Raw genomic sequence first — 114,171 nt, 5'->3', positions numbered from 1 at the left:
CATCGGCGACCCGGAGCCCACGAGCCCCGGCGGACACCGTGGTTGGGCCGACCGTGTCGCAGAGGTCCTCAGCCAGGGCAGCGACGACTTCGCCTACGCGAACCTCGCCGTGCGCGGCAAACTCATCCAGCAGATCGTCGACGAGCAGATCAAGCCTGCTCTCGGGCTCCATCCAGACCTCGTGACCATCTCCGCGGGAGGCAACGACGTCATCAGGCCCGGCACCGACCCGGATGAGATCTCTGCGCGCTTCGAGACCGCCATCGAACGTCTCGGCCGCGACAATGCGACGATCCTGCTGTTCACAGGCGCCGATGTAGGGTTCTCCCCCGTGTTCCGCGGGATCCGGGGCAAGGTCGCGATCTACAACGAGAATCTACGCGGCATCGCCGCGAGACACGACTGCATCGTGGCGGACCTCTGGGCTCTCACCGAGATCCAGGACCCGCGCATGTGGGCGCCCGACCGCCTCCATCTCAACGCCCTCGGGCATCACACCGTCGCGCGCATGGTGCTCGCCGCGCTCAATGTCGACAACACCCTCGAACCACTCAAACCCAAACCCATGCCAGGAAGCACCTGGAGACAGGCGCGCGTCGAGGATCTGCAATGGGCGCGGGAGTATCTCGTGCCGTGGGTGCTGCGACGGATCAGGCACCAGTCCTCCGGCGACTTCGTCACCCCGAAACGTCCGGACGCTGCACCGTACACTCCCCCATCGGAGACACACAGCCCGTCGTGATCCGCAGTCCGCTCAGGAGGATCCGGCCGAAGCCAGCTCCCCTGGATGCCCTATACGCCACCACGGTCCCGGGTCGCTCAGCTCCTCGTCGACGATGAGCGGAACGGCGATCGTCTGCTCCCCCACCGTGAAGGTGACAGTGCCGACCTCGTCGCCGATCGCGGCGAGTAGCACCGGCTCCACCACGACAGAGACCGTCGCGGGGGCATCGGACCACAGCAGCGCGCTGGCGTCTGTGGAGGCGACAGCCGACGCCGTCTGCCCCCATACCGTGCTGAATTCGGCGAAACCCTGCCCGGCGTTGGCCAGCGGCACCTCGTGGAATCCCGCCGCGACACTGTCGAGCAGCGCGCCGATGGCGTCGTCGAGTTCCGGATGGGTTCCGCCGCCCAGCGTGACCCCGACGACGGTCACCGTGCGCATGCCGATCGTGTAATCGGCCGTGTACAGCAGGCAGGCGCCCGCTTCGTCGGTGGTGCCGGTCTTCACGCCGTCGACACCGTGTAAGCCGAGCATCTTGTTCGTGTTGACCACGGTGCCGATCGTCGGAAGCTCTGCACTCGGCAGGGCCACGATCTCAGCGATGACCGGATGCGCGATCGCGAGCTTGCCGATCTCGACGAGGTCGGCCGGGCTGCTCACGCTCGCCGGCGAGAGTCCGCTCGTGTCGGCGACACTCGTCGCCGTGAGGCCGTGGGCGGCGAGCCAGGCGTTCGCCGCGGCAAGATAGGCGTCGACCGAACCATACGCCCAATTGGCGAGGGAGATGCTGTAATTGTTGGCGGACGGCAGCAGCATCGCGGTGAGCGTGTCCCGCTCACTCAACGTCATACCGGCGACGACGGGAGCGACCGAGCCGTTCTCGGAGAGCACCTCGTAGTAATAGTCGACATCACTGTCTGTGTACTCGATCGTAGGCCCGGTCTCTCCGGCTGCGAGGGGCTTCGCCTCGAGGACGACGAGGGCGGTGATCACCTTGGCGATACTCGCGATCGGCATCGATCCCTGCTCTCCGCTGCTCGCGAGGATGCCGGTAAAGCCGACCGCTCCGACGGCCGTGGCGCCGAACGCCGGCATCGCGAGCTGAGCGGCCGGCTGCGCGGAGAGTGCAGGTTCTGCCACGGCCACGGCCGTAGCCGGGAGCGGCGCCAGAAGGGTGGCCGTCGCATAGACGACACCGGCGAGGATCAGTGCGAGACCGCCGAGGACGACGATCCTGCGACGTCGATAGATCTGGCGTCGTCGAGTTGCGGGCACTCGGCAATCCTAGCCGGGGCGGCCTGGGTGAAACTCAGGTCCGGAGCGCATAGAGCGCGACGGCGCTCGCCGAGGCGACGTTGAGAGAATCGACGCCGTGCAGCATGGGAATCGTGACGACCGTGTCTGCTGCGGCCAGCGCGCGTCGGCTGAGACCATCGCCCTCAGCGCCGAGCACGATCGCGAGACGTTCCGGGGCGTTGCGCGCGAAGGCGTCCAGCTCCATGGCGTCGGGCGCGAGTGCGAGGGCCGCGAGATGGAATCCGGCGTCGTGCAGGATCGGAACGGCCTCGTCCCACTCCGGCAGGCGTGTCCACGGAACCTGCAGGACCGTGCCCATGCTCACCCGCACGCTCCGCCGGTAGAGCGGGTCCGCACACCGTGGCGTGACGAGCACCGCGTCGGCACCGAGGCCCGCGACCGAGCGGAAGATCGCGCCGACGTTGGTGTGGTCGACGATGTCCTCGATGACGACCACCCGGCTGGCGTCACGGACGATGTCTGCGGCGGGAGCGAGCGGAGGGCGGTGCATCGCGGCGAGAGCTCCACGGTGCAGGTGATACCCCGTCAGCTCCTCGAGCAGTGCTGGTTCGCCTACGAAGACGGGAACATCGGGGAACGGCGCCAGGAGCCTCTCAACGTGCGGCAGCCACTGTTCCTGCAGCAGAACGGACCGAGGACGGTGGCCGGCTCCCAGCGCACGCGCGATGACCTTGGTCGACTCGGCGATGTAGAGCCCGCCGGCCGGCTCGGCCTTGCGCCGCAACGCGACATCCGTCAGCTGCGAATAGTCGGAGAGGCCGTCGGCGCCGAGGTCGGAGATTCGTGTCAGGTGCACGGTGTGCCTTTCTGCGGGATCACATCAGACTGCCAGTGTCGGAAACATTCCGGAAACCGCGATTGCTTGGACTCAAGGAATCCCATCAGTATCCTCAGGATGGAGCGGTCATGACAGCGCACGTCACGGCACCGTCGAGCACAGCCACGAGGGAACAGCTCGACCACGTGATCGGCCTCATGGAGGGCCGCAGGACAGTGGTGCGCCGAGCAGCGCAGGCGACCCCATCCGCGACCACACCGTTCGGCTTCCAAATAAGCCTAGGGGTGCGTCTATGACATCTGCATGGACTCGTCGGGACACGCAAACTACACGTCGGTGATCTGAACCGTATGTAGTGATGTCCCGCTCTGCGCTTCATAGCCGTAGCCCAGAGACGCCGGGTGGGATGCAGCCTTGTGACCAGGTTCTTTTGGCCCGACTTTGACAGCAGCAGTCGCCAAGTCTACTCTAAGAATGAATATTCATTCACAATAGGATTAGGCAGGGGGGCGGATCATTCATGGTGAACTACTACGCCACAATCGACCATGCGTTGGGAAGTCCGAAGGGGCGATACTTCGGGCAAGGCCACCGAAGATCTATCTACTCATTCACCCCAGACGAGCAGCCCAGAGGTCGCGTCGCCGGAACCTGCACCGTCACCCAGGACGGGCTTTGGTCCGCCAAAGACACCGGCGTCGTCTCCCGACACCTGAGCACCATCGACGCAGTCTCACTGGCGGGGCTTGCACTCCAAGTGACCTTCCGCATGGAGCCCGTCATCGTCGAGAAGTTGTTCGTCACGTCGATATCGATCAAGGCCGGTACGGCATCGACGGAAGATCTGAACGCGGTGCCACTGGAGGCTCGCATCGATTGGAAGCCGCAGGACCGAGCCTTCGCCTGCTCTGTTGTCGTCGGAACGATGAAGCTTGCCCTCACAGTCGAGGCCGTCGTAGGCCGATCTCCTGAGCTGGTCAGAGAGGATCGACCGAAGTTCTACGCTGAACACCTGCAGGGTCGAATCCAACACATCAGCGACATCAACATCGACTGCGATTCCGGCTCCATGCAAGCTCGGCTCGGCGCGCTCGTCGTAGGGCATGATCACTCTTATCGCTTTTCGGGGTTCCAATCCGCCCATGCCGAACTCTTCTCAATTTCGGAGGCGATAGTGTGCCTCGCCCAGCTCGCTCAGACGATGGCCTACGAATACGACCAAATCTCTCGTGACGACAGCGCGACTTTCTGGCTTCGGCGTCTCAACATCGACCTCACACGACCACGGATCAAGGTTGGCCAGCTTGTCGATATCGATGTCAAGGTTTCGAAAACCAATGAGGTTGCCATCGGCAGTCAAGCATGGCGCACACTCCGCTTGACGGCTTCCGGAAGCGGTATCAGTGCAGTTGCCGATGTCGCACACATCCTGCCGAGCAAGGATGGCGACGCATGACGGAGCAGACCCCTCGCGTGGTCGTATCCGGCACATACTCGACTGGAAAGACCACGACCGCCACCGCCCTCTCCAAGGCAACTGGCATTCCACTGGTACGCGCGTTGTCCGCGCGCGAGATTTTAACCTCACTGTACCCCGGGCGAAAGTTCCATCACATGAGTGCGGAGGAACTCCTGGCGCTCGGATTGCGCCGCCTCGAAGAGCGGCTGAAAGCTGAGACAGAGCTCTACGACGAAGGTTTCATCTCCGACGGCTCGGTTCTCAACGAGTGGGCTTATGCGGCTGTTAGGACACGCATCGGTCTGAACCCGGGCGCGCCCGTGCTTCAACAAATCGTCAAAGCAGCCTGGACGATTCCGTCGCTGCCATTCTTGAAGCGATATGTGCGGGCCTACGGCGTGATGGCGCGACTCCACGCGCGCGAAACATACACCGACGTTGTCCACCTCCCGGTCGAGTTCGACATGGCCTCCGATGGTCACCGCCCTGTCTCAGAGCGCTACCGCACTCTTTCCGACAGAGACCTCCATGGCGAGTTCACTGCGCTAGGGCTCAAGGTTCACACCGTCCGCAGCACCATCGAGGCGCGGGTTCAGACGATCATCGACACCCTAGGACTGCCTCACGTGTGCCCGGTCGACAAAGCGGTCTTCGACGCGAAGGAGGAAATCGCGCAGAGCCGGGAAGCCGTCGCCCAACGGATTCTCGAACAAGATACCCCGCTCATGCTGCGTGAACGCGCGGCACTCATATTCCGTCTTTGATCGACCACTTGGAAAGGAATCATGTCACTCATCTCGCTCACCAACGTCGTCAAAAAGTACAGCGTTGGCAAACAGGAGGTCATCGCTCTCGATCACATCAGCTTCGAGATCAAGCCCGCTAAAATGACCGTCGTATTAGGGCCGTCTGGGTCGGGCAAGTCCACCGCACTGAACATGCTCGGAGGTATGGATACTCCCACCTCGGGAACGATCTGGGCCGATGATCAGGAGATCAGCACCTTCAACGATGGTCAACTTACGCTCTACCGTCGCGATCACGTCGGCTTTGTCTTCCAGCACTACAACCTCATTCCCAACCTGACGGCCGCTGAGAATGTCGGCATTGGGTCACAATACAGTCGCGATGCCATGTCACCGGCCGAAGCGCTTGCAAGCGTTGGGCTGGCAGGAAGGGAGCGATCCTTCCCGTCCGAGCTCTCTGGCGGTCAGATGCAGCGGGTTGCCATCGCACGGGCCATCGCAAAGCGACCCCGCCTGTTGCTTTGCGACGAGCCCACCGGAGCACTCGACTCGGGCACTGGACGCACTGTGATCGAGCTGCTTCGCAGCATCGCCGATACAACAGACACTGCGGTCGTCGTCGTCACCCACAACGCCTCCATCGCAGCGGCCGGTGACGCAACGGTCACACTTCATGACGGACAGCTTCAATCTCACGTCCAATACCAGGTCCCGGTGCCCGTAGGGGAGATCGACTGGTGAGCAAATATCTCAACATAAAGCTCCTGCGAGACCTACGTCGATATGCGTCCCAGTTTGTCGCCGTCTTTCTGATGGCACTTCTCTCAGTACTGATCTACACCGGGCTTGAAGGTGCATGGAACGGCCTGAACAAGCAGCTCAACGACTACGCCGTTGAAACCAACCTTGCAGATATCTGGGTGACGACAACGGGCCCAGACGAAGCGCTCTCCGAAGCTATCGCGTCGCTGGACGGGGTGAGTGACGTCGAGGAGGTCTCATTCCTGCGAGCCACGGCAACGGACCACGACAACACCTCTCTTGAGGTAGAAGTCCTCGGTGACCGCGCGTCTGATATCTCGCGTCCCGTGGTCACTGAGGGCTCTTCCCCGACCCCGAAAAGTGACGGCATCTGGCTAGCCGCGCCGTTCGCCGAGGACAAAGGCATTGAGGTGGGCGATTCGATCGACCTTGTTCTCGGCGCACAGGCTCATTCGTTCACGGTCGGTGGTATCTACTACTCGTCTGAGAAACTGTATTACACAGGCACGCCCTCGCTGGTGGCCCCCGAACACGGGCTGTACAGTTACGCTCTTCTTCCCGAAGGGGAGCTCGCTGAGCTGCCAGCTCCGCCTCCGAGCACCACCGTGCTACGAGTCGCCACGCAGCCGAATGATGATCTACAGGACCAGATCGTCGCGATTGCAGGCGACAGCCTGATCAGGGTCACAGACAGAGCATCCAATGATGCTGTCTCCACTGCGTTTGACCGCGTCGATCAGATTCGGAACCTCTCCGTCTTGTTCTCGTTCATCTTCGTGTTACTGGCTATCCTCGCCATGTACACGTCCACTCGACGCCTCGTCGACATGCAGACCAGGGAAATCGCAGCACTGAAGTCCCAAGGGTTCTCAGCCCGGTCGATCGGGACTCATTTCGCGATGTACGGGCTGGCCGCTGGCGGTCTCGGAGCCCTCATCGGCCTTCTGGCCGCCCCTGTGATCTCCACGTATGTTCTCAGCACGCAGCAGACTATGCTGTCGATGCCGAACTGGTCTATCGGGTATACCTTCATCCCGCTGGTCGTGCTCGGCGTGGTCGTACTGGTGTGCGTCCTAGGTGCATACCTCGCCGCGAGGCCTGCACTTCGCGGCATCCCCGCTGAACAGCTCCGGCCTGGCATCGCTCGCGGTCGGCATATCTTCCTTGAACGGGTGCGCGGCCTATGGGAGCGCACAAGCTTTGGCAGCCGTTGGGCCTGGCGCGACAGCGGCACAAACCCGGCCCGCTTCGGTATGGGGATCATTGCAGTGGCGGGAAGCCTCATGCTGTTGTTCGCCGGCTTTGGGATGGCCGACAGCATGAACGGGCAGGTCGAGAGTTCCTTCTTTGAAGAGAACACATACACTGCGCGTGCTGCGCTTAGTCCTTCGGCTGACCTCGATGAACTAGATGCTCTTGCACCCAGCGGGCAGCAGGTCCAACAGCTCGTCGTACGAACCGACTCCTCAGACGATTTCGACCGAGTCGTGACCGTGCTCGACGATGGCGACTACGTACACCTCGAGACCCTTGACGGGAACCCAGCGGACCTGAATATAGTCGCGGTCACAGAATCGACCGCTGACCGGCTTGGAATTTCCGTCGGCGGTACCGTGCAAGTCACGCTACCCGCGGGCGCTGGAACAATAGATCTCCCCATCGGGGAAGTCATCAAGGGAAGCGCTCCACAGGGGTTCACCATGTCTCGGGAAACATGGGAAGACCTCGGGCAAGAATTCGCTCCTACGACGCTCCTCGTCGGCGAAGGAACATCGCTCAGCGAACTCCGAGAACGACCGGACGTCTCGAGCGTTCTCACGCTCGAGACTCAGCGCACCAACGCATCCGACATGGTGACAGATCTGGGCGGGATCTTTATGCTGATCCGGGTCTTCGCAATCCTCCTTGCGATCATCGTTCTCTACAGCCTCGGTGCGCTGGCATTCACTGAACGAGTTCGCGACTACGCGACCCTCAAGGTGCTGGGATTCACCGGCCGTAACCTGCGAGTGCTGGCTTCCCGAGAGAACGTCGTCGCCACTGTTCTGGGGGTGTTGGTCGGTGTACCCGCCGGATACTGGTTCCTCGGGTTGTATGTCGGAACGTTCTCGACAGCCCGCCTCGAGTACACAGCCCAGATCAGTTTGATCAGCATCGGGATCGCGACGCTGATTGCCGTGTTCTTCTCTATGCTGACGACAATCCTACTCGGCAGAAGAATCAAGCGAGTCGATATGGTCAGCGCATTGAAGGGGATCGAGTAGGCGACGCAACCCCACCATGCACTGATGATTGTCAGTGCTGTTGCCTACTCCCGAATATCGCGGCCTGAACGATCTGCCCTTGTATGAGGGCCAGCAACAGTCGACCCGATTCTGCGCTGTCACGGTCGTGTGGTAATTCTCCGCGCTCTTGCCAGACATTGATCAACGGACCCACCGCAGCCATCAGCTTCTCGTAACGGTCACAGACTAATTCGGCCAGTTGAGGATTCCGGCTCGTTTCCGCCCAGCTATGCAAGACAAGGTGAGCACGTAGCGTTCCTGACGGGTCTGACGGCAGCGACGCTCGCACAGCATCCAAGAATTCCGACGGGGAAGGGATGGATTCGCGGCCGACAAGGCTTGCAACCGCGGCACCAATCCCATTCAGCGCACGCTCTGCTGTTGCGACGATCAGATCGTCCTTGCTCGCAAAATACTTATAAACCGTTCCAGCAGCTAGGCCAGAATCAGAGATAACCTCCGCCATCGACGTAGCATGAAAGCCCTGGCTCGCGAATCTCACCGTTGCCGCGGTCACAATGGCATCACGACGTTCAGCCTTCGCATCGTCACTGAGCTTAGCCACTACAACTCCTCGAATCTTGACCAAGGATAGAAGGATAGAACGTCTGCCCCCTGGGCGACGGTCCGCCGTCAACGATACGCCACGAGCTCCGCGAACCCCGGAGACACGCGGCTCTCGGTGCGGCCCGGGGCGACCGCATCACGAGTCTGGCACTCAACGCGGCAGCAACAACCTCCAACTGGAGCAGGCCTTCGACCCGGCGCGCACGGCCGCTCCCCTCAGGAAACACGACCGACCGGGATCCTCCTGACCGGCGATGTGCAGCTACGTGCCTGAGCGGCCGATCTGGGTCTCGTAGGGCGTATCGGCAATTCGCCAACGTGCTCGCTACCGGGTCGCGCATTCGTCAGCTGCGAATAGTCGGAGATTCGTGTCAGGTGCACGGTGTGCCTTTCTGCGGGATCACATCAGACTGCCAGTGTCGGAAACATTCCGGAAACCGCGATTGCTTAGACTCAAGGAATCCCATCAGTATCCTCAGGATGGAGCGGTCATGACAGCGCACGTCACGGCACCGTCGAGCACAGCCACGAGGGAACAGCTCGACCACGTCATCGGCCTCATGGAGGGCCGCAGGACAGTGGTGCTGACCGGTGCAGGAGTGAGCACCGATTCGGGCATCCCCGACTACCGTGGCGAGGGCGCCCCGACGCGAACACCGATGACATTGCAGCAGTTCCTCGCCGACGACGGGCACCGCAAACGCTACTGGGCCGGCAGCCATCTCGGCTGGCGTCGCTTCGGCAGCGCCGAACCGAATGCCGGGCATCGAGCCCTCGCCGACCTGGAACGGGGCGGCCACGTCTCCGGAGTCGTGACCCAGAACGTCGATGGGCTGCACACCCGTGCCGGCAGCCGCCACGTCGTCGAACTGCACGGTTCGATGGACAGGGTTCTCTGCCTCGACTGCGGGCAGACATTCGCCCGATCGAACATCGCCGATCGTCTGCGCGCGGCGAACCCATGGCTGAGCGAAGCTGAGGTGGTGCGTATCGCGCCGGACGGCGACGCCGAGGTCGAGGACATCGACCGCTTCGTGGTTCCTGTCTGCACCGTCTGCTACGGACGACTCAAGCCCGATGTCGTGTTCTTCGGCGAGTTCGTGCCGTCGGAGAAGTTCGCCGAAGCGGCAGCGCTCGTGCAGAACTCCGATCTGCTCGTCGTAGCAGGGTCCTCGCTCGTCGTGAATTCCGGGATCCGGCTCATGGAACAGGCTAGACGCCGCAAACTCCCGATTGTCGTGGTCAACCGTGGTGTCACGAGAGGAGACGCGCGCGCGACGCATAAGCTGGATGCCGGAACATCGGAGACATTGACGGCTCTCGCCGAGCGACTGCTCGGTTGAGACGACGAGCCCGGCCCTTTCGGGCTGGAGCGGTCAGGGGGAGAAACCAGATGACAACGTTCGGCATCGTACGGCACGGCCAGACCGACTGGAACCTGCACAAACGCATCCAAGGCAGCACCGACATCCCGCTCAACGACGACGGACGTCGACAGGCTATCGAGACGGGGGCGTCGCTCCGCGACGGCCACTGGGATGCGATCGTGGCGAGTCCGCTTTCCCGGGCCTCCGAGACGGCGCTCATCATCGCGCACGAACTCGGTCTGCCGGAGCCGGAGTTGATCCCCGACCTCGCCGAACGCCGTCACGGCGAGATCGAGGGCCTGAGCGACGCCGAACGCGCGCTGAGGTTTCCCGACGACGCATCCGTTCCTGGGCTCGAGACCCGCCAGGAGGTGCTCGACCGGGTTCTGCCCGTTCTGGAGCGAGTCGCCGGACGCCACCCGGGCGGGCGGGTCCTGATCGTCAGCCACGGCGGCGTCATCAGTGCGCTCGTGCGTCACGCAACGGACGGCGATCTGGAGACCGGCGGTCGGATGATCGCGAACGGCTCCGTTCAGCGCTTCCGATGGGGAGCCGGCGGCCTGCACTTGATCGAGTGCCGGCTTGACGCCGATGAGGACACCGTGGCCACAGGCTGAGGTGAGAACGCCGCCCTGGGGTGGCGAACTCTAGGTCGAGCGTCGCTACGGACGATGCGAGACGGTGGCCTCCATCAGCGCGAGGAGCCTCTCCGCCGAGCCGCGCCAGGTGAAGCGTTCCGATTGCCGAAGACCCAGCCGAGAACGACGTTCCCACTCCCCGGGGGCGAGGAGCTCGTGGAGGGTCGCGACGAGCGCCTCAGGTCGTTCCGCCTCGAAGTAGAGGGCGGCATCCGCCCCGATCTCGCGAAAGATCGGGATATCGCTGACGACGACCGGGGTTCCCGCTGCCATGGCCTCGACGAGGGGTATGCCGAAGCCTTCGTCGAGCGACGCGGTCACGAGCGCCGTCGCCGACACGAGAGCGCCCCGATACTCTTTGTCACTGGCGCCGTCGTGGAAAACGAGCCGCGCCTGAGGCGCGAGGGCCGTGAGTCGTGCGCGTTCCGCCGCGCTCACCCGGCTCATGAGCTGAAGCTCGCAGCCGGGTATCGCCGCGACGGCTCGCACCAGGGTGTCCACGTTCTTGTACGGCATGAAAGAACCCATGTAGACGAGGCGGAGGATGTCAGGGCGGACCCTGGCCACGGTGTCTGCGGCCAGGGCATCCGTCGCTCCCGCCGCGTTCGGAACGACCGTCACGGGCCGCCTGGTCAGATGGTGCTCGGCGATGAGTCCGGCCGTGGTCTCCGAGACGGTCACGACCCCGTCTGCTCGGTTGAGCAGCACGCGCTGCGGCCACCATGCCAGGTGATACAACCGCCACAACGCTCGCACGGCCCAGGGCAGGTCGCGGGGCGGAGTGCGGTTGCGGTAGTAGATGAGATCGTGCACGGTAATGAGCAGACGGTAACGCCTGCCCCAGGACCCCATCGTCTGCATAGGGGTGAAGACGATGTCGGGTCGGAGCTTGTTGACGGTGCGTGCCACGAACGGCTCGAGGATGCTCGTCGGACCGCTCACGATCTGCCAGGGCAGATTCGGCAGCAGCTCGAGCTGCCGGTGGTCGTTGATGAGCATCGTCACGGGATGCAGCTTGCCGAGCTCCTCGACGAGCCGCGATGTGTAACGGCTGATGCCGTCGTGCCTGTCGAAACGCGTGTAGCGGCAGTCGAAGATGATCTTCATGACCCGGCCGTCTCGGAGGCCTCGCCCCCGCGACCGGCGGCGTCGATCGTGAGGAACCGGTCGAGTCGTTCCGCCGCCTCTTGCGGAACCTCGTAGTGGATGAGATGGCCGACGCCGGGGATGACGTGGAGCGTCGAATCGGCGAAGAGCGCGGCGAGCCTGTGCTGAGCCGCGACCGGGGTGATGTCATCCTTCTCCGCCGCGATCAGCAGCGTGCGCTGCGGGATCAGCCCGGCGAACTCGCTGACGTCGTGGCTCACCGATGCCTGAAACGCCTCGAGCACGACCCGGCGATCGACGAACGCCGAGAAGAAGCGATCGTGCTGGTCATGGATCCAGCGCCGGAGCTGCTTGCTCTCCGTCTTGGCCATGGTGACGCTCATGACGCGCACGATCATCCGATTGCGAAGCAGTGCGAAGCCGAGTCTCTCGGGAAGCCATGCGGCGAGCTCGTAATAGAGCACGGCCAGGCGGGTCATGATGCCGCGAGGACCGGACAGCGCCGGCGCTGCGATCGGGTTGATCAGCACGACGTCCTCGGCCTCCAGCCCTGCGGCGAGGGCCGCCGACACCACGATCGAGCCGAAGGAGTGACCCAGTATGACGAGTCGTCTGGTTCTCGGCAGGGTCGCGACGAATCCGCGCAACCAGAGGGCGTAGCCGTCGATGTCGTGCCGGGTCTGGGTCAGCGGCTCCGAAGCGCCGAAACCGGGCAGGTCGGGCGACACGATGTGCCGGCCGCTGAGCTGGGCGACGACAGGCTCCAGCCCGTGGTGATCGCCGCGGAAACCGTGCACCATCACGATGGTGGTGTCGTCAGCCGATCCGTATTCCCAATAGTGCGTCACAGCGCCGAGGACGTCCGCTGTGCGCTCACGGACCGGGATGCGCGCCAGCTGGGCGGCATAGGGGGACTCGACGATCATCCCTACAAGCTTAGGCGCGCTGACCGGGAAACCGGATAGAACGCGGTGTCGTACGCGCCGCTCGGGGAAAGCAAGCTACGGCGGCCATGCGCCCCCTGCCATATCGCTGCACAGCAGCCGACTCGGCGTCGTGGCGCCCCGTGCAGTCGGCTGCACGCCCTAGACTCTCCTCGTGAGCTTCACCGCGCCCATTCAGCTTCCCGGCCTGACCCTCGACCCGCAGTGGTATCGCAGGGCGGTCTTCTACGAGGTCATGGTCCGATCCTTCGTCGACAGCAACGGCGACGGCACCGGTGACCTCGGCGGACTGATCTCCAAACTCGACTATCTGCAATGGCTCGGCATCGACGCGCTCTGGATACCGCCGATCTTCACCTCCCCACTGCGCGACGGCGGCTATGACGTCTCCGACTACCGGTCGATCCTTCCGGAGTTCGGCACCCTCGACGAGTTCCGCGATCTCGTCACGAAGGCGCACGAACGCAATATGCGTATCGTCATCGACCTGCCGCTCAACCACACCTCTGATCAGCACGACTGGTTCCAGCAGTCCCGAGCCGAGCCGGGGGGCCCGTACGGCGACTTCTACGTGTGGAGCGACACCGACGAGAAGTGGCCGGACATCCGCATCATCTTCACCGACACGGAGGATTCGAACTGGGCGTTCGACCCCGTGCGTCGTGAGTTCTTCTTCCACCGGTTCTTCTCGCATCAGCCCGACCTCAATTATCAGAACCCCGCCGTGCACGACGCTGTCTTCGAGATCGTGCGTTTCTGGTTGGATCTCGGCGTCGACGGCTTCCGGCTGGACGCCATCCCTTATCTGTACGAGTCCGACGAGGGAAACGGCGAGGGCGAGCCGCCCACCCACGAGTTCATCAAGAAGCTGAGGGCGATGGTCGACAAGGACTATCCCGGCCGTGTGATGATCGCCGAGGCCAACCAGTGGCCGCGCGAGGTCTCCGCGTTCTTCGGCAGCGAGGAGGAGCCCGAATGCCACATGGCCTTCGACTTCCCCGTCATGCCGCGCATCTTCTACTCGCTGCGCTCCCAGCAGGCCGACGAACTCGTGCGTGTGCTGTCGGAGACCACGGATGTGCCACCGTCGGCGGGATGGGGCGTGTTCCTGCGCAACCATGACGAGCTGACGCTCGAAATGGTCTCCGAGGAGTACCGGCAGGCCATGTATGGCTGGTACGCCTACGATCCGCGCATGCGAGCGAACGTCGGCATCCGCCGCCGTCTCGCACCCTTGCTCGACAATTCGCGGGCGGAGATGGAGCTGGCCCACGCCCTGCTCTTCTCCCTGCCTGGCAGTCCCTTCCTGTACTACGGCGACGAGATCGGCATGGGTGACAACATCTGGCTGCCGGACCGCGACAGCTCGCGCACACCGATGCAGTGGACGCCGGACCGCAACGGGGGCTTCTCCGCGGCGGATCCAGGCAAGCTCTACCTACCGATCGTGCAATCGCTGGTCTACCACTACAACCAGGTGAACGTCGAGTCCCAGCTCGCACAGTCTCGCTCGTTGCTGCACTGGGTGCGCAACGTCATTCACGTGCGCAAAGCACACCCCGCCTTCGGCCTCGGCTCGATCCGCGTGCTGAAGACCGACAACGAATCGGTGCTCGCCTTCGTGCGTAGCTACGAAGGTTCCGGCGCGCACTTCGGTGATCAGGCGGAGACCGTGCTGTGTGTGTTCAGCTTTGCGCACAATCCGGTCGCCGTCCGCATCGAGGACCCCGAGATGGCGGGAACGCGGCTCTACGATCTCTTCGGCGGCTCGGTGTTCCCGAGCTTTGACGAGAGCGGCACTCTGACCCTGACGATGGGCACGCAGAGCTTCTACTGGCTGCATTGCGGCTGACGGACATCGCCGCATTCGCATCTCGGTGCGCCTCCCGGCGCTGACGGTGGTACGCCGTAGAGTGCTGTCGTGGAAACCGAAACCGTTACAGCGACCTGGGCGGACTCTCTCGCCGTCTTCGATCTCGAGACGACCGGGATCGATGTCGAGACGAGCCGGATCGTGACCGCTCACGTCGGTGTGCTCGATTCCTCGGGCAGGCTCGTCGAACGCAACGACTGGCTGCTCGACCCCGGCGTCGAGATCCCCGCGGCTGCGACCGCTGTCCATGGTGTGACGACCGAACGTGCGCGCGCCGAGGGCTCCCCCGCGGCGACCGGGATCGCCGACATCGTCCGTGCGATTCGCGGGCTCCTCGACCGAGGCATCCCGCTCGTCGCGTACAACGCACCGTACGATCTGACGATCCTCAACCGTGAAGCGGTACGGCACGGCGTCCCCCCGCTGCTCTCCCCCGCCCCCATCATCGACCCTCTCGTCATCGACAAGGCGGTCGACCGCTACCGTAGGGGAAAGCGCACGCTCGAGGTGACAGCGGCGTTCTACGGTGTCTCGCTCGACGACGCGCACGATGCGGGTGCGGACGCCGCCGCCGCCGGACGAGTCGCTCAGGCTCTCGCCCGTGTGCATGCCGTCGCACTCGACGTCGACGCGGCAGAACTGCACCGTCGCCAGGTGGACTGGAGCCGTGAGCAGGCGGAGAACTTCCAGGCCTACATGCGCGCCAACCGGGATCCGGCCTTCACGACGTCGGGTGACTGGCCGGAGCGCGGCTAGCGGTAGATGACCTCGTAGCTGACGACTGAGATTTTGTCGTTGTGAAACTCTGACGGTCATGTTCAGATAAAAAGTATGTCCAACAGACAACGATGGGGAATCGCCGCGGTTGCAGTTGCTGTGCTCCTAAATCAAAAAGGCTATTCCGCCGTTGGCACAGTGATCAACGCGCCTAACGTCGTCCAGCAGCAGTCGAAAACCGCAGCGATCTCAACATTGGCTGCGTGTAAAGGTGTCAACCAATTGGACTTGAAATCTACGCGGCCGGCTACATATGTTGGGCACAAGCCCTCGGAGTCGGCATCGGCGCGGCGATCAGCAACCCGCCGAGCACCGGCGGTTCAGCCGCCACGCCGGGAGTGTACTTCTCACTCGGGCTCGTGCTCGCGGTCGTCGCGATACTAGGTGGATACATCGTAAACATGGCACGGGACTCTAGGCGGAAGCGCGCTGAAGCCTCTGATCGCACTGGCCATCCGCACGAGAACCGCACCGAGAGCAAAGCACGCCGCCGAAGTCCAAGACAATAGAGCCGAGCGTCACGCGATGTGTGGCACCCCGCTCTAACATGAGGCGCCCGACGAGCAGCTTGGCGCCGCCCTGAGTCTGGGCTGGTGAAACGAAACGGCCCCCATCGCTACGACGGGGGCCGTTTACACGCTCGAGCGTAGTAACTAGTTCTTGCCGAAGTTCTTGAAGCGCTGGTTGAACTTCTCGACGCGTCCTGCCGAGTCGAGAATGCGCTGCTTGCCCGTGTAGAAGGGGTGGGACTCCGACGAGATCTCTACGTCGATGACCGGGTAGGTGTTGCCGTCTTCCCACTCGATGGTCTTGGCGCTCGAAACCGTCGAACGGGTCAGGAACGTCGCACCCGAAGCGAGATCGCGGAAAACCACCGGAGCGTAGTCGGGGTGAATGTCAGACTTCATCAAGACTTCCTTGTGTTTGAACAATGCTTTTGCGTTGCGAATGGTGTGATCTGTCTTGCCGATCGGGCGAGAAAGCATGCGGCCTCTTGACCAGCTATCGATTCTAGCAGATCGCCGCCTGCTGCGGCATCCGCCGGTGATCGCGTCACACCGCGGACACAGCGGTCATACCGCGCGAGCCGTGAAGCGGCCGTCGTTCTCATCGAGTTCGATCGAGAGGCCGAACGCCGTGCTGAGGTTGGCTGCGCTGAGCGATTCGGCAAGCGGCCCGGCCGAGACGATCGCACCATCCGCCAGGATGAGGGCGTGGGTGAAGCCGATGGGGATCTCCTCCACGTGATGGGTCACCATCACGATCGCGGGAGACGTGGACTCGCGCGCATAGCCGCTGAGCAGATGCAGAAGCTCTTCGCGTGCGCCGAGGTCGAGGCTCGAAGCCGGCTCGTCGAGCAACAGTATCTCGGGGTCGGTCATGACCGAGCGTGCGATCTGAACGCGCTTCTGCTCGCCGTCGCTCAGACTGCCGAAGCTGCGGTCGGCGAGGTGGTCGAGCTTCCACTCGGCGAGCACCCGCTGAGCGCGGCGAATGTCCATGTCCTCGTACTCCTCGGTCCAGCGGCCCGTCACCGAGTACGCCGCGGTCAGCACGACGTCGAGCACCTTCTCGTTCTTCGGCACCTTGCGCGCCATCGCGGTCGACGCGAAGCCGATCATCGGCCGTAGCTCGAAGAGGTCGACCTTGCCCAGTCTCTCCTGCAGCACGACGGCGGTCCCGCTCGTGGGGTGCATGGCGGCCGCGGCGATCTGCAGCATCGTGGTCTTGCCAGCGCCGTTCGGCCCCAGGATCACCCAGCGCTGGTCGTCGTCGACAGTCCAGGAGACGGAGTCGAGGATGGTGTTGCCATCTCGAACGACGGACACGTCTGTGAGCTGAAGAACGCTGGCCATGCTCCTATGCTATCGGCGCAGTAGACCCTCGTAGATCTCCCGGGTTCGCACCGCGATCTGCTCCCAGCCGAACTCCTTCTCGGCACGGGTCCGCCCGGCGGCTCCCATGAGCCGCGCCCGGTCGGGGTCGCCTACGACCTCGATGAGCACCGCGGCCAGATCGGCGACGAAACGATCCGGGTCCGTCGGTGTCCCCGTTCCGTCGTCGAGCTGGTCGATCGGAACGAGACGCCCGGTTTCACCGTCGGCGACGACCTCGGGGATACCTCCGGTGGCGGTCCCCACCACGGGAATCCCGCAGGCCATCGCCTCGAGATTGACGATGCCGAGCGGTTCATAGACGGATGGACAGACGAAGGTCGTTCCTGCCGTGAGCACAGCCGAGAGCTCGTGCTGGCTGAGCAGGCGATCGATCCACACGACGCCAGAACGCTCGGCCTGCAGCGAGGCGACACCCGCTGTCACCTCTGCGAGGATCTGAGGCGTGTCAGGAGCCCCGGCGCACAGCACGAGCTGGACGTCGGCGGGAAGCATCCGTGCCGCGCGCAGCAGGTACGGAAGCCCCTTCTGCCGGGTGATGCGGCCGACGAACACCACGGAGGGCCGATCCGGATCGATGCCGAGCGCCCGCACGGTCTCCTCGTCGACGACGGGCTTCCACCGGTTGAGGTCGATGCCGTTGTAGACGACATGCACACGCGACGCGTCCAGATCCGGGTAGGAGCGCAAGATGTCGCGCCGCATGCCGCCGCTCACGGCGATCACCGCATCCGCACCCTCGAAGGCGGTCTTCTCGACCCAGCTGGAGACGCGGTATCCCCCGCCGAGCTGCTCGGCCTTCCACGGGCGCAGGGGTTCCAGGCTGTGGGCGGTGACGACGTGGGGAATGCCGTGCAGAAGCTTGGCGATGTGTCCTGCGCCGTTCGCGTACCAGGTGTGCGAGTGCACGATGTCCGCTCCGGCCGTATCCTGCGCAATCTGCAGATCGACGCCGAGCGTCGAGATCGCCGGGTTCGCCTCGACCAGCGTATTCGGCGGCCGATAGGCGACCGTGTCGAGCTCGTCGCGCGGCTCGCCGAAGCATCGCACGACCACGTCAACGTCGCTGCGCAAGGCACGCACCAACTCGGCGACGTGGACGCCGGCGCCGCCGTAGACCTCTGGGGGATACTCACGCGTGAGCAGATCGACTCGCATGCTGCAAAGGTAGCGCAGCACACGGCGTCACACAGCCCCGATTCGAGTGGTCGCAATCGGCGGCCTGCCCTAATGTGTAGTCATGAAGTCCAAGAAGATCTTCGGAATCGTCCTGGCTGGCGGCGAGGGCAAGCGTCTCATGCCGCTCACGGAGGATCGTGCGAAACCCGCCGTGCCCTTTGGCGGGCAGTACCGCCTCGTAGACTTCGCGCTCTCCAATCTCATCAATTCGGGCCTCACGCAGATCGTCGTGCTCACCCAGTACAAGTCGCACAGCCTGGACCGCCATGTGTCGCAGACCTGGCGCGTCTCTGGCCTGCTCAACTCCTACATCGCCTCCGTTCCCGCTCAGCAGCGGCTCGGCAAGCGGTGGTTCAGCGGCTCGGCTGACGCGATCCTGCAGAGCCTCAACCTGATCCGCGACGAGCAGCCGGACGTCGTCGTCGTCGTTGGCGCCGATCACGTGTATCGCATGGACTTCAGCCAGATGATCGAGGCGCACATCGCGTCCGGCGCCGCGGCCACCGTCGCGGCGATCCGGCAGCCGATCGAGCTGGCCGACCAGTTCGGCGTCATCGACCTCGACCTCGATGACCCCATCAGGATCAAGGCCTTCCTCGAGAAGCCGAAGAACGCGGTCGGTCTCGCGGACGCCCCACACGAGGTGCTCGCTTCGATGGGCAACTACGTCTTCGACGCCGATGCGCTCATGGACGCCGTCGTCCGAGACGGCGAACGCGCAGATTCGAGTCACGACATGGGCGGTGACATCATCCCGGCCTTCGTCGAGAGCGGGCAAGCCGGCGTCTACGACCTTCGCCGCAACGATGTTCCCGGTTCTACCGACCGCGATCGCTACTACTGGCGCGACGTGGGGACCATCGACTCCTTCTTCGAGGCCCACCAGGATCTCATCTCGGCGCTGCCGATCTTCAATCTGTACAACGAGGAGTGGCCGATCTTCACTCAGCAGCTCAACTCGCCGCCGGCGAAGTTCGTGCGCGACGCTCGCGGAGCCCTCGGGACGATGATCGACTCGATCATCTCGCTCGGGTCGGTGATCTCGGGCGCGCACATCGAACGCAGCGTGCTCGGCCCCTGGGCGAACGTCGGCTCCGGCGCTCACGTCGTCGACTCGATCGTCTTCGACCGGGTTCGGATCGAATCCGATGCGTTCGTCGGTCGCGCCGTACTCGACAAGCATGTCGTCGTCGAGGCGGGAGCCAGGGTCGGTCTCGACCGGGAGCGCGACCTCGCCCGTGGCTTCAGCGTGACCGATTCCGGCATCACGGTCGTCGGCAAGGGCGTGCGGGTCACTGCGTGACGCCCGCGCTCCGATGACCCCGCCGAGACCTGCGCGCGGCGATGCGCGATTCCTCGTCGTGCTCGATGCCGACTCCACCCTCATAGAAGACGAGGTCATCGAGCTCCTCGCCGACGCCGCCGGCTCGCGCGCCGTCGTGACCGAGATCACCGAGCGGGCCATGCGAGGCGAGCTCGACTTCGAGGAGAGCCTGCTCGCCCGGGTCGGCACCCTGGCCGGGCTGCCGCAATCGGTGTTCGCCGAGGTCGGCGCCCTCATCCGCCCGACGCCGGGCGTTCACGAGCTCATCGCGACCGTGCACGGTGCCGGCGGCGCGATCGGGGTCGTCTCCGGCGGATTCCACGAACTGCTCGACCCGCTCTCGGACTCCCTCGACCTCGACCATTGGCGAGCGAACCGGCTCGGGCTCGCCGACGGACGCCTGACAGGACACCTCGTCGGTCCGGTCATCGATGCCGATGCCAAAGCGGCCACACTGCGCGAGTGGGCGCAGCTGGAACGTGTGCCGCTCGTTCGCACCATTGCCGTCGGCGATGGTGCGAACGATCTGCGCATGATGGCTGTCGCCGGGCTCTCGGTCGCCTTCAACGCGAAGCCGCGCGTGCGCGCCGAGGCGGACGTCTCGATCGACGTGTGCGATCTCAGTCAGGTCCTCCCCCTGCTAGGGTTGCGCGGCTGACCCGCAGGCCGCTATCCGGTCAGGTGCTGGGCGGCGGCGAGACAAACCGCTTCTCGCTCGAACCGCTCTTGGTCGGTCGGGTGCGCATCTTCGCCTCGTATGCCGGCATCGCGGTCACGGCGTGGTGTGTTCGGGCGCGGTGCACGCTCGGTGCCTCCCACGATCTCGGAGAATCGTGAGCTGAACGATCCGAGCGAGGTGCAACCGACGGCCGTGCACACATCGGTCACGCTCATGCCCGCACGAAGCAACGCCTTCGCCCGCTCAGTGCCCCATCCCGAGCCCGCCGTCGACGGGAATGACAGCCCCGGAGATGTACGCTGCATCGTCGCCGGCCAGCCAGACGACGACCTTGGCGACTTCCTCCGGCGTCGCGAAGCGTCCGGCCGGAATGTTCCGCTTGTATTCGGCCTGTTGCGCTTCGGGCAGTTCTGCGGTCATGTCCGTCTCGATGAACCCGGGGGCGACGACGTTCGCCGTGATCCCGCGGGCACCGAGCTCACGCGTGACCGACCGCGCAAGACCGACCAGCGCGCTCTTCGACGCAGAGTAGTTGACCTGACCGGCCGATCCATAGAGGCCGACGACGCTCGAGATGAGAACGACGCGTCCGAAACGCGCTTTGAGCATGCCCTTGGACGCACGCTTCACGACCCGGAAGGAGCCCGTGAGGTTCGTGTCGATGACATCGGTGAAGTCCTCGTCGCTCATGCGCATGAGCAGAGTGTCCCTGGTGATCCCTGCGTTCGCGACGAGCACCTCGACCGGTCCCAGCGCCGCCTCGACCTCGGTGAAGGCGGCATCGACGGACGCCGCATCCGTCACGTCCGCGCGCACCGTGAGGGCACCGGTCGGCCCTTCGCCGGAACGAGCCGTGACAGCGACCTGGTATCCCTGCGCCACGAACTGCTCAGCGATCGCGAATCCGATGCCACGGTTTCCGCCGGTGACGAGTACGGTACGGGTGGTCATGCTGCGTCCAATCTGGCGAGGGGGAAATGGCTCCGTGGAAAGCTGAAACCCAGCTTAGGCGTCGCCGCGGACTCATTGGAGACGTAGGCTTGAAGTAGCGGCACCACCCTGGTTCCCGCGGTTCGGTAGCAAGAAATGAAACAGCAGTCGATCACCTCCCTCCCCATTTCGCCGGAGGTGGAACGTCGCAATCGCATGATCAAGTACACGGTCGCGATGTCGATCCGTGTCGTCTGCATCGTGCTGATGCTCTTCGTGCAGGGCTGGTGGCTGCTCGTATGCGCGATCGGCGCGATCACGCTGCCGTACTTCGCCGTCGTCCTCGCCAATGTGCACTCGAATCCTCGCCGCGGCACCGTTCTTCGCCCCGGCGGACTCGTCACCTTCCGGGCGCGGCGCAATCTGCCGGGCGAAAGCGTTCCCTCCGGTCCGGACGCCGACAAGAAGGCTTCCAGCGCCGAGAACACTCCCGGAAAGCCATCGTGATCGAGCTGGGAGGGGAACTCCCCCGCGAATCCTGCTCACGCGCCGAATGCCGCTCCGAGGCGATCTGGCGGATCGACTGGCGCAATCCGCGCATCCATTCCGCCGAGCGCCGCAAGACGTGGCTCGCGTGCGACGAGCACATCGGCTTTCTGCGTGACTTCCTCTCGGCCCGGGAGTTCCCTCTCGACGTGACCCCACTCGATTCGACGGCATCCGCGCCGTCGCGGGGGGATGGTCCGTGAGCGGGTGGCGGTTCGCCTTCAGCAGGCGGTGGGCTGGCTACCTCGCGCTGACGGTTCTCTTTGCGATCGTCTGCGCGAGCCTGGGCGTGTGGCAGCTCGCGCGCCGTGCCGAAGCGACGTCCGAGATCGAACGGGTGCAGGCGAACTGGTCGGCCGAGCCCGCCCCGGTCGAGCAGGCACTCCCCCGGCTCGACTCCTTCGACGAGTCCCAGAAGTGGCTGCCGGTGACGATGACGGGCCGCTATCGCACAGTGGATCAGCTCCTCGTGCGCAACCGACCCCTCGGGGGCAGCCCAGGGTTCGAGGTGCTCACCCCGCTCGAGCTCGCCGACGGCACCGTCTTCGTCGTCGACCGCGGCTGGCTCCCGGTCGGTTCGAGACAGGACTCCCCCGACATCGTTCCGGATCCCCCTTCGGGAGAGGTCACGGTCGTCGCCCGTCTCAAAGCAGGCGAACCGACCCTCGCCGGGCGCTCCGCATCAGGGAACCAGATCGCGACGATCCAGCTCGACGACATCGCCGGCCGGCTGGATGGGAGCACCTACACGGGTGCCTATGGTCTGCTCGACACCGAGGATCCCGCGCCGGCGGAGCGCCCGATCGCGGTGACCCGACCTGTCGAGGACGAGGGACCGCACCTGTCCTACGCCTTCCAGTGGTTCGTGTTCGCACTGCTCGGATTCGTCGGCCTCGGTTGGGCGCTGCGGCAGGAGTACCGCGCCGTCAACGCCGACGATCCGGCGGAGCAGCAACGAGCCGCCGCACGCGAGCGGCGCAAGGAGTTGCGCACGCGCAGCGACGCCGACATCGAGGACGACATCCTCGACACCCGGTAGCCTGCACCGCAGCTCGGTCGTCGGGAACGCGAGCGGCTATGCGAGCGCGATGAGCTCGGCGTAGTCCTTGTTCCAGTGGTCCTCGACGCCGTCCGGCAAGATCAGGACCCTCTCGGGATTGAGTGCCTCGACCGCTCCGGGATCGTGACTCACCAGCACGACGGCTCCCTCGTAGTGCGCGAGTGCATCGAGGATCTCCTCACGGCTCGCAGGGTCGAGATTGTTCGTCGGCTCGTCGAGCAGCAAGACGTTCGCGCCAGACACGACGATCATCGCGAGCGCCAGGCGAGTCTTCTCGCCACCGGACAGCACCCCCGCGAGCTTGTGAGAGTCGTCGCCCGTGAACAGGAACGAGCCGAGCACCCTGCGCGCCTCGGTCTCCGTGATGTGTGGCGAGGAAGACGCCATGTTCTCGAGGACGCTCCGGTTCACGTCGATCGTCTCGTGCTCTTGGGCGTAGTAGCCGATCCGGAGTCCGTGACCAGGCTCGATCTGCCCGGTGTCCGGCTGGTCCGCTCCACCGAGGATGCGCAGCAGCGTGGTCTTCCCGGCACCGTTGAGCCCGATCACGACGACCTTCGATCCACGGTCGATGGCGAGGTCGACGGCGGCGAAGATCTCCAGAGATCCGTAGCTCTTGCTGAGGTTGCTCGCCATGAGCGGCGTGCGCCCGCACGGTGCAGGGGTCGGGAATCGCAACTTCGCGACCCGGTCGACGGTGCGCACCTCGTCGAGGCCGGAGAGGAGCTTCTCGGCACGAGCCACCATCTGATGCGCTGCGGCAGCTTTGGAGGCCTTCGCCCCGAATTTCGCGGCTTGGAGCTGGAGCGCCCCGGCTTTCTTCTCGGCGTTGGCGCGTTCCTTCTTGCGGCGCTCCTCGTCAGCGGCACGCTGGCGCTGGTAGTTCTTCCAGTTCATGTTGTAGATGTCGATGACGGTGCGGTTGGCGTCGAGGTAGAACACCCGGTTGACCGTCTCGCCCACGAGCTCGATATCGTGAGTGATGACGATGAATCCGCCTTTGTAGTTCTTAAGGAAGTCGCGCAGCCACACCACGGAGTCCGCGTCGAGGTGGTTGGTCGGTTCGTCGAGGATCATCGTCGAGGCATCGGAGAAAAGAATGCGGGCGAGCTCGATGCGGCGACGTTGACCACCGGAGAGGGTCTTGAGCGGCTGGTCGAGGATTCGATCGGGCAGATTGAGGTTGCCGGCGATCGACGCGGCCTCTGCCTCGGCCGCGTAGCCGCCAAGCGCCTGGAAACGATCGGTGAGAGTGCCGTACTTCTTCATCGCCGACGAGCTGACGGATTCGTCCGTGCTCGCCATCTCGATGCTCGCCTGCTGCATGCCGAGCACGAGGCTGCCGAGTCCGCGCGCGTCGAGGATACGTGTTCGGGCGAGATCCTCAGGGTTGCCGGAGCGCGGATCCTGAGGCAGGTAGCCGATCTCGCCGGAGCGTTCGATCTTGCCGTTCGTGGGAAGCGTCTCACCGGCCAGCGTCTTCGTCAAGGTGGTCTTGCCTGCGCCGTTGCGTCCGACGAGTCCGATCTTGTCTCCGTCGGACACGCGAAAGCTGACGTTCTCCATGAGCACGCGTGCTCCCACGCGGATCTCAAGATCTTGAACGCTGAGCACGACTGAGTCCGTTTCTGGAGGAGTGGAGGGCGCGCCGAGTGGCGCAGCGAACCAGTCTACGACCGAGCGGCCCTCCAGCACGATTCGAGACGGACGACGAGGCGGGATGTCGCCGTCGTCGGCGATACTGATCCCATGTCTGATCCCATGTCTGCGACAACGGCGGAACGCGAGATCGCACGACTGCGGTCCGAGGCCCAGGGGCTCGGCGGCGGCGGCCGTACCCCGACCGAGGTCGTCGAACGCCTCCTCGCCCTGCAAGCGCAAGACCTGGCCGCGGCCAAATGGGCCGTTGCGACCCGTGCGGGAGGATCGACGGAACAGGACATCGACGGCGCGCTCGCGCGGGGAGAGATCATCCGCTCCTGGCCCATGCGCGGAACCCTGCATCTGGTTCCCGCCCGGGATCTCGGCTGGATGCTCGAACTCACGACATCACGGCTGCTTGCCCAGGCGAGCGCCCGCCATCGACAGCTCGAACTCGACGGCGCGGCGTTCGAGCAGGCGCGCGAGATCGCGATCGAAGCGTTGTGGGGTGGTCGGGAGTTGAGTCGCGCCGGCTTCATGCAATTGCTCGAGTCGCACGGCATGGCGACCAAGAACCAGCGCGGCTACCACATCATCTGGGTCCTCGCCCAGACCGGGACTCTCTGCTGGGGGCGCGTGGAGAACGGCTCGCAGACGCTCGTGCTGCTCGACGAATGGGCGCCGGAGCAGCGGCGACTCGAACGCGACGAGTCCCTCGGAGAGTTCCTCCGTCGCTACGTGCGCGGGCACGGACCTGCGACGCTGCAGGACTTCGTCTGGTGGTCGAAGCTCACCATGGCCGACGCGAAGATCGGACTCGCCGTCGCACGCGCCGATCTGCAGGAGTACCTCGTCGACGGCACGAGCTATTGGATCTCCGCCGAGACGGATGCCTCGGCACCGTCAACGGCAGGGAGAAGGAGGTTCGCGGCGTCCCTACGCGCTCTTCCCGCCTTCGACGAGTACTTCCTCGGCTACCAGCGCCGCGAGGCGGTGATCGACGAGCGCTGGGCCGATCGGATCGTTCCCGGCAGGAACGGAGTGTTTCAGCCGATCGTCGTCGCGGGTGGACGGGTCGTCGGTACGTGGCGGCGCGCCATGAACGGGGGTTCTGTCTCGGTCGAGGCATTTCCCTTCGCGCCACTGTCAGCAGTGCAGACGGCGGGATTCGAGCGCGAGGCGCGACGCTACGCCCGCTTCCTCGGCAAGAAGCTCGTCGAGGGTGCGACGGCGAAGCATCCGTTATCGGTGGCCGGCGAGTGAGTCGCCGGATCGTCGCGACGACATCGGGTTACGACATCGGGTTAGCCTGAACAGGTGCGACTGACATCCCGTATTCAGGTCACAGCCAGAATTCCGCTCCTGCAGGTGACCAAAGTGGCCGTCGCGACCGTGCTCGCCTGGTTCGCCGCCCAGCTGATCTTTCCCTCCGAGCTTCCGATCTTCGCCGCGATCGCGGCCCTGCTCGTGGTGCAGCCGAGCGTCAACCAGTCCCTCGGACGCGCGCTCGAACGTTGCGTCGGTGTCATCGTCGGAGTCGTCATCGCCTTCACGGTCGGCGTGACCTTCGGGCACAACAGCTGGATCGTGCTCCTCGGAATCGTTCTGTCGATCTTCATCGGCTGGGCTTTCCGCCTCACTCCCGCATCAGCCAACCAGATTCCGATCAGCGCCATGCTCGTGCTCTCGATCGGAGCGACGACTCCCGAATATGCCGGCGCACGCATCATCGAGACCGTGCTCGGTGCCGTCGTCGGGCTCATCGTCAATGTGACCATCGCGCCGCCCGTCCTGCTGATGCCTGCCCACGACGCCGTCAGCGCCCTGGGCCGCGAACTCGCCGCGACAATCGACCGGCTCGCTCATGCGCTGGGCAGCGTGCAGACGCAGGCTCAACTCGAAGAACTGCTGCTCAACGCTCGCCTACTGCGCCCGATGCAGGTAAAGGCAACGGATGCCATCCAGCAGGGCGAGGACAGCCTCGCCTTCAACCCGCGCCGGTCGAGGCACCGCACAGCGCTCGAAGGCGAGGCCGCGCTCTTCGCCCGGCTGACTCCGCTCGTCACCAGGATGCTCGGCATGACGCGTGCCCTCCGTGACCACTACGACGACGGCTTGCACGAGGAGCCGACAGTACGCGCGATAGCGGTCGAGCTCGAGCGCGCGGCACACGACCTGAGGCTTCTCGTGCGCGACGAAGACACGACCTCGGGAGCCGAGCCTCCCACCACCACGTCTGAGCTGCCAGCGCTCACCGCACCGCTCGTGATCGCAACACCGCATCCGCAGCATTGGATCCTCATCGGATCACTTATGGAGGATCTGCGACGGGTGCGCGAGGAGATCCTCGACGAGTGATGCTCGATGGGAGCATGACATGCGGCGGGGCTCCGGTCCCCCAGAGCCCCGTCGAGGTTCGCCGAAGAGCTACTGTTGGAGGGCGGCCTGCAGTTCGAGAGTGATCGTGACCTTGTCGCCGAGCAGCACTCCGCCGGTCTCGAGCGCTGCGTTGTATGTGAGACCGAAGTCCTCACGGTTGATCTCTGTCCTCGCGGTCGCGCCGCCCTTGTAGTTGCCATAGGGGTCTCCACCGAAGCCGCCGAACTCGAACTCGAAGGTCACCGGCTTGGTGACGCCCTTGATCGTGAGGTTTCCATCGATGAGGAAGTCGCCGTCCTCGGCGCGGACGCCCGTCGACACGAAGTCGATCGTCGGGTAGGTCTCGGCATCGAAGAAGTCGCCCGCGCGCAGATGCGCGTCGCGGTTGGGCTCGTTGGTGTTGATCGAGGCGACCTCGGCTGAGGCGGTCACGGTGGACTCGAGCGGGTTCTCGGCAGTGACGAAGGTGGCGTTGAAGCGCTCGAAGGCGCCCTTGACCTTGCTGATCATGAGGTGCCGGATGGTGAAGCCGACCTCACTGTGCGCTGGGTCGATGGTCCAGGTTCCGACACGGTAGCCGGGGATCGAGGTCTCGATGGTCGTGGTCATCCACAGTCTCCTTGAATGGGGGGCGACGAGGACGCTCCTCGTCTTCTATGCAAACGCATGAGAACATCGGATATTCCGGGCTCGCCGAATTTCGTCCGCTACGGTTCGGATATCCCTCGGTCGACGGCGCCGAGGTGACGCAGCGCGAGCATGGCACGCGCACTGCCATCGATGCCCTGCTCGGAGATGCGGCCCGCCCGCACTGCCGCGGCGATGTCGGCGATCATGCCGCCGACGTCGACCCCGACGGTCGACGGATCCTGCGGCAGCACGAAGAGCAGGGCGTCGTTGCCGGCGGCCAGTGCTGCGACGGCGTTCTCCGATGGGTTCGAATAGGCCGGATCACCGGAGTTCTGCAGCATGAGCATGTCGTCGGTGACGCTGATGCCGTCGAAGCCGAGTTCGTCGCGCAGAATCGCATGCCATCGCGATGAGATCGACGCGGGAGCCGGATCGATGGCCGAGTATGAGAGGTGCCCGAACATCACGAACTCCGCTCCGGCATCGATTCCCGCCTGGAACGGTGGGGCGACCTCCGCGCGCCACTGCTCAAGGCCGATGTCCGAGGTCGGAACACCGACGTGCGAGTCGCCTGTGGCCGCGCCATGCCCGGGAAAGTGCTTGAGGGTACTGAGCACACGAGTGCCCTCGGCCGAGACGGCGGCTGCGACCCGCTCGGCAGCCGCGGAGGCGTCTGTGCCGAGCGCTCGGTCGTAGATGAAGGAGCTCGGATCGTTCGTGACGTCGGCGACGATCCCGAAGTTGAGGTTCACCCCAGCTCGCGACAACAGGAAGGAACGGGTCGTGAAGGCATCTCTCGTCGCCCGCACCGGTTCGTTCTTGAGCACGTCGGCCCCGGGCGCCCGGTCCTCAACGCGCGTCACCTCGCCGCCTTCCTGATCGATCCCTATGAGTGGCGGGAACGCGGGGTCGGAAACCAACTGGCTCGTCATGGCGGCGAGTTCGGCGACAGTGCCGGGAATGTTGTCGCCCATCAGGATCACGCCGCCGAGACCGTAGGCGTCGATGAAAGCGCGTTGCGCTGCGCCATCGGTGCCCGGAGTATGCAGCACGAGGAGGCTCGCGATCTTCTGTTCGAGGCTCATGGTGCGGAGACGCTCGGCGACGGCATCGTCCGATGGCGTCTGGATTCTCTGCTGCTTCGTCTCTCCCGAATCGACGATGGCGACCGGTGTTGCATTTTCGAGGAGACGTGGAGAAGACGGCGCTGCACACGCCGCCGTTCCTCCGATCGCCGCCAGGAGAGCGATGGCCGTCCCCACGATCACACGAACCGGTCGCCTCGACATAGGCAAAAGTCTATCCAGGGAACACGGCGAACCTCGAAGGTGGCGGCGCGACGCGCATCCGCGTAGCGTCGGAACATGACCATACGGCCGGTGCGCGAGGCGACGCCGTTGCACCTGCACGATGTTGCAAGCGACGCCGTGATGTTGGCCGGTGGTGGGTGCGCGATCCTGCTGCAATTGGCGCACCCGGCGATCGGACATGGGGTCGCCGCCCACAGCGACTTCGTCGAACGGCCGCTCGACCGGCTGCATGGAACTCTCGACTATCTCTATGCCCTTGCCTATGGCGATCAACTCGAGCAGGAGGAGGTCGTGCGCCGCGTGAATCACGCGCACGCTCCTGTGCGCGGCGAGACCGGTCACGGCATCCCGTCGTACAGTGCCTTCGATCCGGAACTGCAGCTGTGGGTGGCGGCGACGATGTATTACGCCGCCGCAGAGGTGTACGAGCGGGTCTTCGGCGCACTCGACGAGGCATCCGCCGATGCCATGTACCGTGAATACGCGGAACTCGGCACCCGCCTGCAGATGCCTCCCGGACTCTGGCCGGTCGATCGATCAGCCTTCGTCGTCTATTGGAACACGGGGCTGGCCGCGCTCTCCACAGATGCGACGACGCGTTCGGTCGCCCGGATGCTCCTCCATCCACGACACGTCCCCTTTTGGCTGCGCTCGATCATGCCCGTGATCCGTTTCGTGACGATCGGCCTGCTGCCGGCACCGGTGCGTGAGCTCTACGGCTTCTCGTGGACTCCGGGCAGACAGCGCGCCTTCGACCGCGTCACGCAGGTCACCGCCGTCGTCTACCCGAGACTGCCGAGACGGCTGCGGCAGTGGCCGAGGAATCACGTGCTCCGTCGTTTGCGTCGCTCTCTGCCGCGAACGCTCGTCGGCACGAACACGGAGAAAGTCGCATGAGGCGGCGCTGGAAAGAGACAGCCCTCACCCGGCTGCTCGGCATCGAGAACCCGATCGCTTCCTGCCGAGCTTCGGGGAGCAGTTGGAGGCTGTGCTCGATGCGGCGCCGGCCGTTGCGAGCTTCGTGTTCGGCGTCCCCCCGGTCGAGGCGATCGAGGCGCTGCACGAGCGGGGCACCCTGGTGGTCGGAAGCCCTGGGCGCCTCGGCGGTGCAGATCGGAACCGCCTTCCTCGTCTGCTCTGAATCTGCCGCCAGCGATGTCCACCGTGAAGCCATCCTGAGCCCGGCCGCTCGGTGCACCGTGCTCACCCGGGTGTTCAGCGGGCGGCTCGCCCGCGGCGTGCCGAACCGCATGCTCCGAGAGCTGAGCGCGGACGCCCGAGGCCCGGCGCCGTTCCCCGCGCAGAACTGGCTCACCGGGGGGATCAAGGCGGAGGCCATCGCCCGCGGTGACGGCGACCTCATGTCGCTCTGGGCCGGGCAGACCGCTCCGCCGGCGCAACGGCACCCCGCCGCCGAACTGATGCGCGAACTCGTCAGAGATGCGGAGGCCCTGCTCGGCTAGTCTGGACTCACCACGGATTCAGGGATGGCGATGACGCAGCACTCCGATCAGGCTCCGCGTTCCGGGCACACGAACGGCGAGCCTCAGCGGGCGATGTTCGACGCCATCGACCGGCAGATCGTCGCAGAGCTGAGCAAGGATGCTCGGCTCTCGATTCGTGCACTCGCCGAGCGGGTGCACGTGTCCAGGACCACCGCGCACAGCCGACTCCAGCATCTCGTACAGACAGGAGTCATTACAGGGTTCGGGGCTCAGATCGATCGCAAGTCGATCGGACTGCATGTCACCGCGCTCGTCGTCGTCAAGATCGGCGACATCGCCTGGGAGGAGATCGCGGTCGAGCTCGCGGCGCTGCCATTCGTCGAGAAGGTTCAGGCGGTCAGCGGCGACATCGATATCATGCTCACCGTGAGCGCCCCGGACAATGAGCAGCTGAGCCAAGCGATCCTGCGTGACATCCACAATCTGCCCGGCGTCGTATCCACCCGCTCGCATCTCATTCTGGAGGAGATCGACGGTCAGGCACCGGCACAGACACTGGACATCTGGCATTGATCTAGCCTTCTAACGAGCCGAATGGCCTCGTCCAGGAGCGATCCCGGCCATTCGTTCACACTTGCCGTGGCGTGTTCGCGAGTGAGGTTACCGTTGTCGCACGATTACGTCATGAGCCTCAATGTCGAGCACGCGACCCCACGCACCCTGCCGTCCGAGAAACCCCTTCGGCTGCTTGACGACGCCGGTCATGCGGTCGATTCCGGAGAGGCCGACGGACTCTCCCTCCCCGATCATGCGACGTTGCTCGGGCTGTACCGCAGCATGGTCATCGCACGTCGCTTCGACGCGCAGGTCACCGCGCTCACCCGGCAGGGACGGCTCGCGACCTACCCGTCGGCCCTCGGCCAGGAAGCATGCGAGATCGGCGCCGTAGCAGCCCTCGAACGGGAGGACTGGCTCTTCCCGACATACCGCGACACGATCGCGCTGCTCACCCGGGGAATCACGCCCCGCGACCTGCTGCAGTCGTTCCGCGGCGACTGGCACAACGGCTACGACCAGTATGCGCATCGCTGTTCATCCCAGAGCACTCCGCTCGCGACCCAGGCCTTGCACGCCGTCGGCCTCGCGCACGCCGCCCGGCTCTCAGGCGATCCCCTCGTCGCGCTCACCTTTCTCGGCGACGGCGCGACGAGCGAAGGCGACGCCCACGAAGCCTTCAATTTCGCCGCGGTCTGGCAGACGCCGACCGTGTTCGTCGTGCAGAACAACCAGTACGCGATCAGCGTGCCGCTCTCGCGGCAGACACACGCCGCGACCCTCGCCGACAAGGCCGTCGGATACGGGATGCCGGGGTACCACGTCGACGGCAACGACGTCGCGGCAATGTACGCCGTCACCAGACGGGCGGTCGAACGAGCCCGGAGCGGCGGCGGCCCGACCCTCGTCGAAGGACTCACCTACCGCATCGAGGCTCACACGAACTCCGACGACCCCAGCCGCTATCGCGAGACGCGGGACGTCGAGCACTGGAAACGCCGCGACCCGATCGAGCGGCTCGAGAGATATCTTGTCTCCGAGGGCGTGCTGCTCGAGGCCGAGCGCTCCGAGATCGCCGCGGCCGCCGAGGAGCTCGCGGCGGCGGCTCGCGACAGCATGAACGAGACGTTCGCCCCGGACCCGCTCGAACTCTTCGACCAGGTCTATGCTGCGCCGCGTACCGCCCTCCTCGAGCAGCGCGCGTTCCTCGCAGCGGAACTCGCCGAACACGCCTCTGGAACCGTCTGATGGGGACCGCGACCGTCGACGCCGGGGAGTCCCGGCCCGGGACGATGCTCGTCACGATGGCCGGCGCGCTCAACACCGCGCTGCGAGACGCGATGGCCGAGAATCCCGACGTCGTCGTCTTCGGCGAGGACGTCGGACCGCTCGGCGGTGTCTTCCGTGTGACAGAGGGGCTGCAGGCCGAGTTCGGCGACCAGCGCATCTGGGACTCTCCCCTCGCGGAGTCCGGCATCGTCGGAACCGCCGTCGGAATGGCGATGTACGGCAAACGCCCGGTCGTCGAGATGCAATTCGACGCGTTCAGCTATCCGGCGTTCGAGCAGATCGTCTCCCATGTCGCGAAGATGCGCAATCGCACCCGCGGCCGGGTGGTGTTGCCGATCGTGATCCGCATCCCGTGCGCCGGCGACATCGGCGGCGTCGAGCACCACTCGGACTCGTCTGAGGCCTATTGGGCGCACACGCCCGGACTCACGGTCGTGACGCCGTCCAGCCCAGCCGACGCCTACTCGATGCTGCGCGAGGCCATCGAGAGCGACGATCCGGTCGTGTTCATGGAGCCGAAGAGCAGATACTGGTCGAAGGCGTCCATCGAGCTTCCCGTGCGAACTGCGCCGATGAACCGCGCGGTCGTGGTGCGCGAGGGTGCAGACGTCTCGCTCATCGCCTACGGGCCTTCCGTCAAGACCGCTCTCGAAGCTGCTGAACTCGGCACAGCCGAGGGCCTGTCGATCGAGGTCGTCGATCTGCGTAGCCTCTCCCCTTTTGACGACGAGACCGTCGGCGCCTCGCTGCGCAAGACGTCGCGTGCTGCCGTCATCCACGAGGCCGCTCAGTTCGGCGGCTACGGCGCCGAGGTCGCCGCCCGGCTGACGGAACGCAACTTCTTCCACCTGGCTGCGCCGATCCTGCGTATCGCGGGCTTCGATATCCCCTACCCGTCACCGAAGTACGAGGAGTTCCACCTTCCGACCGCCGACCGGGTGCTCGCCGCGCTCGCGACCTGGGAGTGGTGACCGCTATGAGCCGCGAGTTCCTGCTCCCCGATCTCGGTGAGGGTCTGACAGAGGCCGAGATCGTGACCTGGCTCGTGCAGCCCGGCGACGCAGTCGCCATCGATCAGCCGGTCGTCGAGGTCGAATCGGCCAAGTCGGTGGTCGAGCTCCCATCCCCGTTCGGCGGCGTCGTCGAGAAGCTGCATGGCGCCCCAGGAACGGTCGTGCATGCCGGGCAGCCGATCATCACGGTCGCCGATGCCGTTGAAGCCGCAGAGCCACGGTCCATCGAGCACGAGATCTCCGGCGCGGTGCTCATCGGCTACGGTACGCAGCAGTCGACCCGCGCCAGGAGGGCGCCGTCGACGGGTCGTTTCGCTCGCAGTACCGTCGGCGAGACGACGATGCGTTCGGGTCGGGCGGCCGCCGATCATCGGCACACCGTCCTCGACCCGGGACGCCACTCGCCCGTGATCTCCCCCATCGTGCGTCGTCTCGCGCGGGAGAACGGTTTCGACGCGAGCCAGCTGCTCGGTTCCGGTCACGACGCGCTCGTCCTGCGGAGCGACGTCGAGGACTACCTCGGAGCACGGCTCGGAGAGGAGACACCTCCCGCCCCGTCCACCTCCGAGCCGCCGACTGCCGAACCCGGAGAGATGCGGATTCCGATCAGGGGTCTACGGCGGGTGACCGGCGAGCGGCTCGCGGCATCACGCCGTGAGATTCCGGAGGCCACCGTGTGGATGGACGTCGACGCGACCGGGCTCGTCGAGGCGAAGACGCAACTCGAGCAGGCGACGGGGGAGCCTTTCGGCCTCACCGCGCTGCTCGCTCGATTCGTCGTCGCGGGTCTCAAGCGCTACCCCGTGCTCAATGCCACGTTCGACATCGAGAGGCATGAGATCGTCCAGCACGGTTCGATCAACCTCGGCCTCGCCGCTCAGACCCCACGCGGGCTCATGGTGCCGGTCGTGCACGACGCGGAGCGCATGAGCACACGACAGCTTCGCGACGCCGTCGCCGACCTCGTGGCGCATACTGCCGACGGCAGCTTCGCGCCGAGCGCTCTTACCGGAGGCACCTTCACGCTGAACAATTTCGGAGCCCTTGGCGTCGACGGCTCCGCGGCGATCATCAATCATCCGGAGGTCGCGATCCTCGGTATCGGTCGCATGATCGACAGGGCCTGGGTCGTCGACGGCGCCCTCGCCGTGCGCAAGGTTCTCGAGTTGTCGTTCGTGTTCGACCATCGCGTATGCGACGGCGGGGTAGCGGCGGGGTTCCTCACTTACGTCGCGGGATGCGTCGAGCGCCCGATCGGACTGCTCGGCGACCTCTGATCTCCTGCCGATGCGCACAGGAGGTGCGCGCGTTCCAGTGCGATCCCGCTAGCTGATGGAGTTCGACCTCCCGTGGAAGACAGGCGGGCGCTTCTGCTGGAAGGCGCGAAAGCCCTCCGCGTAGTCGTCGCCCGCGCACAGCTCGCCCTGGGCGCGGTCCTCCAGCTCCATCGACTCCCACAAGCCGATCCGTTCGTCACGCAGGCGGGCGACGATGGTCTTGCTCGCCCGGAATGCGTCGGTGGCCCCGGCTGCCGCGGCCGAAGCCTTGCCCCGCGTGAATGCGAGAACCTCGTCGTCCGGCAGCACCCGGCTGAACAGCCCGGCAGCGACCGCATCGGAGCCCGACATGAGGTCGGCCGTGTAGATCAGGTCGAGGGTGCGGTGGGCGCCGAGCCGTTCCAAGAAGAGCGCGTGCCCGCCGGAGTCGAGGGTGGCGCCAAGCCGGGCGAACGGGGAGCCGAACGTGGCACCCGCCGCGACGTAGACGACATCCGTCGCGATGAGCAGACCGAGTCCGATGCCGAGGCATGCACCGTGTGCCGCGGCAAAGGTCGGAGCGGGGAACGCACTCATCTGCCGCAGCACGGGCGTCACGACATCCGCCAGAAAACCGTATGCGTCGTCGACGGCCGGGTCGACGTGCGAGATGTCGCGTCCGGCGCAGAAAGCGCGCCCATCGCCACGCAGCACAAGCGCTCGAACCTCGGCGCCGACTGCACGCGAGTATGCTGCTCCGAGTTCCGCGAAGGCCTCCTCGTCGAGCGCGTTGAGCCGGTCTGGAGCACGAAGGACGACCTCGGCCACCTCGTCGACGATGTTCAAATCGATCATGCTCATGGTCCTCCGTCAGGCGTCGTAGTTCACGGTCACCGCTTCGCTCGTCGGAAGCGACTGACAGGTCAGCACATAGCCGGCTTCGAGCTCTTCCGGCTCCAGCGCGTAGTTCTCCTCCATCTCGACCGTCCCGCTCACGAGTGTGGCGCGGCAGGTGCCGCATACCCCGCCCGCGCAGGCGAAGGGCACGTCGGGCCGCACCCGCAGGGCAGCATTGAGCACGCTCTCGCGGCCGTGCACGGGTGTCGTGACGGTCGCGGTGCGACCGTCGAGCGTGAAGGTGATCGCATGCGTCGCTCCCCCGGCGTCTTCGAGGACCGGACGCCCATGCGACCCCTCCGGCGCCTCAGGACGCCCCGTGGTGAAGAGCTCGTAGTGGATGTCCTCGGAGGCGACGCCCATCTCCGCGAGCGTGTCGCGACACAGCTGCACGAGCTCGAAAGGGCCGCAGAGGAACCATTCGTCGACGTTCTCCGGCTGCACGAGCAGCGTGAGGATCGCTTGGAGCTTGGCGTGGTCGATCCGGCCGGAGAGCAGCGGCGAGCTCCGGGTCTCGCGGGTCAGGACGTGGTGCAGTGCGAGCCGCGCCGGATACGTGTCCTTGAGGTCGGCGAGCTCCTCGAGGAACATGGTGTCGAGCGCGGTGCGGTTGGAGTAGACGAGCGTGAACCGGGACTCCGGTGAGCGCTCGAGCACACTGTGCGCGAGCGAGACCACCGGGGTGACCCCAGAGCCTGCGGCGACCGCGACATAGTGCTTCTCGACCCCCGGCCCGATCTCGGTCGTGAAGGCGCCCTCTGGACTCATGACGTCGAGCTCGTCGCCAACACGCAGCGACATGTTGGCCCAGGTGGAGAACGCGCCTCCGAGGTCGTGTTTGATCGCGATCCGCAGCTCACCCGGCGCCGGTGCGGCGCAGATCGAGTAGCTGCGCCGCAGCTCCACGCCGTCGACGTCGGCACGGATCGCCACAAACTGACCGGGGTCGTAGTCGTAGTGACCGCTGAGTTCGGGAGGAATGGCGAACGTCACCTCGATCGCGTCGTCGGTGAGCTGTCGGATGCCGCTCACGGTGAGTGTGTGGAAGCGAGCTCGCCGGCGGGGCTTGGTGGCGCGGGCGCCGCTCATCAGTGGTCTCATCGGTGGTCCCGGAAGTGGTCGAAGGGCTCCTGGCAGCGCTGGCACTGATAGAGCGCCTTGCACGCGGTCGAGCCGAAACGACTGAGCTGACGGGTATGCAGTGATCCGCAGCGCGGGCAGCGCACACCGAAGCCGAGCGGGACGGCACCGGCCGGGGCGGATCCCGTTGGCGGGGCGATACCGTAGCTCTCTAGTTTGGAGCGCCCGGTCGCGCTCATCCACTCGGTCGTCCAGGCCGGGGCGAGCACGATGCGCACCGTCGGGTTTCGATAGCCGTTCGCTTCGAGCACGGAGACGAGGTCGTCACGGATGGCGTCCATCGCGGGACATGCGGAGTAGGTGGGTGTGATCTCGACCGTCACCGCATCGCCGTCGACGCCGACGGAACGCAAGACGCCGAGGTCTTCGATCGTCAGAACGGGAATCTCGGGGTCGGCGACCGTCGCGACGAGCCTCCAGACGGCGGCGGTCGTCGCCTCTCGTGGCCTCAATGCGACGACCTCGGCTCTGCGTGGGGGAACGATGCTCGGTTGCACGGCGGTCACCAGCTCAACCCTGGGTGCTGCCGGGCGAGCACCTGCATCTCCGCGAGCAGAGTGCCTAGATGCTCGGAGTGAATGCCGTCGCGTCCGCCCCCACGCGCCGTGAAACGCGTCGATGACTCGAGACCGGCCTCCGCGAGAACGGATGAGACCGCCGCGTCGAATGATGGGCGAAGCTCCGACGGTCGCACGGCGACGTGCGGCAGGGCGTCGATGAGAGCGTCGTCGCGGAACAGCTCATCGACGTAGGGCCAGACGTCGTCCAGGGCGATCCGGGTGCGACGTTCGGACTCCTCGGTGCCGAGCGCGAGACGGAGCAGCCAGTGAACGCTGTGGTCGCGATGGTAGTCGACCTCCTTCACCGCTTTCGCCGCGATCGCCGCGAGGGTCTCATCGGCCGATGCGGCAAGACGTGCGTACAACTCGCACTGGAAATGGGAGACGGCGAACTGGCGCACGATCGTGTGGGCGAAGTCGCCGTTGGGCAACTCGAAGATGTGCGCGCTGCGCCACTCCGGTTCGTCGCGGAAGTAGGCGAGGTCGTCCTCGTTCTTGCCCCATGCGCTTCCTGCATAGCTGAGGAAGGAGCGGGCGTGGCCGAGTTCGTCCAGGGCGATGTTCGCCAGGGCGATGTCCTCCTCGATCTCCGGAGCACGGGCGATCCACCAGCCGAGCCGCTGCGCGAGCACGAGGGCGTCGTCGCCGAGACGCAGCGCGTACTCTGCGACGTCCGACGGAGCCTTCCGTCCGTCGCGCACGATGTCCTCGGGAGTGAGCGCGTTGCCCATGGCGATCCTCTGACTCACCTGTCCTCTCCCCCGTCTCCTCCGTCGCGCACTCAGAGGTGCTTGACGCCTTCGGCGAGCGTGTAATAGCTCGCGTGCCGGTAGTCCTTCCCCTGCGGACTCTCGAAGAACGCCCCGCGGGCGTCTGGGTCGGAAGCAGTGACGGCGCTCGACGGAACCACCCAGACCGAGACGCCCTCGTTGCGCCGGGTGTAGACGTCGCGAGCGTTACGCACGGCCATCTCGGCGTCGGGAGCGTGCAACGATCCGGCGTGCACGTGGGAGAGGCCGCGGGACGACCTGATGAAGACCTCCCAGAGCGGCCACCGCTCGCGTCCGCCGGAGTCGCCCGGGCTCGTCACGATGCCACCTTCTCGAATCGTTCCTCCCGGCGTGCCGCCATCCGTTCGGCGTACGCTCTCGCTGCCTCGCGCACCCAGGCACCGTCCTCGTGCGCCTGGCGACGACGCTCGAGGCGCTGGGCGTTGGCCTGTCCGCGGCCGGCGAGCACCTCGTGGAACTCGTCCCAGTCGAGCGGTCCATGGTCGTAATGACCGCGCTCCTCGTTCCAGCGCAGATCGGGGTCGGGAAGAGTCACGCCGAGCACCTCGGCCTGCGGAACAAGCATGTCGATGAAGCGTTGGCGGAGTCCGTCGTTGCTGAGACGCTTGATGTTCCAGGCCATGCTCTGCTGCGAGTTGGGCGACTCGTCGTCGGGCGGACCGAACATCATGAGCGCCGGCCAATACCAGCGGTTCACCGATTCCTGGGCCATCGCCCGTTGCTCCGGCGTTCCAGCCATGAGGCTCAGCAGTATCTCGAACCCCTGCCGTTGATGGAACGACTCCTCCTTGCAGATGCGCACCATGGCGCGGCCGTACGGCCCATAGGAGGCACGGCAGAGCGGCACCTGATTGCAGATCGCGGCGCCGTCGACGAGCCAGCCGATCGAACCCATGTCGGCCCAGGTCGGTGTGAGGTAGTTGAAGATCGAGGAGTACTTCGCCGAGCCTGCGATGAGTTGCTCGAACATCGTGTCGCGGTCGGTTCCGAGCGTCTGGGCGGCCGAGTACAGGTAGAGCCCGTGACCGGCCTCGTCCTGCACCTTGGCCATGAGGATGGCCTTGCGTTTGAGGCTCGGGGCACGGCCGATCCAATTGGCCTCCGGTTGCATCCCGATGACCTCGGAGTGGGCATGCTGGGAGATCTGACGCACGAGCGTCTTGCGATAGGCCTCCGGCATCCAGTCGCTCGGCTCGACGCGGTCGTCTGCCGCGATGAGCTCCTCGAACCGTGTCCGGCCATCCGCGTCGTCCGGGCCGGCGGACGACGCGAACGCCGGAGCATTGGCCGCTGTCGGGACCGTCATGGTGTCTCCGTCCACGCCGAAAAGAGCTTCAGATCGATCGCCGAGAAATACTGACCGACCGTTCGTTTAGGCTAACATTGGCAGACACGAGGGGTCAAGCCGGCCGGAGTCTCCCGAAGACGCCCGGCCGACCTCGCACAGCGGAAAGGCGCGAGATGACAGGAACGACGAAGTCGGGAACCGCTGAACGCGCACCGCGCGCCGGCCGACCGGGCTACGACCAGGGCAGCGTGCTCGAGATCGCCGTGCAACTGTTCAACGAGCACGGCTACGACGCCACCTCGATGGGACAGCTCGCCGAGCGTCTGGGCACGAGCAAGTCGGCCATCTACCATCATTTCACGAGCAAGGAAGAGGTGCTTGCGCTCGCGCTCGACCACGCGCTGGGCGGTCTCGAGGCCATCCTCGAGAAGCCCCTCGCGCGAACCGGCGCCCCCGATGCCAGCCTCACCTTCGTGCTGCGCGAGGCCGTCGTCGTGCTGTGCGAGCGTCTGCCGTCCGTCACGTTGTTGCTGCGCGTGCGTGGCAACACCGATGTCGAGCGACAGGCGCTGGAGCGACGGCGCGCCTTCGACCGCACCGTCGCAGACCTGGTCGACGCCGCGCGCGCGGAGGGAACCCTGCGCCGCGACATCGACTCGCGCACGACGACGCGACTGCTCTTCGGCATGATCAACTCGATCGTCGAGTGGTATCGCCCCGGCGGACCGATCACGCCTGACCAGCTCGCGGCGGATGTGCTCGCGGTCGCGCTCGACGGGCTGCGGTCCCATTGAGACCGGGGCCGCTCGACGCCGCTCAGCGCCGCTCGGCGACGAGAGTCAGCACGTCGTAGCTCGCGACGAGCTCGTCGTGCTGGTTGTGGAGCACGGCATCCCAGCGCACCTCACCGTAGTCCTCGGTCTCGCGCGGCGTGATCTGCTTCGCCGTCAACGTGACCCGGATGCTGTCGCCCGGGGACACCGGCGTGACGAAGCGCAGCCCCTCGAGTCCGGAGTTCGCCAGCACCGGACCCGGCGCAGGGTCGACGAAGAGGCCGGCCGCCCACGACACGAGCAGGTAGCCGTGTGCGACGATTCCGGGAAAGAACGGGTTGGCCGCCGCGACCGCCGCGTCGGTGTGGGCATAGAAGGTGTCGCCTGTCGACTCGGCGAAGGCCGTGATGTCGGCGAGCGTCACCTCCCTGAGCCCGCTCGCGACGGTGTCTCCGATGCGCAGCTCGGCGAGGGACTTGCGGAACGGGTGGACCGTGGCGTCCGTGTGCGCACCGGCGTGCCATTGTCCCGTGATCGACGTGAGCATCTCGGGCGAGCCCTGGACGGCGGTGCGCTGCATGTGGTGCAGCACCGAGCGGATGCCGCCGAGCTCCTCGCCGCCACCGGCCCGCCCTGGGCCACCGTGCACGAGATGCGGCACCGGCGAGCCGTGTCCGGTGCTCGAGCGGGCATCGTCGCGGTCGAGCACGAGCACTCGACCATGGTGTGCCGCGATGCCGAGCACGATGGTGCGGGCGACCTCCGGATCGTGCGTGCACACTGTCGCGACGAGCGAGCCGCCTCCCTTCGCGGCCAGGGCTATCGCCTGCTCGACGGACTCGTAGCCGATGATCGAGCTGACCGGGCCGAAGCACTCGACGTCGTGCACCTCGGGAGTGTCCGGGTCGTCGAAGCGCAGCAGCACGGGACGGAAGAACGCGTCATCGCTTGCCTCCGCGTCGCCGAACACGAGTTCTCCGCCGGCCTCGACGAGGCGCCGAACGGCGGCGAGAACCTCGACGCGCTGCGCGACGCTCGCGAGAGGTCCCATGGTGACGCCCTCGTCGCGAGGGTCGCCGATCGTCACCCGGGTTCCGACGCGTTCGGCGACGGCCGCTGCGACATCCGCCACCGACTCTCGTGGCACGATGAGGCGACGGATGCTCGTGCACTTCTGCCCGGCCTTGGCCGTCATCTCGGTCACGGCGGAACGCACGAAGGCCTCGAACTCCGGAGTGTCCGGACGCGCGTCAGGCCCGAGGATCGCCGCGTTGAGCGAGTCTGTCTCGCTCGTGAAGCGCACACCGCCCGACACCACGTTCGGGTGGGCCTTGAGCGCGTGCGCCGTGGTCGCCGAACCGGTGAACGCGACGAGGTCGCGCGCGTCGAGGTGGTCGAGCAGCTCGCGGGCGCCGCCCGAGACGAGCTGCACGCATCCGTCCGGCAGGATGCCGGACTCGAGCATGTGACGCACGACGGCCTCGGCGAGGTAGCCGGTCGGCGTCGCCGGCTTCACGATCGACGGCACGCCGGCGATGAACGCGGGCGCGAACTTCTCCAGCATCCCCCATACGGGAAAATTGAAGGCGTTGATCTCGCACGCGACACCCGGGATGCGGGTGTAGATGTGCTGTCCGAGGAAGGAACCGTCGCGGGAGAGCAGTTCGGCTGGACCGTCGACGTAAACCTGCGAGTTCGGCATCTCGCGACGCCCCTTCGACGAGAAGGTGAAGAGCACGCCGATTCCGCCGTCGATGTCGATCATCGAGTCGTTGCGAGTCGCCCCCGTGCGGGTGGAGAGCTCGTAGAGCTCCTCGGTGACGCCGGACAGGTACTGCGCGAGCCGTTTGAGCATGAGCGCACGCTGGTGGAAGGTGAACCGGCCGAGCTCGCGCTGTCCAACTGTGCGCGCGTACTCCACCATGGCGCCGAGGTCGATGCCGTGTGCGCTCACCCGGGCGACGGGATCCCCCGTGCTCGCGTCGAACACGCCGACGGCCTGCTCATCGTCGCTCGGTGACCACCAGGCGTCCTTGACGAAACTGGGTACGAGGAGAGTCATGCGATGGGTGTCCTTTCCCAATCGAAGAAGCCGCGCCCGCTCTTGCGGCCGAGCTCCCCGCGCGCGACCTTGTCGCGCAGCAACCGGGGAGGGGCGAAACGTTCGCCGAGCGAGACGTTCAGGTATTCCGCGATCCCGAGTCGCACATCGAGTCCTACGATGTCTGTGAGCCGCAGCGGCCCGACCGGGAAGCGATAGCCGAGCACCATGGCTGTGTCGATGTCTTCGGCGGTCGCGACGCCGTCTTCGAGCATTCGGATGGCCTCCAGCGCGACGACGACGCCGAGGCGCGACGAGGCGAACCCGGGAGCATCCGCCACGACGATGGCGGTCTTGCCGAGGGCCAGGACCCAGCCCCGCGCACGGCTGACGAGTTCCGCATCGGTGTCGGGACCGGTGACGAGCTCGACCAGTTCTGACACGGGGACGGGGTTGAAGAAGTGCATCCCGAGGAAGCGTTCCGGCCGGTCGAGCACGGATGAGAGCGCACCGATCGACAGCGAGGAGGTGTTTGTCGCGAGCCAGGCCAACGGGGCGACGGTCTCCTCGACTCTGCGCAGCGCGTCCCGCTTGAGTGCAAGGTCTTCCGGCACCGCCTCGATCACGAGATCGGCGGGTGTGAGGGCCGCGAGGTCGGATGCCACCCGCACGCGGCTCACGAGCTGTCCGGCGCTCTCGACGAGGCCGCCGGCCGCCTCGCTCTTCGCCACGCTCGCGAGAATCCGGTCCCTGGCGGCGTTCGCCGCGCTCGCATCGCGCTCGACGATCGTCACCTCGGCTCCCGCGAGCAGGAAGGCGTGCGCGATGCCGGCCCCCATCCGCCCGCCGCCGAGCACACCGACGACCGCTGGCACGCGAGTCACCCCCTCGCTCATCGCTTGCCCTTCCGCTCCAGGAACGCCGTCATCCGCTCGAATTTGGCCGGGGACTCGAAGAGCAGGGCTTGCGCCTCGTCATCGGCGCGAGGATGCGCATCCGCCGCCGCGTGGAAGACCTCCTTGGCGAGACGGGTCGCGAGGGGGTCGTTCGCGGCGATACGGTCTGCGAGGGCGTCTGCAGCGGCAGACAGCTCGTCTGGCTCATGAACCGAGGTGACGAGACCGGCAGTGAGCGCCTCCTGCGCGTTCAGCACCCGCCCCGCGAGCACGAGCTCCTTGGCGAGCGGCTCACCGACGAGGTCGCGCAATCGCCACAGGGCGCCAGCTGCGGGGATGATGCCGAGAGAGGTCTCTGGGTTCCCGAGGCGCGCGGTCGTCGATGCTATGCGGAAGTCGGCCGCATACGCCAGCTCGGCACCTCCTCCAAGCGCCCAGCCGTCTATTGCCGCGATGACGGGCATCGGCAGTCGGGCCACGCGCACGAACAGCCCGGAGTTGATCCCTGCGAGGGCGTCGTCCCGCCGTCGCTCCAGCAACCGGGCGATGTCGGCTCCGGATGCGAACACGCCGTCGCTCCCCGAGACGACGAGGATGCGTGGATGTTCCTCGAGGGCCGCGCAGACGGCGTGCAGAGCGGTGACCGTCTCCTGGTCGATCGCGTTGCGCGTCTCCGGGCGATGCAGGCGCACATGAACCCGGTCGGCGCGCTCATCGACGAACAGGCCTGGTGAAACGGGCATCCGCGAGCCAGGTGGCATCAGACGCGCTCCGCGGGCAGCGCTGCACTCTGCCCGACCCCGACACATATCCGGCCGACGGGCGTGCGGACGCCGCCGACGAGGAACGCCTCGACCATGGCTCCATCACCTCGCTACGGTCATTACTAACTGAACGTTCGTTCTGTAAAGCATGTCATAGCCGTGTCGGAGCGCGCAAACGTCTAGAAGAAGTCGTCCCCGACTCCCGCGGCGCGCATGACGTCGAGCGAGTCGACTCCGGCGGCATCGAGCTTCACCTTGGCGACCCGCAGAGCCGACTCCATCTGCGCAGCCCAGACATCGGCCTCCTTCGACGCCACCTCGGCCTCCACCATCCGTTCGATCGCCCGGTCCTTGTCGGCCTTCTCATTGCGCACCTGCTGGACGCTGAGTGTGATGCCATAATAAGCCGCGACCATGGAGGCGATCGGGGTCGCGATCACGGCGAGTGCCGCGATGCTCGTGTCACTCGGGCTGAACAGCACGAGCAGACCGAAGGCGACGAACAGCACGAGCACTCCGATGACGACCACGAGCATGAAGCGCAGATTCTGGTCGGATCGTGGGCCGGCCGATGCCGGGGCCACGACGGTGACGCCTGGTGAGAGGAGAGGCGGAAGACTTGCCGGAGTACCGGGGGGCGCCGTCGCCGGGGCGCCGGGAGCATGAGCTGTGAGATCGGGGGCGAACTGGTTCGAGTCGGTCATCGTCCTCTTCCTTGCAGTCGTGAATCACACCGGGGTCGGCTGCCCTTATTGTGTTCCGCTCCCCTGTGCCGGTCAAGGACTGTGGCTCTGCGTTCGGCGAGAAAGGACTTCAGGTCTGCCGCCGGGCCCACCGAGGTGCAGGACGGGGGCGTGGCGGCCTGGGCGAGCTCGGACGCTACAGGGTTCAGGGTCCGGCCGCCACCCGCAAAACGAGTAGCTGCTCGGGATCGGCTTCTGGCGTCTGCAGTCCGACCTGCTCGAGCGCGCGGCCGGAGTACACCGAGGGCTCGGGAGTGGACAGCCAGTGCGGGGAGACCAGGCCGTGCGGCCGGTCGCCCGGTGGCACCGCTTCGACGCTGTACCGACGGTCGGGATCGAGTCCGGCGAGAGTGAAGCGCCCGCGGGGCGACACCGTCGACCGACCACGGTATACCAGGGCGAACAGCGCCTCCGAGCGGTCCCGAGCGACGACGCCGTGGATCCACAGGGTCGGGTCGGCCGTGTCGATCCGTACCACCCGGCCCGAGTGCAGGAGTCCACGCTCGCGTCGGTACAGCGCGATCCAGCGGGCGAGTTCCGCGCGCTCGGCGTCGCTCGCGGTGTCGAGATCCCACTCGACGCCGAAGTGCCCGAAGAGTGCGGTGCCGGCCCGAAAGGCGAGATCGTGTCGGCGACCCGTGGTGTGCGAGCGCTCCGACGATACGTGCGAGCCGACCAGTTCCGGGGGAATGAGCTGCATCGTCCATCGGTTGATCCGCTGGCGCTCGAGCGGGTCGATACAGTCCGATGCCCACACCCGATCGGCGCGGTCGAGCACGCCGAGGTCCACCCGCGCCCCGCCGGAGGAGCACGCCTCGATCTCGAGGAGCGGATGCGCGAGCTTCAGCTCGTCCATCAGCCGGTAGGTGGCGAGCGTCTGCGCGTGCACACCTGGCGCCCCGCCCGGCTGCGTGCCCGCCTCGATCAGGTCACGATTGTGGTCCCATTTGATGTGCCCGATGTCGTATTCGCCGAGGATCGCCAGCATCCGGTCCTTCACCCAGCGGTAGGCATCCGGCAATCCCAGGTTCAGGACCTGCTGCCGGCGGGACGCCACCGGCCACCGGCCGCCGGTGGCCATGATCCACTCGGGATGCGCCCGCGCGAGGTCCGAATCCGGACTCACCATCTCGGGTTCGAACCACAAGCCGAACTCCATGCCGAGAGATCGGACGTGGTCCACGAGCGGCGCCAACCCATTCGGCCACACCTCCTCATCCACATACCAATCCCCCAGGCCAGCGGAGTCGTCGCGACGGCGCCTGAACCATCCGTCGTCGAGCACGAACCGCTCGACGCCGAGGTCGGCTGCAGTCCCGGCCAGCCGCTTGAGCCGCTCGAGGTCGTGGTCGAAGTAGACGGCCTCCCACACGTTGAGAGTGACAGGACGAGGGCGCACCGTCCTCCCCTCCCGCCCGCGCAGATGATCGTGGAATCGCGCGGCCACCTCATCGAGCCCCCGCCCGTATGAGGCGTAGAGCCACGGGCTCGTGTAACGTTCGCCGCGACCAAGTGACACTTCGCCCGGCAAGAGGATCTCGCCGCCGCCGAGCACCTGCACACCGTGGAACAATCGCTCGGCATAGTGCCGGTGATTGCCGGAGTACCCCAGATGAATCGACCAGATATCGCCTTCTCGAAAAGAGAACCCCTCGCTCCCGACGCACAGCAGCGTCGCGGCGTCGGCCCCCGTCCGCCCTTTTCGACCCTCCCGTAGGTGCGTGCCGATGCCCATCCGCTGCCGCTGCGGCACACGCTCGTTGCCCCATCGGCCGGCGAAGTCCAGAACCTCGTCCGCCCCGAGCGGCGTCGGAAGCACAAGATTGAGCTCGTCGACAGCGTACGGTTCGTCGGCGTCGTTGCGCACCGAGGCCCGCAGCCGGAGGAGGCCGGACCGTGCGAGCTCGATCGTCAGCTCGAGCCCCAGCCGGGCTTCGCGGTCGACCGCGGTGATGAGAGCCGAGGAGGTTCCGCGCACCACGACAGTTCCATCCGTCACCGCTCCGTCGTCGAGCTCGACCGACGACACCTCGAACGAAGGCGACCATGCCGTTCCGGAGCGACTTCCGACCAGCCCGGGGCGGCCGACCCAGCCGCTCGCATGCTCCGGGAGGATCGACACTCGCATGGGTTCGTCGACCAGGTTCGAGACCACCAGTGGCACCGCGGCGTCAGCCATTGCCACGAGTTCGGCGTCGCTGTGTTCGCCGAGAGCGAAGCCCCAGTGCACGACGGCGGGGAGGGCGCCGTCCCGGCAGTCGAGCAGCAGCGCCACACCTCCGGCCTCGAGGCTGACGATTCCTGGGGGGTGCTGCACGGGTGTCCCTTCGGGTTCTGCGGGCTCGCGCGATCAGCGGAGCGGAAGATCGGCGATGGTCGGCAGCTCAAGCTCGTGCACGGCCTGGAAGCCGAGAAACTCGTGCGAAGCGCCGAGGTCGAGCGGCACGGTACGGCCGGGCAGTGGCCTGGACAACCGTGATGCCGGGTGGAACGCCGCGAGCAGGGTCTCGGTCGGGTACGGCGCTGCGGTGGTCTCAGCCGCGACGTAGAGGGTGTGCGAGCCGGTGATCGACGGTGTGAGCGCGAGCACGGCTGCTCTCGCGGCATCCCTCGTGTCCAAGTAGCTCCACAGATCGCGGATGCCGCGTTCGGGGTGAGCCGCCAGTTCTCTCGCATGCTCCTCCAGGCGATCGTGCGGCATGCCGACGAACGGCAATCGAAGCGAGACGACAGACATGCCGTGCCGCCTGGACATCATGGTCGCGGTGAGCTCGTCGACCTGCTTCGAGAGTCCGTACGGGTCCTCGACCACCGTGGCAGAGTCGACGGTCAGCGGCAGCGTCGACGGCGAGTGAACGGCGCTCGACCACGGCATTCCCGTCGCGCCGAAGCTGCTCGCGATGACAGCATGCCGGATCCCGGCTGCGCCGGCGCCGTCAAGCACGGCGAAGGTCAACTGGGTGTTCGACGCGAACACCTCGAGCGGCTCATGGTCGAGCGGGGTCGGAAACGCCGCGAGGTGGACGACGGCATCCGCCCCGTCCACGGCCATCCGGACGGTACCGGGGTCGCTCGCGCTGCCGACCACGACAGCATCGACGCCGAGGTCCCCGGGATCAGACAGCACGAGCGCGGTGATGAGGTCGCCCCGCCGGTGGATCTCGTCGATCACCGCGCGGCCGATCCGGCCCGCGGTCCCGGTGACCAGAACCCTCATGCGTACACGCGGAAGGCCTGCAGGTGGGCGCGCGGTTCGCCGTTGCTCGACTCGATCACCAGGCGGAGCGCCGTGGCGCGGAACGCCTCGCGAAACACGTGTCGAACGCGGCGCACCCGGTTGTCGCGTCCCTCCGCCACAACCGTCCACACCCCGGCGGCCTCCGCCTCGAGTCGGTAGTCCCGGACGAGGGATGGCATCACCTCGAACGGGGTCCGGTGGTGATGGAGATTGATGAGGTCCTCGTTGACGTCGTCGTCGAACACCAGGTCGACGACGGAGATACGCTCCTCGTCGGCCCAGCGCAGGGCGATCCACGGTTCCGCGTCCTCTGCGAAGTCGGCCGAGGCCCACATGTTCGGTCCTGCGAAGGGTCGCAGGAGACCGTTCACGGCCTTTCCGGGCTGGAACGGGGCCTCACTGTCGACACGAAAACGGAAGCTTCGCCGCAGGAACGGACGATCCGACCACTCGCGCAGCGGTTGCGGGCGCTCGTGCTTGGGAAGGAGTTCCTTCCGCGTGAGGGAGAAGGTGCCGGGTGGCCGCTCCGCGCCGAGGTCGAGGCTGATCTCCGGTTCGGCGTGGAGCTGGAGGAACACATTCGTCGCACCGTCCGGCTGCCAGTCCGGGTCGATGGCGATCCACTGCCCATGCCCCGCCCCAACGGTGACGGTCCCCTGGGCGACCACCTCGCCCGGCACATAGTTCTGATCGTGGCTCGGCGTGGAGAGCGTGAAACGCAGTTCGGTGGGAGCAGCTGCGCTGAGCTGCAGCGCCAAGCCGCTCAGCACGTCCTCCACGGGGAAGACAATAGCCGCATCCTTGATCAGCGGCCACCGTTCCCCGGTTCCGCGCACCTCGAGCCGGGCGAGGCTGCTCGACGCAGTCACAGAGGCCCTCGACGCGATCGAGGTGCCCGGCTCCTCGGCGATGCCGAAGATCGAGCCATCGTCCCGCAACAGATTCTGCTGCAGTTCGGTCGCGTCGAGCTCGCTCGGTCGGAGGCCTGAGGCCACCGCGAGCGCTGCCGCCGTCCCGACAGCCTGCCCGATGGTCGCGCAGGTCGCCATGACCCGGGTGGAGCCGAACGCGACGTGCGACGCGGAGACGTTGCGGCCGGCCATGAGCATGTTCCGCACGTTGCGGGAGTAGAGCGAGCGGTAAGGGATCGGATAGATGCCGTCGGCGTAGCGCTGCTTCGCCCCCTCTTCGGAAGCGTACATGCCGCCAGGAGGATGCAGATCGATCGACCAGCCTCCGAACGCCACCTGGTCCGAAAAAAACCGCTGCTCGATGATGTCGTTCTGGGTGAGCACGTAGTCGCCGAGGAGCCGCCGGTACTCCCGCTTGCCCGGTAGCGAACCGACCCACTCGAGCGTCATGCGATCGGCGTCGAACTGGCCCGAGTTCTTGATGTGATCCCAGATCCCGTAGATCACCGACCACAACTCGTCGCGGATCGCCTCGTTGTCCCGCACGGTGTCCAGCTCACCGCCGAACTCGATCCACCAGTATGCGCACCCGTTGTCCCCCGCCGAGATGATCCGGTTGTGCGGGATCGATGTCGTGCTGAGATCCTTCGCGAAGGCGGGTGGTACGAACTTCACCGGGTGCCCCGCGTCCGTGGTGTAGAACAGCAGGGTGCTGCCGAGCGTCACGTCGTCCGCGACTTCCGGGGCCCACGGTTCGCCGTACTCAGAGCGGGCCTCCCGGCCGATGCGATGATCTGCGCCGGCCAGGAACCCGACGAGCCCGTCGCCGGTGGCGTCCACGAAGATCGGGCCGCTGAACTCGATGAGCCGTTCCGAGCCCATCATCCAGCCGGTGACCGAGGTGATCGTCCGGTCGTCATCCGGACCGGACGCGTCGACGATGCGGACGTCGGTGTTCAGGAAGAGAGTGAGGTTCTCCTCCGCCCTCACCTTCTCGTAGATGAGCGCGTCCCAAAGGTATGGGTTGCCGTCCGGATTGCGGTACTGGTTCTCGACGAAGAGCTCGCCCATGATGCCGCCCTCGCGGGCGTTGTGATTGTAGCCGTGCGCGGTCGCGCCGACGACCCACACCCGCACCTCGGACGACGAGTTGCCGCCGAGCACCGGCCGGTTGGTCACGAGGGCGACGCTCCGCCCGTTGCGTGCGGCGGCGATCGCGGCCGAGACCCCGGCGAGTCCGCCGCCGATCACGGTCACGTCAGAGACGAACTGCTCTTCGTTCACGTTTCCCTGTCCATTTCCGTTGATCCTTTCGTCAGGCGTCGCAGTCCGCCGCGAGTCCCCAGAACAGCCGGGGCGCGCCATCGAGTGTGAGCTGCACCGAGCCGGATACCGCCGGCATGACGGTCTCGTTCCCGATCACGTCGACCTGCCGAACGCTCGATCCGACGGCGGGGAGCGTCATGGTGGTCTTCGTCGGCCACGGGTCGACCCAGGCCTCCGGTGTTGCGTAGTACGACGTGTTGCCGTGGTCGGCGTTCAGGATGTACCCGTCCTTCCGGCTCCACAGGACGGCCAGGTACAGCCCGTCCGGGTTGACGAACTGCAGTCCGTGGATCTCGGGGTCGGCGAAGGCGAACTCGCGCACGAACGTGGCCTGGTCAAAGGCCCGCGCCGCGGTGGCGAAGGCGAGGAGGGACGGCTTCGCCGAGGCGTCCCGGTTCATCAGCCCGTAGTGGTATTCCGGGTTCGCCGGATCGGCCTCCTGGGGGTGGAACAGCACGCTGTCGTGCAACTGGTACCAGTTGACCCCGCGGACGTTCTGCGAAAGCGCCAGCGCGATCGACAGGATCACGTTCTCAGCCGCGTGCCGCAGGGTGTCGTTCCACCAGGCGTTCGGCCGGGTGCACGCATACGCCTCCGTGAGCCAGAGCTCCTTGTTCCCGCCGTAGCTCGCGATGATCTCATTGGCCTTCTTGAGCGAGCCGAGAAAGTTCCAGTATTTCCCATTGGCGCCCGGATCCCACTCCGCAGGATCCGGGGCGTAATCGGGAGTGAAGTTGCCACGGCCGGGGTGGATCGCGAGACCGTCGATGAGGTCCCAGCCTCCCGCGTTCTTGAGGTTCTCGATCCAGACGAAGTCCATCCCCCCTGTTCCAGCGTTCAGGATCTTCATCGACGAACCGGCGTTGGTGAGTTGCGCCCGGACGTGGGCGAGTGCCTGGTCGACGTATTGCTGGGCCTTCAGCCCCTGCATCCAAGGGTTGTTGAGCTCATTGCCGACCTCGAAGTACTTGGCCCCCGATGCGATGGCGCTGGACGTGTTGGTGAACGCCCAGGCTTCGCCTTCCGCCGGCGTTCCATCGATCGGGATGTTGCCGAGCTGAGTGTTGTGATCGATTCCAGCACCGTCGAGGATCTGTGGCGACAGGCCTGCCGTGTAGCCCATCGGGTTTCCCGGCGCGTACGCGATGCGCACCCTTCGCACCCCGATCTTCTGCAGGAGCCCGACGACGGCAGCGACCGACGGCTCGTGCAGCCAAGCGTAGTTCGAGATGCCGAAGATGCTCGCCTCGCCCGCCTGATACGAGTACGGCGTCAGGATGGCGAGCGTGGTTCTGGCGAGGGCTTCGTCGGCACCGTGCACGGCCTTCACCTCGACGAAGGTGATTCCCTCGCGCGGCTGGGCCACGGTGAACGCATGATCGACGACCCCGCCCGCCGGAATGGTCAGCTGGACGGTCTCGTCGGCGACCAAAGCCCCGCCGAAGTCCTTCGCCCAGAAGGTCACGGCGGCCGTCACAGCGGCGGCGGCGCCGTTGCTGAGCTGGGTCCGCACCACCATCGGCGTCGTAGCGTCCTCCCAGATGTTGAATGGCTGCTCCGTCCAGGTGTCGATCCCGAGCGCACGTCGCGCCGCCACCGTCTTCGCCGCCGCCGGCCGGATCTCGCCAAGCACGAGCGAGACGTCCGTGGTCGAGACGCCGCCGTTGGTCGTGGCCGGCGCGTGCACCCAGCTCGCGTTGGTGTAGCGGGGGTTCGTGCTGGCCAGACTGAAATAGGCACGGGTCGTGTCGAAGGTCTCTTGGTATACCCCGCCATCGTTGGTCTCGAACGGGATGCCACCCCCGCCGTCGCGGTTCCACAGCGTGAGCGGGGTGTACTGCTCGGCGGCACTCGCCCCGACCATCGCCCGCGAGAACATGAAACCGGTCGGGATCAGCGTGGTGCTCCCGCCGACCGCCCAGCGCAACCTGGCCCGTCCGGGCGTCAGCTCGATCGTCCCGACGACACTGATCGCCGAGGCGGAGCCGGCCATGGCATAGGTGATCTGCGCGGCCTGTCCTCCTCCCTGCGCGGTCACGAGCACCGGAGTGCCACCGTACGTGCGCTGCTGGCCGAGCACCTCATCCTTGATCATGAAGTGCTGAACGGTGATCCGGTCGACACCGTTCCCGTCCTTGAAGGTGAGGACGCCTGCGGCGTCCACGTCGAGCTGGATGCCGTCGGAGGCGAGATGGATGACGGGCGCGGCGACGGCCTGCGAGCGGTCGACGACGACCGGGACGAGCAACCCGGCGAGACCGGCGGTCGCGCCGGTCAGGATCGCTCGGCGCGATGGGTGAAGCGGTTCGGACGGCGACTGTGCCATGTTCTTCTCCTCGACGAGTGCGATGTGCGGTGGTGGAACGGGTCAGTGCAGTGGAGCTAGCCTTTGAGCCCGGTGAAGCCGAGGCCTGCGACGATCTGCTTTTGGAAAGCGAGAAACACCGCGATGGGCGGGATGATCGCCATGACCATCGTCGCGATCAGCAGGTCCTGCGGGGCCTGCGGGGCGAGGTTGACCAGCGCGACGCTGATCGGCTGCAGGCTAGGGTCGGTGATGACGATCAGCGGCCAGATGAAGTCCTTCCAGCTGTGGGTCACCGCGAGAACGCTGATCACGGCGAGGATCGGACGGCTCATCGGGAGCGCGATCCTGCTCAGGATGGTCCACGTCCCGGCGCCGTCGACCTTCGCCGCCTCGAAGAGCTCCCTGGGCAGCCCGCCGAAGAAGCTCTTGGCGAGCAGGACGTTGAACGCGTTCGCGCCGGCGGGCAGCCACACGGCCCAATAGGTGTTCGCAAGGTTGAGGTGCAGGAACGGCACATCGACCACGGTCAGGAACAGGCTCACCATCGACACCGTGTACGGCACGAACATGGTCGCGAGGATCGCTGCATAGACGGCCCCGCCGAATCTCGGGCGCAGCACCGAGAGGGCGTAGCCGGCGGTCACAGCGACGAAGAGCTGCACGGCCCACGAACCCGCGACCATCACCAGCGTGTTGAGCAGGTAGCGGCCGACGTCGAGTTGCGCGAACACGGTCGCGAAGTTGTCCCAACGCGGCTCGGCGGGCCAGAGCGCGAGCGGATTCGCCGCGAGTTCGGCGGGCGAGCTCAGGGCGCCCTTCAGCATCCAGTACAGCGGGCCGAGCCCGAACACCACCAGGAGCGCCAGGGTGACCAGCTGGATGGTCCTGAGCGGGATCCGGGTCCGCACCTGGCGGTACTCGGTTTCGGAGACGAAACTCGACACTTACTTCCCCCAGCTTCGGGTGGCTCGCAGGTAGACAGCAGAGAGAATTCCCAGAACGACAGCGAGCAGCAGCGAGAGCGCCGCGGCCTGTCCGTAGTTCCCGAAGACGAAGGCGTAGCGGAAGACCAGGAGCAGCACCGTCACGGTGGCGTCCTGGGGCCCGCCGCCGGTGAAGACGTATGGCTCGGTGAAGACCTGCATGGTGCTGATCAGCTGCATGAGCAGCAGCAGGCCGATCACCGGCCGCAGCTGCGGCAGCATGACGTGCCAGATGCGGGTGAAGATCCCGGCCCCGTCGAGTTCGGCCGCTTCGTACAGTTCAGTGGGGACACCAGACATGGAGGCCAGGTAGATGAGCACCGCGCCACCCATGCCCGCCCAGGTGGACTCGATCACCAGGCTGAGCATGGCCGTGTCGGTGGACTGCAGCCACGGGAGGGGACCGAGTCCGACCAACCCGAGCATGGCGTTGAAGAGCCCGGAGTCGGGTTCGTAGAACCACTTCCAGAGCAGCACCGAGACCACCGGGGGAATCACAACCGGCAGATAGGCGAGCACCCGATAGATGCCTCCCCTCAGGCGGACGGTGGACATGATCGACGCGAGGATGAGGGGAGCGGGGAATCCGATGAGCGCGGCAAGCCCCACGAAGAGGAATGTGTTGCCGACGGAGGTGGCGAGCAGAGGGTCCGTGAACAAGGTGGCGAAGTTGTCCAGTCCCACCCAGCGCGGATCGTCGATGAGGTTGGTCTGCTGGAAGCTGATGACGAGCCCGCGCACGATGGGATACCAGGCGAAGAGGCCGAAGATCACGATCGCGGGGAGCAGGAAGAGCAGCCCCGCTCCAGAGCTCCGCAGCCAGCGGCTCCCGAGCAGCTGCGTCACTTGCCTGCGGCCTTGATCTTCGCCGCGGCATCCTGTTCGGCCTTGTCGAGCAGCGCGGCGATGTCGGCGTGCTCATCCGTGAGGACGGCTTGGACGACCGTGTCGAGGATGCCGTACACGGCTTGCGCGGCGGCGACGGGCTCCGCCTTCAGCTCCAGCTTCGCTGTGCCCTTCTTGTACGATGCGAAGTGCTCTAGATCCACGTTGACGAAGTCCTTGATCGCCTCGTCGATGAGCTCTTGATGCGCCTGATCGAAAAACGGGAGAGACGGAACGCCGACCGCGGAGGCCGGATCCTTCGACAGCATCTCGGCCTGTGCGGCGGCGACCTCCGGGTCGTAGGTGGGTTCGGCATAGGCGTGGACGAGCCACTTGACCGCGGCGTCGAGCTTCGCCCCCGTGACGGAGGCCGGGACCATGAAGACCTGCCCGCCCGTGAGGGTCGCTTCGCCACCGGACTGCGGCATCGAGGTGACACCGAAGTCCCCAGGGTTCTGCATGCCGAAGTTCACCTTCGCGAGCTTGTAGGTGCCGGGGGTGCCCAGATACATCCCGACCCCTCCCGCCGCGAACTGCTTGATGACGTCGTTCTGTGTGTTGAGCTGGCTGCCGCCCATCGAACGGTCCACCCAACGCATCTTCTGCAACAGCTCAAGAGCCTTCTTAGTGGGATCGGCGTTGAACGCCGGCGCATAGCCGTCGCCGTGCTCCTTCTCCATCTCTCCGCCGAACGCGTAGTTCAGCATCGACAGCTGCCAGCCGCCCTGGTTCTCCGTCGACTCGAAGAGGAAGCCGGTCTTTCCGGTCTTGTCGGCGATCTGCTTCGCCGCCGCGCGCACCTCGTCCCAGGTCGCCGGGGGGTTGTCCGGGTCGAGCCCCGCCGCTTCGAAGAGGGCGCGGTTGTAGACGAGTCCTTGCGCGTAGAGCGTCTGGGGAATTCCGTAGACCCCGCCGCGGGCGTCGCTGAGCGGAGCGAGCGCCTGGGGGTTCAGCTCGTCGTAGTGCTTCCACCCGGCCAGCTGTCCGGTGATCTGCGTGACCTGCTTGCGCGAGATCAAGCCTTGGGGCTCGGTGAGGGGCACCTGGATGACGTCCTCGATGTTCCCGCCGGCGAGCTTCGCCGAGAAGGTCAGCGGGTCCCAGACGTTCGTCGAGCCCTCCACCGTGATGCCGGGATTGACCTTCTCGAAGTTCGCCACCATCTGCTTGAACTGCGTGAGCCCCGCCGCATCCGTCGCCGCAGGCATTCCCTGGACCCGGATCGTGACCGTGCCAGCGGTCTCCGCCGCGCCACCACTGCCGCTGCATCCGGCGAGCAGGCCGGTGAGGGCGACCCCGGCGATCGCCGCGATTGTTGTGCGTTTCACTTATTTCTCCTTCGAAATGAGTTGCTTCGCCGGTTCGTTGACGCGAACCGGTCCGCTCGAAGCCCGCGGCACGAGCCGCGTGCCGACCGTGATGACTTCCGCAGGGGACACCTGCGCTGTCCTGCCGATGATCCCCAGCAGGAGATCGCTCGCCGCTTCGGCGATGTCGTTCGGGTCGATGCGCACGGTCGCGAGGCCTGGCGAGGATGTCGCGGCGAGGATGGTGTCGTCTATCCCGATCACGCTCACGTCCTCCGGCACCCGGATGCCGAGCGCCGCAAACTGCTGCAGCAGCCCGAGGGCGACCAGGTCGTTGTGTGCGATCACCGCCGTCGCGCCGTCCGCGAGCACCAACGGCGCCGCATGGAGGCCGGTTTCGAAGCGGGCCTCGTAGGGTCCGAACTCGACCACTCTGATGCCGGCCTCCTCCAGTTCCCGACGGATCGACACTTCACGGTTCGAACCCGGCTGCGAACAGGTGATGAAGGCACAGCTCTCGTGCCCGTACGCCTTGAGGTGCTCGACCGCCTGACGAACCCCCGCAGACAAGGAGATCTGCACCTGCGGGATGCCGGCGACCTCACGATTGACCAGGATGATCGGGATCCGAGCGGCGAGTTCGATGATCTTCTCCTCCTGCAGCGTCGACGCCCACAGGATGAGGCCGTCCACTCTCGGCCGTAGTGCCTCGATCGCCTCGAACTCTTCATTGGGCCGCTCGTTGCTGTCGGCGACGAGCACCGTGTAGCCGAGCCGCCTGGCCTTGCCCTGGATGGCCTTCATGACCGGCGGGAAGAAGGGGTTGGCGATGTCGGGGATGATGAGCCCGAGCGAACCGGTCCTGCCGCCGCGGAGCGAGCGAGCCGCCGCATTCGGCTGGTAGCCGAGGCGGGACGCCGTCTTTAGAACCCTTCCCCGAGTCGTCGCATTCACAGCATCCGGATTGGAGAAAACCCGGGAGACGGTCGACAGCGAGGTTCCGGCCTCGGCGGCGACCTCTCGAATGGTGACAGTCATCCTGACCTCCTTGTAGCAGACCGACTCGCTTGATAATTGCAAACGTTGTCAGCACTGTCAAGAAGTTCTCAAGGAAAGTTTCCTTGTGAATTCGCGAGTTACTGGCCACCACACGCCCCACACTGGACAACTCACCGAAAATAAAGGTAACGTTTTCAAACGCTCGCGAGGTTAGGTGGCCATGAAAATCACTGCGTGGGAGATCCTCACCCTTCCCGACGGCGGCGACAGCATGATGCTCCTCGTCGTGGACACAGACGAGGGGGTTCACGGCATCGGCGAGGTCGGCATCCGGTCGCGTCAGAAAGCCGTGGCCGGCGGCATCGAACACCTCGGCTCACTGCTCATCGGCCAGGACCCCTCGCGCATCGAGCATCTGTGGCAGCTCATGGCCCGCCGGGGGTTCTTCCCCGCCGATCGCATTATGTCGTCGGCGATCGCCGCGTTCGACGTCGCGTTGTGGGACATCAAGGGAAAGTCCCTCGGCGTTCCGGTCTTCGAGCTGCTTGGAGGCCGGGTCCGCGACTGGGTGCCAGCCTACACACACGTCGGCGACAACAGCCACGACCGCGACGCCTACTTCGCTCGCTGCGCATCACTCGCCGCCGAGGGCTGGAGGTATCTGCGGCTCGCCGTGCCGCACCAGGTGGACGGCATCCTCGATCAGCGCCGAGCGCTTCGGGAGTCGATCGAGCTCTTCCACTCCACGAGGGAGGCGGTCGGCGACGATGTCGAGCTCATCCTCGACGTCCACACCCGACTCGATCCCGTAGAAGCCCTCACCCTGTGCCGGGAGATCGAGTCGGCCAGACCGTACTTCGTCGAGGACCCACTGCGGAGCGAGAACCTGGAGAGCTACCGGAGGCTGCGTGACCGCACCGCAGTTCCGCTCGCCGCGGGCGAGCAGTTCGCGTCGAAGTGGGAGTTCCGCCGACTCATCGAGCCCGAACTCATCGACTACGCCAGGGTCGACGTCGGCGTGGCCGGCGGTCTCACCGAGGCCAGGAAGATCGCGGGCATGGCAGAATCGCACGCGGTGAAGCTCGCGACGCACAACCCGCTCGGACCGGTGACGGCCGCATCCTCACTCCACCTGAACGCTGCCACATCCAACATCGCTATCCAGGAGCACCAGACCGATCCGGACGACCTCCTCAAGTCGCTGTTCATCGAGCGCCCACGAATCTCGGCAGGACGCATCGAGATCCCAACCTCGCCGGGTCTCGGCGTCGACATCGATCGGGCGGCGGCCCGCGCCTGCTCGGCCCGCTACGACGACCGGCCGGCGCTCGCCACCGAAGACGGTGCGTTCACCAACTGGTGAACCGATCGTGTCTGGAGAACCGACTGTGCCCCTCTTCGACTGGCCGCTCGAACGCCTGGTGCGCTACCGTCCTCCTCGTCGGGAACCCAGCGATTTCGACCGGTTCTGGCAGACTTCGCTCAAGGACGCGGCCGGTCACAACCTCGACGTGACCCTTCGCTCGTGGCACGGCCATCTCACTCTCGTCGACGTGTTCGACGTGGAGTTCTCCGGATTCAGCGGCGACCGCATCCGCGCCTGGCTACTCCTTCCGAAGCACCGGACCGCTCCCCTTCCCGGCGTCATCCAGTTCGTCGGCTACGGCGGCGGTCGCGGCATCCCCTACGAATGGCTGAGCTACAGCAACGCAGGATATGCCCACCTCGTCATGGACAACCGCGGCCAGGGCGGCGGCGGCTCGATCACAGCCGTTACCCCCGATACAGCCCACTCGCCGATCGGCCCGTCCGCCCCCGGCTTCCTCACACGAGGCATCGACGATCCCGACAACCACTACTACCGCAGACTCATCGTCGACGCGAGCAGAGCCGTGGACGCCCTGGCGTCGCTTCCGGAGATCGACGCCGCTCGCATCGCCGTCGTCGGCGCCAGCCAGGGCGGCGGCCTCTCACTCGCGGTCGGGGCACTCAGACCGCATCTCGCAGCGGTGCTGACAGACGTCCCATTCCTCTGCGACTTCCCCAGAGCGGTGACGATCACCGACGCCGGACCGTATGCCGAGGTCGCCGACTTCCTTCGCGGTGATCGATCCGCCGTCGAACGGACGCTCGACACCCTCTCCTACTTCGACGCGACGAACTTCGCAGCCAGAGCCACCGCCCCGGCGCGATTCACCGTGGGCCTCATGGACCGGGTCTGCCCACCATCGACGGTCTACGCGGCGCACAATCACTACACTGCTGCGAAGCAGCTCGTCGTCTACCCGTTCAACGGCCACGAGGGTGGGGGCCAGTATGATCTCCCCGGCAAGCTCGACGCACTGCGGGAGGCCTTCGGCGGCTAGAGGTGCATCTGCGGTGAACGCCAGGAACGGCTACGACCACGGGGTGGACCTTGGCAAGCCGCACGCGAGCTTTGGGATCACCGAGATGGCGAACAGACAACACCACAAGTAACTCTCCGGCGAACCGGGGACGTGTAATATACTGCGCTCTACACGTCAACACGAGGGTTCGGCGTACAGCTCTACCAGGTGTCCGTGATCTAGACCAAACCGACCGGGGCCATCAGGGCGACCGCACCACCGCTCCGGCAATCAGAAGGAGAAAAGACGTGGGTACCCAGATGCGACCGAGACTTGCGCACACCGCACACTCTCGCGGACGAACAGGCGTCATGTGGATCATCGCGACAAGCATCCTCCTTGTCGCACCGACCGCAACAGCCGCGTCGACCGCAACAGCCGCGCCCACCGAAAGTGCCCAAAAGGCCATCACAACCGCATCCACCCTGATAGACCCCGCAACTCCGCCCCATGCCAAACCCCTCGCTGCCAGCAAGGCGCGAACCCTCGTCTTCAGCGACGAGTTCAACGGCACCACGGTCGACGCCAACAAATGGAGCAAGCGGGACTGGGCACGCAGCGGTGCCGTCGAACCAGACACGTGGCGCTACGACCCGGTCAACGTGACCACCGACGGCCGCGGGGCGCTTGAGATGCAGGTGCGGAACACCGCCCCCAGCCAGTACACCGGGGCACTCATCGACAGCCGGGGAAAGTTCGACTACACCTACGGGACGCTCGAGGCGCGGGTACACACGCCCTACCAGACCAACGGGCACCTCGCCGCGGTCTGGCTGCTGCCCACCGCTGGTCTCGCCCCAGGCGGCGTCATCGACGGCACCGCCCGCGACGGCGCCGAAATGGACATCGCGGAAACCAACTACCAAGCCGACGACTACACCATCTCCCTGCACTGGGACGCCTTCGACGCACCCAACCACCAGCAGTCCTCGACCCTGGCCGCCGCGCCAGGGCTACACAGCACCTGGTATCACACCTTCGGGCTCAACTGGACGCCAACGAAGCTCGAGTTCACCTACGACGGAAACATCGTGCGCACCGTCACCGACCCCACCCTGATCAGCCAGGTGACCGAATACCCACTCCTTTCCCACGAGATCCTCGACATGTGGGCGGACGGATCAGTCCACAACGAGATCTTCGACTGGAACTCCAGCATGTACGTGGACTACATCCGGGTGTGGCAATAACCCGAAACGCAAATGATCCGGCGTCACGTCGCTCACACCGATTCTGTAGCCGCCCCTGCTTCGGGATCGATTCAGGCAGGACAGGCCACCGCGCGGGCGGCCATCTGTCAGCACACGGTCTGAGTGGGCAACTCCCCCTCGATCGCATTACTCGCGTTGTCGACGATGCGACCGTAGACGTTGACGCACGTGTGCCCGGGCGCGTAGACCATTCTGGTCCAGCTCGTGCTGACGTCGAAGGCCGCGGCAGCCGCGCTGTCGCCGCCGTAACCGCCCTCGACCACTTGGATGGCGGCGTAGACCCGGTTGCCTGGCACGGTACTGGTGACCCGTACCCAGTTCGTTCCGCAACTCGGCGACGCTCGCAGTTCGGCGGTGCCCTGGTACTCGCCGTATTTGGAGTTGTACATGCCCCAGGAGGCGACCGTGTAGGCATCGGCCGCACAACCGGATGCGAGCGGATCGGTTCCAGTGTAGGCCTGGGCGGGCGCCGCGCCGGCCACGAGCGATCCCGCGATGGCGAGGAGCGTCGCCGCGCCTGCGACGACCCCGCGCTTGGTGAACTTCTTCATTGTGTCTCTCCTTCGGCCACCGACGTGAGTCGGCGACTTCTCGTTGTGTGATCTAGCTCCCATGGTCGCGAAAGCCGCGGTCGTGCTCAATGGGCAGGACTCCCCAGGGCAGGGCATCCGTCGCCTCTCAGGCGGAGTCGGCGAGGCGTCTGGCGATGGCCTCTACGGAACGCCAGCATGCGCTTGTCGTTGCCCGACTGTCTGTCATCGAGTGGACCCGGTCTTACGCGACCTTCAAGACGTCATGCCGCTCCGAGCGCACCGGCGAGCGCCTTGCGTACCCACTCGCGGTAGCCCTCTGTCGACCAGCCGAGGTTTCCCACCAGGGTGCGATAGGACTCGGGATGCCCGATCGTCCAGATCGTCGCGGCTGCCTCCTCGTCGCTCATGCTGACAAGCGCTCCTCGCGACCTCAGCTCGACAGCCGCGAGCCGGTAATTGCGCAGCCGCTGCTCGTCACGTGCGCGCTGCATCGCGGCGGCATCCTCGTCGACGGCGGCCGCCTGGCGGATCACTGACCAGATGCCTGCCGTGCGCACGTTCACTTCGACGAACCAGTCCGCGAGGACAGCGATCACCGTGGTTGCCTCGGCTGCGGCGCGAACCCGCTCCGCCATGAACTCGGGAACCGGCGTCGGCGCCTCCGGCCCGGACGCTGTTGCTTCGAGCACCGCCGACAGTAGAGCAGCCTTGTTCCCAACAGCGTTGTAGATCGTCTGCACCGATACCCCGGCATCGGCCGCGATCGATCCGATAGATGTGCCCACATAACCACCGGTCAGGAACAGCCTCCCGGCAGCATCCACGACCTGCCCTCGGGTCAGCGCGGCCCGCGCCTCCCGCAGTGTGCGAAGAGCGACCGAGGCCTCTGACATATTGATTAGTATAGCATTCCATTTATTAGAATGATATTCTAATGAGAGTCGAGGAGGTTGCCATGGAGCATATCGAGACCATCGTCGTCGGCGCGGGTCAGGCCGGCCTCGCCGTCGGCCATCACCTGGCGCGCAGACAGATGCCGTTCACCATTCTCGACGCCGGCGAACACGTCGGCGACGTGTGGCGCGCGCGATGGGACTCTCTGCGGCTGTTCACCCCCGGCCGGTTCAGCAGCCTTCCCGGGCTCAGCAATCCAGTCGGCCCCGGTGGCTTTGCGAGCAAGGACGAGTTCGCCGACTACCTCGACTCCTATGCCCGCCACTTCCACCTTCCCGTCCGCTCGGGAGTGCGCGTGAGGGCCATCGTCCGCCGCGGTGACCGATTCGAGCTGGACACGACGACCGGGACGATGTCCGCGAACCACGTCGTGGCCGCGGGCGGACACAACGCTCTGTCCCATGTGCCGAACTTCGCCCGTGACCTCGATCCGGGCATACGGCAACTGCACTCCTCCGCGTACCGGAACCCGGCGAGCATCCCCACCGGGGATGTGCTCGTCGTTGGAGCCGGAACCTCCGGCGCGGAGATAGCGCTGGAACTGGCCGCAACCCACAAGGTCCTCATCACCGGGCGCCCAACCCCGCATGTCCCCGACGCGGTCTTCCGCTACGCAGGCGGTGCCTATTGGCTGATCGTGAACCGGCTGCTCACAATCGACACGCCACCAGGACGGAAGGTCGCCGCCTCCTTCGGCCAGCGCGGCGCCCCACTCATCCGCATCTCCATGCAAACGGTGGAAGCAGCGGGCGTCACACTGCTCCCCCGCATCATCGGAGTCTCCGACGGACACCCCGAGACCGTAGCGGGGACGATAAGTACCGTCGCAACCGTCATCTGGGCCACCGGATACCGGCCAAACCTCGACTGGCTCCCGCCCCTGGACGTCGACGAAGTCGGCGTGCCGATCACTCGCCGAGGCGTTGTGCGCGATCTCCCGGGACTCTACTTCGTCGGGATGCCCTTCCAATACGCCCTCACCTCCGGGCTCATCGGCGGCGTTGGACGCGACGCTGAACACATCGCGGACCAGATCGCCACGTATGCTCCCTGACCAGGGCTCAAGAGCGGTGCAGGGCCCCCTCGCAGACCGAGCGGTCAGGTGTTGCGACGATCTCGGGGAAATGCCGTCAGCGGCTCATCCCGACCCGATGTGTCCGAAGAGACACCGGGCGGGATGAGCCGACTCCGGTCCGCGCTCAGTTCGTTCCGGGCTGACCCCACACCTGAACCTCGGCGATGGACAGGGGTTGATCGGATGAGGTCAGCTGGACCCGAACGTAGCGGCCGGTCCCTCCGACGTCGATCCGGGTGGCGCTGCCGGCAGTCGCGTCCTGGTAGAAGTCGCGGACACCGGGCTGAGCAAGGGACTCCGCCACGGAATTTCCGGTGAACGGCGTCTCCGAGACGAACACATGGTATTTGCTCAGCCGGCTGCCGCAGCAATCGGTGCGGTTCCACAAGTCGATAGCCGTGACGGCCGCGTTGCTGCCGAGATCGACCTGCCACCATGGTTCGTTTGAGGGCTGGGTGTGCGTGACCGAGCCCTCACCCCAGCGGCCGTCCGTGATGCCGTCGACCGCCAGGCTCGCGATGCCGCTGGTGGTCGAGGTAGAGGACGACTGAATGGCCGGCTTACCGAGGGCGAGGTTCTGGTCGGCCTCGGCACCCAGCAGTTTCGGGCTGTTGACCTGCACCTCGGCCAGCGAGAGCGGCAGGGTCGGCGAGTTCAGCTGAATCCGAACGTATCGGCCGGTTCCGCCGATTTTCACCCGCGTGGGGCTGCCCGCTGTCGCGGTCTGCGGATAGTTGCGCACCGCCGGGTCGGCGACCACCTCGGCCACCGTGCCACCGGTGATCGGCGTGTCCGAGACGAACACGTTGTAGTCGCTCAGGCGGATACCGCAGCAATCGGTGCGGTTCCACACATCGATATCGAGGATGTCGCGCACAGTGCCGAGATCGGCCTGCCACCACGCCTGATTGGAGGGTTCCGCGGTGTGCGTCACCGAGCCGTTGCCGAAGGCGCCGTTGGTGTTTCCGTCGACGGCCCGGCTCGCGACGCCGCCATTCGCCGTGCTCGACTGCGTCGCCGCTTTACCCTGTGCTGCGTTCTCCACGCCGAGTCGGGTGAGATCATGAGCGCGATACGTCAGCTTTCCGAAGGTGGCGGATGCCTCGATCCGGAAGTCGCCCGCGGGCGGGTTCTCGGTCGGAAGGTTGACGTTGAAGTCGTAGCTGCGCACCTCGCCCGGCGCGAGGGCGGGCACGTCGATCGTAGCTGGTTCCGTGGTCCAGCCTTCTGGCACCGAGAGGGCGACCTGTCCGGCTGCGGATGCGGCTGCACCGGCGTTGCTGAGCGTGACCTTGGCCGTGAACGGGCCTGCGGTCGTCGCGGGCACATCAACCGAGAGTCGGTTGAGTTGATCGATGCCCTTGCTGGCGATCTTGAAGGTGTAGGCGTCTTTGCTGGCGGTCGAAGCGGCACCATTCGCTGGCATAGGAATCGACACGGTGCCGTCGGCGTTCTGGCTCCACGTCAGCTTCGCCTTGGAGCCGAGAAGCTTGACTGAGCTGCCCTTCGGCAGCAAGGGGAGACCGCCGGAGAGCGTGAGCTTCTCGCCAGGCCACTCGAGTGCGGTCACGTACAGGGCGCCGTCCTTCACGGTATAGCGCACGGGGACGTTGCTGGCATCGTCTTCGGCTGTGCCCCAATAGGTGGTGCCGTAGATGGCCTCGCCGTTGATGCGAAGCCAGTCGCCCAAGCTACGCACCCGCTCGGCCTGCACCGCGGGGATGGTGCCGTCAGCCTTGGGGCCGATGTTCAGCAGCAGGTTGCCGTTCTTGCTGACGACGTCGACGAAGCCGTCGATCAGCTCATCGGACGAAAGGTAGTCCTCGATGTCCTCCTCGGCGTTGTAACCGAACGAGCCGCCCAGACCGCGGGTGGATTCCCACTTCGCAGGCGTGATGACGTCCTTGACCTCGTACTCAGGGGTGGCGAAGTCTCCTACCCAGTTGCCGCAGCGGTCGTTCACGACGACGTCCTTGGGCACCGCGCGGTTCTTCGCCTGGTTGTAGTACTCGGCCATGAACTGGTTGCTGTTGTTCGGACCGTTGCTGTCGCACCAGATGAGGTCGGGGTCGAAGTTCGCGACGAGTTCCTTCATCTGGGGGTACTGCTGGCCCATGACATAGTCATTGACCGGATCGCCGGTGTCTGGCAGCGGGGTGTAGCCCCGGTACTCGATCGGAGCGCCCGTGTACGGGTTGGACATGCCCTTCTTGATCTGACCACCTTGAGGGTGGAACCACTCGATCATCGAGTAGTAGAGGCCTTTCTTGAGGGGCGAGTCTGCAGCCGCGTCCATGAGTTCCTTGGTCAGGTCGCGCTTCGGGCCGAGCGCGACGGTGTCACGGTCGGTGGTCTTCGTGTCCCACAGTGCAACGCCGTCGTGATGCTTGGTGACCGACACGAAGTACTTCGCGCCGCCCTGCTCGAAGAGGTCGACCCACGCCTCTGGGTCGAACTTGTCGGGTTTCCAGTCCGTGATGAAGTCGTCGTAGGCGTACTCGGTGCCATACGTGGCTTTGTGATGCTCGTAGGTATCGCTCCCGACCTCGTTCATCTTCCGCAGGTAGTGCTCGGCATAGGACGCTGCGCCATCCTTGTCGGCCGAGTATGCCGGCACTGAGTACGGACCCCAGTGGATGAAGTAGCCCAGCTTGGCGTCGTTGTACCAGTCCGGCGCGTCATGCGTGCTCAGTGACTGCTCGTTCGGCAGGTAGTCGTCGGTCGGCGTGACAGCGTTGGCTGGCAACGCGGTCAGGGAAATAGCGCCAGTCGCGAGCGCCGCGAAGGCTCCCACGACCGACCGCCGTGATCGGTTCTTCATGATATCTCCTTCGATATCGCATCAATTGAGGCGGGCCGGCCACGCGTGGTCGTACCCGATCGTCCGGATAGCCCATCTCCAGAAAGTGAATCCGGCGCCAATAAGTCATCCGATGTTTAAGTTAGATGCAAAGGGATGCGAACCGCAACCCCAATCAAATGCCACTTGCGTCTTAAGGTGTGAGTTCCGCCACGCTGTGGCATAGCCGGGATCGAGATCCCCGACTTCCCAGCGTTCGGCTTCGCAAGGCGCATGCGTACAAGCACACCCATTCCGAGTACATCAGATGTTCTGGACCCTCCAGGCGCTCCGCAAGGTCCTTCTGGTCGGTGAGGAAACTGCCACCGCACACTCGAATGGAACGACACCGACATGTTCGCAAGGAGCCCGGCCGATGAGCCGACTCATCACAACGTGGTGCTAAGCGAGGAGCTTCCGAACCCTTCGACCCCAATGAAGAAGGCGCACTCCTGGCTCGTTAACCCGAACCGGCAAGAACGGGCACCTGCCCCTCCCCCCGCCTCGCCACCAAAGCAGGTGCAGGTGCGGCTCGATCCCGACCAAGAACTCGAGGTGATCGCTGCATACCGATCCGGACTGACCGTGTACGAGGTCGGCGCTCGGTTCGGAATCCATCGGACAACGGTGAGTGCGATCATGCAACGTCACGGTGTGAGGATGCGGCGTCAACCGAGACGGCCGTACAGATTTCACCATCCAGATTGAGCCCGGATCCCGCCATAGCCGAGTAGTCCCCTGGGAGTGCAGCTAGGGCGTGTCTGACAATGCCTTCGCCCAGGCGATGACTGCGTTGAGGATGATGGCGGCTCGGTAGACGATGGCGTGTTTGTCGTAGGGGGTAACGAGGCCTTGCCATTGCTTGAGGCGGTAGTAGTTGCGTTCGATCACGTTGCGGCCCCCGTAGTCGGCGGTGTCCAGGGTGACGGGTCTGCCGCCGCCTGGGCCGCGCCACGCGCGGTGGCCCTTCTGGTCGTCAGGTTCGGGGATGACCGTCTTGATTGCGCGAGAGCGCAGATGATTGCGGATCGCGCGGGACGAGTACGCCTTGTCACCGCGGACTGCGTCCGGTCAGGTGCGGGGCCGGCCGAGGTCTCGTCCGAGGCGCAGCTGCGCCATCAGCGGGAGGAATATCGGGGAGTCACCCGCCTGGCCCGCAGTGATCAAGTTCACCAGCGGGGTCCCGTTGCCGTCGACGAGCTGTTGGATCTGCGTCGACAGGCCGCCGCAGGAGCGGCCGATGCCGTGATTAGGCGGCTCGAGCCTCGGATTCGTGTAATTCGATCCAGCCCCCTGTGAGGCGGGTGGTGTTCGTCGCATGCTGATGCGCGCGGGCGACGGCTCCATAACCTCGTCCTCTACCGCGCGGATCGCCCAGTCCGCGACGTATCTGGTGATCGCTTCTGGAGTGAAGAACGCGCCGCGCGCCTTGCGAAGAAGGGAGGTGTCGACCGTGTTGACGAGTGCGTTTTCCTCCACCACCCCATTGTCGGCCTTCCTCGGACAATGTTCGAGCGCCACGCCCCTGCCCGCGGGTCGGCAGAAGCGGAGGAACCGGTCGCAGCTTCCGGATGAGTCAGCCCTTGATCTGAAGGAGACGGTCGTCGGGGAAGCTGGTCGAGTAGCTCTTCAGCGTCTTCCTGGTCGCCGGGCAAGGGGCCCAGGCCGCCGACTTTGGAGCGCCCACATAGCACCACGGAGAGAGTTGTCTAGCGCAGAACTGCACCCCGAGGCCCAGCGCCCGACGATGGGGCGACTCGAAGTCATCGACTCGATCAGAGAGTGCTGAGTTCCGCCCACCCGACGGATGATGTGTTGAGATTCAACCCAAGAGAACGAAACGGGCCATCTCTAGACTTCTAGCCGAACCGTTCAATGAGAGTGTCAAGCTTAACCAGCGACAGAGCGCCACGCAGATCGGCCGCCGACAACTCAGAGCGTTGCTGCACCGTCCTTTCGATGGAGCTCACCGCACTCTCCGCAGCCATATCCTGATCAAGAAGGTGAGCAACTTCACTCGTCAGTTCGAGGCGTTCACTTGTTCGACTCGATTTCGCCAGGATCGGCCCACACATTTTAGCCAGCCGCGCGAAGCGTTGGTGCGCCGCGATGAGAGCAGCGTGTGAAGCGTTCAACGTATCCCGGTAGTGCGTGCTCAGATAGAGCAGTCGCACCGCCCCGGCGCCGTAGGTATTGATCGCGGCGCGCAGCGGGATGGTGTTCCCCTTCGAGTTCGCCATTCGAACGCCGTCGGTTTCTACTACCCCACTGTGTATCCACGTACGGGCGTAGGTCACGCCCGTACTCAGTTCGCCTAGGACCATCTCGATCTCGTGGTGAGGATAGAGGTCGATCCCTCCAACGTGAATGTCCATCGTCGAGCCGATGTACTCGTGGGCCAAGACCACGCATGGCACGTTCTCCGATGGCGCCCCCCATCCCCAAGGGCTGGACCATCGAGGGTGCCGCTCGGGGCGAGGTTGCCACAGAAGAATTTCCTTACTGTAATCCCACAGCTGACCAGAAAAGCACATCATCTCGCGCACCTTCTGCTCGGGGTCGAGCTGTCGGAAATCAACCCCCTCTCGTGGAGCGGAGGCCGCCAAATAGACCTCCCCGTTTTGTTCCCGCGCGAAGCCAAGGCTGAAGAGATTGGAGATCAGCTCTATGGCTCCTTCGACATGCTCGGACGTCCGTGGCCCCACCGTGGGACGACTGACGGCTATCCCGGCGAGATCGGTGGAGAACGATGCAACTAAACGATCCCGCAGTTCGCCGGACGATACGGACAGTTCCGCGGCCCGGCTGTCGACTCTCACATCCACATCACTGATGTCTTGCACGAGCCGCACCGAGGCACCATGGGTTGTCTCTAGAAGGTGCCGAAGCTGGTCCACCACCACGAAGGGGCGGGTGTTTCCCAGGTGAAGGGGTTCGATCGGCGAGTATCCACAGTTGTAAATCGAGATGTCCTTCCCGAAAGAAGGCTCTTCGATCACATGGTATTGCGAGTTGTAAAGCTTCAACCGCCCGCCTTTCATTCCGCGATCGGCTGACGCATCCGAACTGCGATGACTGCAATCCGAGCTCGTTCTGGAAGCTACATACGAAGCATCCTTGAGGCTACTGCGGCGCTCTCCGGGGCAGCGCCAGTCGCGAGCGCCGCGAAGGCTCCCACGACCGACCGCCGTGATCGGTTCTTCATGATATCTCCTTCGATATCGCATCAATTGAGGCGGGCCGGCCACGCGTGGTCGTACCCGATCGTCCGGATAGCCCATCTCCAGAAAGTGAATCCGGCGCCAATAAGTCATCCGATGTTTAAGTTAGATGCAAAGGGATGCGAACCGCAACCCCAATCAAATGCCACTTGCGTCTTAAGGTGTGAGTTCCGCCACGCTGTGGCATAGCCGGGATCGAGATCCCCGACTTCCCAGCGTTCGGCTTCGCAAGGCGCATGCGTACAAGCACACCCATTCCGAGTACATCAGATGTTCTGGACCCTCCAGGCGCTCCGCAAGGTCCTTCTGGTCGGTGAGGAAACTGCCACCGCACACTCGAATGGAACGACACCGACATGTTCGCAAGGAGCCCGGCCGATGAGCCGACTCATCACAACGTGGATCTGAGGGGACTCGAACCCCTGACCCCCTGCATGCCATGCAGGTGCGCTACCAGCTGCGCCACAGACCCAGGCTGTCTCCGATTCCTCGGAAGCAACTTCCCTAGATTACTACATCAAGAAGTACCAGGCGAAACGGGTTCGCTACTCGCGCGTGTCGTGCGCGGGAAGCTCGATCGGGATGACCGGGCAGTCCTTCCAGAGACGCTCGAGCTGATAGTACATCCGCTCTTCCTCGTGGAAGACGTGCACGACGAGGTCGCCGAAGTCGAGCAGCACCCAACGGCCCTCGGCCCGGCCCTCACGGCGTAGCGTCTTCTGCCCCGCCTCGATGAGCTTTTCCTCGATCTCGCCGGCGATCGCGACGACGTTTCGCTCGGAACGCCCCGTCACCAGCAGGAAGATATCGGCCAACGGCAGGGGTTGTGTGACGTCGAGCGCGACCAGATCCTCTCCCGCCTTCGAGTCGGCTGCGAGTGCAGCAACCTTGAGCAGCTCGATGGCATGGGCAGAAGCGGTCATCCGGTGATTCCCTGTGTGATGGTGGGCGAACAGTCGAACATCAGAAGATCTTGAAGATGTAACCGCCGATGAACAGGCCGAGCACGCCGAGTGCGAGAACGGCGGCGGTGATGGCGAGCACCGTGGGCACGCTGATGCCACGCCGTCTGGGTGGCGTCATGACGCCGCGGGTCGAGGTGTGGGTGCTGACGGCCTGGCTGGCACGGATCGGCTGCGCGTTCGTGGCGGGCGTTGACTCGTCAACCTGGTCCAGAAGTCGGTCGACCATCGAGGAATCGATGCGGCCGGGGTGGGCGCCCGTTTGCCCCATGCTGCGAGGCAGGTCGATCGAGCCGGTCACGAGGACCTCCCCCGTCGTCAGCGGGACCGGGTTGCCCGGTTGCTGAGGTATCGACGGGAGGATCAGTGCGTTCGTGGTCGTCGGGACTCCACCGGCGCCGACGCCACGCGACAGTAGCTGATCGAAGGACTGATCATCGGCATCGTCTTCGACATCGATGTCGAGCGACCAATGGCCGGCCGGGAGTTGGCTGGGAACAGGAGTGTCTTCCTCGGGTGCTCGCTCTGCGGATGCCGGGGCGTCCGACAGCAGAGGGCCGGAGGCCGGATCGGGCGCAGGAGCTATCGGATGAGCGACCGGAACGACGGCACCGATCGAATCGGAGAGAGGTCGCTCGTCGAGTTTTCGTCCGGCGGCTGCCTCCTCCTCCTGAGCCGCAAGCATTGCTCGCAGCTCACGTCGCGTCAGGGTGCGCTCCGGCACGACATCGGAGAGCGCGGGCTCCGGGCGAGTCGTGGTCTCCTGCGACTGTGAGGGCGGCTCCGGCGTCGACGGGCGAGGAGCGAAGGACGATGGTCGAGGCTCGTGCTGCGGTGCGGCCGCGGGCACGTGGTTCGACGCGACAGGAACCGCTGAGGCTCCCGTTCCTGGGCCACCGGAGGACAATGTCGGCTGAGTCGCAATACGAGCGCCGTTGAATGTGTTCGCCTGATAGTTCGGCACGGGCGGACGCGCGAGAAGGCTATCGAAATCGCTGCGCGGAGCCGCCTGCGCCTCCGGTACAACAGGCCCCACCGTATCGACGACGCCCGTGTAAGGCGTCACGAGTTGGGGCGTCTCGCCGCCCGGGGTGGGCTCGGCGGTTCCCGCACGACGCGACAAAGTGTTCTGCTGTGGGTTCTGCTGGCCATCGGGCTCGTGAGAACGCTCGCTTTGACGCGCCTCTCGACGCGTCTGTGGCTGCCGATCTTGCCACGTAGTCATGCCACACTCCGATACAAATGGTGCTTGGAGATGTATTGGACGACCCCGTCGGGGACCAAATACCACACCGGGTAGCCCCGGCTCACCCTGCTCCGGCAGTCGGTGGACGATATCGCAAGCGCCGGGACTTCCAACAAGCTTACGTCTTGAGTGGGCAATCCAGAAATGCTCAGGTCATGTCCCGGTCGACTCACAGCTACGAAGTGCGCGAGATCCCACAGTTCCTGAACATCTTTCCACGTGATGATCTGCGTGATCGCGTCGGCGCCGGTTATGAAGAACAGTTCAGCATTCGGCCGTTCGCGGTGCAGGTCGCGAAGGGTGTCGATCGTATAGGTCGGGCCGTCGCGATCGATGTCCACCCGGCTCACCGTGAACCTCGGATTCGACGCCGTCGCGATGACGGTCATGAGGTAGCGGTGCTCCCCCAACGACACGCCAGACTTCTGCCACGGACGACCGGTCGGCACGAACACGACCTCATCGAGGCCGAAGGACTGGGCGACCTCGCTCGCAGCGACGAGATGCCCGTGGTGAATGGGATCGAAGGTTCCGCCCATGACGCCAACGCGTCGACGAGGCTCTGACCCGGTCATGAATCGCTCGGTCGTCAGTGCCCGCCGTGCCCATGGTCCGCGCCGTGCGCCGCCGCATAGGCATCGGCCTTGACCTTGTGGCGGTTGGAGACATCCCGATAGTTCCACACCACGATCGCGAGGACGAAGAAGACGGCCAATGCGATCGCCCCATATGCCCATGCGGGGATCGGCAACTCGCGGGCGAGCTCACCCTCGGCGAGGACGGTGGTCAGGAACGACATCTGATTCTCCATTCGCAACGGGTCGGCGCATGGGCAGCGCCTGTTGAATTCTAGTGCCAGCTAGACGCGCACCTGGCCGATGCCACGCACAATCCACTTCGTACTCGTCAACTCCGGCAGGCCCATCGGTCCGCGCGCATGCAGTTTCTGCGTCGAAATGCCTACCTCTGCTCCGAAACCGAACTCCCCGCCGTCGCTGAACCGGGTGGAGGCGTTGACCATCACCGTCGCGGAGTCGACCTCGTTGAGGAACCGTTCGGCGTTGACGAGGTCGCTGGTGACGATGGCCTCGGTGTGTCGGGTCGAGTACCGGCGGATGTGCCGGATCGCCTCATCGAGGGAGTCGACGACGCGCACTGCGATGTCGAGGCCGAGGTACTCGGTGGCCCAGTCCTCTTCACAGGCTGGCACAGTGGGTGCGAAGAGCGCTGCCGCGCGTTCATCGGCATGGATCGTCACGCCGGACTCCGAGAGCTTGGACAGCACGGCGGGCAGTACCCGTTCGGCGGCGCCGGCATGCACGAGCAAGGTTTCGACAGCGTTGCACACGCTCGGTCTCTGCGTCTTCGCATTGTGCACGATGTCGACGGCCCATTGCACGGGCGCGCTCTCGTCGAGCACGATGTGCACCACTCCGGCGCCCGTCTCGATGACGGGAACCGTCGACTCGGTCACGACCGTCTGGATGAGCTGAGCACTGCCGCGAGGAATGAGCACATCGATGTACCCCCTCGCCCGCATGAGCGCGCGTGCGCCCTCGCGACCGAAATCGTCGATCGTCTGCACGGATTCCGCGGGAAGACCGGTCGATGCGACTGCTTCCTGGATGAGGCCGACCAGAACCTTGTTCGTGTTCTCGGCAGCGCTGCCGCCGCGCAGCACCACGGCGTTTCCGCTCTTGAGTGCGAGCGCGGCGATGTCGACGGTGACGTTCGGCCGTGCCTCATAGATCGCTCCGACGACACCGAAGGGAACACGCACCTGGCTGATACGCACGCCGTTCGGCAGGGTGCTGCCGCGCACGTTCTCACCGACGGGGTCTGCGAGGCCGATGATCTGGAGTACCGCGGCTGCAAGGGCCTCGATACGGGCATCCGTCAGAGTGAGCCGGTCGAGCAGCGCCTCCCCGATCCCGGAGGCCGCGCCAGCGTCGAGATCGGCCTGGTTGGCCTTCGTGATCTCGCTCACGTGACTGCGCAACGTCTCAGCGATTGCGAGGAGAGCCTCGTTCTTCCGATCCGTCGTCGCTCCGGCCAGGGCGAGAGAAGCGGTTCGCGACGCATCGAGTTTCGCGAGGAACGGCGTGAGGTCAGAGCGGGTTTCGGCCATACGGCCAGCTTAGGGGAGCTCTCTCGCCTCGGGACGTTCCGCAGCCTCGAACCAGGTGCCGACGGCAGCCCCCGTCAACGCCTCACGCACGAGGGCCGTGGACGTCACGAGCACGGCGGTGCCGGACTCAGCAGCAAGACGCGCCGCGGAGGCCTTCGTCGACGCTCCTCCCGTGCCGACGCCGGCATGTCCCGTCGAACCGAATTCCATTCCGGCGAGGTCGTCACCGAACCTCACCGTGGCGATGCGCTGCGCTCCGGGCTCGTGCGGAGGCCTTGTGTAGAGCGCGTCGACGTCAGAGAGCAGCACGAGCAGCTCGGCGTCGACAAGGTGCGCGACGAGCGCCGCAAGGCGGTCGTTGTCGCCGAAACGGATCTCGTGCGTCGCGACCGTGTCGTTCTCGTTGACGATGGGAAGGATGCGCAGATCGAGTAGCCTTCGCATGGCCCGTTGCGCATTGCTGCGGTGGGCGAGATTCTCGAGGTCGCCGGCGGTGAGCAGAACCTGGCCGGCCACGATATCGTAGCGATCGAGGCTGTCCTGGTAACGGAAGATGAGCAGATTCTGGCCGACCGACGCCGCGGCCTGCTGCGTGGCCAGATCGGTGGGCCGCTCGTTGAGTTGCAGATACGGCATCCCTGTCGCGATGGCTCCGGATGACACGAGCACGACCTGTACGCCACGACCATGAGCCTCGGCCAACGCGTCGACGAGCGGAGCGATCTGCCCGGCGTTCCCACCGCTGATCGAGGAGGAACCTACTTTGACGACGATCCTTCTCGCCTCGGACACCTGGGCACGGCCGTGGATTCTCACTCCCGCTCGCTCTCCCCCGCGCCGCCCTTCGTTCCGCGCGACACCGTCGTCTCCGCATCCTCTCGCCAGATACCGGCTTCGCGCTCGCGCAACAACTCGGCACGTGCCTCGGCCTTGGCGTCCATCCTGTCGAAGTAATCCTCGCGACGCTGGTTGCGTGTCGCGCGCTTGTTCTCGTCGAGGCGGGCGTCCGTACCCCTGGGAGCGGTGATCAGTTCGGCCGTCGAGGTGAGAGTCGGCTCCCAATCGAAGACGACACCGTTCCCCTTGCCGATCACGACGGTGGAACCGGCGACCGCGCCCGACTTGAAAAGCTGATCCTCGACGCCGAGCTTGGCCAGGCGATCGGCCAGGAAGCCCACGGCCTCGTCGTTGGCGAAGTCGGTCTGAGCGACCCAGCGTTCCGGCTTCGCACCGAGGATCCGGTAGACGTTGCCGAAGGTTCCGCCCTCGACCTTGACGACGAAGCCCACGTCGTCGACGGCCCGGGGACGGATGACGATGCGCGGTTTCGCCGGCTCGGCCGCCGCGTCCGCGCGGCCCTGTTCGACGAGCTCGGCGAGGGCGAAACTCAGCGGACGGAGCCCCTCATGACTGACCGTGGAGATATCGAAGACGCGGTAACCGCGGGACTCGAGATCGGGCCGCACGAAGTCTGCGAGTTCCCGGCCTTCCTGGACGTCGATCTTGTTGAGGGCGACGAGCTGGGGACGCTCAAGCAGAGGCTTCTGCCCCTCAGGCACCGGGTAGGCCGCCAACTCGGCGAGAATGATCTCGAGGTCACTGACCGGGTCGCGGCCGGGGTCGAGCGTCGCGCAGTCGAGAACGTGCAAGAGAGCGGTACAGCGTTCCACGTGACGGAGGAACTCGAGTCCGAGTCCCTTGCCCTCACTCGCCCCTTCAATGAGCCCGGGAACGTCTGCGACCGTGTACCGGGTCTCGCCCGCCTGCACCACGCCGAGGTTCGGGTGCAGGGTGGTGAAAGGGTAGTCGGCGATCTTCGGCCGGGCCGCAGAGATCGCGGCGATGAGGCTCGACTTGCCCGCAGAGGGGTAGCCGACCAGCGCGACATCCGCGACCGTCTTCAGTTCGAGCAGAACGTCGCCCTCCCAGCCGGGCGTGCCGAGCAGCGCGAATCCTGGAGCCTTGCGCTTGGTCGTCGCGAGCGCGGCGTTACCCAGGCCGCCCTGGCCGCCCTGGGCGACCACATAACGGATGCCCGGTTCGCTCATGTCGACGAGTTCGTTGCCGTCCTCGTCCTTCACGACCGTGCCGACGGGAACGGGGAGCTCCAGCTGCTCTCCGTTGCCTCCCGAGCGGTGGTCGCCCATGCCCGGCCCGCCATTGTCGGAACTGCGGTGCGGGCGCCGGTGATAACCCAACAGAGTAGTCACCTGCGAGTCGGAGACAAGCACGATGTCGCCGCCATGACCGCCGTTGCCGCCGTCTGGACCGGCAAGCGGCTTGAACTTCTCACGACGAACGGATACGCAGCCGTTGCCGCCGTGACCTGCACGCAGGTGAAGCGTGACGTGGTCGACGAATGTGGCCATGGCTGTCTCCCTACCTCTCACCGGAAATGCATCAGGGCGAGCCGAAGCTCGCCCTGATGCTCAGTACTGCGAATGCCTATTCGGCAGCCGCCACGATGTTGACGACCTTGCGGCCACCCTTATTGCCGAACTGCACGGCACCTGCCTCTAGGGCGAACAAGGTGTCGTCGCCACCACGACCCACGTTGACCCCCGGGTGGAAGTGCGTGCCTCGCTGGCGGACGAGAATCTCGCCCGCGCTGACGACCTGACCGCCGAAGCGCTTCACACCAAGGCGCTGAGCGTTGGAGTCACGACCGTTGCGAGTAGAGCTCGCTCCCTTTTTGTGCGCCATTTGCTTCTCTCCTCAGGCCTCTACTTGATTCCGGTGACCTTGACGCGCGTGAGCTCCTGGCGGTGCCCCTGGCGCTTCTTGTAACCGGTCTTGTTCTTGAACTTCTGGATGACGATCTTGGGGCCGCGGAGGTTCTCGAGCACCTCGGCGGTGACCTTCACCTTGGCGAGCGACTTGGCATCGGAGGTGATCTTGTCACCGTCGACAAGCAGCACGGCGGCCAGCTCGACGTTGCCGTCTTTGTCGGCCGTGACGCGGTCCATCGTCACGATGGTGCCGACCTCGACCTTTTCCTGCCGGCCACCGGCGCGCACAACTGCGTAAACCACTTTAGGTACCTATCTCTGGGGGGCGCATGGCCCCGATTCCTACTCTTCGGAAAGTCACTGGCTCGACCGAGCCAGAGCGACCCGTCTCATTCAGAAAACCTTGGCAAACGCGCGGATGATGACCAACGCACACCAACGCCCAACTCTAGCTGATGCGATGTCCCCGGTCAAACGACCAGCCGCGGTGCGTCGCGCTTCTCAGAGGCACGACGACGGTCGGACCGCGCGGAACACGGTACCTAGAATCGAGACATGACCGTGCTCATCGACCAACCGGCGTGGCCGGCGCATGGCACCGTATGGGGTCATCTCGTGAGCGACGCGTCCCTCGCCGAACTGCACACCTTCGCCCAGGCTCACGGGGTTTCCCGGCGAGGTTTCGACCTCGACCACTACGACGTCCCGCTGGCCCGCTGGCAAGAACTCGTCGATGCCGGCGCAGAGCCTGTCTCGTATCGTGAGCTCGTCACCCGACTTCGTGCGAGCGGGCTGAGGGTCACCGCACGCGAACGACGCGGCCTCTGAGCCGACGGGGACAACCACTACCATGAGACGTCGAAACCGACGACGCTACGCCTGAGCACTCCGGCCTCGATGTCGATGAACAGGGTCGTGACCGTCGTCGCCTGCGGATCGACCGGATAGCCGTCGCTCAACTGGGTGTCGGAGTTCGGAATGATCCTGATCGCGAGATACTGGTCGTTCGGCGAGATGGCGAATCCGATCACGTTCTCGTTCGACGACGCCGGCTCGTACAGGATGCGGCTCTCGCCGTCGCGCTCGAGGCTGAGATATTGACGCACCTTCCCCGTCGCTGTGTCGAACTCCGCGAGTCGTTGCACGATCCCCGTACCGTCGGAAAGGAAGTGCAACTCCCCCGTGTACGGAGTCGTGCCATCGACGAGCTGCGGTTCGATCGCGTTTTCCGTGCCCTGGGAGAGGTCGAGCACATACTGGGAGTTCTGGTCGGATACGGCGATGCGCAGCCCGTCGGGCGCGAAGGCATCGAGATTGGGGAACTGGCCGAGCGGAATCGGGCTTCCGGAGCCGAGAGGGTCGATGAGCAGCAGCGTCGTGTCGTAGAGCTGCGCGACGAGCTCTGCCCGGCCCGGCATGAATCCCCAGTTGACGGCCTGCAACGGCGAGCCGTCAAGCCCCGCGACAGGGTTCGCCACCCCACGCTTGAGGTCGAAGAGGAACAGCGTGTTGTCGTATTGCCTTCCCGGAACCCCCGGGGCGCTCGAGAAGCGGAAGCCGAGGAGATTCTGCTCGGGCGCCGACCGCAGTTCGCGCACGGTCCCGGCCGACGGGAGCGTCAGCGCTGCCGCATCGCCGTTCGGGTCGACGAGGCTGAGGGTGCTGCTCAGGTTATCGTTGACGGTCACCACTGCCAGCTCTCCGTCGTCGAGCGGCACGAACGACTGGATGTAGGGCGCTTGGAAGGCGAGAGTCGTCTCAGGCGAGCCGACGTGCGTGCGCACTATGCGGTCAGCTGGTTTCGTTCCGCCCTCAGCTGGCGATCGCGCGAGGTAGAGCAGCGGCGGTTCATCCGTGTGGAAGTCCACGGCGAAGGTCGACGGCCGGTCGCGAGAGATGCCGATCACATCGGTGAAGGTCACGTGATAGTCGGTGCCGTAGGCCAGTGGCCGGGGAAAGACGACGACGATCGAATCGCCCTGCGTCTGCACGGTCACCGGCGTGTCCGGCACGATCGTGAGCTGCTCCGGAGCGATCTCGGCGAGCGGCTGATTGGTGTCGATCACGAGGCGCTGGTTCGCATGAGACACCACGTTCCGGCTGTCGATCGCGAACCCCGTCATCCGTGGGCCGTTCACGACGTTGACCGCGGTGAGCACGAGGCACGTGACGGCGAACACGCCGATCACTGCATACAGGCCACGCCGGAATCTTCTCCTGTCCCCGGCCGGCGTCCGCGCGGAACGTGTCCGTCCCGAGCGCTGGCTATCAGTAGACATACGGGTCGCTCGGCTGCTCGACGGACAGGATGTCGCTCGGCTGAAGAGCGAGGGGCGCCGTGCTGCCTGCACTCGGGTTCACGGAGAGCGTTCCTGTCACCTGAACCCACTCGTCCTTCTCGTACTGTGCCTTCCAATCCGGCAGGTACACGGGGACGCCGATCGGTTGGGCGTCGACCGCGCAACAGGTGACCACGAATCGCGCCACGTAGAACACATTGTCCGGGTCCTGGGCATCGGGACTGATGAAGCCGACGACCCGAGCGGTCTTGTCGGCATAGAACGCCGGATCGGAGGATTGTGCGAGAAGCGAAACCCAGTCCTTGACACCGAGACGTTCGAAGTCGCCCGTGCCGACGAGAGCAGCCGCCTGCTCGGTGTCTCCTGGCGAGGAGAGCCCACCCGCGTTGATGTCCCGTTGCACCACCGTCGCCGAGGTGAGCGTGGCCGGAGGCACGGCGATGACGCCGACGGCGAGCACGCCAAGCACGAGCGCTCCAATGGCGGAGAGGCCGATCCGCCATCCCCCTCCGTGCTTGGCCTTCGGCGTGCCGGCACGAGTGAACCCCGCAACGACGAATACAAGCCCGAGCGCGGCCATGACGACCGTGAACACGAAATAACGCGGGTGGATGTAGAGTCCGAGCTGTCCGCTCGCCGCGAGCCAGACCGTGGCTACCACGGCGACGAGGCTCAACGCGATGCCCTGCCAGCGTTTGAAGACGTCTCTAGGCCACATAGTTCACCAGCAGTCCGATCGCGGCGCTCATGAGGGCGACGACGGTGGTGATCTGCACGAGGGTGCGTGTCGTGAACGTCGTGCGCATGAGCGCAAGCATCTTGACGTCGACCATCGCGCCGAAGGTGAGGAAGGCGGTGACACCACCCGGCATGAAGGTGCTGCCGAAGGAGAGCACGAAGAAGGCGTCAACGTTCGAGCAGACGGCGACGACGAAGGCCAGCAGCATCATCGCGAGCACGGACCATACCGGATTGCCACCGAGGGCGAGCAGTACCTCGCGTGGCACGAAGACCTGGATGACTGCTGCGACGAAGGAGCCGATGAAGAGCGCGGGCATGATGACAGCGGTTTCGCGCACGAAGATCTCGACGCTCTCGCCGAACCTGCGATGCGCGTGCTCGTGGCCGCGCGGGAGGGCGCAGGACGCGGCGAACGATGGCGTGAGCAGGCTCTGCGGGTCGGGGTGGCGGCTATAGACCCAGCCAATGAGGTTCGCGATGACGAATCCGCCGACGAGACGGGCGACGAGGATGCCGTTGTCCCAGCCGAACGCCTGCTGGGTCGTAATGATCGTGACGGGGTTGAGGATGGGCGCCGACAGCAGGAAGGTGATGGACTCCGGGACGGTGAAGCCGCGCACGATGAAGCCGCGCGCCAGCGGGACATTACCGCATTCGCATACCGGGAAGAGCATTCCGAGCAGCGAGATGCAGGCGCGCCGGAGCGCTGCCTGCTTGGGTAGGTACCGCACGAGGACGCCATCCGGCAACCACACCTGCACCACGATCGAGAGCAGGATGCCGAGCAGCACGAACGGGACGGACTCGATGATGACACTGATGGCGAGCGTCAGGGTGTCCTGGGCGCGGTCGGGCAGGTTCCAGTCGCCGAGAGCGGGCGAGAACGCCCGGATCGCGAAGACCGCGCCGACGACCAGCACTCCGGCGAACACGCCGATGGGCCATCGCCGTGCCGCCACCTGCTGTTCGCTCACCACGGTGACACTAGCAAGGGATTCGCGGGTCGCCGAGAGAATCACCGGCGACCCGCGAAACGCCCTTAGTCCTGCTGACCGCTCACGGCCTGAGTCACGATCGGCTCGACGGGCGTGGTCGAGAGCCCCGCCGTCGTCACGCGGCGGCTGCGGGAGCGCCCCTGCCCCGGCTGCTTGGGCTGCGGCAGGGCTTCGAGCACGGAGTCGAGCAGCTGCTCGGCGTCCTGCTGGCTCACCGGGCGTTGGCTGCGCGACGCCTTGGCTACGGGGATGTCCAGGATGGCTACTGGTGCGACGTCATCGGCCGGCCGTGCGGATGCTTCGTCCGGCACTTCGGGCTCTGCACGTTCCGCGGCCGGCGCCTGGCGGCTTTTGCGGTTGCGTCCTGAGGCCTTGGCCTGCACCGGTGCTTCAGCTTTCGGGGTCTCGGAGCTGTGGGCGATAGTGCTCGCGGCGATCTGCGCGAGAGCGTTCTTGGCGTCCTCGGTGATGCCGTGCGTTCCAGAACCGGCCTTGTCGCCTGCATCGGCAGGAGTCTGTGAGCCTCCTCTGCTGCGACGACGCTCCTGCTGGGGCTGTTGCGACTGCCGATGCTTGACGACGGGGTCGTGGTGCACGATGATGCCGCGGCCGGCGCAGGCCTCGCAGTTCTCGCTGAACGACTCGAGGAGTCCGAGTCCGAGCTTCTTGCGAGTCATCTGCACAAGGCCGAGGGAAGTGACCTCGGCGACCTGGTGCTTCGTACGGTCGCGGCTGAGACACTCGATGAGGCGGCGCAGTACCAGGTCGCGGTTCGATTCGAGCACCATGTCGATGAAGTCGACGACGACGATGCCACCGATGTCGCGCAGCCGGAGCTGACGGACGATCTCCTCCGCCGCCTCGAGGTTGTTCTTGGTGACGGTCTCCTCGAGGTTTCCGCCAGATCCTACAAACTTGCCCGTGTTGACGTCGACGACCGTCATGGCTTCGGTGCGGTCGATCACGAGCGATCCGCCGGACGGCAGCCACACCTTGCGATCGAGCGCTTTCTCGATCTGCTCGGAGAGGCGGAACTCGTCGAAGGCGTCACGTTCGCCCTCGTAACGCTCGACGCGTTCGAGCAGGTCGGGCGCCACGGCACGGAGGTAGCTCTCGATCGTGCCCTGAGCATCGTCTCCCGAGATGACCATCTTCTGAAAGTCCTCGTTGAAGACATCACGCACGATCTTGATGAGAAGATCGGGCTCCGAGTGCAACAGCGCGGAAGCCTGCACCGACTCGACCTGCCTGCTGATCTCGGCCCACTGGGCGGTGAGCCGCTTGACGTCGAGCGTCAGCTGCTCCTCGGTCGCGCCCTCGGCCGCTGTACGCACGATGACGCCGACATTCTCGGGGAGGACCTCCTTGAGGATCTTCTTCAGGCGCGCACGCTCGGTATCCGGCAGCTTGCGGCTGATGCCGTTCATCGAACCGTTCGGGACATAGACGAGGTAGCGTCCTGGCAGCGATACCTGGCTGGTGAGTCGCGCGCCCTTGTGGCCGATGGGATCCTTCGTGACCTGCACGAGCACCTTGTCACCGGGCTTGAGAGCCAGCTCGATACGACGGGGCTGATTGCCACCGGGTCTCTCCGCTGCGGCCGCCTCCCAGTCGACCTCGCCGGAGTAGAGCACGGCGTTGCGACCACGACCGATGTCGACGAAGGCGGCCTCCATGCTGGGAAGCACGTTCTGCACACGCCCGAGGTAGACGTTGCCGATGAGGCTCGCCTCTTGATTCTTCGCCACGTAGTGCTCGACGAGCACACCATCTTCGAGCACACCGATCTGGATCCGGTTGTTCTTCGAGCGCACGACCATCTTGCGATCGACGGACTCGCGCCGCGCGAGGAACTCGGCCTCGGTGATCACCGTACGACGACGGCCGGCGTCACGGCCGTCGCGGCGGCGCTGCTTCTTCGCTTCGAGACGGGTGGAGCCCTTGACCCGCTGGGGCTCTGTGATGAGCTCCGGCTCTCGCGGTGTACGCACCTTGACGACCGTGTTCGCCGGATCGTCCGACCCGGAACGGCCTTCCTCGCCGGAACGACGGCGGGCTCGACGGCGAACGGTCGACCCGTCGTCATTGTCGCCGGTGTCGTCGCGACGGGTGCCGGGACGTGCTGGCAACGGTTGGATGTCGGGAGCGTGGAAGATGAGCGACGTGGTCGTGAGCGACGCCGGGATCACCGGCTCGTGCACGACGGAAACCCCTGCGGCCTCCTGTTTCGCCTCACCCCTGGCATCGGCGTCCGCTTCCGCGATGCCGGTCGGCGTCTCCGGTGCGACCGACTGTTCCGCTTCAGGCTGCCGGTCGGCCAAGTGCTCGGCCGAGTGCTCTGCCGGGACCTCGAAGACCGAAGCGTCGGGAGCGGTCTTCTTCGCCGCCTTCCGCGCACCGAAGATGCGGGTACGCCTTCTTGCAGGCGTCGTCGATTCGGATGTGTTGTCGTTGTTCTCTGTGTTCTCCACCATTTCTGGTGCAACTCCTTGACCGGTGCGGGCGACCGCGCCACCCCGCCGGGTACTCTCTCGAGCGAGTATTCGCCTGTGCGAACCCCCGCAAATCCTCTTCGAACGCAACCGGCTCGAGGCTCTGGTTGCTACTTCTCTCGGCCACACGGACCGATCATTCTGAGTGCTGCGCACTCGATAAGCCTTCTTTGGCGTCTGTTCGGGCGCGGCCCGAGCGACTGATTCAATTATCACACGCATTCTCAGAACAGCGTGCGCCACGCGTGGCATAATCCGAGCATGTCCGAATCCTCGCCAGCAAAACGCCCGCTACTCCTCGGAATCTCGGTCGTCGTGCTCGGTGCGATAGGGCTCTACGCGGCGTTCGCGCTCACGATCGAGAAGTTCCATCTGCTCGAGAACCCCGCTGCGCAATTGAGTTGCGATTTCAGCCTGCTCGTACAGTGCGGCGCCAATCTCAACTCCTGGCAGGGATCGCTCTTCGGTTTTTCCAACCCGATCATCGGCCTGGTGGCCTGGCCCGTCGTCATCACCGTCGGGGTCGCTCTGCTGGCCGGTGCCCGATTCGCCCGCTGGTTCTGGCTGACCTTCAACGTCGGGGTCGCGGCGGCCCTCGTCTTCGTCGTCTGGCTCATCTCGCAGAGCATCTTCGTCCTTGCGACCCTGTGCCCCTGGTGCATGGTCACCTGGTCCATGGTCATCCCGCTCTTCTGGATCGTGACCATCGGCAATCTCAAGGACGGTCGCATTCCCGCATCGGAGTCCGTCCGTGGCTTCGCCGAGAAGGCGTACAGCTGGATTCCGCTCATCGTCCTGTTCAGCTACCTCGTGGTCGCCGTGATCGCCCAGCTCCGCCTGGACGTGCTCAGCTATCTCTGAGTCGGCTATCCCTGAGTCGGACTGAGCACCATGATCGGGTTCACTCGAACCAGAGTGCGAGCTCCCGGGCGGCGGACTCCGGCGAGTCCGAGCCGTGCACGAGGTTCTGCTGCACCTTCAGGCCCCAGTCGCGGGCGAAATCACCGCGAATCGTCCCCGGAGCGGCGCTGGTCGGATCGGTCGCCCCCGCGAGCGAGCGGAAGCCCTCGATGACGCGATTGCCTGCGACGCGGACGGCGACGATCGGCCCACTCTCCATAAACTCGACGAGGGGCTCGTAGAACGGCTTGCCCTCATGCTCGGCATAGTGCTTCGCGAGTAGTTCACGCTCCGCTTGGACCAGCTTGATGTCGACGAGCGAATAGCCCTTCGCCTCGATGCGACGCAGGATCTCGCCGGTGAGGTTGCGCGCGACACCGTCCGGCTTCACCAGGACCAGGGTCTCTTCAATCGGATTGTTCATGCCGTCTCCTTCTGACGATCGATTCTCGAACCGCTGATCATGCAGTAGACCCACATGGCGGCGAACAGTGCGCCAACAAAGAACATCACGGCGTTGAACAGGCCGGTCAGCACGACGATCGCCTGCACCGCCCATCCCATGGCATACGCCCACTCGAACCTCAGCAGCCCGATCGTCGCGACCATGACGAGGCACAGGACGGCGCCCCCAAGAAGGGCTACGGGTGCCGGAACGAGCGGATGGGGTCCGAAGGCGATCACAAGCGTCGCAAGGAACACGACGACGAGCTCGAAGCCGAGCACGATCGTCGCGAGCGTGCGTTTGACCGAGCGGGGCGCCGAGGGAGACGCGGGGAGCTCGGACCCATCCGGTCGTTCCCGGTCGTTCGCGTCGTTCATGGGTTCATCCATCCGCTCGCCTCGGCCAGTGCCATCGCCTCACCGACGAGGGTGATCGAGCCCGTGACCACGACGGCGCGGCGCGGCGCGGCGCTCGCCCACTCGCGCGCCCGAGCGAGCGCGAACCCGAGATCGTCGAACTGGTAGGTCATGTCCTCATTCGTCCAGGCGAGCACACGCTCGGCGAGAACATCGACCGGAATGGCACGCTCCGAGTGGGACCGGGTCACGTGGAGCCGCTCGACGGCCGGCGCAAGCGCCTCGATGATGCCTTGGGCGTCCTTGTCGGCGAGCACTCCGACGACGGCCACGACCTCGTCGAAGTCGAAATAGCTGCCGAGGGCCGCGACGAGAGATGCCATGCCGTGCGGGTTGTGCGCCGCATCGACGATGATCGTCGGCTCGATCCCGACGAGTTGCAGACGGCCCGGCGAAGTGACCGTGCCCAGACCTTCTGCCAACAGGTCGCCGACGAGCGGCTGCGTTCCGGCTCCAAGGAACGACTCGACGGCGGCGATGGCCACGGCGGCGTTCTGCGCCTGGTGAAGGCCGTAGAGAGGCAGGAAGAGCTCCGAGTAATCGGCGGCGAGTCCGCGCACGCTGATGAGCTGACCGCCGACGGCGACCTTGCTCTCGACGACGTCGAACTCCCGCCCCTGAACGACGAGGCTCGACTCCGTGAGCTCTGCCGCGCGTTCGAGCTCGGCCTGGACATCCGGGTCCTGCAACGCCGTGACAACGGCTGCGGCGGGTTTGATGATGCCCGACTTGGTGCGAGCGATCTCGGCCACCGTGCGGCCGAGACGGTCGACGTGGTCGAGCGAGATCGGTGTGAACACCGCGACCTGCCCATCGGCGACATTGGTGGAGTCCCATTCGCCGCCCATGCCCACCTCGAGTACGACGACGTCGACCGGGGCGTCGGCGAAACTCGCGAAGGCGAGCACGGTCATCGCTTCGAAGAACGTCAACTCCGGCTTTCCAGTCGCCTCGAGCTCGGCATCGACGATCTGGAGGTACGGCTCGATGTCCTCCCAGTTGCGAACGAGCGCCTCGTCGGTGATCGGGGCGCCGTCGATCATGATGCGCTCGTTGAAGCGCACCATGTGGGGACTCGTCAGGAGGCCCGTGCGCAGACCGTAGGCGCGGAGGATGCTCTCGGCGATCCGGCTCGTGCTCGTCTTGCCGTTCGTGCCCGTGATGTGCAGGATCGGATAGGCCCGTTGCGGGTCTCCCAATAGCTCGACCGCACGCCTGGTCGGCTCCAGGCGCGGCTTGGGCGTCGCCTCCCCGATGCGGGTCAGCAGGGCCTCGAAGACGGCGTCACCGGCTTCGCGCCAGTTGTCCTCGCTCATGCGTTCTCCTGTGTGGTGGCCCTCTCGAGCGAGACGGTCAGGGCGGAGTCGCGACCGATCGCGACGGGGTTCTCAACGAGGGTACCTGGCTCAAGCTCTACGATCCGCAGCTCGACCGCGAGGGTCTCCGCCGCGATCAACCCGGCGAAACTCCGGGCGTCGGAGGCGCCGGCTGCGTCGAGGGTCATGGTCAACCGGATGCGATCACTCACGTCGAGCCCAGCCTCCTTACGGGCATCCTGCACCGCGCGGATCGCGTCCCGGGCAAGCCCCTCCGCCTCGAGCTCGTCGGTCGTGACGGTGTCGAGCAACACGAAGCCTCCGTCGGGAAGCAGCGCAAGTGCGATATCTGCGCCCTCTGAGGACTCCGCCTCGAGCACGAGCTCATACTCACCCTCGATCAGCTCGATGCCTCCGGCCGTGACGACTCCGTCCGACTCGGACCAGTCCCCGGTGCGTGCGGCCTGGATGGCCAGCTGCACCGATTTTCCGAGCCGCGGCCCCGCCGCGCGCGCATTGATCGTGAGCTTGCTCGTGATGCCGTAGTCGGCGGCGCTCGTCTCGCCGAGCTCGACGAGGGCGACGGCTTTGACGTTGAGTTCCTCGCGCAGGATCGGCTCGAAGCGCGCGAGGCTTGCGATGTCCGCCGCGACGACGGTGAGGAGCGCGAGCGGGAGTCGGACCCGGAGTCCGGCCTGTTTGCGCAGCGACTGCGCTACGGAGCAGATGGAACGCAACTGGTCCATGGCGAGAACGAGCGCGCCATCCGCCGGGAAGTCGGACGCATCCGGCCAGTCCTCGAGATGGACGCTGCGTCCGCCCGTGAGCCCCTGCCAGATATGCTCGCTCACGAGCGGCAGCAGCGGCGCGGCGACACGGGTGAACGTCTCGAGCACGGTGTAGAGGGTGTCGAATGCCTCGCGGCCGCCGCCGTCCGCGCCGACGCCTTCCCAGAAGCGGTCGCGTGAGCGACGCACGTACCAATTGGTGAGCACGTCCGAGAAGTCACGAAGCTTCGCCGCGGCGAGGGTGCTGTCGAGATTCTCGAGATCGACGGTCACGGACTCGACCAGTTTGCGTGTCTTGGCGAGCAGATAGCGGTCGAGCACATCCGTCGAGTCGGTACGCCACTCGGCATCGTAGGAGCACGCGTTCGCGTAGAGCGAAAAGAAGTACCAGGTGCTCCAGAGCGGGAGCATCACCTGACGAACACCCTCGCGGATGCCCTCCTCCGTCACCACGAGATTGCCACCGCGCAGCACCGAACTCGACATGAGAAACCAGCGCATGGCGTCGGAGCCGTCGCGGTCGAAGACCTCAGACACATCGGGGTAGTTGCGCAGCGACTTCGACATCTTCTGGCCGTCGTTGCCGAGCACGATGCCGTGACTCACGACGCTCTTGAACGCGGGGCGATCGAAGAGCGCCGTCGACAGCACATGCAGTGTGTAGAACCAGCCGCGCGTCTGTCCGATGTACTCGACGATGAAGTCCGCCGGACTGTGGCTGTCGAACCACTCCTGGTTCTCGAAGGGGTAATGCACCTGGGCGAAGGGCATCGAGCCGGAGTCGAACCACACGTCGAGCACGTCCGGGATGCGGCGCATCGTCGAACGACCGCTCGGGTCGTCGGGGTTCGGCCGGGTCAGCTCGTCAATGTATGGGCGGTGCAGATCGTTCGGGCGCACACCGAAGTCGCGCTCGAGCTCGTCGAGAGAGCCGTAGACATCGACGCGCGGGAACTCGACGCTGTCGCTCTTCCACACCGGGATCGGCGACCCCCAGTAACGGTTGCGGCTGATCGACCAGTCGCGCGCGTTGCCGATCCATTTGCCGAACTGACCGTCTTTGACGTTGTCCGGCACCCAGGTGATGTCCTGGTTGAGTTCCTCCATACGGTCGCGGACATCCGGAACGCGAACGAACCAACTCGACACGGCTTTGTAGATGAGGGGGTTGCGACAGCGCCAGCAATGCGGATAGCTGTGCTCGTAGCTCGCTTGACGGAGCAGCCGCCCCTCGGCCCTCAGCAGCTGGGTGAGCGGTTTGTTGGCGTCGGACCACAGTTGACCCACGACGTCCTCAACGGTCGGCAGAAACCTGCCGCCCTCGTCGAGCGAGATGATGACCGGGATGCCGGCCGCCTCGCAGGCTCTCTGGTCCTCCTCGCCATAGGCGGGTGCCTGGTGCACGATGCCTGTGCCATCCGCTGTGGTCACGTAGTCGGCGACGAGGATGCGCCAGGCGTTCTGCATGCCCCACTCCTCGACCTCGGCGTAGTAGTCGAAGAGGCGGTCGTAGCTGACGCCTTCGAGATCGGCTCCGCGTACCGTGCGTGAGACGGCGGCACGCGCCTCTTCGGCGGAATCGTAGCCGAGGTCCTTCGCATATCCGCCGACGAGGTCGACCGCGAGCAGGTATTCCCCGCCGAGCACCTCGGTGCCGTCGACGGCACCGGCCTTCTCGCGCAGGACGGTGGCGTCTGGCGTTCCATTCGGCCCGGCCGGGACCACCGCGTATTCGATGTCTGGACCCACGGCCAGCGCAGCATTGGTCGGGAGCGTCCAGGGCGTCGTCGTCCAGGCGAGCGCCCGCACAGCGGTGAGCCCGAGGGATTCGGCCTTCGCCCCGGTGAGTGGGAACGTGACCGTGACGGTCTGGTCCTGTCGCATCTTGTAGACATCGTCGTCCATGCGCAGTTCATGGTTGGACAGCGGAGTCTGGTCGCGCCAGCAATACGGCAGCACCCGGTAGCCCTCATAGGCGAGACCCTTGTCGTGCAGCCGTTTGAACGCCCAGATCACCGACTCCATGAAGGAAAGGTCGAGGGTCTTATAGTCGTTGTCGAAATCGACCCAGCGCGCCTGACGGGTGACGTAGTCCTGCCACTCGTGCGTATATTTGAGGACCGCCTCACGCGCGACCGAGTTGAAGGCAGCGATGCCCATCTTCTCGATCTCGCTCTTGTCGGTGATTCCGAGTTGCCGTTCGGCCTCGAGCTCGGCCGGCAGTCCGTGCGTGTCCCAGCCGAACCGGCGGTGCACCTGCTTGCCGCGCATGGTCTGGAACCGTGGGAAGAGATCCTTGGCATAGCCCGTCAGCAGATGCCCGTAGTGGGGCAGGCCGTTCGCGAAGGGTGGACCGTCATAGAAGACCCACTCCTCGGCGCCGGAGCGGTTGTCGATGGATGCCTGGAACGTGGCGTCCCGCTCCCAGAACGCGAGCACGTCCCGCTCGATCACCGGAAAACTGGGCGAACGGACGACACCGGATACCGCACCATGGTGCGTGTGTTTCTCGGCGTCATCGAGATTCTGACCTTTGGGGTACAAGTGTCTCTCCTGGACGGGCTGGCCTGTTCCACGAGGACGCCGGCTGCTCGATCGAGAACCGTCGCGGTACCACCCCGCTTGCCGCGGAATGTCTCTCCGCAACCACTTGTTCCTTGGCTGTGACGGGCCAGACCCGTTCGGCTCTAGTGACGGATGCCGCGACTCGCGTCGATCCATCCGCTTTCTTCCGAAGACTCCCCGGTGATGGCCGGATCGACATCGTTCAGAGAAATACTAGCCGCAGGAGGACTGCGACAGGAACCCACGGCCGTTTCGGTCCTCGGCTCCCCCTCCGCTACCCTGGACGAGTCGCATACTCAGGCACCTCACCACAGACACGGTGCCGCACATACCGAACCGGAGTCTCATGAGCGCCCCCGACCGCCTCCCCGACAAGCCAGCCCTCGAGGGTCTCGAGACCAAGTGGGGTTCGGTCTGGGAGTCCGACGGAACCTATCGTTTCGATCGCGCCTCCGCGAAACGCGAGTGCATCTACTCGATCGACACCCCGCCGCCGACCGCTTCGGGTTCACTGCACATCGGTCATGTGTTCTCCTACACGCACACCGACGTGGTCGCGCGCTTTCAGCGGATGCGAGGCAAGAGCGTCTTCTACCCGATGGGCTGGGACGACAACGGCTTGCCGACCGAGCGCCGGGTGCAGAACTATTACGGGGTACGCTGCGACCCCTCGCTCCCCTACGATGCCGATTTCATTCCCCCCTTCGAGGGCGGTGACGGCAAGAGCACCAAGGCGGCCGATCAGCGGCCGATCAGTCGGCGCAACTTCATCGAGTTGTGCGAGCGGCTGACCGCCGAGGACGAGCGTCAGTTCGAGGTCCTGTGGCGCTCGCTGGGCCTCTCCGTCGACTGGACCCAGAGCTATCGCACGATCGGCGATGAGGCGATCTTCACCTCCCAACTCGCCTTCATTCGCAACATCGAGCGCGGCGAGGCCTACCAGGCTATGGCGCCGACGCTCTGGGACGTCACCTTCAGAACCGCCGTCGCGCAGGCCGAGCTCGAGGACAAGGAGCAGCCGGCCTCGTACCACAGGGTCTCGTTCCACAAGCCGGACGGCTCGACGATCGAAATCGAGACCACACGCCCGGAGCTGTTGCCCGCGTGTGTAGCGCTCGTCGCCCACCCCGACGACGAGCGCTACAAGCCGCTCTATGGCACGACCGTGCGAACCCCCCTCTTCGATGTCGCGGTTCCGATACTCGCGCACCACCTCGCCCAGAGGGACAAAGGCAGTGGAATCGCGATGATCTGCACCTTCGGCGATGTGACCGACATCGTCTGGTGGCGTGAACTCGGCCTCCCGAACCGCGCCATCCTCGGCTTCGACGGGCGCATCCTCGGCGAGGCGCCGGATGCCATCACGACCCCGGCCGCAAGGGAGGCTTACGCACGGCTCGCCGGAAAGACCGTGTTCTCTGCCAAGCAGGCCGTCGTCGACATGTTGCGCGTCTCCGGCGAGCTCGTCGGCGAGCCGAGACCGATCATGCACTCGGTCAAGTTCTTCGAGAAGGGCGACAAACCGCTCGAGATCGTCTCGACCCGTCAGTGGTACATCAAGAACGGCGCCCGCGACGAAATCCTGCGCACGAAGCTCGTCGAGCACGGAAACGACCTGGACTGGCATCCTGACTTCATGCGCATCCGCTACGAGAACTGGGTCAACGGCCTCACCGGCGATTGGCTCGTCTCACGCCAGCGCTTCTTCGGCGTGCCGATCCCCGTGTGGTACCCCCTCGACGCCGATGGCGATCCGTGCTTCGACGAGCCGATCGTGGCGACGCGCGACATGCTCCCGGTCGATCCCTCGTCGGACGCCGCCCCGGGTTTCGACGAGGCACAGCGCGGCGAGCCGGGCGGCTTCGTCGGCGAGCACGACGTCATGGACACGTGGGCGACCTCGTCGCTCACCCCCCAACTCGCCGGAGGCTGGGAACGTGACCCAGAGCTCTTCGGGCTCGTTTTCCCCTACTCGCTCCGCCCGCAGGCGCAGGACATCATCCGCACCTGGTTGTTCTCGACGGTGCTCCGTTCCGAACTGGAACATGACGTCGCGCCCTGGCAGCACACCGCTATCTCCGGCTTCATCGTGGACCCGGATCGCAAGAAGATGTCAAAGTCGAAGGGAAACGTCGTCACCCCTGCAGACATGCTCGAACAGCATGGCTCCGACGCGGTCCGCTACTGGGCCTCCTCCTCCCGCCTCGGAGTCGACGCCGCGTTCGATCCGCAGAACCCGACGCAGATCAAGATCGGTCGTCGTCTCGCGATCAAGATCCTGAACGCCTCGAAGTTCATTCTCGGCTTCGAGGGAGACGGCAACGCCGCGATCGTCAACCCGCTCGATCTCAGTATGCTTGCGACGCTGTCCGACGTCGTCGAGCACGCCACCATCGCTTTCGACGCCTACGACCACGCCCGCGCACTCGAGGTCGTCGAGAGCTTCTTCTGGACCTTCTGCGACGACTACCTCGAACTCGTGAAGGAGCGTGCCTACGGCTCGCCCGACGAGGGGCAGGCTTCCGCAGTGGCGGCTCTGCGCATCGCGCTCTCCACATTGCTCCGCCTCTTCGCTCCCTTCGTCCCATTCTCGACGGAGGAGGCCTGGTCGTGGTCGAACGACGGCTCCGTGCACCGCGCAAGCTGGCCGGTCGCGGCCGAACTCGGCGCAAAGACGGGTGATGCGGAGGTGCTCTCACTCGCGAGCCAAACGCTGACGGGCATCCGACGCGCCAAGACCGATGCGAAGGCCTCCCAGAGGTCTGCCGTGACATCTGCTGTAATTACTGGAACACAAGAACAGCTCGATCTGCTCACGCAGGCCGCTGCTGATCTCAAGGCCGTCGGTCGGATCTACGAACTCGGCTTCGTCGAGGGGGTGGAGCTGGCGGTAACGAACATCGTGCTCACGTCGGTGCTCGAGGGTTAGGAGAACCATATGTCTATCCAGGTCCGTCCGCTCAAAGACGGGGATTTCTTCCCCTGGCTGGGACTCTTCGAGGGGTACAGCGAGTTCTACCAGTCGAAGCTCACCGATGAGAAGGCTCTGCGTGTATGGAGTTGGCTCATGGACAAGAACCAGGAGAGTTCGGGGATCGTCGCGGTCGACGGCGAGGAGTTCGTCGGCTTCGCACACCTGCGCGAATTCTCGCGTCCACTCGACGCAAGTCGGGGACTCTTCCTCGACGACCTGTTCGTCTTGCCCGACGCGCGCTCACAGGGAGTGGGGGCAACACTCATCGCCTTCGCCAAGTCGCTCGCGGTCGAGCGCGGACTGAGCATCGTGCGCTGGATCACCGCGGCCGACAACGAGACGGCGCAGCGACTCTACGACAAGCTCGCGACACGCACCGAGTGGGTCACCTACGACCTCGACCCCCGCGCAGCCTGATGCAGCTCGGAACCCGCTGGTCGGTCGGCGGCGAACTGCCCAATCAACTTCCCGAGGTCGTCGCCATCGCCGTACAGACCGTCGAGGCCGACATCGTCTCAGCCGGTGCCGATACGAGCGGCTGGCGCTGGACGCTCACCTGGCTCGAAGGCAAACCGGTCATCGAGTTGGACGATGGCACGGTCATCCGCTACGACGCCGCAGACGATAGTGCCACGATCACCCAGCGTGTCGCCGTAGACGATGACGAAGACTGGTAGGAGGAGCTTCGGGGTACGAGCGCAGCGGTTGACTCACCGCCTACGTGCGCGCGATGATCTCGCCGTGCGGCATCCCGAACCAGCCATCGGGGTCGGCGGCCCAGGTGAGCCAGGCCCCTGAGACTTCGTGCAGCTCGGCGAGTTCGGCGACACCCGCCTCGATGGCATGAGTGGCGAAGCTCGACTCGGTGGCACGCACCGACCAGGAGCTCCCCCACCACTCGCGCTCGGCCTCGGAAGCGAAGCACCAGATCGACGCAGAACTCGTGACCTCGGCGTAGCCGGCAGCCCGTGCCCAGGCTTTGAGCCTCCGCCCGGCATCGGGCTCGCCTCCGTTCCAATAGTGCACATCGCGGCAGATCTTCATCCAGGAGTCCAACCCGGGCAGCCTCGGATACCAGGTGGTACCGCCGTAATCGCAGTCGCGCGCCGCGAGAATCCCTCCGGGCTTCAACACACGCAGGACCTCCCGCATCGCGTCCACCGGGCGCCTCAAGTGCTGCATGACCTGATGCGCGTGCACGATGTCGAAACTGTCGTCGGGAAAGCCGAGGTCGTACACGTTGCCGACCACGAACGAGACGTTGTCGAGTCCGTTGTCGTCCGCGAGCCCGTTCGCCTGTTCGACGATGCCGGACGACGCGTCTATACCGACGACCCGGCCGGGCGAGACCCGTCGCGCGAGGTCGACGGTTATCGTGCCGGGACCGCTCCCGACGTCAAGCACCGTCAGTCCCGCCTCGAGATGCGGAATGAGGTACGCCGCCGAGTTGAGCACGGTCCGCCAGGTGTGCGAACGCAGCACGCTCTCGTGGTGACCATGCGTGTATTCGTCGCGCGGCGCGGTCTCTTGCCGGTCAGGTTCGATCGTCATAGTCAGAGCCTAGGCTGCATGAGGCCGTCGAGTGGTTCGGCGGAAGCAAGGATAAGAGCCTCGAGGGAGCGCTGAGGTCGAGACAGTTACCGTTCCCGGACTGCGTAGCTCAGATGGGTCACCCGCTGCGTCGGTTCCGCGCTGACCTGCTCCAGGGCCACGCGGCTCGCGTCCACGCCCTCGAACAAGCGGATTCCGGAGCCGAACAGCACCGGTGAGAGCGCGATCGAGAACTCGTCGATCAGGCCGGCGTTCACGTACTCCAGGATCGTTGCGCCGCCACCCGCGATGCGGACGTCTCGATCACCCGCGGCCTCGCGGGCCTGGTCGAGCGCGGGCTCGATACCGTCGTTGACGAAGTAGAACGTGGTCCCGCCCGGCCTCTCCCAGGGGTCACGCGTCTCGTGTGTCACAACGAAGACCGGCGTATGGAACGGCGCCTCCTCTGGCCACGCCTGCTCGCCGGCGTCGAACATGCGTTTGCCCATAACGCTTGCGCCGGTGCGCTCGAACGTCTCCCGCACGATGTCGTTGTCGCGCCCTTCCTCGCCGCCCTCGCCGAGCTTCAGGTTCTCCCGGAAGAACCGCTGCGGGAATACCCACCGCTGCAGTTCCATCCACTGCCGCCCCATCAATTCCCCGAGAGACCCCGGCGCGATGAACCCGTCCAGCGACATCGACACGCTGAAGAACACTTTCCCGACCATCAGCCCTCAACTCCCTTTCGAACGATCTCGGTGACGTAGGCAGCCAGCTTGCTCAGGGTCTGCTGGCGGCTCGGCGATCGCCCGCGCCCACATCAAGCAGTGGCGCGGCCTCGCTACCTAGATCGCGAAGCCGAGGGCGCGCATCATGTCGCGGCCGTCATCGGTGATCTTCTCCGGACCCCACGGCGGCATCCACACCCAGTTGATGCGGAACGCGTCGACGACGCCGTCGAGGGCTTGGGCGGTCTGCTCCTCGAGCACGTCGGTCAGCGGGCATCCTGCGCTCGTCAGTGTCATGTGGATGACGAGGGCATTGTTCTCGTCGTCCCAGCCGAGGTCGTAAATGAGCCCGAGATCGACGACATTGATGCCGAGTTCGGGATCCATAACGTCCTTCAGCGCCTCTTCGACCTGGTCGAAGAGTGCCGGAGCGAGCGTGGAGGTCATGGAACTAGCCTACGTTCGAGGACTCGAGAAAGCGATCGTAGCCCTCGTCTTCCAGGCGATCGGCCAGCTCGCGGCCGCCGTCCTCTGCCACCCGGCCGTTGACGAAGACGTGCACGAAGTCGGGCCGGATGTAGCGCAGGATGCGCGTGTAGTGGGTGATCAACATGATGCCGAGACCAGTGTTGGCCTTGGCACGGTTGACACCCTCCGAGACGATCTTGAGCGCATCGACATCGAGACCTGAGTCCGTCTCGTCGAGGACCGCGAATTTCGGCTTGAGAAGCTCGAGCTGGAGGATCTCGTTGCGCTTCTTCTCGCCACCGGAGAAGCCTTCGTTCACGTTGCGCTCGGCGAACTGCGAGTCCATGCGAAGCCTGGCCATCGACTCGCGCACGTCCTTGATCCAGGTGCGGATGGGCGGGGCCTCGCCGTCGATGGCTGTCTTCGCCGTGCGCAGGAAGTTGGTCACGGTGACGCCGGGGATCTCGACGGGGTACTGCATCGCCAGGAAGAGTCCGGCGCGAGCCCGCTCATCGACCGTCATGTCGAGCACCTCGACACCATCGAGCAGAATGGATCCGCTCTCGACGTGGTACTTGGGGTGGCCGGCGATTGTGTAGGCGAGGGTCGACTTGCCCGAGCCGTTTGGGCCCATGATCGCGTGGATCTCCCCCTCGTTGATCGCCAGATCGACGCCGCGCAGGATCTGCTTGGTGCCCTGCTCGGTCTCGACACTGACGTGGAGATCCTTGATTTCAAGAACAGACATGGATTCTCTATCTCTTTCTTCGCGATGCGCAGCGGCCGTCGGGCCTGTGGCACCTCGGGTTGTGCGACTAGACGGCCAGGGTGACAGCCGGATCGATGTAGACAACGCCGTCGATCAACTCGACCTGATAGACGGGAACGGGTTCGTAAGCGGGAAGGGTGAGGGGTTTGCCGGTCGACAGCGAGAACTTCGAGCCGTGCGCCCAGCACTCGAGAGTGTCGTCCTCGACGAACCCCTCTGAGAGCGAGATATCGCCGTGGGTGCAGGTATCGCCGATCGCGAAGACCCTGCCGGCGGCATCGCGTACCAGCGCGATGGGGACACCGTCGATTTCGACCTTCACGGCATGATTCGGCTCGAGCTCGTCGAGCGTGCAGATCCTGCTCGCCGGCATCAGCTGGGCCTCGTCCGGGAGAGCTCCGCCTCGAGCTCGCCCTGCAGACGCTCTTCAAGCGGCGCGAAACCGATCTGCTGCACGATCTCGCTGAGAAAGCCGCGTACGACGAGCCGTCTCGCCTCCGACTCAGGGATGCCGCGGGCCTGCAGATAGAACAACTGCTCGTCATCGAATCGTCCCGTGGCGCTCGCATGACCGGCCCCGGCGATGTCACCGGTCTCGATCTCGAGGTTCGGCACAGAGTCGGCTCGGGTTCCGTCGGTGAGCACGAGGTTGCGGTTCTGCTCGTAGCTGTCGGTTCCGACGGCCTTGTTCCCGATGAGCACGTCGCCGATCCAGACCGACCGTGCACCCTCTCCTTGGAGAGCTCCTTTGTACGTGACCCGGCTGCGCGTGTGCGGGGCATCGTGGTTGACGTACACCTGCTGCTCGAGGTGCTGCCCAGCATCGGCGAAGTAGAGACCGAGGGCCTCGACGTCCGCGCCGCTCTCCGCGAGGAGCGTCGTCGGATTCAGCCGCACGATGCTGCCTCCGAGGGAGACGACGATGTGCTTGAGCTTCGCGTCGCGACCGACCCGCGAGAAGTGGCTGGCGAGGTGCACGGCATCGTCGTTCCACTGCTGCACCGAGACGACCGTGAGGTTGGCCGACTCACCGAGCACGATCTCGACGTTCTCGGTCAGCCGTGCGTCTCCGGCGTTCTCAAGCACGACGAGAGCCTGGCTGAACGGCGCCGCTTCGATGACGGTATGGGCGGCTCGGGCGGCTCCACCGAGCGCGGTACGGCGAATCGTGACCTCTTTCGCCTCTTCGCCCGTGATCGAGACGAGGAGGGCCTTCTCGAAGTGGCTCCAGGCGTTCGCCGAGGCGCGCTCTTCGGGGGTTCCGGCGGCACCGATTCGAGCATCGGAGCGGTCTACCCACGAGATCGTCACGCCGGTGACATCCGCACCGTCCTGGGCCTGACGGAGGTTCGACTCGATGTCGTAGGGGGAGCCGTCGAGTTCGCCGCTCGTGAGGTCGACGAACTTCGCGACGGGCGAGAGCTTCCAGACAGCCTCGCGGCCTGTGACGGCCTCGAAATCGTTGACGTCGACGGATTTGAACCGTTCGGAGCGGGTCTGCACAGGAACGAGTCCCCATCCGCCGTCACTGTGCTTCTTCAAGCCGTGTTGCTCAGCCGTGGGCATGACCGTAGAGGTAGAGGCGGCGGACATTTAGCCGACGGATCCTTCCATGCCCATTTCGATGAGCTTGTTGAGTTCGAGCGCGTATTCCATGGGAAGTTCGCGGGCGATCGGCTCGATGAAGCCGCGCACGATCATGGCCATGCCCTCATCTTCGGGCATGCCACGACTCATGAGGTAGAAGAGCTGTTCCTCGCTCACACGCGAGACGGTGGCCTCGTGGCCGAGCTGGACGTCGTCGACACGGATGTCGATGGACGGGTAGGTGTCGGAGCGCGAGAACGTGTCGACGAGCAGCGCGTCGCAGCGTACGGTGTTCGCGGAGTGGTGCGCGTTGGCGTCGACGCGGACCTCCCCTCGATAGCCGGCCCGTCCGCCGCCGCGGGCGATCGACTTCGACACGATCGACGACTGCGTGTACGGCGCCATGTGGATCATCTTGGCACCTGCATCCTGGTGCTGACCGGGACCGGCGAATGCGACGGAGAGCGTCTCGCCTTTTGCGTGCTCCCCCATGAGGTAGATCGAGGGGTATTTCATGGTGACCTTGGAACCGATGTTGCCGTCGATCCACTCCATGGTCGCACCCTCAGCGGCCGTCGCACGCTTGGTGACGAGGTTGTAGACGTTGTTCGACCAGTTCTGGATGGTGGTATAGCGCACTCGGGCGTTTTTCTTGACGACGATCTCGACCACGGCGGAGTGCAATGAGTCGGACTTGTAGATCGGAGCCGTGCAGCCCTCGATGTAGTGCACGTAGCTGTCCTCGTCGGCGATGATGAGGGTGCGCTCGAACTGGCCCATGTTCTCGGTGTTGATGCGGAAATACGCCTGCAACGGGATCTCGACGTGCACGCCGGGCGGCACATAGACGAAGGATCCACCCGACCAGACGGCGGTGTTGAGCGCAGCGAACTTGTTGTCACCGGACGGGATGACGGTGCCGAAGTACTCTTCGAAGAACTCCGGGTGCTCCTTCAGCGCGGTGTCGGTGTCCATGAAGATCACACCCTGAGCCTCGAGCTCCGCATTGATCTGGTGGTAGACCACCTCTGACTCGTACTGCGCGGCCACGCCGGCGACGAGCCGCTGACGTTCAGCCTCGGGTATCCCGAGTTTCTCGTAGGTGTTCTTGATGTCGTCGGGCAGGTCTTCCCAGCTTTGAGCCTGCTTCTCGGTGGAACGCACGAAGTACTTGATGTTCTCGAAGTCGATCTCCGAAAGATCGGCGCCCCAGCTCGGCATGGGCTTGCGCTCGAACAACTGCAGGGCCTTGAGACGACGCTGCAGCATCCAGTCGGGCTCGCTCTTCAACGCGGAGATATCGGCGACGACCTCCGGCGAGATCCCGCGACGCGCGGATGCACCGGCTGCGTCGGAGTCGGCCCAGCCGAACTCGTAGACGCCGAGCCCTTCGAGCTCGGGGCGGTCAATGAGCACGTCCGACATTCTCTACCTCATTCTCCTACCCGCTGATAACCGGATATCAGTCCGGCTCATTCCCCGCGACCGGCGCGAGGGCGTCGACCATCTGGGAGCGATTGTGCGGGTGGCTGCATTGCATATCTAAAATGTTCTCGAACCGTTTATCCATTATCCATGCGCTCTCTTTCGTCGAGACGACGGGGTCGTGCGCACGCGCGGTTCGCGAACCAACTAATTCTACAGCCTGACGCTGGATTGGGTAGCTCCCACTCGGACGCGTCTCATGCCGCATGAGGAACAGGAATCGAATCCAGTGAAGTACTTCTACGACTGGCTGCCCCGCGCGGTCGACGGGCGGGTCCGGTTCTTCGCCTGGCTCTCGCTTCTGACGGAGCTGACGATCATCGTCACCGGTGGGGCCGTGCGGCTCACCGAGTCGGGGCTCGGCTGCCCGACCTGGCCGCTCTGCACCGCGGACTCCCTCGTTCCGACGGCCGAGATGGGCGTCCACGGGGCTATCGAGTTCAGCAACCGAATGATGTCGGGCGTCGTCGGCATCGTTGCTCTCGCCATGGTGCTGCTCGTGTGGCGGATGCGCACCGAGCGCAAGGATCTTTTCGCGTTGTCGACTGTCCTGCTCATCGGAGTCCTCGCTCAGGCCCTCGTCGGCGGCATCACCGTCTGGACCGGTCTCAACCCCTTCATCGTCGGCTTCCACTACACGGCATCCCTCGTGATGGCGTGCATCGCGACCGCCCTGATCGCGCGGGTCTACGCCGCGCCGGGTGTGCGTGAGCCCGCCGTGTCCCGCTGGTTCGCGATCCTCGCCCACGTCACGACCTTCGTCGTCGCGATCACGATCGCGATGGGCGTTCTCACAACCGCATCGGGACCGCACTCGGGCGATTCGGATGCCGCCAGGACGGGCTTCAACGCCGAGCTCTTCGAACATCTGCACGCCTGGCCCGCCTATGCGACCTTCGCGCTCACCCTGGCGCTCGTCATCGCCTCGATGCGGTTCCACGCGACGCCCGTACACCGTTACGCGATGTACCTGCTCGCCGTCGAGGTGCTGCAGATCACGGTCGGGCTCATCCAGGCCAATACCGGTCTACCGGAGATCCTCGTCGGCGCCCACATGCTGCTCGCCGCGCTTCTGGCCTCAGCCATGACCGCCGTCGTTCTCAATCTCACGCGAACGGTGCCGACGTCCGGCGCCGCAGCACGCGTCGAGGCGTTCGCGGCTGCGAGGCCGCGCTGAGCCCTGCGAGAGCCCCAGGCCAAGTTAGAACGGCAGCAGCGGATCGATCCCCACCGCGAGGAACAGCATCGTGAGATACGCGATCGAGCCGTGGAAGACCCGCATGGGCGATGCGTCGCCATGTCGGATCGCGAGGTTGTAGAGGCGGTGCGTCTCGTAGATGAACCACGCCCCTGAGACCAGGGCGATCCCGGCGTAAAGCAAGCCCATGCCCGCGACCGGGATGAGCAGGAGCGAGCAGGCCACCGTCGCCCAGGCGTAGAGGACGACTTGGAGCCCGACCTGGGCGCGCCCGCGCACGACCGCGAGCATCGGCACCCCGGCGGCCTTGTAATCGTCGCGGTACTTCATCGACAGCGGCCAGTAGTGCGGGGGCGTCCACAGGAAGATGATGGCGAAGAGGATGAAGGGAGCCCAGCCGAGGCTCTCCGTCACTGCGGCCCAGCCGATGAGCACCGGCATGCAGCCGGCGACGCCGCCCCAGACGATGTTCTGCGAGGTACGACGCTTGAGGATGAGGCTGTAGAACACGACGTAGAGCAGGATGGCACCGAGGGAGAGCGTGGCGGCCAACCAATTCGTGAAGACCCACAGCCAGGCGATCGAGGCGATCCCGAGTCCGTAGGCAAAAGCGAGCGCCTCCCGATCGGTGAGCTCACCGGTCACCAGGGGCCGGTTCTTCGTGCGGTTCATGACCCGGTCGATGTCGCGATCGATGTAGCAGTTGAAGGCTCCGGCCGAGCCCGCGCTCATGGCGCCCCCGACGAGGGTCGCGACGACGAGCCACAGGCTCGGGATGCCTCCTGCAGCGAGAATCATCGTCGGGGCGGTCACGACGAGCAGGAGTTCGACGACGCGCGGCTTCGTCAATGCGAAATAGGCTCCGGCCTTGCGACGGATGCCTGCCATGGCAGATTCGGTGCGACTCTCTACGGCGACGTCCATTGCTCCTCATTACGGCCGGATTGACGGATTCAATCCTAGGTCACGGCTTCGACCGCGCATTCGCGCGTGCCGGCCGCCGAGGAGTCGTTCATGACGCGACGAGGCACGCACGGGTGGCAGCTATCCCTATACTGAACGTGCTCGCCAGTCAATGTGCGTACGTGTGAGCCGACCCTACAGCGGCTTGCACTAGCCATGTTGTGCCGATGATGTCTACGGCGCGCTACACCTCACCGGGAGCAGGTCCTCGACGGGCCTGTCCCACGCTTCAGAAGGGTCAGTATCCAGTGGCAGCTCTGCAATGGGATCCCATTGACAACAAGGCGGTAGACACGGCGCGCATTCTAGCCGCCGACGCGGTCGAGAAGGTCGGCAACGGCCATCCTGGAACCGCCATGAGCCTCGCCCCCGCGGCCTACCTGCTGTTCCAGAAGGTCATGCGCCGCGATCCATCCGATCAACATTGGCTGGGACGCGACCGGTTCATCCTCTCGGCCGGCCACAGCTCCCTCACACAGTACGTTCAGCTCTATCTCGGTGGTTACGGGTTGGAGCTCGACGACCTCAAAGCCTTGCGCACCTGGGGCTCCAAGACCCCCGGTCACCCGGAGTACGGTCACACGGACGGCGTCGAGATCACCACGGGACCCCTCGGCCAGGGTCTCGCCTCCTCCGTCGGGTTCGCCTACGCGGCGCGTTTCGAGCGTGGCCTGTTCGATCCGCACGCCGCAGCCGGCACGAGCCCGTTCGACCACTTCGTCTATGTGATCGCCAGTGACGGCGACCTGCAGGAAGGCATCACGAGCGAAGCGTCCTCACTCGCCGGGCATCAGGAGCTCGGGAATCTCGTGGTGATCTACGACAGCAATCAGATCTCGATCGAGGACGACACCAACATCGCCTTCACCGAGGACGTGGCGAAGCGGTACGAGGCCTACCACTGGCACGTGCAGATCGTCGACTGGAAGAAGACCGGCGAGTACCACGAGGATGTCGCAGAGCTCCACGCCGCGATCGAGGCCGCCAAGGCCGAGACCGCCAAGCCGTCGCTCATCGTCCTGCGCACGATCATCGGCTGGCCGAGCCCGAAGAAGCAGAACACGGGCAAGATCCATGGTTCCGCACTCGGCGCAGAGGAGCTCGCCGCAGTCAAAGAGGTGCTCGGCTTCGACCCCGCCGAGTCCTTCGTCGTCGCCGACGAGGTGCTCACGCACACTCGTAAAGCCGTGGAGCGCGGCGCGCGCGCGCGCGCCGAGTGGCAGACCACGTTCGATGCGTGGGCTGCCGCCAACCCGGAGCGCAAGGCCCTGCTCGACCGTGTGCTCTCGGGCGAGCTGCCCGACGGCGTCGAGGATGCGCTCCCCGTGTTCGAGGCCGGCAAGGACGTCTCCACCCGCGTCGCCTCCGGAAAGGTCATCAACGCGATCTCCGGTATCGTTCCCGAGCTCTGGGGAGGCTCCGCCGACCTCGCCGAGTCGAACCTCACGACGATCGACGGTGCGCCGTCCTTCGTTCCGAGTGAGCGCTCGACCCACGAGTGGACCGGGGACGAGTACGGACGGGTGCTGCACTTCGGCATCCGCGAGCACGCGATGGGCGCCATCGTCAACGGCATCGTCCTGCACGGCAACACACGCGCCTTCGGCGGGACGTTCCTCATCTTCAGCGACTACATGCGCCCGGCAGTGCGCCTCGCCGCTCTCATGAGGATTCCGTCGATCTTCGTCTGGACGCACGATTCCGTGGCGCTCGGCGAGGACGGCCCGACGCACCAGCCGATCGAGCAGCTCGCGACGCTTCGCGCGGTCCCCGGTCTCGATGTCGTGCGCCCCGGCGACGCCAACGAGGTCGCCTACGCCTGGCTCGAGATCCTCAAGCGCCGCAGCGGCCCGGCGGGGATCGCGCTCACCCGCCAGAACATCCCAGTGTTCGAACGCGGCGACGGCCAGGCATCCGGTGACGTGCTCGCTTCCGCGAAGAACGTCTCGAGAGGCGCCTACGTGCTCGCCGAGGCTGCGAACGGCTCCCCCGACGTCATCATCATCGCCACCGGCTCCGAGGTGCAGCTCGCCATCGCCGCCCGAGACACGCTCAAGAGCGACGGCATCAACGCCCGTGTCGTCTCGGCGCCGAGCCTCGAATGGTTCGAGGAGCAGCCGGCGGAATACCGCGCGACCGTGCTGCCATCGGATGTCACCGCCCGGGTATCGGTCGAGGCCGGTTCAGCGTTGACTTGGAAGAGCTATGTTGGCGACCGCGGACGCAGCGTCTCGATCGATCACTTCGGCGCATCGGCCGACTACAAGACCCTGTTCCGCGAGTTCGGCATCACGGTGGAGGCGGTTGTCACCGCCGTCAAAGAGTCGCTCGCGTCGGCGTGACGCGAGCACGAAGGAGATCTGAAATGACCGAATCCACTCCCCTCGCCCAGCTGTCGGCTGCAGGCGTGAGCATCTGGCTCGACGATCTGTCCCGGGAGCGTATCGCCTCCGGCGGGCTGCAGAAGCTCATCGACGAGAAGAACGTCGTGGGTGTGACGACCAATCCGACGATCTTCGCCGGCGCGCTCAAGAACGGCCACGCCTACGAAGCCCAAGTGACCACCCTGGCGGTCGCCGGAGCATCCGTCGCCGAAGCGGTCTTCGAGATCACGACCGACGATGTCGCCGCAGCGAGTGACATCTTCCGCCCGGTCTACGACGCAAGCGGAGGCTTCGACGGCCGTGTGTCGATCGAGGTCGAGCCTGGCCTCGCCAACGACACGGCGGGAACCATCACCCAGGCCAAGCAGCTCTGGGCCAAGGTGGACCGCCCGAACGCGATGATCAAGATCCCCGCGACTCTCGCCGGCCTCGGCGCCATCACGGAGACCATTGGCGCAGGTATCAGCGTCAACGTGACGCTCATCTTCAGCCTCGCACGTCACCAGCAGGTCATCGACGCCTACCTCGCGGGTCTCGAAAAAGCCCAGGCCGCTGGCATCGACCTCTCGACAATCCACTCGGTCGCTTCCTTCTTCGTCTCCCGCGTCGACACCGAGATCGACAAGCGTCTCATCGCCATCGGGTCAGAGGAGGCCATCGCCCTCAAGAGCGCCGGCGGCGTCGCGAACGCCCAGCTCGCTTACCAGGTCTTCGAGAGAGCCTTCTCGACGGAGCGCGCCACGGCGCTGCTCGCAGCCGGCGCCAACAAGCAGCGCCCGCTGTGGGCCTCGACCGGCGTCAAGGACCCAAGCCTTCCCGACACCCTCTATGTGACGAACCTCGTCGCCCCCGGAGTGGTGAACACCATGCCCGAGAAGACGTTGGACGCCACCCTCGACCACGGTGTCATCACCGGCGACACGGTAACGGGCTCCTATGCGGCCGCGCAAGACGTGCTCGATCGTCTCGCAGCGGTCGGCGTCTCCTACGACGAGGTGACCGCCGTGCTCGAAAGCGAAGGCGTCGACAAGTTCGTGGTCTCGTGGAGCGAGCTTCTGGAAACCGTCGAGGGCGCATTGGAGGCGGCCCGTTGAGCATTCGTGTCTCCGTGAGCGGTGTTGCATCCGACGCCATACGGTCCACCGTGCCCGCTCTCGTCTCCGACCTTGTCGCCTCCGGGATCACCGCGCTCGATCCTGCGCTGTGGGGTCAAGAGGCCGAGGCCGAGGCAAGCGTCCGGCTCGGCTGGACCGAGTCCATCGCCATCTCGCGGCCGCTCGTCGAGGAGATCGTCGCCCTCCGGACCCAGTTGCATGCGGAGGGCGTCACCCATATCGCCCTCGCGGGCATGGGCGGCTCATCGCTCGCCCCAGAGGTCATCACCCGCACCTCCGGCGTCGAACTGACCGTGCTCGACTCGACCGATCCCGGCCAGGTGCTCGCGGCGCTCGGAGACCGGCTCGAGCACACGGCTCTCGTCGTCTCCTCGAAGTCCGGCTCGACCATCGAGACCGACAGCCAGCGTCGAGTGTACGAACGTGCCTTCCGCGCTGCAGGAATCGACCCCGCCGCGCGAATCATCGTCGTGACCGACCCCGGCTCACCCCTCGACGTCTCGGCGCGCGAAGCGGGCTATCGCGTGTTCAACGCGGACCCCAACGTCGGCGGTCGATACTCGGCTCTCACGGCCTTCGGGCTGGTCCCATCCGGCCTGGCGGGCGTCGACATCGCCGAACTTCTCGACGAGGCCGAGACGATCTCGCTCTCGCTCGCGATCGACACCCCCGACAATCCCGGACTCGTGCTGGGCGCAGCGATTGCCGGAACGACGCCGCTCCGCGACAAGCTCGGCATCCTCGCCGACGGAACGCACATCGTCGGCTTCGGCGATTGGGTGGAGCAGCTCATAGCAGAGTCGACCGGCAAGCTCGGCACCGGTCTGCTGCCGATCGTGCTCGACTCCGACTCGCCAGAGCTCGACGAGGACCTCGCCGACTTCCAGCTTGTCCGCCTCGTCAACGACGCTGGAGAGCACCTCTACCGCGAGCACGAGAGCGCGAACGAGATCCGCGTGAGCGGAACGCTCGGCGCGCAGTTCCTCGTGTGGGAGTACGCGACGGCCGTCGCAGGCCGCATCCTCGGCATCAACCCATTCGACCAGCCCGATGTCGAGTCCGCGAAGATCGCTGCACGCGGCCTGCTCGACGCGCGCCCTGAGCCCGCCCCGGCCGCCTTCGTCTCGCAGGGCATCGAGGTGCGCGGGACGCCCGAGGTCATCGGTGCGGCGAGCGACTTGCGGTCGGCCATCGATGTCCTGCTCGAGGAGCTGCCAGCCGACGGCTATATCTCGATCCAGGCATATGTCGACCGTCTCGCCCTCCCTCGGCTCTCAGCCCTCAGAGATGTCCTCGCGAAACGCTCCGGACGACCGGTCACCTTCGGCTGGGGCCCGCGCTTCCTGCATTCGACCGGGCAGTTCCACAAGGGTGGACCTGCCGTCGGCGCCTTCCTTCAGATCACGGCCGTCCCATCGGAGGACCTCGACATCCCCGACCGCCCGTTCACCTTTGGCGAACTCATCCAAGCACAGGCGAGCGGCGACGCCAGCGTGCTCGCCGAACACGGCCGCCCCGTTCTCACCCTCAACCTCACCGATCCGACCGCAAATGTCACGACATTGTTCGAGGCAGCCGGTTAGACCGTTGCGACAATCGAGGAGCTTCATGCCACCGGTGGACATCACCGCGGACTTCAACCCGCTCCGACGGCCGTCCGACTACCGTCTCAGCCGCATAGCCGGGCCGAGCGGCCTCATCATCTTCGGCGTGACGGGTGACCTGTCGCGCAAGAAGCTGATGCCGGCAGTCTACGACCTCGCCAATCGCGGTCTCCTGCCGCCGGGCTTCGCACTCGTCGGGTTCGCCCGTCGCGATTGGGCCGATCAGGACTTCATGCAGATCGTGCATGATTCGGTCAAGCAGTACGCACGGACGGATTTCCGTGAGGACGTCTGGGCCCAGCTCGCACAGGGCATCCGTTTCGTGCCGGGAACCTTCGACGACGACGACGCGTTCGCTCGGCTCAAAACGGCGATCGACAGCCTCGACCGAGAGCGCGGAACGATGGGCAACCATGCGTTCTACCTCTCCATCCCGCCGAAGGCCTTCCCCGAGGTCACCGAGCAGCTTCGCAAGTCGGGTCTGGCCGTAGGCAAGAACGGCTCGTGGCGGCGCGTCGTCATCGAGAAGCCGTTCGGCAGCGACCTCACGACGGCACGCGAGCTCAACCGCGTGGTGGAGTCCGTCTTCCCCGCCGACTCGGTGTTTCGGATCGACCACTACCTGGGCAAGGAGACGGTGCAGAACATCCTCGCCCTGCGCTTCGCCAACCAGCTCTACGAGCCCATCTGGAACACCAACTACGTCGACCACGTGCAGATCACGATGGCGGAGGACATCGGGGTCGGCGGACGTGCCGGTTACTACGATGGCATCGGCGCGGCGCGTGACGTCATTCAGAACCATCTGCTGCAGCTGCTCGCCCTCACCGCTATGGAGGAACCGATCTCCTTCGACGCCTCTGCGCTTCGCGCCGAGAAGGAGAAGGTTCTCGCGGCGGTCCGGCTTCCGCCCGACCTGGCGACGGGAACCGCTCGAGGGCAATATGGTGGCGGGTGGCAGGGCGGCGAGAAGGTGCTCGGCTTCCTCGAGGAGGACGGCATGAACCCGGAATCGACGACGGAGACATACGCCGCCGTCAAACTCACCGTCGGAACACGGCGCTGGGCTGGGGTTCCTTTCTACCTGCGCGCCGGAAAGCGCCTCGGCCGACGGGTGACCGAGATCGCCGTGGTCTTCAAACGTGCCCCGCAACAGCTCTTCGCCGACAGCCAGACCTCGGAGCTCGGTCAGAACGCCCTCGTGATCCGCGTGCAGCCGGATGAGGGCGTCACGATCCGTTTCGGCTCCAAGGTTCCGGGTGCTGGCATGCAGGTGCGCGACGTCACCATGGACTTCGGTTACGGCCATGCGTTCACCGAGGCGAGTCCAGAAGCCTACGAGCGCCTCATCCTCGATGTGCTCCTCGGCGACCCGCCACTGTTCCCGAGGCACGAGGAGGTCGAGCTCTCGTGGAAGATCCTCGACCCGATCGAGGAGTTCTGGGCGTCCCAGGGACGCCCGGAGCAGTACCGCCCCGGCAGTTGGGGGCCGGACTCCGCCGACGACCTATTGGCCCGTGACGGCCGCACCTGGAGACGCCCATGATCGTCGATCTGCCCGACACCACGACCAGCCAGATCTCGAAATCCCTCGTCAAGATCCGCGAAGAGGGCGGTGCGGTAGCGTTGGGGCGCGTGCTGACTCTCATCATCGCCGCGAAACCCGGCACCGAGGAGGAGGCGATCGAGGCGGCGAACGACGCCTCCCGCGAGCATCCCATGCGTGTCATCGTCATCGCGACGGAGCCCGGAGCCGAGGCGAGGCTCGACGCCGAGATCAGAGTCGGCGGCGACGCTGGCGCGAGCGAGGTCATCATCCTGCACGCCGTCGGCGACGCAGCGACCGACGAGCAAAGTCTCGTGATGGGATTGCTCCTGCCCGACGCCCCCGTCGTGACTTGGTGGCCGGGGGCCGCGCCTGAGGTGCCCGGGGCGTCACCTCTCGGGCGAATCGCACATCGGCGCATCACGGATGCCTCAGCGCAGCCCGATCCGCAGGGAGCGCTCGGCCGTCTGGCCGACAGCTACCTCCCGGGCGATACCGACTTCGCCTGGACACGCCTCACCCTGTGGCGCGCACAACTGGCGGCCGTGCTCGACCAGCCGCCTTATGAGCCGGTCACGGCCGTGCAGGTGGCCGGCTCCGCGGACTCGCCGTCTACGACACTGCTCGCCGCATGGTTGCATGACACACTCGGCGCCGAGACGGAGTACGAGCTGACACACAGGCCCGACTCGCACGGCATCCACGGAGTGAGCCTGGTACGCCCGTCGGGAACCGTTGATCTCATTCGCTCGGTGACGAACGTCGCGACCCTCACCCAGCCGAACCAGCCGACCCACGATCTCGCTCTCCCGAGGCGCAATCTGCGCGATTGTCTCGCCGACGAGCTGCGCCGTCTCGACCCTGATGAGCTGTATGGCGAGGTCATCACCACCGCGCTGGCTGACCTCGGGGCTCCGACGACGATCACGACAGGAGCACTCGCATGACGACTAGTCGCAGGGTGCTCGTTCATCCTGACAAGCAGGCGCTGGCCGGCTCGGTCGCGGCACGTTTCATCACAAAGACCGTCGACATCCTCGATGATAGAGGCACCGCGAACATCGTCCTGACCGGAGGAAGCGTCGGCATCGCCGTTCTCGCCGCGATCAACGAGTCCAGTGCCCGCGACACGATCGACTGGTCGCGCGTGAGCTTCTGGTGGGGGGACGAGCGCTGGGTTCCCCGTGGACACGCCGACCGCAACGAACAGCAGGCGCGTGAGGCTCTGCTCGACCACATCGCGATACCGGCCACCAACGTGCATCCGTTCCCCGCATCCGATGAGGGACTCGAGCTCGACGACGCGGCCACGCGCTATGCCGACGAGCTTGCGACGCACGCCGAGGATGGCACCGAGCTGCCACACTTCGACATCACCTTCCTCGGCGTCGGACCCGACGGCCACATCGCCTCGTTGTTCCCGCACCGATCCGGCATCCAGGTAGCCGATCGCGCGGTCGTCTCCGTGCGCGACTCGCCCAAACCTCCTCATGAGCGACTCAGCCTGACCCGGCCGGTGCTCAACTCCTCCGAACGCATCTGGCTCGTGCTGGCCGGCGCGGACAAGGCGTCGGCGCTCGGCCTGGCGATGGCCGGCGCGAGCAGGGACGAGGTTCCCGTCGCCGGCATCAAGGGTCGCCGACGCACGGTCTTCTTCATCGACAAGGATGCGGCGGCGGAAGTGCCGGAGAGCCTCATCGCCCCGTCGTACTGAACCGCGGAGTGCTGGGTGTGCGTCGGAGGGGGCGGCATCGGCCTGCCCGCGCGAACCCAGTCAACAGCTGATCGTGCCCTAACAACCACTCCAGCACATCGCTCACCACGCTGTCTGGCAGGTCCCCCAAGGACTCGTCATTCGCATGCCGCTCATACAGATCCTCGGCCTGCCTCAAGGCCAGACCATGCATCATGACCTTGAAGGTCTGCTGATCTAACTCGAACTTCGTACCAGGTCGGCCCACCCAGTGCGGGCATCCGACGGACTTACCACCAACTCTAGTGACCTCTTCGTGGAGACGCCGTAGGAAAGGCGCCATAGATCGCATGTTTAGCACCAATTGAGACGGATTTGTTCCGAGATTTCTCGCAAATACGGGATGGCCATTCGATAAAGATCGGATGTACAATACCTAGCACGTGGAGGCAATGATGCAGGCCACAAGGCTTTGCTGCGGGAACATACTCAACCCGACGGGCGACTGAGCCGACCTCACAGCGCCGACGTAGGAATCATGAAGATCCGCTCTACGGAGCGCACAGAGGTCACCGTTCGAAGGGAAACGAGCACGTGAAGAAGAACGCCGAAAACCCTCAGGATTCACCCGTCAAAGGCGCGTTTGGTCGGCGGGGAATGCTGGCGTCGATGTTGGCAACCGTGCCAGTCCTGGTCGCAAGTCCGCTAAGCGTCGGCGGACTGGGAGCACAAGCGGCTTACGCTGCTCCTTCCGCGAGCCGGGCAGACAAAGACAACAAAGACACCAAAGACAATCAGCGCGCGACTGCGCTCGATCCTGGCAACGTGATGTCCTCGCTGCGGTTCGGCATGTTCGTCCACTTCAATCCCTCGTCAGTCGTCGGGCGCGAGATCGGTTGGGGTCGCAACGCCTACCGCCCCGGCGAGGCCCCCTTCAACCAGTACAAGGACCAGTCCGTAACGTCGGACCCGGAGTACGACACTGCCTACCGGAGTTTTCTTCCGGAACAGGACTGGGCGACCAAGCTGGCCGAAACAGCCAAGGCGGCCGGCATGAACTACCTCGTCTTCACCACGAAGCACCATGATGGCTACCCCAATTTCCGAGCAGACAATGTCACGAAGTCCGCCTATCCAGACTATGCGGACACCCCAGTGGGCCAGTCGGGCCGGGACTTGACGCGCGAGATCGCAGATGCAACGCGGAGTGCCGGACTCAAACTCGGTTTCTACTACTCGCCACGCGACTGGACCCAGCCGGACTACGTCGGGGGTGACTACGCCACGTACTACGAATACATGATGAGCCATCTGAATCAGCTGATGACGGAGTACGGCGACGTCGACTTTCTCTGGTATGACAGCATTCCGTATGCGGACATGACGCCGTTCCGCCCGCCGTTGCTCCACACCGTTCCGAGGGATCTGCAAGCGGGCATTCTGATCAACGACCGCGGTTACAGCAACATGGGTTTCGCCACAACCCCGCCAACGCTGATCGGCGACTTCACTACGCCGGAGCAGCAAGTGGGCGGTTTCAACGCCGTCCGCCCGTGGGAGTCCTGCATGACGATCACCCCGCCCAGCTGGTCCTGGCAACCGAACCATCCCAAGTCTGACATGTCAACGGTGGTCAAGACCATCGCGGCAACCGCCGTGGGGGACGGCAACCTCCTGCTCAACGTGCCGCCGACGCAAACGGGCTACTTGGAAGACGAAGTCACCAACACTTTGCTGGAAGTCGGGGCATGGATGGAGATATACAAGAAGACCATCGTCGGAACACGCGGAGGCCCCTACCGCAACAGCGGGGTGGGCGGTGCCACCTACGCCGGGAACAAGATCTACCTTCACATCACCGACGATCTGCGGCCTTTCACACTGCGCCTTCCCCGCCTCAACGCCACAGTGAAGTCCGCAGTCGCCTTTGACGGCACTTCCGTCGCGTTCTCCGAGGAGAGCGCGACAGGTGATCTCCTCCTCGACGTCTCGTCCCTCACCAAAACGACGCCGGACCTCGTAGTCGTCCTGACCGTGGATCGCGAGATGACCAGCGAGTTCGTCACGCGAGCGCCGATGGCCTGGGAGGTCGTCAGGCCCGGTCCCAACCTCGCGCTGAACAAACCGGCGGTGCAGCACTCAACAGCGTGGGGAGGCCTGGCCGCCCGTGCGGTCGATGGAAACACCAACGGGTCGTATGATGCCGGCTCCGTCACCCACACCCTGGACACCAAGGAAGCCTGGTGGCAGGTGGATCTGGGAGCTTCAACGAATGTGGGCCAAGTATGGATCTACAACCGCACCGATGCCTCCTATGGTGACCGGCTGAGCAATTTCTGGGTCATGGTCTCCGAGACGGAGTTCGCCAGCCAAGACCTGACTGCCTCGCGGACCACTGCCGGCGTCACGGCAGTCCGGATCGACGGAAAGGCCGGCGACATGCGTGCCGTCGCACTCAACGGCGCGGGGCGGTACGTACGCCTCCAGCTTGAAGCGGCCAACATGCCGCTCTCTCTCGCCGAAGTGGAAGTCTACGCGCGCTAAGGGAGGCTGGTCACTAGCCGGTCGGAGTGAGCTTTCCGCGACGCGCACGCAGCTGCTGCAAAGCCTCGTTGAGAAGCTGTTCAGCCTCCTCCTCCGTGCGACGTTCCTTGACATATGCGAGGTGCGTCTTATATGGCTCGAGTTTCGCGACCGATGGCGGATTCTCCTTGTCGCGGCCAGCGGGAAGACCGGACTGCGGCGAGTCGATCGTATCCGGGATCTCCTCCTCGGGCAGGTTCGCCGCGAAATAGCGAACGGTCTCGTTGCCGAGGGCGTCCCAGTACGAGATCGCGACGCGATCCGCGTGGAATCCCCGGTCTTGTTCGCCCATGGGGCCTGCGCCGACGCGCGAACCCCTGATTGCACTGCCACCCCGATGCCATTGATGCCTCCGCTGTGAAACGCGCGACCGAGGGCCGCGCTGTGAGATGAACTAAGCGCCGGTGTCGAACTTGGTGATGAGCCCGAGCACGATGATGCACGCGACCCACACGAGACCAAGAATGACCGTGATGCGGTTGAGGTTGCGCTCGGCAACGCCAGATGCACCCAGGTTGGATGTCACGCCACCGCCGAACATGTCGGAGAGGCCCCCACCACGACCTTTGTGCAGCAGAATGAGCATCGTCAGCAAGAGGCTCGTGACGCCGAGCAGCACCTGCAGTACAACCTGGAGAATCTCCACGGGTAACCTTTCACAATGCGGCGTACACAGCGGAACGCCAAGACCACAGGCAATTATAGCCTGACGCAGCACCCGATCAGAGGATGCCGCGCGCTCCCGCCCCCGCCGAACCTACAATCCGACATGCTTCTGATAGCGGACGATGCTCGCGAACTCGTCGAGGTCGAGACTCGCACCGCCGACGAGGGCACCGTCGACGTTGGGTTCGCGCATGAACCCTGCGATGTTCGCGGCCTTCACGGAGCCACCGTAGAGGATGCGCGTCTTCGCCGCGACATCCTCGCCGAGCGTCTCAGCGAGAACCCCACGAAGGGCAGCTGCGACTTGCTCAGCCTGTTCCGGGGTCGCCGCCTGCCCGGAGCCGATTGCCCAGACCGGCTCGTAGGCGACCACGATGTCGGCCGCGCTGGCAACACCGATGAGAGCTCCTCGCAATTGGGCTACCGGGACGGCGCTCGGGCCGTGCTCCTCGAGGTCTTCGGCCGTCTCGCCCACACAGATGATCGGGACGAGGTTGTGTTTGAGTGCAGCGGACACCTTCGCGCCGACCTGTTCATCTGTCTCTCCATGCAATGTGCGCCGCTCGGAGTGACCGATGACCACATAGCTGCACTCGAGCTGAGCCAGAAAAGCGCCGGAGATCTCACCGGTGTATGCACCGGAGTCGTGCGCGGAGACGTCCTGCGCACCGAAAGCGAGCGGGAGCTTGTCGGCGGACACGAGCGTCTGCACGCTACGCAGATCGGTGAACGGCGGGAAGACCGCGACCTCGACAGCGCCGAAGTCGTGCTTAGCGTCGGAAAGGCTCCACGCGAGCTTTTGCACGAAGGCGATCGCCTGGAGGTGATCCAGGTTCATCTTCCAATTGCCCGCGATGAGCGGGGTGCGGGTTATTGCCATCCGAGAACCTCCAGTCCGGGAAGACGCTTGCCCTCGAGGAACTCGAGGCTCGCGCCGCCACCGGTCGAAATGTGACCGAATTGGTCATCGTTGAATCCGAGTGCGCGAACGGCTGCCGCCGAGTCCCCGCCGCCGACGACGCTGAGACCATCGACCTCTGTGAGCGCTTGAGCAACAGCGCGAGTCCCTTCGGCGAAAGGAGCCAGTTCGAACACGCCCATAGGACCGTTCCAGAACACGGTCTTCGAGTCGCGGATGACCTCCGCGAAACGTGCGGCGGTCTCGGGCCCGATGTCGAGGCCGAGGCCGGAGGCGCCGAACGACGTATCCTCGATCGCGTCGGCCGGCCGGACGATACGCTCGGCATCAGCACTGAACTTCGACGCCACGACGACGTCGCTCGGCAGGACGATCTCCACGCCGAGCCTCTCGGCTTCGGCGAGATAGCCCGTGACCGTGTCGATCTGATCGGCCTCGAGCAGGCTCGAGCCGACCTGGTGACCGAGCGCCGCGAGGAAGGTGAAGAGCATGCCGCCACCGATGAGCAGGGAGTCGACGCGCGGCAGCAGATGACCGATGACGCCGAGCTTGTCGGAGACCTTCGAACCGCCGAGAACGACGGTATAGCGACGCTCGGGCGATCCGGTCAGACGATCGAGTACATCGAGCTCCGCGGCGATCAGGAGACCCGCCGCGCTCGGAAGCGCTTGGGCGAGCTCATAGACGCTCGCCTGCTTGCGGTGCACGACCCCGAATCCGTCAGAGACGAAGGCGTCGCCCATGGTCGCGAGCTGCGCTGCGAAGAGAGAGCGCTTCCCCGCGTCCTTGTCGGTCTCCCCCGCGTTGAAGCGGAGATTCTCGAGCACGACGATCTCTCCGTCGCTGAGAGCGGCCACCGCCGCCTGCGCCCCGGAACCCACGGTGTCCCCGGCGAACGCCACGGGGCGTCCGAGGAGTTCGGCCAGGCGAACGGCCACCGGCGCGAGGCTGTACGCAGACTCCGGCATCCCGTCAGGACGCCCGAGGTGAGAGATGACCACGACTCGGGCACCCTGCTCGAGAAGGGCGATGAGAGTCGCCAGGGATGCGCGCACACGACCGTCGTCGGTGATCCGACCATCTGAGAGCGGAACGTTCAGATCGCAGCGGACGATGACCCGCCTTCCGGTGAGCGATCCGAGGGACTCGATGGTGCGAAGCGACACGCCGTACCCCGGCTCAGAGACGCTCGGCAACGTACTCGGTGAGGTCGACCAGACGGTTCGAGTAGCCCCACTCGTTGTCATACCACGAGGCAACCTTGGCCTGGTCACCGATCACCTTGGTGAGTCCGGCATCGAAGATCGAGGAGTGCGGGTCGCCAACGATGTCGGACGAGACGATCTCGTCCTCGGTGTACTTGAGGATTCCCTTGAGCGGTCCCTCGGCA

Annotated in this window: 105 protein-coding genes, 1 tRNA gene and 2 pseudogenes (2 of these 108 running past the window's edge); 41 read left to right on the top strand and 67 right to left on the bottom strand. The window is 65.4% G+C overall.

Going from position 1 to position 114,171, the window contains the following annotated elements:
- Positions 1-742 carry the 3' portion of an SGNH/GDSL hydrolase family protein gene (locus tag ACFQB0_RS05680; RefSeq protein WP_386728632.1) on the top strand. Its footprint begins 62 nt before the window's first position, so only the last 742 of its 804 coding nucleotides appear in the window; its start codon lies off the left edge, out of view; it ends in the stop codon at positions 740-742.
- A 12-nt stretch (positions 743-754) separates the two neighbouring features.
- On the opposite strand, the gene ACFQB0_RS05675 is transcribed toward ACFQB0_RS05680, so the two are convergent.
- Both ACFQB0_RS05675 and ACFQB0_RS05670 read right to left on the bottom strand, forming a co-directional pair.
- A complete protein-coding gene (locus ACFQB0_RS05675) occupies positions 755-1,999 on the bottom strand; it encodes a D-alanyl-D-alanine carboxypeptidase family protein (RefSeq protein WP_386728629.1) in 1,245 nt (414 codons plus the stop codon).
- 34 nt (positions 2,000-2,033) lie between these two features.
- Positions 2,034-2,837, bottom strand: coding sequence for a TrmH family RNA methyltransferase (locus ACFQB0_RS05670; protein WP_386728626.1), 804 nt, complete (start codon positions 2,835-2,837; stop codon positions 2,034-2,036).
- Positions 2,838-2,947: 110 nt separating this feature from the next.
- On the opposite strand from ACFQB0_RS05670, the gene ACFQB0_RS05665 reads away from it, so the two are divergent.
- The 5 genes from ACFQB0_RS05665 to ACFQB0_RS05645 all read left to right on the top strand — a co-directional run bounded on the left by ACFQB0_RS05665 (position 2,948) and on the right by ACFQB0_RS05645 (position 8,050).
- Positions 2,948-3,115, top strand: a complete 168-nt coding sequence (locus tag ACFQB0_RS05665) for a hypothetical protein (protein WP_386728623.1) — start codon at positions 2,948-2,950, stop codon at positions 3,113-3,115.
- A 224-nt stretch (positions 3,116-3,339) separates the two neighbouring features.
- Positions 3,340-4,275 carry an AvrD family protein gene (locus ACFQB0_RS05660; RefSeq protein ID WP_386728622.1) on the top strand — a complete coding sequence of 312 codons (936 nt, stop codon included), beginning with the start codon at positions 3,340-3,342 and terminating at the stop codon, positions 4,273-4,275.
- Positions 4,272-5,042, top strand: a complete 771-nt coding sequence (locus ACFQB0_RS05655) for an ATP/GTP-binding protein (protein ID WP_386728620.1) — start codon at positions 4,272-4,274, stop codon at positions 5,040-5,042. The genes ACFQB0_RS05660 and ACFQB0_RS05655 overlap by 4 nt, the downstream gene beginning before the upstream one ends.
- Positions 5,043-5,063: 21 nt before the next feature.
- Positions 5,064-5,765 (top strand): ABC transporter ATP-binding protein, encoded by a 702-nt coding sequence (locus tag ACFQB0_RS05650; protein WP_386728618.1) that lies wholly within the window; start codon positions 5,064-5,066, stop codon positions 5,763-5,765.
- Positions 5,762-8,050, top strand: a complete 2,289-nt coding sequence (locus ACFQB0_RS05645; protein WP_386728616.1) for an ABC transporter permease — start codon at positions 5,762-5,764, stop codon at positions 8,048-8,050. Before ACFQB0_RS05650 ends, ACFQB0_RS05645 begins: the two co-directional genes overlap by 4 nt.
- 31 nt (positions 8,051-8,081) lie before the next feature.
- Here the strand turns inward: ACFQB0_RS05645 and ACFQB0_RS05640 are convergent, their stop codons facing one another.
- Positions 8,082-8,636: a TetR/AcrR family transcriptional regulator gene (locus tag ACFQB0_RS05640; RefSeq protein ID WP_386728614.1), complete on the bottom strand. Its 555-nt coding sequence runs from the start codon at positions 8,634-8,636 to the stop codon at positions 8,082-8,084.
- 493 nt (positions 8,637-9,129) lie between these two features.
- Here ACFQB0_RS05640 and ACFQB0_RS05635 point away from each other — a divergent pair, with 493 nt between their 5' ends.
- Positions 9,130-9,981 carry an NAD-dependent protein deacetylase gene (locus tag ACFQB0_RS05635; RefSeq protein ID WP_386728611.1) on the top strand — a complete coding sequence of 284 codons (852 nt, stop codon included), beginning with the start codon at positions 9,130-9,132 and terminating at the stop codon, positions 9,979-9,981.
- Positions 9,982-10,031: 50 nt separating this feature from the next.
- Positions 10,032-10,622, top strand: coding sequence for a histidine phosphatase family protein (locus ACFQB0_RS05630; RefSeq protein ID WP_386728610.1), 591 nt, complete (start codon positions 10,032-10,034; stop codon positions 10,620-10,622).
- 45 nt (positions 10,623-10,667) lie between these two features.
- On the opposite strand, the gene ACFQB0_RS05625 is transcribed toward ACFQB0_RS05630, so the two are convergent.
- Positions 10,668-11,750: a glycosyltransferase family 4 protein gene (locus ACFQB0_RS05625; protein WP_386728609.1), complete on the bottom strand. Its 1,083-nt coding sequence runs from the start codon at positions 11,748-11,750 to the stop codon at positions 10,668-10,670.
- Positions 11,747-12,676, bottom strand: coding sequence for an alpha/beta fold hydrolase (locus tag ACFQB0_RS05620; RefSeq protein ID WP_386728606.1), 930 nt, complete (start codon positions 12,674-12,676; stop codon positions 11,747-11,749). Before ACFQB0_RS05620 ends, ACFQB0_RS05625 begins: the two co-directional genes overlap by 4 nt.
- A gap of 172 nt (positions 12,677-12,848) precedes the next feature.
- Between ACFQB0_RS05620 and treS the strand changes: the two genes are divergently transcribed.
- Positions 12,849-14,546, top strand: a complete 1,698-nt coding sequence (treS, locus tag ACFQB0_RS05615) for a maltose alpha-D-glucosyltransferase (RefSeq protein WP_386728605.1) — start codon at positions 12,849-12,851, stop codon at positions 14,544-14,546.
- 69 nt (positions 14,547-14,615) lie between these two features.
- Positions 14,616-15,323 (top strand): exonuclease domain-containing protein, encoded by a 708-nt coding sequence (locus ACFQB0_RS05610; protein WP_386728602.1) that lies wholly within the window; start codon positions 14,616-14,618, stop codon positions 15,321-15,323.
- A gap of 674 nt (positions 15,324-15,997) precedes the next feature.
- On the opposite strand, the gene ACFQB0_RS05605 is transcribed toward ACFQB0_RS05610, so the two are convergent.
- The 3 genes from ACFQB0_RS05605 to glgA all read right to left on the bottom strand — a co-directional run bounded on the left by ACFQB0_RS05605 (position 15,998) and on the right by glgA (position 18,397).
- On the bottom strand, positions 15,998-16,252 hold the full coding sequence (locus ACFQB0_RS05605; protein ID WP_386728600.1) for a type B 50S ribosomal protein L31: 255 nt from the start codon (positions 16,250-16,252) through the stop codon (positions 15,998-16,000).
- A gap of 165 nt (positions 16,253-16,417) precedes the next feature.
- A complete protein-coding gene (locus tag ACFQB0_RS05600) occupies positions 16,418-17,200 on the bottom strand; it encodes an ABC transporter ATP-binding protein (protein WP_386728598.1) in 783 nt (260 codons plus the stop codon).
- A 9-nt stretch (positions 17,201-17,209) separates the two neighbouring features.
- Positions 17,210-18,397, bottom strand: coding sequence for a glycogen synthase (gene glgA, locus ACFQB0_RS05595; RefSeq protein WP_386728595.1), 1,188 nt, complete (start codon positions 18,395-18,397; stop codon positions 17,210-17,212).
- A gap of 82 nt (positions 18,398-18,479) precedes the next feature.
- On the opposite strand from glgA, the gene ACFQB0_RS05590 reads away from it, so the two are divergent.
- Complete coding sequence (locus ACFQB0_RS05590; protein ID WP_386728593.1) at positions 18,480-19,721, top strand: glucose-1-phosphate adenylyltransferase; 1,242 nt, start codon at positions 18,480-18,482, stop codon at positions 19,719-19,721.
- A gap of 13 nt (positions 19,722-19,734) precedes the next feature.
- Complete coding sequence (serB, locus tag ACFQB0_RS05585) at positions 19,735-20,400, top strand: phosphoserine phosphatase SerB (protein ID WP_386728591.1); 666 nt, start codon at positions 19,735-19,737, stop codon at positions 20,398-20,400.
- 19 nt (positions 20,401-20,419) lie between these two features.
- On the opposite strand, the pseudogene ACFQB0_RS05580 reads toward serB, so the two are convergent.
- Positions 20,420-20,666 (bottom strand): annotated as a pseudogene (locus ACFQB0_RS05580) (AraC family transcriptional regulator); the annotation flags it as partial.
- Positions 20,665-21,372: a beta-ketoacyl-ACP reductase gene (locus ACFQB0_RS05575; RefSeq protein WP_386728589.1), complete on the bottom strand. Its 708-nt coding sequence runs from the start codon at positions 21,370-21,372 to the stop codon at positions 20,665-20,667. The gene ACFQB0_RS05575 and the pseudogene ACFQB0_RS05580, both read right to left, overlap by 2 nt.
- Positions 21,373-21,507: 135 nt before the next feature.
- Here ACFQB0_RS05575 and ACFQB0_RS05570 point away from each other — a divergent pair, with 135 nt between their 5' ends.
- From ACFQB0_RS05570 to ACFQB0_RS05560, 3 genes are read left to right on the top strand one after another with little or no spacing between them, the layout of a single operon-like run.
- Complete coding sequence (locus ACFQB0_RS05570; protein ID WP_386728587.1) at positions 21,508-21,858, top strand: DUF3099 domain-containing protein; 351 nt, start codon at positions 21,508-21,510, stop codon at positions 21,856-21,858.
- Positions 21,855-22,100 carry a hypothetical protein gene (locus tag ACFQB0_RS05565; RefSeq protein WP_386728584.1) on the top strand — a complete coding sequence of 82 codons (246 nt, stop codon included), beginning with the start codon at positions 21,855-21,857 and terminating at the stop codon, positions 22,098-22,100. Before ACFQB0_RS05570 ends, ACFQB0_RS05565 begins: the two co-directional genes overlap by 4 nt.
- On the top strand, positions 22,097-22,936 hold the full coding sequence (locus ACFQB0_RS05560; protein ID WP_386728581.1) for an SURF1 family cytochrome oxidase biogenesis protein: 840 nt from the start codon (positions 22,097-22,099) through the stop codon (positions 22,934-22,936). The genes ACFQB0_RS05565 and ACFQB0_RS05560 overlap by 4 nt, the downstream gene beginning before the upstream one ends.
- A 36-nt stretch (positions 22,937-22,972) precedes the next feature.
- Here the strand turns inward: ACFQB0_RS05560 and ACFQB0_RS05555 are convergent, their stop codons facing one another.
- Positions 22,973-24,571, bottom strand: coding sequence for an ABC-F family ATP-binding cassette domain-containing protein (locus ACFQB0_RS05555; RefSeq protein ID WP_386728578.1), 1,599 nt, complete (start codon positions 24,569-24,571; stop codon positions 22,973-22,975).
- Between the two features lie 135 nt (positions 24,572-24,706).
- Between ACFQB0_RS05555 and ACFQB0_RS05550 the strand changes: the two genes are divergently transcribed.
- Positions 24,707-25,861 (top strand): winged helix DNA-binding domain-containing protein, encoded by a 1,155-nt coding sequence (locus ACFQB0_RS05550; RefSeq protein ID WP_386728576.1) that lies wholly within the window; start codon positions 24,707-24,709, stop codon positions 25,859-25,861.
- A gap of 54 nt (positions 25,862-25,915) precedes the next feature.
- Entirely contained in the window at positions 25,916-26,956 is a 1,041-nt protein-coding gene (locus ACFQB0_RS05545; protein WP_386728573.1) for an FUSC family protein, read from the top strand.
- A gap of 69 nt (positions 26,957-27,025) precedes the next feature.
- On the opposite strand, the gene ACFQB0_RS05540 is transcribed toward ACFQB0_RS05545, so the two are convergent.
- Both ACFQB0_RS05540 and ACFQB0_RS05535 read right to left on the bottom strand, forming a co-directional pair.
- A complete protein-coding gene (locus tag ACFQB0_RS05540) occupies positions 27,026-27,586 on the bottom strand; it encodes a YceI family protein (RefSeq protein ID WP_386728571.1) in 561 nt (186 codons plus the stop codon).
- Positions 27,587-27,684: 98 nt separating this feature from the next.
- On the bottom strand, positions 27,685-28,896 hold the full coding sequence (locus tag ACFQB0_RS05535; protein ID WP_386728569.1) for a glycoside hydrolase family 3 N-terminal domain-containing protein: 1,212 nt from the start codon (positions 28,894-28,896) through the stop codon (positions 27,685-27,687).
- A gap of 75 nt (positions 28,897-28,971) precedes the next feature.
- Here ACFQB0_RS05535 and ACFQB0_RS05530 point away from each other — a divergent pair, with 75 nt between their 5' ends.
- The 6 genes from ACFQB0_RS05530 to ACFQB0_RS05505 all read left to right on the top strand — a co-directional run bounded on the left by ACFQB0_RS05530 (position 28,972) and on the right by ACFQB0_RS05505 (position 34,497).
- The gene (locus ACFQB0_RS05530) at positions 28,972-29,814 is read left to right on the top strand and encodes an oxygenase MpaB family protein (protein WP_386728566.1); all 843 of its coding nucleotides are present in this window, start codon (positions 28,972-28,974) and stop codon (positions 29,812-29,814) included.
- 209 nt (positions 29,815-30,023) lie between these two features.
- Complete coding sequence (locus ACFQB0_RS05525; protein ID WP_386728564.1) at positions 30,024-30,380, top strand: NAD(P)H-dependent flavin oxidoreductase; 357 nt, start codon at positions 30,024-30,026, stop codon at positions 30,378-30,380.
- A gap of 30 nt (positions 30,381-30,410) precedes the next feature.
- Positions 30,411-30,935, top strand: a complete 525-nt coding sequence (locus ACFQB0_RS05520) for an Lrp/AsnC family transcriptional regulator (protein ID WP_386728561.1) — start codon at positions 30,411-30,413, stop codon at positions 30,933-30,935.
- Between the two features lie 111 nt (positions 30,936-31,046).
- Entirely contained in the window at positions 31,047-32,165 is a 1,119-nt protein-coding gene (pdhA, locus tag ACFQB0_RS05515) for a pyruvate dehydrogenase (acetyl-transferring) E1 component subunit alpha (protein WP_386728559.1), read from the top strand.
- A complete protein-coding gene (locus ACFQB0_RS05510) occupies positions 32,165-33,178 on the top strand; it encodes an alpha-ketoacid dehydrogenase subunit beta (RefSeq protein WP_386728557.1) in 1,014 nt (337 codons plus the stop codon). Before pdhA ends, ACFQB0_RS05510 begins: the two co-directional genes overlap by 1 nt.
- Positions 33,179-33,183: 5 nt before the next feature.
- Positions 33,184-34,497, top strand: coding sequence for a dihydrolipoamide acetyltransferase family protein (locus tag ACFQB0_RS05505; RefSeq protein ID WP_386728554.1), 1,314 nt, complete (start codon positions 33,184-33,186; stop codon positions 34,495-34,497).
- Positions 34,498-34,545: 48 nt separating this feature from the next.
- Here ACFQB0_RS05505 and ACFQB0_RS05500 read toward each other — a convergent pair whose 3' ends face one another.
- From ACFQB0_RS05500 to paaA, 6 genes are read right to left on the bottom strand one after another with little or no spacing between them, the layout of a single operon-like run.
- A complete protein-coding gene (locus ACFQB0_RS05500; RefSeq protein ID WP_386729672.1) occupies positions 34,546-35,331 on the bottom strand; it encodes an enoyl-CoA hydratase/isomerase family protein in 786 nt (261 codons plus the stop codon).
- A gap of 15 nt (positions 35,332-35,346) precedes the next feature.
- Positions 35,347-36,462, bottom strand: coding sequence for a 1,2-phenylacetyl-CoA epoxidase subunit PaaE (gene paaE, locus ACFQB0_RS05495; RefSeq protein WP_386728552.1), 1,116 nt, complete (start codon positions 36,460-36,462; stop codon positions 35,347-35,349).
- Positions 36,463-36,470: 8 nt separating this feature from the next.
- Positions 36,471-37,010 (bottom strand): 1,2-phenylacetyl-CoA epoxidase subunit PaaD, encoded by a 540-nt coding sequence (paaD, locus tag ACFQB0_RS05490; RefSeq protein WP_386729669.1) that lies wholly within the window; start codon positions 37,008-37,010, stop codon positions 36,471-36,473.
- 5 nt (positions 37,011-37,015) lie between these two features.
- On the bottom strand, positions 37,016-37,804 hold the full coding sequence (gene paaC, locus ACFQB0_RS05485; RefSeq protein WP_386729666.1) for a 1,2-phenylacetyl-CoA epoxidase subunit PaaC: 789 nt from the start codon (positions 37,802-37,804) through the stop codon (positions 37,016-37,018).
- Positions 37,805-37,854: 50 nt separating this feature from the next.
- Entirely contained in the window at positions 37,855-38,163 is a 309-nt protein-coding gene (paaB, locus tag ACFQB0_RS05480) for a 1,2-phenylacetyl-CoA epoxidase subunit PaaB (RefSeq protein WP_386728549.1), read from the bottom strand.
- On the bottom strand, positions 38,160-39,170 hold the full coding sequence (gene paaA, locus ACFQB0_RS05475; RefSeq protein ID WP_386728547.1) for a 1,2-phenylacetyl-CoA epoxidase subunit PaaA: 1,011 nt from the start codon (positions 39,168-39,170) through the stop codon (positions 38,160-38,162). The genes paaB and paaA overlap by 4 nt, the downstream gene beginning before the upstream one ends.
- Positions 39,171-39,325: 155 nt before the next feature.
- Between paaA and ACFQB0_RS05470 the strand changes: the two genes are divergently transcribed.
- Positions 39,326-39,946, top strand: coding sequence for a TetR/AcrR family transcriptional regulator (locus ACFQB0_RS05470; protein ID WP_386728546.1), 621 nt, complete (start codon positions 39,326-39,328; stop codon positions 39,944-39,946).
- A 22-nt stretch (positions 39,947-39,968) separates the two neighbouring features.
- On the opposite strand, the gene paaZ is transcribed toward ACFQB0_RS05470, so the two are convergent.
- The 12 genes from paaZ to ACFQB0_RS05410 all read right to left on the bottom strand — a co-directional run bounded on the left by paaZ (position 39,969) and on the right by ACFQB0_RS05410 (position 56,365).
- On the bottom strand, positions 39,969-41,987 hold the full coding sequence (gene paaZ / locus ACFQB0_RS05465) for a phenylacetic acid degradation bifunctional protein PaaZ (protein WP_386728544.1): 2,019 nt from the start codon (positions 41,985-41,987) through the stop codon (positions 39,969-39,971).
- Positions 41,984-42,862, bottom strand: a complete 879-nt coding sequence (locus ACFQB0_RS05460; protein ID WP_386728541.1) for a 3-hydroxyacyl-CoA dehydrogenase family protein — start codon at positions 42,860-42,862, stop codon at positions 41,984-41,986. The genes paaZ and ACFQB0_RS05460 overlap by 4 nt, the downstream gene beginning before the upstream one ends.
- The gene (locus ACFQB0_RS05455) at positions 42,859-43,605 is read right to left on the bottom strand and encodes an enoyl-CoA hydratase/isomerase family protein (RefSeq protein WP_386728539.1); all 747 of its coding nucleotides are present in this window, start codon (positions 43,603-43,605) and stop codon (positions 42,859-42,861) included. The genes ACFQB0_RS05460 and ACFQB0_RS05455 overlap by 4 nt, the downstream gene beginning before the upstream one ends.
- A 200-nt stretch (positions 43,606-43,805) precedes the next feature.
- The gene (locus tag ACFQB0_RS05450) at positions 43,806-44,330 is read right to left on the bottom strand and encodes a hypothetical protein (protein WP_386728537.1); all 525 of its coding nucleotides are present in this window, start codon (positions 44,328-44,330) and stop codon (positions 43,806-43,808) included.
- A gap of 184 nt (positions 44,331-44,514) precedes the next feature.
- Positions 44,515-46,686, bottom strand: a complete 2,172-nt coding sequence (locus ACFQB0_RS05445; RefSeq protein ID WP_386728535.1) for an alpha-galactosidase — start codon at positions 46,684-46,686, stop codon at positions 44,515-44,517.
- Between the two features lie 33 nt (positions 46,687-46,719).
- Complete coding sequence (locus tag ACFQB0_RS05440; protein ID WP_386728533.1) at positions 46,720-47,586, bottom strand: NAD-dependent epimerase/dehydratase family protein; 867 nt, start codon at positions 47,584-47,586, stop codon at positions 46,720-46,722.
- Entirely contained in the window at positions 47,583-49,802 is a 2,220-nt protein-coding gene (locus tag ACFQB0_RS05435; protein WP_386728530.1) for an FAD-dependent oxidoreductase, read from the bottom strand. The genes ACFQB0_RS05440 and ACFQB0_RS05435 overlap by 4 nt, the downstream gene beginning before the upstream one ends.
- A gap of 31 nt (positions 49,803-49,833) precedes the next feature.
- The gene (locus tag ACFQB0_RS05430; RefSeq protein ID WP_386728527.1) at positions 49,834-52,170 is read right to left on the bottom strand and encodes a hypothetical protein; all 2,337 of its coding nucleotides are present in this window, start codon (positions 52,168-52,170) and stop codon (positions 49,834-49,836) included.
- A 56-nt stretch (positions 52,171-52,226) separates the two neighbouring features.
- Positions 52,227-53,096: a carbohydrate ABC transporter permease gene (locus ACFQB0_RS05425; protein WP_386728525.1), complete on the bottom strand. Its 870-nt coding sequence runs from the start codon at positions 53,094-53,096 to the stop codon at positions 52,227-52,229.
- Positions 53,097-53,981, bottom strand: a complete 885-nt coding sequence (locus ACFQB0_RS05420; protein WP_386728524.1) for a carbohydrate ABC transporter permease — start codon at positions 53,979-53,981, stop codon at positions 53,097-53,099.
- Positions 53,978-55,348, bottom strand: a complete 1,371-nt coding sequence (locus ACFQB0_RS05415; protein WP_386728521.1) for an ABC transporter substrate-binding protein — start codon at positions 55,346-55,348, stop codon at positions 53,978-53,980. The genes ACFQB0_RS05420 and ACFQB0_RS05415 overlap by 4 nt, the downstream gene beginning before the upstream one ends.
- Entirely contained in the window at positions 55,349-56,365 is a 1,017-nt protein-coding gene (locus ACFQB0_RS05410; RefSeq protein WP_386728518.1) for a LacI family DNA-binding transcriptional regulator, read from the bottom strand. It abuts the gene before it with no gap.
- 181 nt (positions 56,366-56,546) lie between these two features.
- Here ACFQB0_RS05410 and dgoD point away from each other — a divergent pair, with 181 nt between their 5' ends.
- From dgoD to ACFQB0_RS05395, 3 genes are all read left to right on the top strand, one after another.
- A complete protein-coding gene (gene dgoD, locus ACFQB0_RS05405; protein WP_386728515.1) occupies positions 56,547-57,689 on the top strand; it encodes a galactonate dehydratase in 1,143 nt (380 codons plus the stop codon).
- Positions 57,690-57,714: 25 nt separating this feature from the next.
- The gene (locus ACFQB0_RS05400) at positions 57,715-58,692 is read left to right on the top strand and encodes an acetylxylan esterase (protein ID WP_386728514.1); all 978 of its coding nucleotides are present in this window, start codon (positions 57,715-57,717) and stop codon (positions 58,690-58,692) included.
- 332 nt (positions 58,693-59,024) lie between these two features.
- Positions 59,025-59,903 (top strand): glycoside hydrolase family 16 protein, encoded by an 879-nt coding sequence (locus ACFQB0_RS05395; RefSeq protein WP_386728511.1) that lies wholly within the window; start codon positions 59,025-59,027, stop codon positions 59,901-59,903.
- 107 nt (positions 59,904-60,010) lie between these two features.
- On the opposite strand, the gene ACFQB0_RS05390 is transcribed toward ACFQB0_RS05395, so the two are convergent.
- Entirely contained in the window at positions 60,011-60,475 is a 465-nt protein-coding gene (locus tag ACFQB0_RS05390; protein WP_386728510.1) for a DUF2690 domain-containing protein, read from the bottom strand.
- A 242-nt stretch (positions 60,476-60,717) separates the two neighbouring features.
- On the bottom strand, positions 60,718-61,350 hold the full coding sequence (locus tag ACFQB0_RS05385) for a TetR/AcrR family transcriptional regulator (protein WP_386728508.1): 633 nt from the start codon (positions 61,348-61,350) through the stop codon (positions 60,718-60,720).
- A gap of 62 nt (positions 61,351-61,412) precedes the next feature.
- On the opposite strand from ACFQB0_RS05385, the gene ACFQB0_RS05380 reads away from it, so the two are divergent.
- On the top strand, positions 61,413-62,465 hold the full coding sequence (locus tag ACFQB0_RS05380) for a flavin-containing monooxygenase (RefSeq protein ID WP_386728506.1): 1,053 nt from the start codon (positions 61,413-61,415) through the stop codon (positions 62,463-62,465).
- Between the two features lie 145 nt (positions 62,466-62,610).
- On the opposite strand, the gene ACFQB0_RS05375 is transcribed toward ACFQB0_RS05380, so the two are convergent.
- From ACFQB0_RS05375 to rplU, 13 genes and pseudogenes are all read right to left on the bottom strand, one after another.
- On the bottom strand, positions 62,611-65,307 hold the full coding sequence (locus ACFQB0_RS05375) for an alpha-L-fucosidase (RefSeq protein ID WP_386728504.1): 2,697 nt from the start codon (positions 65,305-65,307) through the stop codon (positions 62,611-62,613).
- A gap of 768 nt (positions 65,308-66,075) precedes the next feature.
- Positions 66,076-66,664 (bottom strand): annotated as a pseudogene (locus ACFQB0_RS05370) (transposase); the annotation flags it as partial.
- A gap of 520 nt (positions 66,665-67,184) precedes the next feature.
- Positions 67,185-68,351 (bottom strand): hypothetical protein, encoded by a 1,167-nt coding sequence (locus ACFQB0_RS05365; protein ID WP_386728503.1) that lies wholly within the window; start codon positions 68,349-68,351, stop codon positions 67,185-67,187.
- Positions 68,352-68,945: 594 nt separating this feature from the next.
- A tRNA-Ala gene (locus ACFQB0_RS05360) sits at positions 68,946-69,018 on the bottom strand.
- Between the two features lie 73 nt (positions 69,019-69,091).
- Entirely contained in the window at positions 69,092-69,469 is a 378-nt protein-coding gene (gene rsfS / locus ACFQB0_RS05355; RefSeq protein WP_386728501.1) for a ribosome silencing factor, read from the bottom strand.
- A gap of 40 nt (positions 69,470-69,509) precedes the next feature.
- Positions 69,510-70,733 (bottom strand): hypothetical protein, encoded by a 1,224-nt coding sequence (locus ACFQB0_RS05350; protein ID WP_386728498.1) that lies wholly within the window; start codon positions 70,731-70,733, stop codon positions 69,510-69,512.
- On the bottom strand, positions 70,730-71,329 hold the full coding sequence (nadD, locus tag ACFQB0_RS05345; protein WP_386728497.1) for a nicotinate-nucleotide adenylyltransferase: 600 nt from the start codon (positions 71,327-71,329) through the stop codon (positions 70,730-70,732). Before nadD ends, ACFQB0_RS05350 begins: the two co-directional genes overlap by 4 nt.
- Before the next feature lie 14 nt (positions 71,330-71,343).
- Positions 71,344-71,553, bottom strand: a complete 210-nt coding sequence (locus ACFQB0_RS05340) for a hypothetical protein (protein ID WP_386728494.1) — start codon at positions 71,551-71,553, stop codon at positions 71,344-71,346.
- Positions 71,554-71,613: 60 nt separating this feature from the next.
- Positions 71,614-72,882: a glutamate-5-semialdehyde dehydrogenase gene (locus ACFQB0_RS05335; protein ID WP_386728493.1), complete on the bottom strand. Its 1,269-nt coding sequence runs from the start codon at positions 72,880-72,882 to the stop codon at positions 71,614-71,616.
- A 9-nt stretch (positions 72,883-72,891) separates the two neighbouring features.
- On the bottom strand, positions 72,892-73,698 hold the full coding sequence (gene proB / locus ACFQB0_RS05330) for a glutamate 5-kinase (protein ID WP_386728491.1): 807 nt from the start codon (positions 73,696-73,698) through the stop codon (positions 72,892-72,894).
- A complete protein-coding gene (gene obgE, locus ACFQB0_RS05325; protein ID WP_386728488.1) occupies positions 73,695-75,251 on the bottom strand; it encodes a GTPase ObgE in 1,557 nt (518 codons plus the stop codon). Before obgE ends, proB begins: the two co-directional genes overlap by 4 nt.
- A 76-nt stretch (positions 75,252-75,327) precedes the next feature.
- Positions 75,328-75,585: a 50S ribosomal protein L27 gene (gene rpmA / locus ACFQB0_RS05320; RefSeq protein WP_386728485.1), complete on the bottom strand. Its 258-nt coding sequence runs from the start codon at positions 75,583-75,585 to the stop codon at positions 75,328-75,330.
- A 20-nt stretch (positions 75,586-75,605) separates the two neighbouring features.
- Positions 75,606-75,914, bottom strand: coding sequence for a 50S ribosomal protein L21 (rplU, locus tag ACFQB0_RS05315; protein ID WP_386728482.1), 309 nt, complete (start codon positions 75,912-75,914; stop codon positions 75,606-75,608).
- A gap of 252 nt (positions 75,915-76,166) precedes the next feature.
- On the opposite strand from rplU, the gene ACFQB0_RS05310 reads away from it, so the two are divergent.
- A complete protein-coding gene (locus ACFQB0_RS05310; RefSeq protein WP_386728480.1) occupies positions 76,167-76,439 on the top strand; it encodes a DUF4031 domain-containing protein in 273 nt (90 codons plus the stop codon).
- 17 nt (positions 76,440-76,456) lie between these two features.
- Here ACFQB0_RS05310 and ACFQB0_RS05305 read toward each other — a convergent pair whose 3' ends face one another.
- The 4 genes from ACFQB0_RS05305 to ACFQB0_RS05290 all read right to left on the bottom strand — a co-directional run bounded on the left by ACFQB0_RS05305 (position 76,457) and on the right by ACFQB0_RS05290 (position 82,121).
- Positions 76,457-77,800, bottom strand: coding sequence for a hypothetical protein (locus ACFQB0_RS05305; protein WP_386728477.1), 1,344 nt, complete (start codon positions 77,798-77,800; stop codon positions 76,457-76,459).
- A 79-nt stretch (positions 77,801-77,879) separates the two neighbouring features.
- Positions 77,880-78,629, bottom strand: a complete 750-nt coding sequence (locus ACFQB0_RS05300) for a TIGR03943 family putative permease subunit (RefSeq protein WP_386728474.1) — start codon at positions 78,627-78,629, stop codon at positions 77,880-77,882.
- Positions 78,619-79,626 (bottom strand): permease, encoded by a 1,008-nt coding sequence (locus ACFQB0_RS05295; protein WP_386728472.1) that lies wholly within the window; start codon positions 79,624-79,626, stop codon positions 78,619-78,621. The genes ACFQB0_RS05300 and ACFQB0_RS05295 overlap by 11 nt, the downstream gene beginning before the upstream one ends.
- A 65-nt stretch (positions 79,627-79,691) precedes the next feature.
- Positions 79,692-82,121, bottom strand: coding sequence for an Rne/Rng family ribonuclease (locus ACFQB0_RS05290; protein WP_386728470.1), 2,430 nt, complete (start codon positions 82,119-82,121; stop codon positions 79,692-79,694).
- 279 nt (positions 82,122-82,400) lie between these two features.
- On the opposite strand from ACFQB0_RS05290, the gene ACFQB0_RS05285 reads away from it, so the two are divergent.
- Complete coding sequence (locus tag ACFQB0_RS05285; protein WP_386728467.1) at positions 82,401-83,000, top strand: vitamin K epoxide reductase family protein; 600 nt, start codon at positions 82,401-82,403, stop codon at positions 82,998-83,000.
- 40 nt (positions 83,001-83,040) lie between these two features.
- Here ACFQB0_RS05285 and ndk read toward each other — a convergent pair whose 3' ends face one another.
- From ndk to ileS, 4 genes are read right to left on the bottom strand one after another with little or no spacing between them, the layout of a single operon-like run.
- Positions 83,041-83,463: a nucleoside-diphosphate kinase gene (ndk, locus tag ACFQB0_RS05280; protein ID WP_386728464.1), complete on the bottom strand. Its 423-nt coding sequence runs from the start codon at positions 83,461-83,463 to the stop codon at positions 83,041-83,043.
- Positions 83,460-83,861, bottom strand: a complete 402-nt coding sequence (locus ACFQB0_RS05275; RefSeq protein ID WP_386728462.1) for a DUF4233 domain-containing protein — start codon at positions 83,859-83,861, stop codon at positions 83,460-83,462. The genes ndk and ACFQB0_RS05275 overlap by 4 nt, the downstream gene beginning before the upstream one ends.
- Positions 83,858-85,216 carry a bifunctional folylpolyglutamate synthase/dihydrofolate synthase gene (locus ACFQB0_RS05270; RefSeq protein ID WP_386728460.1) on the bottom strand — a complete coding sequence of 453 codons (1,359 nt, stop codon included), beginning with the start codon at positions 85,214-85,216 and terminating at the stop codon, positions 83,858-83,860. Before ACFQB0_RS05270 ends, ACFQB0_RS05275 begins: the two co-directional genes overlap by 4 nt.
- Positions 85,213-88,548, bottom strand: coding sequence for an isoleucine--tRNA ligase (gene ileS / locus ACFQB0_RS05265; RefSeq protein ID WP_386728457.1), 3,336 nt, complete (start codon positions 88,546-88,548; stop codon positions 85,213-85,215). The genes ACFQB0_RS05270 and ileS overlap by 4 nt, the downstream gene beginning before the upstream one ends.
- Positions 88,549-88,915: 367 nt before the next feature.
- On the opposite strand from ileS, the gene valS reads away from it, so the two are divergent.
- From valS to ACFQB0_RS05250, 3 genes are read left to right on the top strand one after another with little or no spacing between them, the layout of a single operon-like run.
- Positions 88,916-91,498 (top strand): valine--tRNA ligase, encoded by a 2,583-nt coding sequence (valS, locus tag ACFQB0_RS05260; protein ID WP_386728454.1) that lies wholly within the window; start codon positions 88,916-88,918, stop codon positions 91,496-91,498.
- 9 nt (positions 91,499-91,507) lie between these two features.
- Positions 91,508-91,960, top strand: a complete 453-nt coding sequence (locus ACFQB0_RS05255; protein WP_386728452.1) for a GNAT family N-acetyltransferase — start codon at positions 91,508-91,510, stop codon at positions 91,958-91,960.
- Positions 91,960-92,220 carry a hypothetical protein gene (locus tag ACFQB0_RS05250; RefSeq protein ID WP_386728449.1) on the top strand — a complete coding sequence of 87 codons (261 nt, stop codon included), beginning with the start codon at positions 91,960-91,962 and terminating at the stop codon, positions 92,218-92,220. The genes ACFQB0_RS05255 and ACFQB0_RS05250 overlap by 1 nt, the downstream gene beginning before the upstream one ends.
- 40 nt (positions 92,221-92,260) lie before the next feature.
- Here the strand turns inward: ACFQB0_RS05250 and ACFQB0_RS05245 are convergent, their stop codons facing one another.
- The 7 genes from ACFQB0_RS05245 to sufB all read right to left on the bottom strand — a co-directional run bounded on the left by ACFQB0_RS05245 (position 92,261) and on the right by sufB (position 98,050).
- Positions 92,261-93,094 (bottom strand): methyltransferase domain-containing protein, encoded by an 834-nt coding sequence (locus tag ACFQB0_RS05245; RefSeq protein ID WP_386728447.1) that lies wholly within the window; start codon positions 93,092-93,094, stop codon positions 92,261-92,263.
- Positions 93,095-93,180: 86 nt separating this feature from the next.
- Positions 93,181-93,801: a dihydrofolate reductase family protein gene (locus ACFQB0_RS05240; protein ID WP_386728444.1), complete on the bottom strand. Its 621-nt coding sequence runs from the start codon at positions 93,799-93,801 to the stop codon at positions 93,181-93,183.
- 117 nt (positions 93,802-93,918) lie between these two features.
- Positions 93,919-94,248, bottom strand: coding sequence for a metal-sulfur cluster assembly factor (locus tag ACFQB0_RS05235; RefSeq protein WP_386728441.1), 330 nt, complete (start codon positions 94,246-94,248; stop codon positions 93,919-93,921).
- A gap of 4 nt (positions 94,249-94,252) precedes the next feature.
- Positions 94,253-95,017: a Fe-S cluster assembly ATPase SufC gene (gene sufC / locus ACFQB0_RS05230; RefSeq protein ID WP_386728438.1), complete on the bottom strand. Its 765-nt coding sequence runs from the start codon at positions 95,015-95,017 to the stop codon at positions 94,253-94,255.
- Between the two features lie 67 nt (positions 95,018-95,084).
- Positions 95,085-95,411 (bottom strand): non-heme iron oxygenase ferredoxin subunit, encoded by a 327-nt coding sequence (locus ACFQB0_RS05225; RefSeq protein WP_386728435.1) that lies wholly within the window; start codon positions 95,409-95,411, stop codon positions 95,085-95,087.
- Positions 95,411-96,631, bottom strand: a complete 1,221-nt coding sequence (gene sufD / locus ACFQB0_RS05220; RefSeq protein ID WP_386728433.1) for a Fe-S cluster assembly protein SufD — start codon at positions 96,629-96,631, stop codon at positions 95,411-95,413. The genes ACFQB0_RS05225 and sufD overlap by 1 nt, the downstream gene beginning before the upstream one ends.
- On the bottom strand, positions 96,632-98,050 hold the full coding sequence (gene sufB / locus ACFQB0_RS05215) for a Fe-S cluster assembly protein SufB (RefSeq protein ID WP_386728430.1): 1,419 nt from the start codon (positions 98,048-98,050) through the stop codon (positions 96,632-96,634).
- A 289-nt stretch (positions 98,051-98,339) separates the two neighbouring features.
- Here sufB and ACFQB0_RS05210 point away from each other — a divergent pair, with 289 nt between their 5' ends.
- Complete coding sequence (locus tag ACFQB0_RS05210) at positions 98,340-99,287, top strand: COX15/CtaA family protein (RefSeq protein ID WP_386728427.1); 948 nt, start codon at positions 98,340-98,342, stop codon at positions 99,285-99,287.
- Between the two features lie 24 nt (positions 99,288-99,311).
- Here the strand turns inward: ACFQB0_RS05210 and ACFQB0_RS05205 are convergent, their stop codons facing one another.
- Positions 99,312-100,232 (bottom strand): heme o synthase, encoded by a 921-nt coding sequence (locus tag ACFQB0_RS05205; RefSeq protein ID WP_386728424.1) that lies wholly within the window; start codon positions 100,230-100,232, stop codon positions 99,312-99,314.
- A gap of 287 nt (positions 100,233-100,519) precedes the next feature.
- Between ACFQB0_RS05205 and tkt the strand changes: the two genes are divergently transcribed.
- The 7 genes from tkt to ACFQB0_RS05170 all read left to right on the top strand — a co-directional run bounded on the left by tkt (position 100,520) and on the right by ACFQB0_RS05170 (position 111,157).
- Entirely contained in the window at positions 100,520-102,613 is a 2,094-nt protein-coding gene (gene tkt / locus ACFQB0_RS05200) for a transketolase (protein WP_386728421.1), read from the top strand.
- A 23-nt stretch (positions 102,614-102,636) separates the two neighbouring features.
- Positions 102,637-103,749 (top strand): transaldolase, encoded by a 1,113-nt coding sequence (gene tal / locus ACFQB0_RS05195; RefSeq protein WP_386728418.1) that lies wholly within the window; start codon positions 102,637-102,639, stop codon positions 103,747-103,749.
- Positions 103,746-105,353 (top strand): glucose-6-phosphate isomerase, encoded by a 1,608-nt coding sequence (locus ACFQB0_RS05190; protein WP_386728416.1) that lies wholly within the window; start codon positions 103,746-103,748, stop codon positions 105,351-105,353. The genes tal and ACFQB0_RS05190 overlap by 4 nt, the downstream gene beginning before the upstream one ends.
- A 25-nt stretch (positions 105,354-105,378) precedes the next feature.
- Positions 105,379-106,920: a glucose-6-phosphate dehydrogenase gene (zwf, locus tag ACFQB0_RS05185; protein ID WP_386728415.1), complete on the top strand. Its 1,542-nt coding sequence runs from the start codon at positions 105,379-105,381 to the stop codon at positions 106,918-106,920.
- A complete protein-coding gene (locus ACFQB0_RS05180; RefSeq protein WP_386728412.1) occupies positions 106,917-107,867 on the top strand; it encodes a glucose-6-phosphate dehydrogenase assembly protein OpcA in 951 nt (316 codons plus the stop codon). The genes zwf and ACFQB0_RS05180 overlap by 4 nt, the downstream gene beginning before the upstream one ends.
- Complete coding sequence (pgl, locus tag ACFQB0_RS05175) at positions 107,864-108,634, top strand: 6-phosphogluconolactonase (RefSeq protein WP_386728409.1); 771 nt, start codon at positions 107,864-107,866, stop codon at positions 108,632-108,634. The genes ACFQB0_RS05180 and pgl overlap by 4 nt, the downstream gene beginning before the upstream one ends.
- A gap of 573 nt (positions 108,635-109,207) precedes the next feature.
- A complete protein-coding gene (locus ACFQB0_RS05170; RefSeq protein ID WP_386728406.1) occupies positions 109,208-111,157 on the top strand; it encodes an alpha-L-fucosidase in 1,950 nt (649 codons plus the stop codon).
- Positions 111,158-111,170: 13 nt separating this feature from the next.
- Here ACFQB0_RS05170 and ACFQB0_RS05165 read toward each other — a convergent pair whose 3' ends face one another.
- The 5 genes from ACFQB0_RS05165 to gap form a co-directional block, all read right to left on the bottom strand.
- Positions 111,171-111,518: an RNA polymerase-binding protein RbpA gene (locus ACFQB0_RS05165; RefSeq protein WP_386729663.1), complete on the bottom strand. Its 348-nt coding sequence runs from the start codon at positions 111,516-111,518 to the stop codon at positions 111,171-111,173.
- A gap of 72 nt (positions 111,519-111,590) precedes the next feature.
- On the bottom strand, positions 111,591-111,842 hold the full coding sequence (secG, locus tag ACFQB0_RS05160; protein WP_386728403.1) for a preprotein translocase subunit SecG: 252 nt from the start codon (positions 111,840-111,842) through the stop codon (positions 111,591-111,593).
- Between the two features lie 111 nt (positions 111,843-111,953).
- Positions 111,954-112,742, bottom strand: a complete 789-nt coding sequence (tpiA, locus tag ACFQB0_RS05155) for a triose-phosphate isomerase (RefSeq protein ID WP_386728400.1) — start codon at positions 112,740-112,742, stop codon at positions 111,954-111,956.
- The gene (locus ACFQB0_RS05150) at positions 112,733-113,947 is read right to left on the bottom strand and encodes a phosphoglycerate kinase (RefSeq protein WP_386728397.1); all 1,215 of its coding nucleotides are present in this window, start codon (positions 113,945-113,947) and stop codon (positions 112,733-112,735) included. The genes tpiA and ACFQB0_RS05150 overlap by 10 nt, the downstream gene beginning before the upstream one ends.
- Positions 113,948-113,960: 13 nt before the next feature.
- Positions 113,961-114,171 carry the 3' portion of a type I glyceraldehyde-3-phosphate dehydrogenase gene (gene gap / locus ACFQB0_RS05145; protein ID WP_386728394.1) on the bottom strand. 797 nt of this gene lie beyond the right edge of the window, so the window shows 211 of its 1,008 coding nt (coding positions 798-1,008); its start codon lies off the right edge, out of view; its stop codon occupies positions 113,961-113,963.

Origin of the sequence: Luethyella okanaganae (assembly GCF_042660285.1) — a bacterium.
Classification (GTDB): domain Bacteria; phylum Actinomycetota; class Actinomycetes; order Actinomycetales; family Microbacteriaceae; genus Luethyella; species Luethyella okanaganae.
Note: the sequence above shows the minus strand (reverse complement) of the source record. Positions and strands in the feature narration are given on the sequence as shown.

Excerpts from the sequence above, each read along its gene's own strand:
- ACFQB0_RS05665 (WP_386728623.1), top strand. The coding sequence starts at position 2,948 with ATGACAGCGCACGTCACGGCACCGTCGAGCACAGCCACGAGGGAACAG.
- tal (WP_386728418.1), top strand. The coding sequence starts at position 102,637 with ATGACCGAATCCACTCCCCTCGCCCAGCTGTCGGCTGCAGGCGTGAGC.
- sufC (WP_386728438.1), bottom strand. The coding sequence starts at position 95,017 with ATGTCTGTTCTTGAAATCAAGGATCTCCACGTCAGTGTCGAGACCGAG.
- ACFQB0_RS05240 (WP_386728444.1), bottom strand. The coding sequence starts at position 93,801 with ATGGTCGGGAAAGTGTTCTTCAGCGTGTCGATGTCGCTGGACGGGTTC.
- paaC (WP_386729666.1), bottom strand. The coding sequence starts at position 37,804 with ATGGGCAACGCGCTCACTCCCGAGGACATCGTGCGCGACGGACGGAAG.
- ACFQB0_RS05410 (WP_386728518.1), bottom strand. The coding sequence starts at position 56,365 with ATGACTGTCACCATTCGAGAGGTCGCCGCCGAGGCCGGAACCTCGCTG.
- rsfS (WP_386728501.1), bottom strand. The coding sequence starts at position 69,469 with ATGACCGCTTCTGCCCATGCCATCGAGCTGCTCAAGGTTGCTGCACTC.
- sufD (WP_386728433.1), bottom strand. The coding sequence starts at position 96,631 with ATGTCCGCCGCCTCTACCTCTACGGTCATGCCCACGGCTGAGCAACAC.
- ACFQB0_RS05620 (WP_386728606.1), bottom strand. The coding sequence starts at position 12,676 with ATGATCGTCGAGTCCCCCTATGCCGCCCAGCTGGCGCGCATCCCGGTC.
- ACFQB0_RS05605 (WP_386728600.1), bottom strand. The coding sequence starts at position 16,252 with ATGAAGTCTGACATTCACCCCGACTACGCTCCGGTGGTTTTCCGCGAT.
- tpiA (WP_386728400.1), bottom strand. The coding sequence starts at position 112,742 with ATGGCAATAACCCGCACCCCGCTCATCGCGGGCAATTGGAAGATGAAC.
- ACFQB0_RS05340 (WP_386728494.1), bottom strand. The coding sequence starts at position 71,553 with ATGTCGTTCCTGACCACCGTCCTCGCCGAGGGTGAGCTCGCCCGCGAG.
- ACFQB0_RS05270 (WP_386728460.1), bottom strand. The coding sequence starts at position 85,216 with ATGAGCGAGGACAACTGGCGCGAAGCCGGTGACGCCGTCTTCGAGGCC.
- ACFQB0_RS05385 (WP_386728508.1), bottom strand. The coding sequence starts at position 61,350 with ATGTCAGAGGCCTCGGTCGCTCTTCGCACACTGCGGGAGGCGCGGGCC.
- ACFQB0_RS05505 (WP_386728554.1), top strand. The coding sequence starts at position 33,184 with ATGAGCCGCGAGTTCCTGCTCCCCGATCTCGGTGAGGGTCTGACAGAG.
- ACFQB0_RS05290 (WP_386728470.1), bottom strand. The coding sequence starts at position 82,121 with ATGGTGGAGAACACAGAGAACAACGACAACACATCCGAATCGACGACG.
- ACFQB0_RS05250 (WP_386728449.1), top strand. The coding sequence starts at position 91,960 with ATGCAGCTCGGAACCCGCTGGTCGGTCGGCGGCGAACTGCCCAATCAA.
- rpmA (WP_386728485.1), bottom strand. The coding sequence starts at position 75,585 with ATGGCGCACAAAAAGGGAGCGAGCTCTACTCGCAACGGTCGTGACTCC.
- ACFQB0_RS05520 (WP_386728561.1), top strand. The coding sequence starts at position 30,411 with ATGACGCAGCACTCCGATCAGGCTCCGCGTTCCGGGCACACGAACGGC.
- ACFQB0_RS05300 (WP_386728474.1), bottom strand. The coding sequence starts at position 78,629 with ATGTGGCCTAGAGACGTCTTCAAACGCTGGCAGGGCATCGCGTTGAGC.
- ACFQB0_RS05510 (WP_386728557.1), top strand. The coding sequence starts at position 32,165 with ATGGGGACCGCGACCGTCGACGCCGGGGAGTCCCGGCCCGGGACGATG.
- ACFQB0_RS05440 (WP_386728533.1), bottom strand. The coding sequence starts at position 47,586 with ATGAGGGTTCTGGTCACCGGGACCGCGGGCCGGATCGGCCGCGCGGTG.
- ACFQB0_RS05655 (WP_386728620.1), top strand. The coding sequence starts at position 4,272 with ATGACGGAGCAGACCCCTCGCGTGGTCGTATCCGGCACATACTCGACT.
- zwf (WP_386728415.1), top strand. The coding sequence starts at position 105,379 with ATGCCACCGGTGGACATCACCGCGGACTTCAACCCGCTCCGACGGCCG.
- serB (WP_386728591.1), top strand. The coding sequence starts at position 19,735 with ATGACCCCGCCGAGACCTGCGCGCGGCGATGCGCGATTCCTCGTCGTG.
- ACFQB0_RS05455 (WP_386728539.1), bottom strand. The coding sequence starts at position 43,605 with ATGCCCGTTTCACCAGGCCTGTTCGTCGATGAGCGCGCCGACCGGGTT.
- ACFQB0_RS05450 (WP_386728537.1), bottom strand. The coding sequence starts at position 44,330 with ATGACCGACTCGAACCAGTTCGCCCCCGATCTCACAGCTCATGCTCCC.
- ACFQB0_RS05310 (WP_386728480.1), top strand. The coding sequence starts at position 76,167 with ATGACCGTGCTCATCGACCAACCGGCGTGGCCGGCGCATGGCACCGTA.
- obgE (WP_386728488.1), bottom strand. The coding sequence starts at position 75,251 with ATGGCCACATTCGTCGACCACGTCACGCTTCACCTGCGTGCAGGTCAC.
- ACFQB0_RS05375 (WP_386728504.1), bottom strand. The coding sequence starts at position 65,307 with ATGAAGAACCGATCACGGCGGTCGGTCGTGGGAGCCTTCGCGGCGCTC.
- ACFQB0_RS05395 (WP_386728511.1), top strand. The coding sequence starts at position 59,025 with ATGTGGATCATCGCGACAAGCATCCTCCTTGTCGCACCGACCGCAACA.
- ACFQB0_RS05225 (WP_386728435.1), bottom strand. The coding sequence starts at position 95,411 with ATGCCGGCGAGCAGGATCTGCACGCTCGACGAGCTCGAGCCGAATCAT.
- ACFQB0_RS05235 (WP_386728441.1), bottom strand. The coding sequence starts at position 94,248 with ATGACCTCCACGCTCGCTCCGGCACTCTTCGACCAGGTCGAAGAGGCG.
- ACFQB0_RS05255 (WP_386728452.1), top strand. The coding sequence starts at position 91,508 with ATGTCTATCCAGGTCCGTCCGCTCAAAGACGGGGATTTCTTCCCCTGG.
- pdhA (WP_386728559.1), top strand. The coding sequence starts at position 31,047 with ATGAGCCTCAATGTCGAGCACGCGACCCCACGCACCCTGCCGTCCGAG.
- ACFQB0_RS05540 (WP_386728571.1), bottom strand. The coding sequence starts at position 27,586 with ATGACCACGACCATCGAGACCTCGATCCCCGGCTACCGTGTCGGAACC.
- dgoD (WP_386728515.1), top strand. The coding sequence starts at position 56,547 with ATGAAAATCACTGCGTGGGAGATCCTCACCCTTCCCGACGGCGGCGAC.
- ndk (WP_386728464.1), bottom strand. The coding sequence starts at position 83,463 with ATGAACAATCCGATTGAAGAGACCCTGGTCCTGGTGAAGCCGGACGGT.
- ACFQB0_RS05430 (WP_386728527.1), bottom strand. The coding sequence starts at position 52,170 with ATGGCACAGTCGCCGTCCGAACCGCTTCACCCATCGCGCCGAGCGATC.
- ACFQB0_RS05380 (WP_386728506.1), top strand. The coding sequence starts at position 61,413 with ATGGAGCATATCGAGACCATCGTCGTCGGCGCGGGTCAGGCCGGCCTC.
- paaA (WP_386728547.1), bottom strand. The coding sequence starts at position 39,170 with ATGACGGTCCCGACAGCGGCCAATGCTCCGGCGTTCGCGTCGTCCGCC.
- ACFQB0_RS05625 (WP_386728609.1), bottom strand. The coding sequence starts at position 11,750 with ATGAAGATCATCTTCGACTGCCGCTACACGCGTTTCGACAGGCACGAC.
- nadD (WP_386728497.1), bottom strand. The coding sequence starts at position 71,329 with ATGACCGGGTCAGAGCCTCGTCGACGCGTTGGCGTCATGGGCGGAACC.
- ACFQB0_RS05550 (WP_386728576.1), top strand. The coding sequence starts at position 24,707 with ATGTCTGATCCCATGTCTGCGACAACGGCGGAACGCGAGATCGCACGA.
- ACFQB0_RS05275 (WP_386728462.1), bottom strand. The coding sequence starts at position 83,861 with ATGAACGACGCGAACGACCGGGAACGACCGGATGGGTCCGAGCTCCCC.
- valS (WP_386728454.1), top strand. The coding sequence starts at position 88,916 with ATGAGCGCCCCCGACCGCCTCCCCGACAAGCCAGCCCTCGAGGGTCTC.
- ACFQB0_RS05470 (WP_386728546.1), top strand. The coding sequence starts at position 39,326 with ATGACAGGAACGACGAAGTCGGGAACCGCTGAACGCGCACCGCGCGCC.
- paaZ (WP_386728544.1), bottom strand. The coding sequence starts at position 41,987 with ATGACTCTCCTCGTACCCAGTTTCGTCAAGGACGCCTGGTGGTCACCG.
- glgA (WP_386728595.1), bottom strand. The coding sequence starts at position 18,397 with ATGCGAGTCGATCTGCTCACGCGTGAGTATCCCCCAGAGGTCTACGGC.
- ACFQB0_RS05530 (WP_386728566.1), top strand. The coding sequence starts at position 28,972 with ATGACCATACGGCCGGTGCGCGAGGCGACGCCGTTGCACCTGCACGAT.
- ACFQB0_RS05575 (WP_386728589.1), bottom strand. The coding sequence starts at position 21,372 with ATGACCACCCGTACCGTACTCGTCACCGGCGGAAACCGTGGCATCGGA.
- ACFQB0_RS05535 (WP_386728569.1), bottom strand. The coding sequence starts at position 28,896 with ATGTCGAGGCGACCGGTTCGTGTGATCGTGGGGACGGCCATCGCTCTC.
- ACFQB0_RS05180 (WP_386728412.1), top strand. The coding sequence starts at position 106,917 with ATGATCGTCGATCTGCCCGACACCACGACCAGCCAGATCTCGAAATCC.
- ACFQB0_RS05650 (WP_386728618.1), top strand. The coding sequence starts at position 5,064 with ATGTCACTCATCTCGCTCACCAACGTCGTCAAAAAGTACAGCGTTGGC.
- ACFQB0_RS05570 (WP_386728587.1), top strand. The coding sequence starts at position 21,508 with ATGAAACAGCAGTCGATCACCTCCCTCCCCATTTCGCCGGAGGTGGAA.
- ACFQB0_RS05335 (WP_386728493.1), bottom strand. The coding sequence starts at position 72,882 with ATGGCCGAAACCCGCTCTGACCTCACGCCGTTCCTCGCGAAACTCGAT.
- ACFQB0_RS05590 (WP_386728593.1), top strand. The coding sequence starts at position 18,480 with ATGAAGTCCAAGAAGATCTTCGGAATCGTCCTGGCTGGCGGCGAGGGC.
- ACFQB0_RS05500 (WP_386729672.1), bottom strand. The coding sequence starts at position 35,331 with ATGATCGATTTGAACATCGTCGACGAGGTGGCCGAGGTCGTCCTTCGT.
- ACFQB0_RS05600 (WP_386728598.1), bottom strand. The coding sequence starts at position 17,200 with ATGGCCAGCGTTCTTCAGCTCACAGACGTGTCCGTCGTTCGAGATGGC.
- ACFQB0_RS05635 (WP_386728611.1), top strand. The coding sequence starts at position 9,130 with ATGACAGCGCACGTCACGGCACCGTCGAGCACAGCCACGAGGGAACAG.
- ACFQB0_RS05285 (WP_386728467.1), top strand. The coding sequence starts at position 82,401 with ATGTCCGAATCCTCGCCAGCAAAACGCCCGCTACTCCTCGGAATCTCG.
- ACFQB0_RS05630 (WP_386728610.1), top strand. The coding sequence starts at position 10,032 with ATGACAACGTTCGGCATCGTACGGCACGGCCAGACCGACTGGAACCTG.
- sufB (WP_386728430.1), bottom strand. The coding sequence starts at position 98,050 with ATGTCGGACGTGCTCATTGACCGCCCCGAGCTCGAAGGGCTCGGCGTC.
- ACFQB0_RS05350 (WP_386728498.1), bottom strand. The coding sequence starts at position 70,733 with ATGACTACGTGGCAAGATCGGCAGCCACAGACGCGTCGAGAGGCGCGT.
- pgl (WP_386728409.1), top strand. The coding sequence starts at position 107,864 with ATGACGACTAGTCGCAGGGTGCTCGTTCATCCTGACAAGCAGGCGCTG.
- ACFQB0_RS05205 (WP_386728424.1), bottom strand. The coding sequence starts at position 100,232 with ATGGACGTCGCCGTAGAGAGTCGCACCGAATCTGCCATGGCAGGCATC.
- ACFQB0_RS05660 (WP_386728622.1), top strand. The coding sequence starts at position 3,340 with ATGGTGAACTACTACGCCACAATCGACCATGCGTTGGGAAGTCCGAAG.
- ACFQB0_RS05460 (WP_386728541.1), bottom strand. The coding sequence starts at position 42,862 with ATGAGCGAGGGGGTGACTCGCGTGCCAGCGGTCGTCGGTGTGCTCGGC.
- ACFQB0_RS05245 (WP_386728447.1), bottom strand. The coding sequence starts at position 93,094 with ATGACGATCGAACCTGACCGGCAAGAGACCGCGCCGCGCGACGAATAC.
- paaE (WP_386728552.1), bottom strand. The coding sequence starts at position 36,462 with ATGAGCGGCGCCCGCGCCACCAAGCCCCGCCGGCGAGCTCGCTTCCAC.
- ACFQB0_RS05390 (WP_386728510.1), bottom strand. The coding sequence starts at position 60,475 with ATGAAGAAGTTCACCAAGCGCGGGGTCGTCGCAGGCGCGGCGACGCTC.